At 67.5% G+C, this 85109-nt stretch carries 59 protein-coding genes, 4 tRNA genes and 1 pseudogene (1 of these 64 cut by a window edge); 27 read left to right on the top strand and 37 right to left on the bottom strand.

Translation table 11 applies throughout. From position 1 onward, the window contains the following. From Ssi02_RS31850 to Ssi02_RS31870, 5 genes are all read left to right on the top strand, one after another. Window positions 1–610, top strand: the 3' portion of a protein-coding gene (locus Ssi02_RS31850) for a septum formation family protein (RefSeq protein ID WP_204031282.1). The gene continues 209 nt to the left of window position 1, outside the view; 610 of the gene's 819 nt are visible here — the last part of the coding sequence; the start codon falls outside the window, past its left edge; its stop codon occupies window positions 608–610. Further along, a complete protein-coding gene (gene wsfD, locus Ssi02_RS31855; RefSeq protein ID WP_204031283.1) occupies window positions 610–2139 on the top strand; it encodes a glycan biosynthesis hexose transferase WsfD in 1530 nt (509 codons plus the stop codon). The genes Ssi02_RS31850 and wsfD overlap by 1 nt, the downstream gene beginning before the upstream one ends. A gap of 144 nt (window positions 2140–2283) precedes the next feature. Beyond that, on the top strand, window positions 2284–3414 hold the full coding sequence (locus tag Ssi02_RS31860) for a glycoside hydrolase family 19 protein (protein ID WP_239130164.1): 1131 nt from the start codon (window positions 2284–2286) through the stop codon (window positions 3412–3414). Window positions 3415–3548: 134 nt separating this feature from the next. Further along, window positions 3549–4310, top strand: a complete 762-nt coding sequence (locus Ssi02_RS31865; RefSeq protein WP_204031284.1) for a maleylpyruvate isomerase family mycothiol-dependent enzyme — start codon at window positions 3549–3551, stop codon at window positions 4308–4310. A 22-nt stretch (window positions 4311–4332) separates the two neighbouring features. Continuing rightward, on the top strand, window positions 4333–4581 hold the full coding sequence (locus Ssi02_RS31870) for a type II toxin-antitoxin system Phd/YefM family antitoxin (RefSeq protein ID WP_204031285.1): 249 nt from the start codon (window positions 4333–4335) through the stop codon (window positions 4579–4581). Window positions 4582–4590: 9 nt separating this feature from the next. Here the strand turns inward: Ssi02_RS31870 and Ssi02_RS31875 are convergent, their stop codons facing one another. Together Ssi02_RS31875 and Ssi02_RS31880 are read right to left on the bottom strand one after the other, a co-directional pair. Continuing rightward, a complete protein-coding gene (locus Ssi02_RS31875; protein ID WP_204031286.1) occupies window positions 4591–5238 on the bottom strand; it encodes a LuxR C-terminal-related transcriptional regulator in 648 nt (215 codons plus the stop codon). Then, the gene (locus Ssi02_RS31880) at window positions 5229–6500 is read right to left on the bottom strand and encodes a sensor histidine kinase (RefSeq protein WP_239130166.1); all 1272 of its coding nucleotides are present in this window, start codon (window positions 6498–6500) and stop codon (window positions 5229–5231) included. The genes Ssi02_RS31875 and Ssi02_RS31880 overlap by 10 nt, the downstream gene beginning before the upstream one ends. 131 nt (window positions 6501–6631) lie before the next feature. On the opposite strand from Ssi02_RS31880, the gene Ssi02_RS31885 reads away from it, so the two are divergent. Next, window positions 6632–7963, top strand: a complete 1332-nt coding sequence (locus Ssi02_RS31885) for an acyltransferase family protein (protein ID WP_204031287.1) — start codon at window positions 6632–6634, stop codon at window positions 7961–7963. 101 nt (window positions 7964–8064) lie between these two features. Here the strand turns inward: Ssi02_RS31885 and Ssi02_RS31890 are convergent, their stop codons facing one another. Next, window positions 8065–8568 (bottom strand): MarR family winged helix-turn-helix transcriptional regulator, encoded by a 504-nt coding sequence (locus tag Ssi02_RS31890; RefSeq protein ID WP_239130169.1) that lies wholly within the window; start codon window positions 8566–8568, stop codon window positions 8065–8067. A 37-nt stretch (window positions 8569–8605) separates the two neighbouring features. Between Ssi02_RS31890 and Ssi02_RS31895 the strand changes: the two genes are divergently transcribed. Continuing rightward, entirely contained in the window at window positions 8606–10708 is a 2103-nt protein-coding gene (locus Ssi02_RS31895) for an MMPL family transporter (protein ID WP_307825837.1), read from the top strand. A gap of 126 nt (window positions 10709–10834) precedes the next feature. On the opposite strand, the gene Ssi02_RS31900 is transcribed toward Ssi02_RS31895, so the two are convergent. Further along, a complete protein-coding gene (locus Ssi02_RS31900) occupies window positions 10835–11683 on the bottom strand; it encodes a helix-turn-helix domain-containing protein (RefSeq protein WP_204031288.1) in 849 nt (282 codons plus the stop codon). Between the two features lie 221 nt (window positions 11684–11904). Here Ssi02_RS31900 and Ssi02_RS31905 point away from each other — a divergent pair, with 221 nt between their 5' ends. Further along, window positions 11905–12903 (top strand): aldo/keto reductase, encoded by a 999-nt coding sequence (locus Ssi02_RS31905; protein ID WP_204031289.1) that lies wholly within the window; start codon window positions 11905–11907, stop codon window positions 12901–12903. A gap of 231 nt (window positions 12904–13134) precedes the next feature. Here Ssi02_RS31905 and Ssi02_RS31910 read toward each other — a convergent pair. From Ssi02_RS31910 to Ssi02_RS31920, 3 genes are all read right to left on the bottom strand, one after another. Continuing rightward, window positions 13135–13211, bottom strand: a tRNA-Phe gene (locus Ssi02_RS31910). Between the two features lie 28 nt (window positions 13212–13239). Further along, window positions 13240–13314: transfer RNA gene (locus Ssi02_RS31915), tRNA-Asp, on the bottom strand. Window positions 13315–13429: 115 nt separating this feature from the next. Continuing rightward, a tRNA-Glu gene (locus Ssi02_RS31920) sits at window positions 13430–13502 on the bottom strand. 182 nt (window positions 13503–13684) lie between these two features. Here Ssi02_RS31920 and Ssi02_RS39025 point away from each other — a divergent pair. Next, window positions 13685–13900, top strand: coding sequence for a hypothetical protein (locus Ssi02_RS39025; protein ID WP_239130171.1), 216 nt, complete (start codon window positions 13685–13687; stop codon window positions 13898–13900). 51 nt (window positions 13901–13951) lie between these two features. Here Ssi02_RS39025 and Ssi02_RS39665 read toward each other — a convergent pair. Then, a pseudogene (locus tag Ssi02_RS39665) lies at window positions 13952–15439 on the bottom strand (metallophosphoesterase family protein); the annotation flags it as partial. 339 nt (window positions 15440–15778) lie between these two features. Continuing rightward, complete coding sequence (locus Ssi02_RS31930) at window positions 15779–16120, bottom strand: metallopeptidase family protein (RefSeq protein ID WP_204031290.1); 342 nt, start codon at window positions 16118–16120, stop codon at window positions 15779–15781. A 302-nt stretch (window positions 16121–16422) separates the two neighbouring features. Between Ssi02_RS31930 and Ssi02_RS31935 the strand changes: the two genes are divergently transcribed. Then, window positions 16423–17721, top strand: coding sequence for an MFS transporter (locus tag Ssi02_RS31935; protein WP_204031291.1), 1299 nt, complete (start codon window positions 16423–16425; stop codon window positions 17719–17721). 13 nt (window positions 17722–17734) lie between these two features. On the opposite strand, the gene Ssi02_RS31940 is transcribed toward Ssi02_RS31935, so the two are convergent. Beyond that, complete coding sequence (locus Ssi02_RS31940; protein WP_204031292.1) at window positions 17735–18175, bottom strand: PspC domain-containing protein; 441 nt, start codon at window positions 18173–18175, stop codon at window positions 17735–17737. 130 nt (window positions 18176–18305) lie between these two features. On the opposite strand from Ssi02_RS31940, the gene Ssi02_RS31945 reads away from it, so the two are divergent. The 7 genes from Ssi02_RS31945 (at window position 18306) to Ssi02_RS31975 (ending at window position 26962) form a co-directional block, all read left to right on the top strand. Next, complete coding sequence (locus Ssi02_RS31945) at window positions 18306–19463, top strand: acyl-CoA dehydrogenase family protein (RefSeq protein WP_204031293.1); 1158 nt, start codon at window positions 18306–18308, stop codon at window positions 19461–19463. Window positions 19464–20073: 610 nt separating this feature from the next. Further along, window positions 20074–21387 carry a sensor histidine kinase gene (locus Ssi02_RS31950; RefSeq protein ID WP_204031294.1) on the top strand — a complete coding sequence of 438 codons (1314 nt, stop codon included), beginning with the start codon at window positions 20074–20076 and terminating at the stop codon, window positions 21385–21387. Beyond that, on the top strand, window positions 21380–23311 hold the full coding sequence (locus Ssi02_RS31955) for a DNA-binding response regulator (protein WP_204031295.1): 1932 nt from the start codon (window positions 21380–21382) through the stop codon (window positions 23309–23311). The genes Ssi02_RS31950 and Ssi02_RS31955 overlap by 8 nt, the downstream gene beginning before the upstream one ends. A gap of 437 nt (window positions 23312–23748) precedes the next feature. Then, entirely contained in the window at window positions 23749–24543 is a 795-nt protein-coding gene (locus Ssi02_RS31960; RefSeq protein ID WP_204031296.1) for a hypothetical protein, read from the top strand. 294 nt (window positions 24544–24837) lie between these two features. Beyond that, window positions 24838–26061, top strand: coding sequence for a DUF418 domain-containing protein (locus tag Ssi02_RS31965; protein WP_204031297.1), 1224 nt, complete (start codon window positions 24838–24840; stop codon window positions 26059–26061). 139 nt (window positions 26062–26200) lie between these two features. After that, window positions 26201–26276, top strand: a tRNA-Lys gene (locus Ssi02_RS31970). Between the two features lie 329 nt (window positions 26277–26605). After that, window positions 26606–26962, top strand: a complete 357-nt coding sequence (locus Ssi02_RS31975) for a hypothetical protein (protein ID WP_204031298.1) — start codon at window positions 26606–26608, stop codon at window positions 26960–26962. A gap of 95 nt (window positions 26963–27057) precedes the next feature. On the opposite strand, the gene Ssi02_RS31980 is transcribed toward Ssi02_RS31975, so the two are convergent. The 3 genes from Ssi02_RS31980 to Ssi02_RS31990 all read right to left on the bottom strand — a co-directional run bounded on the left by Ssi02_RS31980 (window position 27058) and on the right by Ssi02_RS31990 (window position 30240). Beyond that, on the bottom strand, window positions 27058–28674 hold the full coding sequence (locus tag Ssi02_RS31980; protein ID WP_204031299.1) for a tyrosine-type recombinase/integrase: 1617 nt from the start codon (window positions 28672–28674) through the stop codon (window positions 27058–27060). A 6-nt stretch (window positions 28675–28680) separates the two neighbouring features. Then, window positions 28681–28956 (bottom strand): hypothetical protein, encoded by a 276-nt coding sequence (locus Ssi02_RS31985; RefSeq protein ID WP_204031300.1) that lies wholly within the window; start codon window positions 28954–28956, stop codon window positions 28681–28683. Between the two features lie 222 nt (window positions 28957–29178). Next, on the bottom strand, window positions 29179–30240 hold the full coding sequence (locus Ssi02_RS31990; protein ID WP_307825838.1) for a TRM11 family SAM-dependent methyltransferase: 1062 nt from the start codon (window positions 30238–30240) through the stop codon (window positions 29179–29181). 1356 nt (window positions 30241–31596) lie between these two features. Between Ssi02_RS31990 and Ssi02_RS31995 the strand changes: the two genes are divergently transcribed. From Ssi02_RS31995 to Ssi02_RS32030, 8 genes are all read left to right on the top strand, one after another. Beyond that, window positions 31597–32487 carry a hypothetical protein gene (locus Ssi02_RS31995; RefSeq protein WP_204031301.1) on the top strand — a complete coding sequence of 297 codons (891 nt, stop codon included), beginning with the start codon at window positions 31597–31599 and terminating at the stop codon, window positions 32485–32487. A gap of 269 nt (window positions 32488–32756) precedes the next feature. Beyond that, complete coding sequence (locus tag Ssi02_RS39035) at window positions 32757–33128, top strand: pilin (RefSeq protein ID WP_239130173.1); 372 nt, start codon at window positions 32757–32759, stop codon at window positions 33126–33128. Window positions 33129–33355: 227 nt separating this feature from the next. Further along, window positions 33356–34747 carry a TrbL/VirB6 family protein gene (locus Ssi02_RS32005; protein WP_204031302.1) on the top strand — a complete coding sequence of 464 codons (1392 nt, stop codon included), beginning with the start codon at window positions 33356–33358 and terminating at the stop codon, window positions 34745–34747. Continuing rightward, window positions 34744–35691 carry a PrgI family protein gene (locus Ssi02_RS32010; protein ID WP_204031303.1) on the top strand — a complete coding sequence of 316 codons (948 nt, stop codon included), beginning with the start codon at window positions 34744–34746 and terminating at the stop codon, window positions 35689–35691. Before Ssi02_RS32005 ends, Ssi02_RS32010 begins: the two co-directional genes overlap by 4 nt. Beyond that, entirely contained in the window at window positions 35688–36329 is a 642-nt protein-coding gene (locus Ssi02_RS32015) for a putative type IV secretion/conjugal transfer ATPase (RefSeq protein WP_204031304.1), read from the top strand. The genes Ssi02_RS32010 and Ssi02_RS32015 overlap by 4 nt, the downstream gene beginning before the upstream one ends. 379 nt (window positions 36330–36708) lie before the next feature. Continuing rightward, on the top strand, window positions 36709–36873 hold the full coding sequence (locus Ssi02_RS32020) for a hypothetical protein (protein ID WP_204031305.1): 165 nt from the start codon (window positions 36709–36711) through the stop codon (window positions 36871–36873). Window positions 36874–37097: 224 nt separating this feature from the next. Beyond that, on the top strand, window positions 37098–37424 hold the full coding sequence (locus Ssi02_RS39040; RefSeq protein WP_445009412.1) for a DHHA1 domain-containing protein: 327 nt from the start codon (window positions 37098–37100) through the stop codon (window positions 37422–37424). 399 nt (window positions 37425–37823) lie between these two features. Continuing rightward, window positions 37824–38945, top strand: coding sequence for a hypothetical protein (locus Ssi02_RS32030; RefSeq protein WP_204031307.1), 1122 nt, complete (start codon window positions 37824–37826; stop codon window positions 38943–38945). 659 nt (window positions 38946–39604) lie between these two features. Here the strand turns inward: Ssi02_RS32030 and Ssi02_RS32035 are convergent. Genes Ssi02_RS32035 through Ssi02_RS32055 form a run of 5 tightly spaced genes read right to left on the bottom strand, consistent with a single transcriptional unit; the run spans window position 39605 to window position 49479 of the window. Next, window positions 39605–41230 (bottom strand): serine/threonine-protein kinase, encoded by a 1626-nt coding sequence (locus tag Ssi02_RS32035; protein WP_204031308.1) that lies wholly within the window; start codon window positions 41228–41230, stop codon window positions 39605–39607. 32 nt (window positions 41231–41262) lie between these two features. Beyond that, on the bottom strand, window positions 41263–44376 hold the full coding sequence (locus tag Ssi02_RS32040) for a type I restriction endonuclease subunit R (RefSeq protein WP_204031309.1): 3114 nt from the start codon (window positions 44374–44376) through the stop codon (window positions 41263–41265). Window positions 44377–44399: 23 nt separating this feature from the next. After that, window positions 44400–45734: a restriction endonuclease subunit S gene (locus Ssi02_RS32045; protein WP_204031310.1), complete on the bottom strand. Its 1335-nt coding sequence runs from the start codon at window positions 45732–45734 to the stop codon at window positions 44400–44402. After that, entirely contained in the window at window positions 45731–47704 is a 1974-nt protein-coding gene (locus Ssi02_RS32050) for a type I restriction-modification system subunit M (protein ID WP_307825839.1), read from the bottom strand. Before Ssi02_RS32050 ends, Ssi02_RS32045 begins: the two co-directional genes overlap by 4 nt. Then, on the bottom strand, window positions 47701–49479 hold the full coding sequence (locus tag Ssi02_RS32055; protein ID WP_204031311.1) for an N-6 DNA methylase: 1779 nt from the start codon (window positions 49477–49479) through the stop codon (window positions 47701–47703). The genes Ssi02_RS32050 and Ssi02_RS32055 overlap by 4 nt, the downstream gene beginning before the upstream one ends. A gap of 435 nt (window positions 49480–49914) precedes the next feature. Here Ssi02_RS32055 and Ssi02_RS32060 point away from each other — a divergent pair, with 435 nt between their 5' ends. Next, the gene (locus Ssi02_RS32060) at window positions 49915–51651 is read left to right on the top strand and encodes a DUF6119 family protein (protein ID WP_204031312.1); all 1737 of its coding nucleotides are present in this window, start codon (window positions 49915–49917) and stop codon (window positions 51649–51651) included. A 594-nt stretch (window positions 51652–52245) separates the two neighbouring features. On the opposite strand, the gene Ssi02_RS32065 is transcribed toward Ssi02_RS32060, so the two are convergent. From Ssi02_RS32065 to dpgA, 14 genes are all read right to left on the bottom strand, one after another. After that, the gene (locus Ssi02_RS32065; RefSeq protein ID WP_204031313.1) at window positions 52246–52566 is read right to left on the bottom strand and encodes an integrase core domain-containing protein; all 321 of its coding nucleotides are present in this window, start codon (window positions 52564–52566) and stop codon (window positions 52246–52248) included. 55 nt (window positions 52567–52621) lie between these two features. Further along, window positions 52622–52882 (bottom strand): hypothetical protein, encoded by a 261-nt coding sequence (locus Ssi02_RS32070; RefSeq protein WP_204031314.1) that lies wholly within the window; start codon window positions 52880–52882, stop codon window positions 52622–52624. A 1133-nt stretch (window positions 52883–54015) separates the two neighbouring features. Then, complete coding sequence (locus Ssi02_RS32075) at window positions 54016–55110, bottom strand: IS630 family transposase (protein WP_204031315.1); 1095 nt, start codon at window positions 55108–55110, stop codon at window positions 54016–54018. 57 nt (window positions 55111–55167) lie between these two features. After that, the gene (locus Ssi02_RS32080) at window positions 55168–55632 is read right to left on the bottom strand and encodes a sugar ABC transporter ATP-binding protein (RefSeq protein ID WP_204031316.1); all 465 of its coding nucleotides are present in this window, start codon (window positions 55630–55632) and stop codon (window positions 55168–55170) included. A 110-nt stretch (window positions 55633–55742) separates the two neighbouring features. Then, the gene (locus Ssi02_RS32085; RefSeq protein WP_204031317.1) at window positions 55743–55937 is read right to left on the bottom strand and encodes a ferredoxin; all 195 of its coding nucleotides are present in this window, start codon (window positions 55935–55937) and stop codon (window positions 55743–55745) included. Between the two features lie 1527 nt (window positions 55938–57464). Then, on the bottom strand, window positions 57465–58595 hold the full coding sequence (locus Ssi02_RS32090) for a ParB/RepB/Spo0J family partition protein (protein ID WP_204031318.1): 1131 nt from the start codon (window positions 58593–58595) through the stop codon (window positions 57465–57467). A 520-nt stretch (window positions 58596–59115) separates the two neighbouring features. Beyond that, complete coding sequence (locus Ssi02_RS32095; RefSeq protein ID WP_204031319.1) at window positions 59116–60264, bottom strand: alpha-hydroxy acid oxidase; 1149 nt, start codon at window positions 60262–60264, stop codon at window positions 59116–59118. Beyond that, window positions 60261–61343 carry a 4-hydroxyphenylpyruvate dioxygenase gene (hppD, locus tag Ssi02_RS32100; protein WP_204031320.1) on the bottom strand — a complete coding sequence of 361 codons (1083 nt, stop codon included), beginning with the start codon at window positions 61341–61343 and terminating at the stop codon, window positions 60261–60263. Before hppD ends, Ssi02_RS32095 begins: the two co-directional genes overlap by 4 nt. 163 nt (window positions 61344–61506) lie before the next feature. Continuing rightward, complete coding sequence (locus Ssi02_RS32105; protein ID WP_204031321.1) at window positions 61507–62796, bottom strand: cation:proton antiporter; 1290 nt, start codon at window positions 62794–62796, stop codon at window positions 61507–61509. Next, window positions 62793–64277, bottom strand: a complete 1485-nt coding sequence (locus Ssi02_RS32110; RefSeq protein ID WP_204031322.1) for a tryptophan 7-halogenase — start codon at window positions 64275–64277, stop codon at window positions 62793–62795. Before Ssi02_RS32110 ends, Ssi02_RS32105 begins: the two co-directional genes overlap by 4 nt. A gap of 91 nt (window positions 64278–64368) precedes the next feature. Beyond that, a complete protein-coding gene (locus tag Ssi02_RS39470) occupies window positions 64369–64494 on the bottom strand; it encodes a hypothetical protein (RefSeq protein ID WP_275410769.1) in 126 nt (41 codons plus the stop codon). Then, entirely contained in the window at window positions 64491–65777 is a 1287-nt protein-coding gene (dpgC, locus tag Ssi02_RS32115; protein WP_239130175.1) for a (3,5-dihydroxyphenyl)acetyl-CoA 1,2-dioxygenase DpgC, read from the bottom strand. Before dpgC ends, Ssi02_RS39470 begins: the two co-directional genes overlap by 4 nt. Next, window positions 65774–66442, bottom strand: a complete 669-nt coding sequence (gene dpgB, locus Ssi02_RS32120; protein WP_239130176.1) for an enoyl-CoA-hydratase DpgB — start codon at window positions 66440–66442, stop codon at window positions 65774–65776. The genes dpgC and dpgB overlap by 4 nt, the downstream gene beginning before the upstream one ends. Before the next feature lie 8 nt (window positions 66443–66450). After that, window positions 66451–67557 carry a 3,5-dihydroxyphenylacetyl-CoA synthase DpgA gene (gene dpgA / locus Ssi02_RS32125; protein ID WP_204031324.1) on the bottom strand — a complete coding sequence of 369 codons (1107 nt, stop codon included), beginning with the start codon at window positions 67555–67557 and terminating at the stop codon, window positions 66451–66453. Window positions 67558–67815: 258 nt separating this feature from the next. Between dpgA and Ssi02_RS32130 the strand changes: the two genes are divergently transcribed. Then, entirely contained in the window at window positions 67816–69066 is a 1251-nt protein-coding gene (locus tag Ssi02_RS32130; RefSeq protein WP_204031325.1) for an aminotransferase-like domain-containing protein, read from the top strand. Here the strand turns inward: Ssi02_RS32130 and Ssi02_RS32135 are convergent. The 5 genes from Ssi02_RS32135 to Ssi02_RS32155 all read right to left on the bottom strand — a co-directional run bounded on the left by Ssi02_RS32135 (window position 69038) and on the right by Ssi02_RS32155 (window position 85103). Continuing rightward, complete coding sequence (locus tag Ssi02_RS32135) at window positions 69038–70315, bottom strand: cytochrome P450 (RefSeq protein ID WP_239130178.1); 1278 nt, start codon at window positions 70313–70315, stop codon at window positions 69038–69040. The two genes, Ssi02_RS32130 and Ssi02_RS32135, sit on opposite strands and share 29 nt — an antisense overlap. Before the next feature lie 66 nt (window positions 70316–70381). After that, window positions 70382–71536 carry a cytochrome P450 gene (locus Ssi02_RS32140; protein WP_373870227.1) on the bottom strand — a complete coding sequence of 385 codons (1155 nt, stop codon included), beginning with the start codon at window positions 71534–71536 and terminating at the stop codon, window positions 70382–70384. A gap of 103 nt (window positions 71537–71639) precedes the next feature. Beyond that, on the bottom strand, window positions 71640–71870 hold the full coding sequence (locus Ssi02_RS32145) for an MbtH family protein (protein ID WP_204031327.1): 231 nt from the start codon (window positions 71868–71870) through the stop codon (window positions 71640–71642). A gap of 10 nt (window positions 71871–71880) precedes the next feature. Further along, entirely contained in the window at window positions 71881–77178 is a 5298-nt protein-coding gene (locus Ssi02_RS32150) for a non-ribosomal peptide synthetase (RefSeq protein ID WP_204031328.1), read from the bottom strand. Continuing rightward, window positions 77175–85103: a non-ribosomal peptide synthetase gene (locus Ssi02_RS32155; protein ID WP_275410771.1), complete on the bottom strand. Its 7929-nt coding sequence runs from the start codon at window positions 85101–85103 to the stop codon at window positions 77175–77177. Before Ssi02_RS32155 ends, Ssi02_RS32150 begins: the two co-directional genes overlap by 4 nt. Window positions 85104–85109 lie beyond the last annotated feature (6 nt).

Consider the following 85109-nt stretch of genomic DNA (forward strand, 5'->3'; position numbering starts at 1 on the left):
CGTCGCGCCACCCGTGCCCTGCACCGAACCCCATCAGACCGAGACCTACATGGTCACGGTGTTCACCGGTGCCTTGGCCGCCCATCGGGAGCGGCCCAACCCCGAGCAGCTCGTCGCGGCGATCGACAAAGCCTGCAGCTATCAGCCGATCCGCCCCTACCTCGGCGCGGGCACGCACGACGGGCAGTGGGGGGTGGCCATCTGGGGAAAGTTCCCGACTCGTGCTGACTGGGCGAAGGGTGACCGTACTCTCCGGTGCGATCTGCTCGGGCCGACCACCGCGGCCGAGAGGGGGCCCGAGTTGCGTGTTCCCCTGCGCAACATCATGAGGCGCCGCGAGTCTGCCGTCGTACGGCGCTGCCGCCTCGGCGCCCGCGACGTCACCTGCGCCGAGCCGCACCACGCGGAGTGGGTGGAACCGCCCGCCCCCTTCGACCCGCGCCCCGACGTGCAGCAGGACATGTGCCGGCAGAACGCCCGCGCCTTCCGGCAGGGGAGCTTGTCGGGACTGACCGTGTCGGCGGAGGCGATGGACGGCTATGTCGCCTGCTGGCTGAGCCACAAGGACGGACGGATGAGCGTCGGCACCCTGCGCGGAGGACTCACGTGATGGCAGCACATTCCCGCCGCGCGTTGTACGGCACAGCCGCGGCGACCGGCGTCGCCTGGATCGGCGTCATGCTGGCCCGCCTGTTCGCGGGCGGTGCGATCGGCCTGGCGGAGCAGGGTGACGGCAAGCGTCTGCTGTGCACGTTCGGGGTGGCCAACGCGCGGCCGTGGAACGCCGACATGTGGCGCCATATCTATACGACGTGGGTGCCGCACACCTGGTACGGCGAGACCTGCGGAGCCGACGGCTCCGGCGAGGTGTACCACTCCACCCAGATCTGGATTCTCTGGCTGGCGAAGCTCATTCACGGCCCGCTCGGCCTGCCTGGCGCGCTCGACACCCGGGCCGTGGGTGTGGTCGGCGCCGTGTTTGTCGGGGTGTTGTGCGGGTTGTTCGTGCTGGTGCTGCCGGGGGCACTCCGGTTGCGGGTCCTCATGTCCAGTGCCTTCGGGCTGGTCTACGCGGATTCGGCGTTCGCCGGATATTTCATCTCGCCGTTCGCGGAGCCTGCGGCGCTGCTCGGGCTCGGCGCGCTGGTGTTCGCACTACTTCTCCTGTGGAGGAAGGGGCGGGCCACCTGGCCCAGGCTTCTGCTGGTGCTCGCGTGCGCTCTATTCACGATCGCGGCCAAGATCCAGCTCGCGTCGTTCGTGATCCCGGTGGCGATCGCGGTGGTGTGGCTGCCGCATCGCGGGTCGGCGCGGTGGTGGCCGCGCCGGGGTGTGGTCGTCAGGGCGGTGACCCGGCGGGCGCCCGCGCTGCTCGTCAGCCTGGCCCTGGCGGGCTCGACCGGCTACTACCTGCTTCAGCAGCCCAAGCGGCAGACGGAGGTGGCGATCTACGACGTGGTGTTCGGCTCGATCCTGCACGACAACCCCTCGGCCGTCGCGGACCTGCGCGATCTCGGCCTCCCCCCGCACCTCGCCAAGGCGGCCGACACCAACATCATCAGTGCGAACTCCATCGCCCGCACTCCGGACTACCCGCACTTCCACAAGGTGGTCACCCCCGCCACGATCGCCTACTTCTACCTCGCCCACCCGGCCCACGCGCTGCGCGTCTTCGGGTGGGGGCTTGAGGGCATCGCGGAGATGGAGACCCACTATCTCGGCTCCTATCCGCCCGACTCCGGTCAGCCGCCCGGTGCGCGGGAGCAGCGTGTCCGGGTCTACGGGTTTCTGTGGGGGGTGTTCAGGTTCGCTCCGGGTCTGCTGGTGGTCCTGTGGGTCCTGCTGTTCTGCCTGGGGCTGCTGGTCGTACGGCGGCGCACGCTCACCATGGCCGAGTCGGCGATCGGGCGGCTGGCGGTGATCACCCCGATCATGATCATCACGCAGATGGGGGTCGTGCTGCTCGGGGAGGGCCGGATCGAGGCCACCCGGCACCAGACCTACGTGACCTTCCTGACGGCGCTCGCCATTCCGCTCGCGGCGCTCTGCGTGAGGTATCTCGTCATCCGGATGCGTCCGGTTTCGCGCCAGGAGCGGGCACCCGGTTTCGACAGGCACCCCACGCTGACGTCGCGTTAAGCCGCCTTAAGAAGGCTTAAGGGTCTCTTGTCTTGACTGGTATAGACCAATTCCTGTTCATTGTTCGACGCACGACGCTCAAGTGCAGATCGGTCCGACCGTCGATCAGTGCGGCCGTACGAACCGCACCAAGGAGTGATCCGAGTGTTGAGGAAACGCATCAAGGCGTCCATGGCCGCTCTGGCGGCGGCCGCCACCGTGGCGGTCGCCGTGCCTCTGACGATCGCCGCGACGGCCTCCGCTGCCGTCGAGTGCGCCCCCGCGTGGAGCGCCTCGGCCGTCTACACCGGCGGGAACGTGGCCTCGCACGGCGGGAAGAACTGGCGCGCCAAGTGGTGGACCCAGAACGAGACGCCCGGCGGCAACTCCGGCGTCTGGGACGACCAGGGAGCCTGTGGCGGCGGCGGGACTCCGACGCCGACTCCGACCCCGAACCCCACCTGTCCTTACGCCCCCGACTGGGCGGCGGGCACGTCCTATGCCGCAGGTGCGGTCGTGACCTACCGCCCCAACGGCAAGCAGTATCGCGCCGTGCACGCGAACCCGGGCTACGACCCGACGATCAGCACCTACTTCTGGCAGCCCTACGTGTGCGACGACAACCCGCAGCCCACGCCCACACCGAGCCCCAGCCCCACCTCGACCAACCCCGGCGACCGCTATGTGATCACCGAGGCGCAGTTCAACCAGATGTTCCCTAACCGGAACACCTTCTACACCTACCGCGGCCTCACCGACGCCCTCAGCGCCTATCCCGCCTTCGCCGGCACCGGCAGCGAGACCGTCAGGAAGCAGGAGTTCGCCGCATTCCTCGCCAACATCAACCACGAGACCGGCGGGCTCGTCCACATCGTGGAGCAGAACACCGCCAACTACCCGCACTACTGCGACCGGACCCAGCCCTACGGCTGCCCCGCCGGCCAGGCCGCGTACTACGGCCGCGGGCCGATCCAGTTGAGCTGGAACTTCAACTACAAGGCCGCCGGTGACGCCCTCGGCATCAACCTGCTCGGCGACCCCTTCCTGGTCGAGCGCGACCCGGCCGTCGCGTGGAAGACCGCCCTTTGGTACTGGAACACCCAGAACGGCCCCGGCACCATGACCGCCCACGCCGCCATGGTCAACGGGCGCGGCTTCGGGGAGACGATCCGCAGCATCAACGGCGCCCTCGAGTGCAACGGGGGCAACCCGGCACAGGTGCAGAGCCGGATCAACTCCTACCAGCGCTTCACATCGCTCATCGGAACGACGCCTGGCAATAACCTCACCTGCTGAGCCATCGTTAATCACACGGGGAAGGGACGGCTTTTGCCGTACCCTTCCCCGCACTACATATTCACTCGAACATTTGATCGGGCGCGGGTAGTACCTTGGGCGGGGACGACATCCGGCTGTCAGGGGTGATGGGCATGGCTCTTCTAGGGCACGAGCGCTATTGCGACGAGGTCGTGGCTCAGGTCGGCATGCTGACCGACCTGCTGGTGGGCGCCGACATGGCGGTCAAGGTGCCGACCTGTCCCGAGTGGACGCTGGACGACCTAGTCCGGCACGTCGGCACCAATCTGCGGGTCATCGAGACCGCCGTCCGCACCGAGACCCCCGTCGTCGACCACCACGAGCCCGGCCCAGGCCGACCGGCCACCTGGCTCGCCGACACCGCCGCGGAGTTCGCCGACACCCTGCGCAAGGCCGGACCCGACGCCGTCGCCCGCGTGTGGGGCCTGGCCGCCCGCACCGACTACCTCGCCCGCCGCGCCACCCACGACCTCGTCGTCCACCGTGCCGACGTCGCGATCACGGTCGGCGCGGACTACGCCGTCTCCCCCGAGGTGGCGGTCGACGCCATCGACGAGCTCCTTGAGATGATCGGCGACCCCGGCGTCGTCTCCGCCAACCCCCGCATGGCCGAGCTCCGCGGCTCCGGCACCACCATCCACCTCCACGGCACCGACGACACGCCGGACCTCGCCCCCGAGTGGCTCATCGAGTTCCACTCCAAGGGCTTCACCTGGCGCCGCGGCCACGCCAAGGCCACCGTCGCCGCCCGCGGCACGGTGCGCGACCTGCTCTTGGTGTTCTACCGCCGCCTTCCCCCAACCGACCGCCGCATCGAGGTCCTGGGGGACGCCTCTTTGCTGGACTTCTGGCTGGACCGGGTGTCCCTGGAGTGACTCGTGGCCTACGCTCCGCACCATGAGGACGATCACAGAGCGTGAGCTGCGCGACATCCTGGCCTCGGTTATGGACGCCGTGGAATCCGGTGAAATCTTCCACATCACGAGAAGGGGCGTCGAAGTCGCCGAGCTTCGGCCTCTGACCCGCAGGCGCGAGTCGACGGCCGAAGAACTCGTCGCCAGGCACCGGCGGCTGCCACACGTCGATTCCCGGCTCATGCGCGAGGAGTCCGACAGGTTGTTCGGTGAACCCGGTGAGCCGGTCTGAGCCGCGGGTTCAGGAGCGGAGGTAGGCGAGGACGGCGAGGACGCGGCGGTGTTGGTCGCTGTCCTCGGCGTGCAGGTTGAGCTTGGCGAAGATGCTGCGGATGTGCTTCTCGACGGCGCCGTCGCTCACGACGAGCCGGCGGCCGATGGCCTGGTTGGACTTGCCCTCGGCCATGAGCCCGAGGACCTCGCGCTCGCGTGGGGTGAGCGTGGCGAGGGGGTCGTTTCGCCGCCGGCGAACCATCAACTGGGACACCACCTGTGGGTCGAAAACGGTGCCGCCCGTCGCGACCCTGCGCAGACCGTCGAGGAACTCGTCGACGTCGACGACCCGGTCCTTGAGGAGGTAGCCCACCGCGCCCCGGGCGTCGGCGAGCAGGTCGTCGGCATAGGAGACCTCGACATATTGCGAGAGGATCAGCACCGGCGCGCCGGGCACGAGGCCTCTGGCCTCGACCGCCCCGCGCAGCCCTTCGTCGGTGAAGGAGGGCGGCATGCGGACATCCACCACTGAGACGTCGGGGCGGTGCTTGACGACCGCCTGGACCAGGCTCTCCCGGTCGCCCACCGCCGCCACGACCTCGTGACCGAACTCTTCCAGCAGGCTGATCAGGCCGGCCCTGATGAGCACTGCGTCATCGGCCACGACTATCCGCACGGCACCTCCGCGACGATCATGGTTGGCCCTCCCGCGGGCGAGCGCACGGCGAACTCGCCGTCGATCGCACGCAGCCGGTCGGCCAGACCGGACAGGCCGTGTCCCTTGGCGACGTGAGCGCCGCCCACACCATCATCGCCGATCGTCAGAAGCAGTCTGTCCCCGGTGCGCACCATGCTCACCATCGCGAGCTCGGCGCGGCTGTGCTTGGCGATGTTGGTGAGCGACTCGGCCACGACGAAGTAGACGGCGTTCTCCACCACGGCTGGGAACCGCTCGACCGTCTGGATGTCGAGGTCGACGGGCACCGTACACCTGCCGGCCAGGGCCGCCAGGGCGGCGCTGAGCCCCCGGTCGGCCAGGATGGGCGGGGCGATGCCGCGGGAGAGGGCGCGCAGCTCGTCCAGCGTCTCGCGGGTGGCGGCGATGGCGTCGCTGAGGGTGTGCTCGGCCGCCGAGGGGTCCTTCTTGAGCTGGCGCTGCACCTTCGACAACTCCATCGCGAGGTGCACCAGGCGCTGCTGGGGACCGTCGTGGATGTCGCGCTCCAGCTTGCGCAGCGCGTTGGCCTCGGCGGAGACCGCGGCGCGGCGGCTCTCGGCCAGGTCGTCGATGCGCTGGTGGAGCTCGGCGTTGCCGGACAGCATGACGCGGCTCAGACCGGCCTGCGTGAGCGCCACTCCGCGAATCACGAAGGGCAGGGTCAAGAGGATCGGCACCAGGATCGCGGTGTGCACGGCCACCGCCAGGGGCACGCTGTCACCCCAGCCGAGCAGCTCCGGAATGCCCTGGTTGCCGGGTATCCCGGCGAGGAACCACCCCAGGAACGGATAAAGGATCGCCGCCACCGACACCGCCCACCAGACGACAGTCAGGACGAAGGCGACGATCGCCAGCGGGAAGTTGAGGAGCACCCACAGCGCGTCCATCCACGACTGGCTGCGCGTCAGCGGGTTGATCATCTGCCGGAACCACCCCGCTCCCCTGGGCGCGGGACGGTATACGGGGCGCGCCACCGGCCGGTCCAGCACCTCAGGCAACCATCTGCGCTCCACGTTGGCGAAGGCGCGGGCGGTCAGCAGCGCGCCCGCCAAGATGGGGAAACCGAGAAACACGACCAATGTCCCCAACCCAGCGGAGACCCCCGCCACAATCAAGACGAAAGCCACGATAGCCAGGGGAAAACGCAGGATCACATAGCGGCTGAGGATCGCGGTGCGGAGGAGGTACGGCTTCATGGTTACAAGGTAGGTAACTCTCACCACCTGCTCGACCCTGCCGGCAGGCGTGCAGGGGTAGGGCTGGCGCTACCCCTACGGGTGGTGCCATCTCACCTCAAAGAGGCGGGCACGCGTCACTGTGTCAACCCGTGATCCACTGACAGCCTCAATGTATGCCTTCCCCCCTTCTCGAAGCCCCGGCGCGGCCCGGCCTCCCCAGCGGCACCCCGCTGCGGCCTGCCGAGAAGGCCGGCGCCCGCAGGTCCGCGGCGATCCGCGACCCGTTCATCGACATCCTGCGTGTCTTCGGCATGGCGCTCGTGGTCCTCCAACACTGGACCATGCCCATGCTCGCCTTCGACGGCGAGCGCATCACCACCGGCAACGCGCTCTCCTCCCCCGGCATGTTCGTCGTCACCTGGATCAGCCAGGTCATGCCGCTGGTCTTCTTCGCCGGCGGCGCCGCCAACGGCATCGCCTGGCGGCGCGCCACCATCAAGGGCGAGGCCGCCCCGTCCTGGCTCGCCGTGCGCCTGCGCCGCCTCAGCTGGCCCCTGCTTCCTCTCGCCGCCGTCTGGCTGCCCCTCCCGCACCTGCTCCACGCCCTCGGCGTGCCCGGTCACCCCGTCGACACCGCGGCCCGCCTCGCCGGGCAACTCCTGTGGTTCCTCGCGGTCTACCTCATCGCCGTCACGGTGACCCCGCTCATGCTCAAAGCCGACATGCTGTACGGCTGGCGCGTCATCGTGGCCCTCGTCGCGGGAGCCGTGGCCGGCGACCTCCTCCGCTTCGGCACCGGCATCGACGCTCTCGGTTACGCCAACGTCATCTTCGTCTGGCTCGCCGTGCACCAGCTCGGCCTGCGCTACTCCGAGGGGCGCCTCCCCCGCACCGGCCCCTGGCCGTGGATCATGACCCTCGCCGGCTTCGGCACCGCCGCCGCCCTCGTGGCCTTGGGCCCCTATCCCGGCAGCATGATCGGCATGCCCGGCGCCGCCGTCTCCAACATGGCTCCGCCCACCCTCGCCCTCCTCGCCGTCTGCTTCGGCCAGATCGGCCTCGCCCTGCTGCTGCGCACCCGGATCAACCGCCTGGCCGCCCGCCCCCGGGTCGCCGCCGTCGCCGCCTGGGCCGCGCCGCGCATGATGACCGTCTACCTCTGGCACATGACCGCCCTGGCCGTCGTGACCGGCGTCGTGATCGTCGGCGTCGGCTTCTCCACCCCCACCCCGTGGACCTTCCCGTGGTTCGCCGGCTGGCCGCTGTGGCTCGCGCTGCTCGCGGGAGCTCTCTGGCCGCTGCTGCGCTGCTTCGCGAAGTTCGAGAAGCCGGCGGCTCTGCCGTACGGCACGCCCGGGGTGCTGGGCATCGGCGTGGCGCTCGGGCTGACGGGCGCGGGCATCCTCACCCTGATGATCAGCGGCTTCGTGCCCGGCCCGGCTCCGCTGCTCGGCACCCTGGCACTCGTCGCCGGGATCGTCCTCACACTCCCCCGGGCTCGTTGACCCGGCCGCCGGACTTAGGGGCTCGTCGACCCGGCCGCCGGACTTAGGGGCTCGTCGACCCGGCCGCCGGGCTTAGGGGCTCGTTGATCCGGCCGCCGGGCTTAGGGGGAGTCCGGCGGTGTGCCGCGTAGCAGGTCGTATTCCTCGTTCAGGGCGTCGAGGAAGGCGGCGACGGTGCGGAGTTCCTCGGGGCTGAAGCGTTGCAGCACGTTGTTTGTGCTTTGCCCAAGAGGGCGGAAGAAGGCCGCGGCGACGCTTTTCGCCGCGTCGAGGTAATGCAGGTGGACCACACGCCGGTCGTGCGCGTCGCGCACCCGGCGGATGTGCCCGGCACGCTCCAGCCTGTCGAGGCACGCCGTCACCGCACCCGAGGTGAGGTTCAGCTCCTCGCGCAGCCGGCCCGGAGTGATCGGCGAGGGAGCGTCAAAGATCGCCACGAGGGCCTGGAGGTCGGTGCTGTTAAGCCCCTGCTCACCGGCGAACACGTGAGCGATGCGATTGCTCTCCGCGGTCAACCGGCGTAGCCGCACCGCGAACGACCTCAGGTCGATGCCCTCTTCAGCCGCGCCGTCCACATCGCCATTGTAGATTAACTCAAAAATCAAGTATCTTGATCCTTGAGTTATTCGAGGAGGCGATCTCGTGACGTGGCGACCCATCCGCATGCTCGTTCCGCTGCTGCTTGTAGTGGTCTGGCTGGCCGTCGGCGGAGGGTTCGGGTCATACGCCGGCAAGCTCACCGAGGTGTCCACCAACGACCAGGCCGCCTTCCTGCCGGAGAGCGCGGAGTCCACCCGCGTGCTTGACGTGCAGGAGAAGTTCCGCCAAGGTGCGACGCAGCCGCTCATCGTGGTGTGGACCGCGGACGGCGGGACAATCACCCCCGAGCAGACCGCCGCGGCGACTCAGATGCTCAACTCGCTGCGTGGCACCGCGGGCGTCGTCGGCTCCCCCACACCCGCCTTCGGCTCGGACGACGGCCTGGCCCTGCGAGGTGTGATCCAGCTCGACCCGGACATCCCGCCCAGGGAGCTCCTCGACCGCATCCGCCCGGCGGTGGCGGTCGACGGACTGAGAGCAGAGCTCGCGGGACCTGCGGCCACCCGGGCCGACCTGTCCGCCGCCTTCGCCGGGATCGACGGCCTGCTGCTCGGCGTGGCGCTGATCACCGTGTTGATCATTCTGCTCGCGGTGTATCGCAGTGTGCTGCTGCCGCTCATCATCATCGTCGGCTCCGTCTTCGCGCTGACCCTGGCCTCCGCGGTGGTCTACTTCCTAGCCGACCGCGGCGTCGTCAAGGTCGACGGGCAGGTGCAGGGAATCCTGTTCATCCTGGTCATCGGCGCGGCCACCGACTACGCGCTGCTGCTGACCGCCCGCTTCCGTGAGGAGCTGGCCGCGACCGGCGACCGCTTCGCGGCCGGCCGCATCGCGGTGCGGCGCTCGTTCGAGCCGATCGTCGCCAGCGCCGCCACCGTGGCCCTGGGGCTGCTCGCGCTGCTGCTCAGCAACCTGACCAACAACCGCGCACTCGGTCCCGTGGGCGCCATCGGCATCGTGTGCGCCGCGCTCAGCGCACTCACCTTCCTGCCCGCCGTCCTCGTCCTGCTCGGCCGCACGGCCCTGTGGCCGGCGAAGCCGCGCCCGGCCGACGCCGCCACCCGCGGTATCTGGAGCCGCGTGGCCGCCGCGGTCGACCGCCGCCCGCGCCGGCTCTGGATCCTGACCACCCTGCCCCTCATCGCCCTCGCCCTCTTCACTCCGCAGCTCAACGCCAGGGGTGTGCCGCTGGACGAGACCTTCGTGAACGACGCTCCCTCGGTGGCGGCGCAGGCCACGCTGAGCAAGCATTTCCCCGGAGGTTCTGGACAACCCGCCGTCGTCGTGGCCCCCGCCGAGCGCGCCGACGCCGTCGTGGCGGCAGCCCGCGGCGTCAAGGGTGTGCCCGACGCCGCCGTGGTAACGCAAACCGGGCGCCCCGCCGACAGCCCCAAGGTCGTCGACGGACTGGTGCTGGTGGAGGCCACCTTGAGCGACGCGCCGGACAGCGACGCCGCCCAGGACACCGTCCAGCGCCTCCGCGCCGCGCTTGCCTTCGATAGGGGGGTTCTGGTCGGCGGGTATACCGCTCAGAGATATGACACCACGGAGACTGCGGAGAACGACACGTTGCTGATCGTTCCGGTGGTTCTGGCGATCATTCTGCTTATTCTGATCGTCCTGCTGCGCTCGCTGATGGCCCCCGTGCTCCTGGTGGTCACCGTGGCACTGAACTTCCTGGCCACCCTTGGCCTTTCCACCCTGGTCTTCACGCACATATTCGGTTTCACCGGCGTGGACGCCTCCGTGCCGTTGTATGGGTTCGTCTTTCTTGTGGCGTTGGGGGTGGATTACAACATCTTCCTCATGTCCAGGGTGCGGGAGGAGACCGTCCGGCATGGGGTGCGGGAGGGGATATTGCGCGGGCTTGTCACGACCGGTGGTGTGATCACTTCGGCGGGTGTTGTGCTGGCAGCGACCTTCGCCGCGTTGGTGGTCATCCCGCTGGCCTTTCTTGTGCAGACGGCTTTCATCGTGGCGCTGGGTGTTCTGCTCGACACGTTGGTGGTGCGGTCCTTGCTGGTCCCGGCCCTGGTGCGTGACCTCGGCCCACGTGCTTGGTGGCCGAGCCGCCTGGGTAGGGGCACACCTCCGTCACAACCACGGGAGGATACGGCTCACGCCTCCATCACCGGCGACCGTTGAGCCGGCCACGGTTTGCATGGGCATGGTTTGCATGGGCACGTGACCGTGGCGACACCGGCCATGATCGCGTGGTGGCGGTTTCGCCGGCTTATGCCGTACGGCACAGCCATGCGGTGAAGTCGTCTGCTAGCCGTGGACGGCGCGCAAGGCTCCTGGGCGGCGGTTGTTGAGGCGGTCCAGGGCGGCGGAGGTGTCGTCGTCGGCGGGGAGGTAGATGATCAGGCGCTGTCCCTCGGTGTAGAGGGTCTCGTAGGTCAGCCGTAGCTCGCCCACCTCGGGATGGGTGAAGCGCTCGACACCCACGGCGGGCGGGGTGGACGGCGCGGCGTTCATCCGCTCCGAGAAGGAGGCACCGCCGACGACGGTCAACTCCTCGACAAGGTGGATCAGCTCGGGGTCCTCGCGGGAGGATTCGGCCCTGAGCGCGGCCACCCTCTCGTCGGCGACGCGGTCCCAGTCGGGGTAGGTGGTCCGGGCGCGTTCGTCGGTGAACATATAGGCCACACGGTTCGGCGGCTCGCCGTCGAGCAGGCCGGCGGGTCTGGCGAGGCGGTCATATCCCGACGTGTGGGCGACCGTCTCGTCGATCCGGTTGAGCAGTACGGCAGGGGCGGGTTCCAGCTGGTCCAGCAGCGCCCGCATGGTGGCACGCACCTCCCGATCGGGCGGCAACATGCCCGCGCACAGGGTGTCGCCCCCGGAGGCCGCCTTCGCCAGGTTGCGCAGCCGGATCCGCTCCCCCGTCGACAACCCCAGCGCGTCGGCGATCGCGGCGAGGACCTGCGACGACGGATTCCGGTCGCGCCCCTGCTCCAGACGGGTGAGGTATTCGACGCTTACCCCGGAGACGGCGGCGAGCTCGGCCCGCCGCAGGCCCGGCGTGCGGCGGCGACTGCCTGCGGGGAGCCCCACCTGAGCGGGCGTGACGGCTTCGCGGCAGGTGCGGAGGAACGTCCCCAACTCGATGTCGCTCACAGGCCGAGTGTACGGCCCGTTATGTGGGGGATCGTGGCCCTGACAGGGCCAGCCTTGTCCCGGTCTCCCTCGGACCTCGCGGATTCCCGAGAGTGGATCCATGACCTTTTGCCGGACTGGGGAACCTTCGGTCGGTTCGACGGCCGACTCTTCCGCCTCTTCCGCCCGCCGGTAGCGGCCAGCGCCGGCGTCCCCGTCCTATCCACTTGAAAGGTGGCGTAATGCGATACCGCTTGCTGGGCCCGACCGGGCTGCGCGTCTCGGAGATGTTCCTTGGCGCGATGACTTTCCGCGGGCCGGAGGAGGCCCGCAAGATGATCGACCTCTACGCCGACGCGGGAGGCAATGTCATCGACACCGCCTCCGCATACGGCGACAGCGAGGAGATGCTCGGCGACCTGCTGCAGCACCGTCGCGACCGGTTTGTGCTGGCCACCAAATATGCGCTGTCGAGAGACCCAAAGGATCCGAACGCGGGCGGCACCCACCGCAAGAACCTCACCCTGTCGCTCGAAGCGAGCCTGCGAAAGCTGCGCACCGATTATGTCGACCTGTTCTGGGTGCACACGTGGGACCAGTACACGCCCGTCGAGGAGACCATGCGGGCGCTGGACGACGCGGTGCGCGCCGGGAAGATCCTCTATGTGGGAGCCTCCAACCTGCCCGCGTGGCTGGTGTCCCGGGCGAACACCCTCGCCGAGTTGCGCGGCTGGACTTCGTTCGCCGGGGTGCAGGTACGGTACAGCCTGCTCAAACGCGACATCGAACGGGAACTGGTGCCCATGGCAGAAGCCGATGGCATGACCGTGGCCACCTTCGGGGCACTCGCCGGTGGTCTGCTGTCGGGGAAGTACAGCGGCCCCGGGGCCGCCCCTTCCGGCACCCGGTTGAATCCCGCCTCGCTCAGCGAGCGAGACCATAAGGTGGCCCGTGCCGTACGCGAGGTGGCGGACGAGCTTGGCGTGACGGCGTCCCAGGTCGCGATCGCCTGGACCCGGACTCGCTCGCGGCTGGTGCATCCGATCATCGGGGCGACCGACGCCGAGCAACTCGCGGACAACCTCGGAGCTGTCGACATCACCCTCCCGGCCGAGGCGGTGAACCGCTTGGAGGCGGCTGTGCCGTTCGAGGTGGGATATCCGATCGACACCACTGGAGTGTCTCGTCCGCGGTTGTCCCGTCTCGGGGAGGACGACCGGGTGGAAGGTCGCACTCGATAGGTGGTTCTCACAGTTCCCGGTCCGGCGCCTCAGCACCGGACCGGTCGCGTGTGCTCGGCGTTGTGCTCGGACCTGCTCGAAGGCGGCCGACCGCGTGCGATCCCCACTGGCTAAACCGTGAATGAAAGACGCAGTGACCTAACGGCCTAAAGGGAAGAACCGTAGTCGCTCAGATAAACACTTACGCCCCGTCCGTAATCACACGGACGGGGCGTCTTAGCAGCTCATTAATGGTGGTCAGGGGCGGGGTCGAACCGCCGACCTTCCGCTTTTCAGGCGGACGCTCGTACCGACTGAGCTACCTGACCTCGATATGTCCGGCTTTCGCCGGTTAAGCGGTCCTGACGGGACTTGAACCCGCGACCTCCACCTTGACAGGGTGGCGAGCACTCCAAACTGCTCTACAGGACCTTGCTTTTCGAGCCTTTCGGCTCCGGCCTTGCGGCCGTTTCGACTTTCTTAGCTTACCAGTCTTCCGGAGGTCCTTTTGACCTTCCTTCGTGCTGGTGAGCTTTTACTCACCGTGTGCCCCCAACGGGATTCGAACCCGTGCCGCCGCCTTGAAAGGGCGGTGTCCTAGGCCGCTAGACGATGGGGGCTCAGGATGTGTTCCCTGGTCCGTGACGCCTTCCGTCGGGGACCTCTGAAGCATAGGGGACGTTTGCCCTTGATGCCAAAGCGGTTTGCCCGTCCGGGGCGTCGCGGCGCCAGATGCCCTTCCCGCTGGAGACGGGGTGGTCTCTGGCTCCGGGGAAATTGTACGCGCAGGTTGGCTCTCCACGTGCCGTTGAATCTGCACCCACTGTTCGCCGAGCCCGCCGAGGGTGATGTCGTCCCAGGCCTGAAGCCTGCGCGTCTGCTGGTTGAAGTAGAGAACGGACGCCTGGACAGGGGTGGGATCCTCGTGTTCCAGCGCGCGCAGGCCCGCTCCGCCGGTGGAACCCTGGACGAGAAGGCGGGTGCCGGAGGGCAGAACCTCGGTGCTGCGCCGGTGTGAGTGGCCGGCGAGGACCATGGGAACGGCGCCGGAGAAGCCCTTGGCGATCGTAGGGTCGTGCACGGCGACGAGATCGGCCTTCTCGGCGGCGGGTTTGGCGGAGCTGCGCCGGCCGAGCTCCTTGAGCCAGTCGAGGCCGGTGTCGACGGGGACGGACTTGTCGGGCGTGAACCTCGGATCGCCGAGCCCGTAGATGCGCAGGCCGGCCACGACGGCGCTCTTGTCGTCCAGCACGACGGCGTTCTTCTGCTTGGCGACGGCCTTCTCGGTGGCCTTGGAGTCGTGGTTGCCGCGCACGAAGACATATGGCACGCCGAGCTTGCCGATCTCCTCGACGAACTTGTCCTCCGCGCGGGTGCCGTGGTCGGTGAGGTCTCCCGTGTCGACGATCACGTCGATCTTGAACTGGGAGGTGATCGACCGGATCAGGTTCCAGGCGATCGGATTGATGTGGATGTCGGAGACGTGCAGGACCCGGATGGAGGCGGGATCGGCGTCGTAGACGGGGAGAACGGAGACGGTGTCGTAGAGCTTGGAGACGTTGGTCACGAGCTTGGCGAGTTGCAGGCGGTATGACTCGAAGCGAGTGACGATGGACTCGGCGCTGCCGACCAGGGAGGGCGCACCGGCGATCAGGCCGGTGTATTTCGGCTCCACCACCGCTTCCGGCCGGAACGTGACAAACGACGCCGTGGCGATCGCCGCAATGGCCACAAAGGTCGTCACCAACCCCACCAGGGCTGCCCAGACGCGCCTAAACGCCACGAGAGCGGCCACAACCGCTCCCAGCACCGCCCAGAGCCCCGCCTGCACGGCAAGCGCCCACAGGCCCGTTCCGAGGTTCTCCTCGATGAGGTCCGGCAGCCGGTCCGCCAGTCGCGGCTCCTCGATCATGGCCTTGGCCTGATCCTGATCGATGTTCTCCAGCGTGATGCGCAGCCGCAGCGGCGCGTCGTGCGTGTCGAACAGCAGCGTGCCGAGCGGATGCACGTCGACGACGGTCTCGCCGGTCCAGGCCGGCTGGAGCGACATGCCGATCTCGGCCGGCCCCACCGGGGTGCGCACGTCGGCGCCCACCGCCAGCGCCAGCCACGCCCCCATCAGGGAGACGGAGGCGATCATCACCACTTTGGCGACGGTTGTCGCGATCACCCATCGCACACCGCCAACCAGCCCGGTGGCCCCGGAACGGGCCAAGGATCTCAATCTCTCGAAGTCCATGAGTGTCCCTCGGGTGAGAATTTTCCATCCAGGTCGCCGTCTCGAAGGGCGATCCGCCCCCAGGCGGCGCGCGCGTCCGACGCGCGGACCAAGCCCTCCCGGGCTCCCGCCGTACCTACCACGCGGCCCCGGCCGCCACGTGCGCCCGCCGAGCGCACCCGGCCGCTTGTGCCCGCGGTGAGCCCCCTGCTGCCTGTGCCCGCTTTGTGCCCCCCGCCGCTTGTGCCTGCCGTACGCACCCCGCCGCTTGTGCCTGCCGTACGCACCCCGCCGCCTGCGCCTGCCGTACGCACTCCGCGTGGCACGCATCCCGCACATGCCCGGCCGCCGGACGCGCCCGCAACGACACCGGGACCGGCCCGGTGAGCGGCACCCCGACAAGCAGCGCACCACCAAGGGGCCGCGTGAGCGCCGCCCAGGCGCCTGGGGCCCGCTCCCCCTTCCTGCGTTGTCCGAGTGGCCAGGATGCCCCCCACGTTGATCGTGCGCCGTCGCTTGGCCGACTCCCTACCCACTTGTGGGCAACACACAAGGGCGGGGCGTACGAAGATTTCGCGACGCTGGAGGGGATTGCTCCCTGTCTCAGCAGGTCAACAAGCCCGGACGAAGCTAGTCAAACCCCTTCGATCTGCGGCGACGAGGAACGGTCCACGCTCCTCAGCCCCACCCCAGCTCATGCAGACGATCATCAGAAATGCCGAAATGGTGACCGATCTCATGGACCACGGTGATCGCGACCTCTTCCACGACCTCCTCGCGGGTGTGGCACATGCGAAGCGTCGGCCCCATGTAGATCGTGATGCGATCGGGGAGCATCCCGGCATAGGTGTCACCGCGCTCGGTGAGGGCGACGCCTTCGTACAGCCCGAGGAGATCGGGATCCGACGACGGCGGCTCGTCCTCCACGAACACCGCGACGTTGTCCATATTGCGGGCGAGTTCCTGGGGGATCAGGTCAAGCGCTTCACTCACCAGGAGTTCGAAATCCGAACGCGTCATCTCCACACCCCCATTCTGCGCACCGGCCCGACCGGTGAGCCCCTCCCGCCCAGACCGCCGCGAATCAGTGGCGCTAAGCCGGGTTTGGGATGAGCCGTACCGGCCATCTGAGCCTTATGGGAGGTGAGGCAGGTTCCGAGAGGCCATGGCACGGGTGTCCATCCAGGGGCGGGGAGTGATGAAAAAGGCTCAGTTTGCATGTGCTTGGCGACATCGGGTTGCGCGCGGAGCGCCGGACGGGCACTGTAGGTTACATAACCAACACTCTTAGTCAGGTTCGCCTGCAAGCTCAGCGGAGTCCTATGGCGGCCACGAAGCCCGGCCGGCTTCCCGGGAGGCACCGCCGTCTGCCCGAGAGTCAAGCCACTTACGGCGAAGTCATCGCGATCGGTGAGTTCCGAGCCCTATGGTTCGGCCAGGGCATGTCCCTGCTCGGAGACCAGCTCGCCCAGGTCGCCCTGGCGATCCTCGTCTACAACCGCACCCAGTCCGCGCTGGCGACGGCGGCGGTCTACGCGCTGACCTACCTCCCCCCCATCCTCGGCGGCCCGCTCCTGGCGGGGCTCGCCGACCGCTATCCGCGGCGGCGGGTCATGCTGGTCTGCGACCTGGTCCGTGCCCTTCTCGTGGCGCTCATGGCCGTCCCCGGCATGCATTTCGGGGTGCTCTGCGCCCTGGTCTTCTGTGTCGTACTGCTGAGCGCCCCGTTCTCGGCCGCCCGAGCGGCACTGCTCCCGGAGATCTTGACCGGCGACAGATATGTAGCGGGTTCCGCCCTGCAGAACATGACCAACCAGGCGGTCCAAATGCTGGGGTTCGCGGCAGGTGGCGCGGTCATCGCCGGACTTGGCCCCTATCGGGCGTTAGCGCTGGACTCGGCCACCTTCCTGGCCTCCGCATTGATCATCGTCGCGGGTGTGCGCCGCCGTCCCACACCCGCTCCCCCGGGCGACAGTCTGTCCATGTGGACCACCATGCGCCTGGGGGCGAAACTCGTCTTCGGCGACAAACGGCTACGTACCTTGGTGATGTTCGCCTGGCTCTGCGGCTTCTATGTGCTCCCTGAGGGCATCGCCGCCCCTTATGCCGCCACCTTGGCCACCGACGCGATTCCCACCCCTGTGATCACCGGTCTCCTGATGGCCGCCATGCCCACGGGCACCGTGATCGGGGCCTTCGCCTTCAGCAGATTCGTCTCACCTTCGCGACGTTTACACGTCATGGGGTGGATGGCCATGCTCACGTGCGCCCCCTTGATCGCCTGTGCGCTGCAGCCGCCCCTCGCGGTGGTCCTGGTCCTCTGGGTCCTTTCCGGCATCGGCGGCGCCTACCAGCTCGCCGCCAATGCCGCTTTCGTGCAATGCGTCCCCCCGGAACGCAGAGGACAGGCTTTCGGTCTCGTACACTCCGGCCTGCTCGCCGTCCAAGGCCTCGGCATCCTCATCGGAGGTGCCGCCGCCCAGACGCTCGGCCCCGAGCTCGTGGTCGCCCTGGCCGGCGTGGGCGGCCTGCTCACGGCCCTTCTTCTCGCGCTCCTGTGGACCGGATCCCGGGCGGGGATCATCGCCAAGGTGCGCGCCGAGGCCGCCGCCTCGTCGTGATCCTCGGCGTCGTTCACGCCGCCCCGGAACGCCCGTGGTCGTCCGTCCGCAGCGTCGCGGCGGGTCCGGCGTAGTGGTTCGGATTCGCAGCGCCGTTCGGCTGGGCTGTGCCGTACGCGCCCGTGGAGTGGAACTGCTCGGGCGTGTCGTAGCGCGGCGGGTCGCTCGGCGCGGTCGCCTGCTGCCAGGGGGCGGTGCCGTTCTGGTGCTTTTCCACCATGTCCTGGAAGATCGACCCACCCCGTGCCTCGTCCGGCAGGAGCAGCCATCCGACTGCGTAGATCCCGACGCCGAGGCCGCCGAAGAAGACCGTCGCCGCCAGTGCGATCCGCACGATGTTGGGGTCGACGTTGACATACCGCCCGATGCCTGAGCAGACACCAGCGATGATGCGCCCGTCCTGGCTCCGGCTCAGCTTCTTCACTCGCTTGTCGTGAAAGTTGATGTCGCTCATGAACCCAGGTTGCCTGCGTAGCGGCTCATAGCACATCGGGATTCCCCCTGGCGCAACCCTGGTCGCCCCTCGCCGAGTGACCGGGATTACCCTGACAAAGCCAAGGGTGGCGTGAACGAGAGGAACCCCCATGGATGATCTGCTGAAGATCGACGACCGTTTGTCCGACGAACAGAGACTGATCCGCGACACGGTCAAGGGGTTTGTCGGCGACAACATCCTGCCGCATGTCGGGGACTGGTTCGAAGAGGCCGAATTCCCCGTCAAGGAACTGGCCCCCGCCCTGGGCGAGCTCGGCGTACTCGGCATGCACCTCGAAGGATACGGCTGCGCCGGCCTCGACGCGATCTCGTACGGCGTGGCCTGCCGTGAACTCGAAGCCGGCGACTCGGGCCTGCGTTCGTTCGTCTCCGTGCAGGGTTCCCTCGCGATGTTCCCCATTTGGAAGTACGGCACAGCCGAGCAAAAAGAGGAGTGGCTCCCCCGCATGGCCGCGGGCGAGGCCATCGGTTGCTTCGGCCTCACCGAGCCCGACCACGGCTCCGACCCGAGCGGCATGCGCACCCACGCCAAGCGCGACCCCTCGGGCGACTGGATCCTCAACGGCGCCAAGATGTGGATCACCAACGGCTCCATCGCCGATGTGGCGGTGGTCTGGGCACAGACCGACGACGGCGTCCAGGGTTTCGTCGTCCCGACCGACACTCCCGGTTTCAGCGCCCCGGAAATCCACCGCAAGATGTCGCTGCGGGCCTCCGTCACCTCCTCGCTCTATTTCGACGACGTCAGGTTGCCGGCTTCCGCCGTACTCCCCGGAGTGAAGGGCCTGAAGGGCCCGCTGTCCTGCCTTTCCGAGGCGCGGTTCGGCATTCTGTGGGGGGTTGTCGGGGCGGCCAGGGCGTGTCTGGAGTCGGCGGTCGACTATTCGAAGTCACGCGTTCAGTTCGGCAAGCCCATCGCCGGGTTCCAGCTCACCCAGGAGAAACTGGCCTGGATGGCGGTCGCCCTTGGACAGTCGCACCTGACCGCCCTCCACCTGGGGCAGCTCAAGGAGGCCGGCACTCTCACGCCGCGCCAGATCAGTTTCGGCAAGCTCGCCAACGTGCGCGCGGCGCTCGACATCGCCCGCCAGGCCCGCAGCATTCTTGGGGGCAACGGCATCACGCTTGAATACCCGGTGATCCGGCACATGAACAACCTGGAGTCGGTGCTCACCTACGAGGGCACGCAGGAGATCCACACCCTCGTTCTGGGCGAGGCCCTTACCGGCATTCCCGCCTATCGCTGATCGGGCGCCGGCCCATAGGCATTCCCACCTGTGCGCTGACCGGGCGTCACTCGGGCGGGGTCCATCACTGGAATTCCCGCGCGCACCGACCGGGCATTACCCTGGCCGGGAACCGTCACCGGAATTCCCGCCCGCACACCGACCAGGCGTCACCCCGGCCGGGGTCCATCACCGGAATTCCCGTCCGCGCACCGACCAGGCGTCACCCCGGCCGGGAACCGTCACCGGAATTCCCGCCTGTGCGCTGACCGGGGCCACCCTTGTGCGGGCGTGCCCGCATGGGGTGGGCGCCGCGCTGTGGAATGCGGCCGCCTCACGCGGTGGCAGCACTCAGGAATGCGGCCCACCTCAACGGGTGACAGCACTCGGGATACGGCCCTCCTCACGCGGGGTGGCCACCGGGTGGCCGCCGCGCTGTGGAATGCGGCCGCCTCACGCGGTGGCAGCTCTCAGGAATGCGGCCCACCTCAAGGGGTGACACTCTCGGGGAACACGCCCCGCCTCAACCGGTGACAACACCGAGGATGCGGCCCGCCTCACGCAGGGTGGCCATCGAGTGGCCGGCTCCGCCGTACGCCTCGCATTGAAGAACCTCGGTAGTCTTCGCGAGATGCGCGCACGACAACAGGAGGCGCGCGGGGAGGACCGGCGGTCCGCTGCGGCGGAACGGGGGGCGACCGAGCGTGAGCTGAATCGCGCGACCGTCCGTTACGCCGTTTACCTGCGCTCGGCGGTGGTCATTCCGAGCGCCGTCTTCGGTGTGCTCTCCGCGCCCGACGGATATGTGACGGCGACGGTCGCGATGGCGGCCCTCGCCATCGGATGGTGCGCCTTTCACCTCGTGTGGCTGAGAAACCGGGCGCACCGCCCGGCGTGGATCGTCATCGTGGTCGACACGACAGTTCTCATCGCCACCGGCGCCGGCCATATGGCGGTCGCCGACTGCGATTGCGGCTCCGGCAGCTGGGTGATGGCGCTTTTCTCCATCACCGCCATCACCTTTCCGTACGAATGGCCGACGAGGCCGCTCGTGGGCGTCGGCGTGGCCTTGGCGGGAATCGCGGCCTACCTCGCGGGGGGTGCCCTCGCCCGATCGGGGGACTGGGCGGCGGTGACAGGACCGGGGGTGCGCGTCCTGATGGAGCTGACTTTGTCGCGATTGTCCTTCCTGCTCGTCCGCGCGCAGGCTCGGGCAGCGGACCGGAGAGTCGAGAGGCTGGCCGCACGGCGGCGCGAGGCTGCCGTCGCCGCCGCACGGCGTGCGAGTGAACGCGAATATCTGGCGACATTGCATGACACGGCGAGTACGACCCTGCTCATGGTGGCCCTGGGGACCGGGCCGGTGGCCCACCGTGCCCGTGACGACCTGGATACCCTCACGCGAGTCCCCGGCTCCGACAAAAGCCGGGTGGACCTCGCGAGCCTGCTGGTCACCGCGGCCCACCACGACTTGGTGCGCGTCGAACCGCGCATCGGCACCTTGCCACCGATGCCCGCGGGACCGGCGCTCGCGATCTTCCACGGAGTACGGGAGGCCCTGACCAACATCGACCGGCACGCGGGAGTGGCCGAGGCGACCCTGCGCGCGGAACCCGGCGAACACGGCGGGATCGTGGTCGAACTGCGGGATCGGGGCCGCGGCTTCGACCCGCGACGCGTCGGCCCCTATCGGCGGGGCGTGTCCCACTCCATCGTGGAGCGCATGAGCAGCGCGGGCGGCCGGGTGCTGGTCGACTCGGCACCGGGCCGCGGAACCACACTGCGATGGACATGGCCGGACGACAACCGACTTGGGGTGTCTGACGTGCCTGACCGCGTATTTGGGACGCCCGCCCCGCCTAACCGCCTAACCGGGATGTCCGACCTGCCAGACCGCCTGTTCGGCACCTCCGACCTGCATATCCGAGATGCCATACATGAGTGACAGACCCGTTCCTGGCTCCGCCGCACAGGGCGAGAACAGTGCCGCCCTGGGCGAGAGCGGTGTCGCACAGAGCGAGAGCGGTGTCGCACAGAGCGAGAAACCTGTCGCCCTATGCGCGAGCGATGTCGCCCAGGGCGAGTCCCGCGTGCCTGGCGACCGTCCACTGCCCGAGCAATCCTCCGCCGGGATCAAAACCCAGCTATCCCGAGGAATCCACCTCGCGATCCTCGCCGTCACGGTGACCATCCAGTTCACCCTGTGCCTATCGGGTCTCATCGAGCACAGCGCACGGTATCAACCGCTCTGGCTGGAGATCACGGGGTTCCTGCTACTGGCCGGGGTGGCGGCGGTCACCGCCGCCTACCTGCTCACCAAACGCTACATTCCACCCGCAGCCCGATGGACCGGCATCGTATTGGTCTTGCTCGCCGCCGGAGCAGCCGCCGTCGCCTCACCGGCGGGCACCCACCTCGACCCCGCACACTGGTATTTCGGCCTGGTCGGGTGGTACGGCGTGCTGCTGCTTTTCGACCTACCCCTGGTTCATCTGACCGTCTTTCTCATCGCGAACCTGACGCTGGCCGCCGTCAAAGCAGCCGTGTCCCACGTGCCGGACCTCGAAACGTGGGCGTCCATGGCGGTGTCGGCGCTCTCCATTTACGGCTTTCAATTGGCCCTCGGTCTCGTGGTACACGGTGTCCACCGCGTCGCCGTACGCGCCGGGGAGGCCGCGGCAGAAGAAGAACACATCCGCACCGAGGAAGCAGTCGCCGAACACCTGCACCGCGACCACCAGCGGCGTTATGTGTCCCTGCTCGGCTCGACCATTCCGATGCTCGCCGGGCTCGGATACGGCACACTCGACCCGGCGGATCCCGAAGTACGGCGGCGCAGCGCCCACGAGGCCGCGCGAATGCGACGCCTGTTCGCCGAGAACGACAATGTGTCCGACCGCCTGGTACACGAACTCCGCGCCGTCATCGAGGTCGCCGAACGCGGCGGCATCACCGTGGACTTCGCGGCCCGCGGCCGGCCACGGGACCTTCCGCAAGAAGTACGGCGTGAACTGATCGACCCCGTGTCCGCCGTGCTGGCCGCCGCCGGTCGGACCGATTCGACCATGCGGGTCACCGTGGTGCGCACCCCGGATCGAGTCCGTGTCAGCGCGGTGGGCGAAATACCTGAACCGCCGCACATGGAAATTCACATCCGGACTGGTCGAAGTGAACGACGTGGTGGCAGGAGACCGACTGTGGGTGGAGGCGGTGTGGCACGACAGACAGCCGTCACAGTGACGGCCATCGACGACCATCCGGTGGTGCTGGCGGGAATGAAACATTGGTACGCGACGGCCGACCCGCCGATCACCGTCGTAGCCGCCGGCCCCACCCCGAAATCCGCATGGACTCCCCCGGGCGACGCGGCCACCGTCGTCGTCCTCGATCTGCAGTTGCAGGCCGGGCCGCCGGCATACGGCGAACTGCGGCGCCTGGTCGACGCGGGCCGCCAGGTCATCGTCTTCACCATGCGCGACGACGAACGCACCGCATTGACCTGCCTGGACATCGGGGCGTTCACATATCTCACCAAGGCCGAGGGCGAAGAACACCTGGTCGCCGCCACACACGCCGCCGCCGACAACCGGCCTTACACCCCGCCCGCCCTGGCCGGCGCCTTCGGCACGAACACCGCCGCCGACCGCCCCCGGCTTTCCTTGCGTGAGGAGGAGGTGCTGATCGAGTGGTTCCAGAGCGAGTCGAAGGAACTCGTGGCCGCGAAACTCGGCATCACCCCGCGCACAGTCAACTCTTACCTGGACCGCATTCGCATCAAGTACGCGAACGTCGGACGCGAGGCCAAAACGAAGGCCAACCTGGTCGCACGAGCCATCCAAGACGGACTGGTGGGCGTGGACGACCTGTGATCCCCCGGCCGCACCGCGTTTTCCGGGTCGGCGCCAAGGGCATGTGACCACCAAGCGAGCCCGCATCGGAGGCCTGTGTCCATCGGCGGAGCCGATGCCACACCGGCGCAGACAGCCTCCTTAGCGAATCGCTGCTTCTTGGCGGATCCGCAGCGCCATCGACGACGACCTGTGATCTCCCAGCCACATCGCGTTTTGTGGGTCGAACGACCGTCACCCCCAAGGAGCACGCTTCCCTAACGTGGTGGCCCACGGCACCGACGCGGCCTCGTGTGCGCTCATTTTTCGCGACCGACCAGCGCGTGTCCACACTCGGTCGTCGCGACGGGGCGAGGCGCACGACACGCGACCGTGGGGGGAATCTCGCGCCGCTGCCGAGCCGCGTCGGTGCCGACGGGGCGAAACAAGCAAGCTCAAAATAGATTCGGAGTTCTTCGTTGACGCGGCTTTCCAAGCGTTCACTCAAGCGGACCACCATGCGCGGCCTGGCGGCGAGTGCGCTTCTCACGGCGGCGATGGCCCTGCCAATGTCGTTCGCCACGACGGCTCAGGCCGGTGCGGTCGACAAGACGGACGACAAGCTGACCTCGGGGGAAATCCTCAAGCCGAGCGAGTCGGTCAAGTCTGACAACGGGCAATACAAGCTGATCCAGCAGAACGAGGGCAACCTCGTCCTCTACGGCCCCGGGAACAAGGCACTCTGGGCGACCCCCACCTCGGGCGAGCCCACCTACGCGACCATGCAGCGCGAAGGCAACCTGGTCATCTACAGCGCCGCCAACCGGCCCCTGTGGAGCACCAACACCGCCGGCAACCCGGGCGCCTACCTCACCGTGCACAATGACGGAAATCTCGTCATTTACTCCGCCAGCAACCGGGTGCTGTGGTCACGCCACGCCTACATCGGCTCGTTGCCGTCGGGCCACACCCTGAACCCCGGCCAGACGATCCAGTCACCGAACGGCCAGTACAAGCTGATCATGCAGCGCGAGGGCAACCTCGTCCTGTACAGCAGCGACAACCGCCCCAAGTGGACCACCCCCACGGCAGGCAACCCCGGCGCCCGCGCCGTGATGCAGCGCGAAGGCAACCTGGTCATCTACACCAGCGACAACCGCGCCAAGTGGGCCACCAACACCGCCCGCAACCCCGGCGCCTACCTGGCCGTACAGAACGCGGGCAACATCGTCCTCTACTCCAAGGACAACAAGCCCCTCTGGACGTCCCGCTAACCCCAACCCCCACCCCACCTAAACACCGCGCACCAGCCCGGCCCCACCCGCCGGACTGGTGCGCGGCTTTCGTCATGCCCGATAGGAAGCCGACGACTACCAACCCAGCGCAAGCCCCATCCCAGAACCGACAATCCCACAGCCTCCGAAGCCCCAGACACGAAAGATCCATTCATTGGATGGCAGCCCCCAGCACCGCACACATTCTTAAGTCGTAGGACTTCAGCACCGAGCCGAACCCGCCCATGCTCATCCCGAAGGAAACACGAATCGCCACCAGTGCCGATTCGCCAAGTGATCTTCCTCCATAACGTCGAGTACATGCTCCCCTCCCCAACCGAAGCTCCCAAAATCCCCCGCATCCTCGCCTTGGACGTCCTCCGAGGGTTCGCCTTAGGCGGCATCCTCATGGTGAACATCCTCGGCATGGCCTACCTCTTCAAAGCCGACTCCCCCAGCGCCTCCGGCTTCGTCAACCTCTTCTTCCAGGGCAAGTTCTACGTCCTGTTCTCCTTCCTCTTCGGCTACTCCTTCACCATGCAAATGCGCTCCGCCGACCGCGACGGCGCAAGCCGTACGGGCCGCATGGTGCGCCGCTGCGTAGCCTTGATCGTCCTAGGCGCCCTACACCTGGTGTTCCTGTGGCTAGGCGACATCCTCCTCGTGTACGGCATAGCCGGCCTGGCCCTCCTGGTCCTCTCCCGCCTCAGCCCGAAAGCCGCCCTAATAGTGGGCGGCGTCATATTGACCGCCATCAGCGCCCTGACCGTCTTCGCAGGCGGCGACGGCTCCGAAAACGGCCCAATGTTCACCCCTGCCGAGAAGGCCACCCTCCTGGCCGACTACAGAGGCGACTTCCTCAGCGCCGCAGAAGCCCGCCTCGAAGTCTTCGGCGCACTAGGCTTCGGCTCCCCCGTGGCCACCGCGCTAGCCGTACTCCCCCTCTTCCTCTTCGGCCTGGCCGCCGGCAAAGTCAGACTGCTGGAAGACCCCGCCAAGTACACAAGGCTGCTCCCCAGAGCCCAGTGGATCGGTCTGGGCATAGGCGGTTCACTAACCCTCGCCCTAAACATCTCCCAGTGGACCGACACGGCCCCCGAAAACGTAGCCGTAGGCATAAGCATCCTGGCCTCCCCCCTACTGGCCATGGGCTACGCCGCCACCGTCCTCCGCATCGCCCACCACCTGAAGTGGTTCGCCGCAGCCGGCAAAATCGCCGCCACCAACTACATAGCCCAGTCCGTGATCACCGCGATCCTGTTCACCGGCGCCGGGTTCGCCCTAGCCGACCGCCTCCCAGCCTGGATCGCCCTGGCCATCGCAGCGACCATCTTCCTGGCCCAACTCGCCTTCAGCGCGTGGTGGACCAGAAACCACCGCTACGGCCCCATCGAATGGCTCCTCCGCAAGGCCACCTACGCCTTCAGCCCCTCCCACCCGCCCCACAGCCCCCAGAATCCAAAAAATTCACACGCCCCCCAAACCCCCACCCCACCACCTCCCACCAACCCCCTCTGACCAGCCAAAACCCACCCCACCCAGGCTCCCGCCACCACCCCCGAACCCCTGTACACCCGCCTGATCACGGCACGCTATCGTGATCAGGCGGAACTCCGGTGCGTAGCACGCGGTAACCTCTGTACCCTGCGTATAGCAAGGGCCGTTAGCTCAATTGGCAGAGCTGTGGACTTTTAATCCATAGGTTCCGGGTTCGAGTCCCGGGCGGCCTACCACCTCTTACCCCGCCTGACCTGGGCTTTCTCCATTCTCATGGGCCTTCGGCGAGCTGTTGGGCTCAAGTGGTTGCTCGGTGGTCGCTCCCTGCGCGGGTCGTGGTCGTCGCCCCACCGAGATCGGGCCTCCTCGTCAGGTCAGACCCTGTGGAAGTGCGGCAGAACACCAACATGAAAGCCCTGAGGGTGCGCCGTGCCCGAAGCGCACAGCGGCCGGACCAAATGTTGATCAAGCCAGGCTCCGGGTAAGCCAGGCTCGCCCATGTCCTCGTGTCGTGGTGTCCACAGTGGGTCCGTTCTGAATCTCCTCCAGCAGAATGGATCTCCCCGTGATCACCCATCTCCTGCTCCCCGGCATCGTCCTGCTCGGCCTGATCATCGCCCGCCCCACCACGGCTTCGGACACCAGCGGGTGGCAGTACAGGACCGCCTACGGCAGCGTGTACGTGTCAGCGGACCGGAAGCACATCACCGTCTGCGACCACAGAGCGGACAACCTCTACGCCGAAGCCGAATACGCCACCTCAGCCCTCGGCATCCACACCCTGGCCGACACCAACGGCGCCGAACCCGGCTGCGGAGGAGAACGCACATTCTTCAGCAAAATCGACGTGTTCAAACTGTGCTCTGGCACCCGAAGAGTCACCCGAAGCTGTTACGAGTCTGTATGGATCAAAGATCAGTAGCGCCAATCACCATTGTGAGCTTCGGCCCTCACTGTGAGAACGCCCGCCAGGGCCTAGGCCCCGGCGGGCGTTCTCATGCGAAGGCGGGGGTCACATCACCGCTGGTCCCGTCTCGGCACAATCGACCGTGCCGCCCAGGAACCCAAACGCCTCACGCGCCTATGACCGCCTTCACGCGCAATGGGGGCCGGAACGGTGATGAGCGCTGCGGTGGCTTCGGCCGCAGCCGCTGCGACCTGCGGATAGACGCTGGTGTAGGTGTCGCGGGTGAAGGCCGAGGACAGGTGCCCCAGAGTCTCCTGCACCACCTTCAGCTCCACGCCCGCCGCCAGCATCAGCGAGGCCGCGCCATGCCGAAGATCATGCAACCTCACCGGTGGCAGACCCGCCTCGTAGGCCAGCCAGTAGAACTGGTCGGTCACATGCTGCGGGTGCAGCGGGCGGCCAAGTTCGTCGGTGAACACGAATCCGCTGTCGAACCAGTCCTCTCCTGCCGCGAGGCGTTCCTTGTTCTGGCGTGTTCGGTGCTCCTTGATGGTGGCCATGGTCTCGGCGTCGACCGCGATGATCCGGTCGCTGGCGTCGGTCTTGGGCTTGCCCTGGACCGGTTGCCAGCCGAGCTGGGTGATCTGCCAGTGCACCCCGATCGTCTGCGCCGACATGTGCACGTCCGGCCATCTCACCCCGACCGCCTCTCCTCTGCGCAGGCCGCGCAGGGCGATCAGCCGGTACAGGGCGTACAGGCGGTGAAGACGCGCATGGGCCAGGAAGGTCGAAGTCTGGGCCGGTGTCCACACCATCGCTGGGGAAGGGCGTGATGTCCCGACAAAGACGCCGATCACATCGACTCTCTTGCCCTCCCTGCGCCGCCTCTCGTCGGCGAGACGTTCAGCGTGGTCGTTCCTCCATTGGGCGAAGCGTTCATCGGTCCACACCATCGGCCGCGAATGCACCGGCGGGGGCATCTCCACCGCTGCCGCGGGATTGAAGTCCAGCAGCCGATCCTGCTTGATCGCGATGTTCAACGCGTGCCGGAGCGTGGCGCGAATGCGGTACATGGTCGTCACCCCGACCGGGCGCCTGTACCTCACCTTCGCCCGCTCCTCAGGATCGCCGCTGGCACGAGCCTGGACGATGACCTCGTTGAACTCCTCGATCGCATCGAACATGCCCGCGATGTCCGACACCCGCAGCCGGTCCAGCCGGATCTCGCCCAGGTAGGGGTTGAGGTAGAGGCGGATGTGGGATTCGTAGACGCGCCTGGTCGTGTCGTCAATGCGGCGTTTGCGCCCGAGGAACTCCTGTAGCCATTCCGCCACCGTGACCTGCCGGTTGAGGTCCTGGCGGGTGCGGACCTTGCGCCGTACCTCCTCGGTGTCGGGGAGCCTTCTCGTCTCCTTGAAGGTCGCGAGGATCAGCGCGACGATCTGCCGCTTGATCCGGGGATCGTCGTCGAGCGCGAGCAGCCCGCGGGCGTGGTCGAGCTCGGCCTCGGCCTCCTCCAAGGAGGCCAGCCCGCCATGGCGCAGCGGGGTACGGCGTGTGCCGTCGGCGTGCGGGGGAAGTTCGAGCTGGTAGGCCCACTTCCCGTGAGTACTGCTCCACCGGGGGCCTTTGCCGCCCGAGCGGCGAAGCTTCGGGCATGCTTGGCCGATTCTCTTCCCGGTTTTCTCGTCGCGACAGGTGCAGGTCTTGTAGATGGTTCCCGCCACCAGGGTTCACCTCTCCTGGTCGTCGCGATGTTCGTCATCGCGGTGTCCCAGCAGCACCTGCAGCCCGCGCACCGGCACCTGGTAGCGGCTCCCGATCCGGATCACCTTGCAGGGGAACAGTCCGGCCTTGGCCAGCTGGTAGGCCTTGGTACGACCCATGCCCAGCAGCCGCCCGGCGGTGACCACATCGATCACGGCGGGCCCGGCCTCCGTCAGCGCCACCGCAGTCTTCACCTTTCCGGAGACCCGACGTTCCTGGAATCGCTGAGCTTCGTTGGTCATTTCCGCTCACCTCCCGTTTGATGGATCACGCGTTCGGCCCGGCGAAGATCGCGCACGACGCGATCGTCCGGGTACAGAAGTGCTGCGCCCCCGGCCGGACCCGCCCGTTGATCCATGGGTCGGCCGCATGCTCACGCCGAAAGGCGAGCGCTGACAGCCGACCGCAGGCCGGGGCGGGGTGGCCGGTGGCGCGGGTATCGACACCCACCTGGTTCGAAGGCGTCAAGCGCGAATCCGTTTGTCATCCGCCGTCCCCGACGACGTCACACGCGGGGTAGCGCCTTCGACGAGAGGGCCGTCCGCCGGCTTGCGGAAGATCAGCAGATCCTCGTGCGCGATCGCGTGAATCGGCAGCCCTCGCGCCCAGCCCCTGCGCGCCTCGTGCAGCTGGAAGAACGACGACCGGTTCAACAACCGCCGCTCGCCCACCCCGCACAACAGGCAGGCGATCCGATCGGCGAACTCCAACCCGCTCGCCTGCCCGACTTCCAGAACGCAGCCCGGCAGATCCACGAGCTCACCGTGCAGTCGGTAGGGCCGCACCGTGACCGCCACGGCCCCACCCGGCCGCAGCAACTCACCGCACCCCTCCAGGATCCGTCCGAACCCCTCCAGCAGATCCGGCAGGCTCCGATGAGCGAGATTCGCCCGATCGCGGGAGTAGCGGTGGTTCCACTTGCGTATCCCCGCCTTCCCGCTGTCCCTGGTGGAGCGAACGTGACCATGAGTCATCGCCCCATACGGCGGCGAGGTCAATACCAGCGCCACCCGCCTTGCCAGTTCCGCAAGCAATCGGCCGATTGCCCGCGCGTCCCCCGAGATCACCCTTCCGGGACCCGTCGCGCCCTGCCGTTCGGCAAGGGCGAGCCCGGCCACGGCGACCTTGGCCCACCGCTCTTCGAACTCCACCCCCACCGCACGACGGCCGAGGTGAACGGCCTCGACCAACGTGGTGCCGATCCCGCACATGGGATCGACCACCAGCTCCCCTGGCCGGGAGTAGGTGCCGATGACCATGGCCGCGATGGCCGGGAGCATCTTGGCCGGATGCCTCATCGCCTCAGGAACGTATCGGCCGTTCCGCTGAGCCCGGGACTGCTTCTGCCCCGTCGCCCACACAGACGTGATCTCATGCGTCGACTTCAGCCCCTCCCATTCCCAAGGACTCGGATTCACCCTTCGCAGTCGCTGAGCCACCTTCGCCGGCGACAGGCCCTCCGGTACCGTGCGCAGGCGCGGATGAGGCGACCGGCTTGGTGAAGAGCAGCACGTCGAAGTGGACACGCAGGCTCACTGGAAGCTGCGCGCACTCTGGCAAGGAGTCCGACGAGCCGGGAGCGAACGTCACCTCCGTGTGCTCCCCGAGAGCCGGTAGCCGCACGGCGATGATGTGCTGCAGATAGACCAGGCCCGCCCGGCGCGCACGAGCGATGACGCCCGGCGCGGGGGTCGACCATTTGTGCCCCTGCCCGATGAAGCCCGGTGACGACCGCCAGATGCCCTCCCGGCTTCAGCAACTCCGCCGCCCGCTCCACATCAACAGTGATCGGAGCACGCTCAGAAGGACTGCTGTGGCCGTGGGTACAGGCCTGACGGGTCACCACCAGGGCGGCCGAACCGGCGAGAGCGGACAACGCCAGATGCATCCCCTCCGGACGAGCACACCGCAATTCAGCGACGTTCAGGTCGTGAGCCGGATGCACCATGTTCAACCTGTCGTACGCGGCCAAGAGCAGGTTCGCGTCCACGAAGACCGCATATGCCCGGCACCCCATCGACAGCGCGCTGGAGACCACCGCGGGCCCGGAAGCATTGATATCGACCACCAGGTCCCCGAGCCGAGTACAGGCAACCACGATGTGCCGAGCCAGCGCCTCGTTCACCGAGACACAGCAGCCGTCCCGGCAGTCGGTAGATGGCTCGCCCCCGGGAGTGAGCCAGACGCTCAACGGCAGATGCCCAGCCGCCTCCGCCCCAGGACGATTGGATGATGAGGTACTACCGGTAGAAGGTGATGTCACGATGATGCGGCCCGATCATCGGCCGCCTGGTCCCCGTCACCCATTCAAATACTCGCCGGGAGACCCTCGCTGGGACATCACGACACCGGATCTCCGCCATGACTTGCTCGCCTAGGCGCTGCCTCTCCAACGCAGACTCAGGCATCCATGCAGGTCAAAGCACTTTCGGACGCAACCTGGACCGTCTACGGACAGCTCATGCACTCCATCCGTGGGCAGCCAGGTTGCTCGCTCTTGCTGATCGTGTCCACCGGGAGACGGCCGACCACGAACAGCGGAAGCGCCTTCTGCAGGTCTGCACCGCCAAAGCACACGCAGGTCGGTCTCCACTAATCACGAACTGACCTCTGGACCTGGGCAACCTTTGACCGACCATTCCTGAGCGAGCATGTTTCTGCTGGTCAGCTGGATTCCGATCAACACTTCAGCGCCCCCTCAAGCCCTCAACGCGCCAGCCCAGCAGACCGATACCGCAGGCCACAGCACGTTCCGGAAGACCACTCACTCTTGATCCGCTCCTTAGCCGAATCGGCGTCTGTCCGAGTGGTGTCCCATTCCTGTACGGGTGCTCTGGCGGCATGAGCAACGTCCGAATCGACCAGCCTCAAGGAGCGTTGCCATGTCCTTCAATGCCCCCTCGCACGCCTCCAGCTCGATCCGCGCCAAGAGCACGAACGCCAACCTTCCGACCAGCTCCGAGCCCGGCCCCACGGCGAACAGGTCGTTCACCCCGACGATGAGCTCGGCCTTCCCCGCCTTCTCCGTCTACCCCACCACCGGCATCGAAACAGGAAGCTCACCCCTCGATGTCGCAGAACGTTCGTTCGCCCTCCTGATGCACGGCCCTCGGCCCCTATCGGTCGACGGCGCCGAACTGGGCCACGGGCTCCCCGCCCGAACCATCCCACTGAACGAACTCCGCGCCATCCTGCTCCACCCCGCCTGCGACCGCACCACCCGCGACGAAGTCTGGCGCCACCTCGTCACCCAGGCACGCACCCACCGAGGCGCGTGGATGCTCGCAGCAGTCGCCCTCGCTCTCCCCATGCTGCGCCGCCTGGTCAAAGCACTCGGCGAAAAGGTCACCGCCGAGCGTGAGGACCTCGAAGCCGAAGTTCTCGCCTGCTACATGGAAGCCCTCGACCGCGTGAAGCTGGCCTGGCCCCACCCCGTCCTCCGTCTGTCACGCCTCACCCAGTTCGCCGTGATCCGCAACTACTCGGCCGAACGCCCAGAGCTGCTCTCAGACCCCGACCAGGACGTTGACCGCCAGACCCTCACCTACCCGACCGGACACGCAGACCTCCTGCTGACTCAAGCCGTACGGCAGAGCATCATCACCCCGGAAATGGCCGAGGTCATCGGACTCACGCGCCTGGAGAACATCCCCCTCAGTGTCTACTGCCGCCGCCGCAACCTGCTCTACTGCGCCGTCCTCAAGCGCCGCCAACGCGCCGAAGCCGCTCTCTACCGAGCGCTCATGAACGGCGACCTGTCCAACAGCTGCTGAGAAGCCGGCCAGTCATGGAACGGCAAAGCCCGCATACGCCGATGTCCGATAGCGGCACCGCGGTCAAGTCTTTCCCCGATTAGAGGCAGCGCGGACGGCTCAGCTCGGCTGGCCGCATCGGCCACCGGTCCCCGTCACCACCGGTCCGCCACCCCACTCACATGAAGGAGGACGCCCTCCCGGCCCAGCCGGGCTGGGCCCCGCGCCGCCTCACCATTCCCACATCCGGATCGGTAATTCCACCGATGGCATCACCTCGGGAGCTGCTTGTGACACCTCGTGCACGCACCGGACGACGGGTACTGCTCACCGTGGTCTTCGCCCTCTTCATCGGCACGATCATCGGCCTCTACCTGTCCGACATGGCCGACGCCTCCGCCGTAAAGAAAGCAGGAGTGCTGGCCGCGCCCTCCTCGCTGCACCAGGTCATCAACAACCTGCGCAACCTCATCGTCGGCCTGCTCGTCGTGCTCGCAACCTTGTTCCTGACCGTGGGCGGCGTCCGCTATATCCTCGCCGGCGGGGACCCCGGCGAGGTCGAAGCCGCCAAGAAGACCCTCCGCTACGCCGCCCTCGGATATGGCATCGCCGCCTTGGCCCCGCTCTTGGTCAGCATCCTCAAGGGCATCGTGGGCACCTGACCGTGTTCCCACCTAGAGCGTCAGTGCGGGCAAGACGGCTACAGGACCTCGCACTGGTCACTGTCCTGTTGTTCGCAGCCCTGCTAGGTCTGACGAGCACCGCAAGCGCAGCCACGCCAACCCCATCTCCACCGTCACCCTCACCCTCGACGACGTGGGCGCCCCCGCCACCGGCGAGCCCCGACGGATGCGGCTGGCTTGACGTCGGCTGCAAGATCAACCGTGCGGTGAACGGCTGGTTCACCAACCTCGTCACCGAGGCGATCAACCCGGTGTTCGTCATGGTCGGCAGAACCTTGCTGTCAGCCCCACCCCCATCAGCCCTGTCTCGAGTACGAGAACTGTCCGGCCACGTGCGCCTGGTAGCCAACGCCCTCCTGGTCTTGATGGTCCTGGCGGGCGGCGTCATCGTCATGGCCTACGGCAGCGTGCAGACGTCCACCACGGCCAGGGAGGTCACCCCACGCCTGGTCGTCGCCACCATTACCCTCAACACGTCACTGCCCCTCTGCCAGTACGCCATCGACCTCGCCAACGCGCTAGTCGAGGCCCTCCTGGGAGCCGGAGTCAATGGTGAGCGGGCAGGAAACCTGCTGGCAGGCAGAGTCGCCACGCTCATCGGCGACCCCAAAAACATCCTGCTGTTCCTCGTCGTGCTCGTGGGCGCAGCCGTCCTGATGGCGGTCCTCCTGGCCTTCATCGCGGTGCTCCGAATAGCCCTCCTGCTCTTCCTGATCATTGCCGCGCCCATGGCCCTGCTCTGCCACGCACTTCCGCAGACCGAAGGTGTTGCCCGTCTGTGGTGGCGTGCCTTCGCCGGCCTGCTAATCATGCAAGTGCTACAGGCCCTGGTGCTGATCCTCGCGTTCAAGGTCTTCCTCACGGATTCCTTCGACGCCTTCGGTTCCACCCGAACGGGCAACCCCTCGCTGGCAGCAGTCCAGCCGACAGCCAGCCGCGCTGTGGACGCCCTGATTCTCATCGGTCTCTTCTACGTCCTGATCAAGATCCCAGGCTGGGTGACCCGCACCGTCTGGCAGCAGGCCCAACCCCAACTCCTGAAACGCCTGATCAAGGCTGTGATCGTCTACAAGACGCTCGGCGCCGCTAGTGGCGCATTCGGCAAAGCCCTAGGCCGACGCCGGTACGGCACAGCCGTACGAAGAACAAGCGCCCACCGCTCCAGGCCTCCCCGTCCAGGAGGTGGACCAGCAGGGCATGCGCCAGGAAATAGACCGCCTGCCCCGAGAGGACCTAAGCCGGTGACACCGACTGCTTCGGCAACGCAGAAGCCACCTGCATCCAGTCGCCCCCAGGCACCACGACAACTTGCGCTTCCCTTCCCAGTCACACCCGCAGCTCCTCCGCCCCCGTCACAATCGGCGACTGCGCGTCAGGGCCGTCAGCTGGCGTTGCCGTTCCCAGTGACCAGAGTTCCCCGGCCACCGACACCCGCCCCGCCTCCACCGGCCGACCGCCCGTGGATCAGGCCACGACCGCCGTACGTCCAAGACCGGCTTCCCGGCATGCCCACCCGCGCACCCCGCCCCGGGCAACTTCGACTACGCCTGGACCCACCGCCACGCCGTACCCCGCGCAGAAGACAGGAAGGCCGTTGAACGACGCCGAACCGCTGGTCGCGCGCATCCCCGCCGACATCGCGCGCCCCGACAAGATCGCCTACGGCCTCACCGCTCGCCAGCTCACAGTGATCGCCATCACAGGGGCTATCGCGGCAGGTGTCTATTACCTGTTTCACGATCTGCTTCCGGTCGTCGTCACAGCCGCCGTCCTGCTGCCCTTGATGGCGACTGGCTTGGTGGTCGCGCTCGGCCGCAGAGACGGGCTCACCTTCGACCGCTTCGTTTGGGCGGCTCTGCTGTTCGCCCGCGCGCCGAAGAGGTTGGTCACCGCACCGAACGGGGTACCCGAACCACCTCGTTGGTGCCGCCTGCGAGGAAAACTGCCTTCCCCGCTTCGACTCCCAGTTCGAGCCATTCGCACCGACGGCGCTCTGGAACTGGCCGAGGGTGGCGTTGCCGTACTGGTGGAGACATCAACCGTCTCCTTCCACCTGCGTACGGCTGCCGAGCAGGCCGCCCTGGTCAGCGCGTTCGGACGATGGCTCAACTCGCTTGAAGCACCAGTTCAGATCCTCACCCGGACGCGGCCCATCGACCTCAGCAATCTCAGTGGCGCGCTTCACCAGCGAGCCAGGCGCCTACCACATCCGGCTCTCACCGACGCGGCCGATGAACATGCCACCTTCCTGGCGCAACTGGCCGCATCTCAGGAGCTGCTCGCACGCCAAGTGCTCATCGTGCTGCGCGATCATCAAGCAAGGGGCCGAAGGCCCGTACGGCGAGACGCCTCGGCAGCGATCGTGCTGCGCCGAGCCGGCGAAGCAGCGAGGACGTTGGCCGGGCTCGGCGTCATCGCCAATGTTCTCGACGCCCAGGCCGCTCACCAGGTCCTTACCGAATGCCTGGACCCAGGTGGATGGCATCCCACCGGAACCGCACTTCCCAGCGCACTGATCACTACTGCTGAGGGGCGCCCATGAGACGTCATCGTCGTTCCACTTCAGAGCAGTGCGCCACCGCGGAACCCAGCGCACTTGAGGTCGGTGCGCGAACGGTCACCTTCCCCAGCGGAGTCAGCACGACCTTCGCTGTGGTCGGCTATCCCCGTGACGTGGGTGCAGGCTGGCTCGAACCCCTGCTCACCTACCCAGGCCGCTTGGACGTCTCGCTGCACATAGAACCGGTCCCGCAAGCGGTCGCGGCGATGCGGCTGCGCCGCCAGCTCGCCCGGCTGGAGTCGGCGAGCCGTACCGATGCCGAGCAAGGCCGCCTCCAGGACTTCGCCACCGAAGCAGCAGCCGACGACGCGACGGACCTCGCGGCGAGCCTCGCCCGAGGCCACGGACGGTTGTTCAAAGTCGGCCTCTATCTCACCATCCACGCCCACGGCCAGAATGGACTCGCCGCCGAGATCGAGCGCGTCCAGACGCTGGCCGCCTCCCTGCTGCTCGATCCGCAACCGACCACCTTCCGCGCCCTGCAAGGGTTGGGTCACGAGCCTCCTTCGCTCACCACCTGGCGGCAGCAGCCGCTCTCCTGGACCCGGCCGGCAGCCGGTTGGCGGTGGGCTTTGGCCAGGCACAACGACACACGGCACCTCGATTTCCGCAACGGGTAGTGGATGTGATGCCAATGCGCTTCCAATCCACGGCCGACACGCACTCGGCCGTGGACATGAGAGGGTGGGCTTGTTCTCCATCGCTCGGAACTACGGCCCCACAAGCAGCAGGCCTTGGCTAGCGCCCGGGCGGGTACCAAGGAACAAGCCGCAACAGCAGGTCGAGTGTACGGATGGCCGCGCGGCGCCTATGTTCATGCGTCGCGAACGCGGAGCCTATGGCGAGCGCTGCCATCACAACGAGCGCTACGACGAGGCAGGCTGATGCCATCAGCAACACGATCTTGTTACTGGGTAGAGCCACGATCACGCCGCAGGCTAGAAGCCCAGCCCAAGGCCGCGGTTCCGCGCCGACGCCGAAGCGGCTGGAGCCACAGCCTTGTTCAGGGAGAAGTGCGGCGAACAGGTCCGCATCGTTGACATCGGCGACTTCTCCCGCGAGCTCTGTGGCGGCACCCACGTCGGCCACGGCTCCAACGCGGGCCCAATCCGCGTACTCGGCGAGTCGTCCATCGGCCCCACCTGCGCCGCATCGAAGCCCTGACCGGCCGCGACGCCCTACGCCACTACGACAGCGAACGCCGTCTCCTCGAAGAGATCTCCAGCCTCCTCGGCACTCGCCCCAAAGACGCGCCCGAGGCGCTGCGCAAGCGGCTAGCCCACCTGGCGACCGCCCAGCAGGAACTCGATCGGCTCCGAGCCAACGAACTGCGCGACCGTGCAGAGCAGCTACTTGATCGCGCTTACCCGAGCGGCCACGGCAAGATCATCACCGAACTCGTCACCGAGATCAGCGCCGCGGAACTACACCAGCTCGCTCTTGAGGTCATCGATAAGACTCATTCGGTGCCGACGGTCGTGATCCTCGGCCTGGAGCACGATGGCAAGGCCATGCTCGTGGCCACCATCTCACCCGATCTTCTTGCTAGCGGCGTCCAGGCCGCGCAAATCATCACTCGTGCCGCCAAGGCCGTGGGCGGTGGAGGTGGCGGCACTGGTGGAGTCGCCAGCGCTGGAGGGCGTCACCCCCAGGCACTGGCCCATGCCCTCCAACTGGCGGCTGACGACGCGAGTAGCGCCCTGACCGGCAGATAAAGAGCCGCTGTGGGCTTGTCCATAACACGAGCCCGCAACAGTGCTCTACCGTGCGCCGGCCGCATGACCAACAGGAGGCCGTGAACGCCACCAACCGCGTCATCGAGACCGTCTACCAGCCCGAAGCACGTCAGCGCGGCGAGCACCCTTCCGACTACGCCCGCCTATACCGCTTAAAAACTTCTGGTCCGGTGTTTCTTTAGGTTGGCCAGGTAGGTGAAGGCGCGCGCGACTCAGACGGAAGTTATCCGAACTTGCGTGCTATATGTCCTAGCTGTAGGGCATCATGGATCTGAAACCACTACATCTAGTGGTTCGAGCAGTCCCAGCGGTGACGCCCTGCGACCCTCTAGCGGTTCAGGGCCGAACCCGGGCTGGTGTTCGGAAGGAGTTCCACACTTGACCCAACTCCGCTCGACTTCCGCAGCAGCGCACGACCGCCGCTTGGTGCAGACAGCCGTCAAAGGTCCGACTCCCGACTCACAGGATGCCGTCTTCCTCCCCTTGGAACACGATGCCGCCTTGGAGTTCCGCCAGGAGCACTCCGACGTGAATTTCTGGTGCGGGACGGTCAACGGGTGCGGGCGCCAACTCTTCACCCGCATCGGCGACGAGAAGATCCCGCACTTCTTTCACCGCGGCGAAGGTGAGCAGGCGCAGTGCCGCCGGGCACAGAAGAATCGGGGCCGGCTCGACATCGAAGCCCCAATCATCTGGGCCGAGCTGAAGCACTGGCGCCAAAGCCGCGGCTTTCCCGAGGGGCAGGTCGAGTTCTTCGATCCTCTCGATCGCCACGATGCCCGCTACATGCACATCAGCGGCCCTGTCGGCACCAGAAATACTTGCATCGTGCTCGGCGACGTCACGATCGTGCAGGTCCAGCAGGACGCCGCGTCTGCGCAGGGGCGCGAGTGGGACTGGTTCGTGCACGAGCGCAACACCGAGATAAGGGCGATCCTGGATAGCCAAGGCATTACCTACGCACAAATCAGGTTCGTCCCGACCGCGACCTCGGCAACCCTTCAGGTCTTCCTGTCTACCCCGGACAACGTGGGGGACTGGGGCCGCATCAGCCGATACGTGCCCGCGCCCAACCGGGCTCCCCGTCCGCCCAAGCCCGTACAGCAACGGCCCCGCGCCTCTGGCGCTGCCCGCGAAAAGGTCGTTCCTGATGCGCTGATGGGTGTTGAGACCCAGTCCCCCCGGCTGCGGGAATTGGACGACGGGCCCGCGCGTGAACATGCCTTTGCACGCAAGGCTCCCCGCCCCCGTCCGCCAGCGCCACCTCGGTGGTATGCGCCCGCAGCGAAGGCGCCAGTGCCCCGCTCTGAACAGCAGATCGCCAACGAGTTCAAAGATGCCATCGCGCACCTGGAAAAGGCGCTGGTCCTGGAAGACCGCAAGGACGTGGCCCGCGGCGCACGGCGCCTCCGCGCACTGCGCAAGGCACATCGCGGGAGCCTTTCCAACGATGACAACCGAGCGATCAAAGCCCTGCTCAGGCGGGCCAGCACCAGTTGACCGCCTTTCGCCCTGGTCCGGCTGATGCGGACTGATCGCCCACCAGACACTGGTCGACACCACGTGCACGCGGTCTTAATAGCCTTCCCGCCGCCTACCGTGTACGGCTCGTCGGTGCATGCTGATGGAGACCACTGCATCGATGGTTTTGTTCGCCAGTTCCGACCGCAGTTGTTCGTGAGCGGCGACCGCACCCCCGCCCCGGCGGGGTTGATGTTCGCCAGTTCTGACCGCACCCACCCACCACGCAGGCAGACGCCGCTGACCTCGGCCAACGACCTGCCTCTCGTCGATGCCAACGCCCTTGAGCCATGGCTGCGGTCAGTTCTCGCGAACACCGGCATACTCCCCGTCCACCTTGGTGCGGGCGAAAGCAGTGAACATTCGCGGTCACTTCTCACGAACGAAATTACATCGACGTGGTCGGTGTCTACTGTCCCGAGCGGGGACGTTGACCACATGGCCGATCGAGGACTATTCCGCACCGTTCGGCGCCTGACGGCGCGACCCATGGGAGCTCCGCACCGTGTTCGCTCAGGAGCTGCGATGCAAAGGATGCCGGACCGACGATGCCGGACCGCCTTCAAGAGTGATGAGGCGAGTGCACGGTTCCCGACTCCCAAGCGAGCGACACGTGATCGCTTGGCCCTTCAAGAGCATCACTCGAGGAAGAGCTGTCCTCCTTGGACAGATCTCAGTCGCTCAATCTGTTTGTCGAGATTCCGTATCTGGGTCGAGCTCGCGCCGTACGCCTCCACCAGAAGTGGGCGGACGGATTCGAACTCCACCAGCGCCTCGTCTGGATACCCGGACGCTGCAAGCATCTGCGCGATGACGAAGCGTGTTTCTCGGATCCGCTCTGCGGTGTCGTCGTCGCTCACAGAGGCGGCACTGCCAGCGTTGCCGACGTAGAAGCGCAGGTGCGGGAGAGCCTTGTCCGGCTTGCCTACCTCGGCATAGGCGTGACCCGCGTGATAGGAGCAGTCGAGGACGTAGAAGTCGTTCTGGGAAAGCCGTTTGCGGTAGTCGCGTCCTACGACGTCGAACAGCGACGCTGCCCGGGTGTACTCCCCAGCATAGAAATGAGCGGCGGCTAGGAAGTGCCGCAGCCGCAATTCCAGGAACGAGTTCTCGGCGCGGGCAACGCCGTCTTCCAGGAGACGGATTGCCTCGGACGGATGGTCGTTCTCCAAGAGGACCTGGACGTTGGCTCGCAACTTCTCGAATTCGTCTTCGGTGAGCTTGTCCCGCGCAGCGCCCTGCTCCTGGCGCTTGACGGGGGCCAGGAGTGGCCGCCGGAATGGGCGGGTCGGGTCGCGGTTCTCATCAAGGTTGCCTGCTCTATCGGTCGATCCACCCGGATCTGTGGCGAACGGGAGGAGTTCCTCGTACACCGCCTCCGCTGTGGGCCGAGCCGCTGGCTGCTTCGCCATCATCGACGACAGCAGAGCATCAAGCTCCGCTGGGACGTCCGGGCGGCGCGCCCGCACCGACGGTGCCGACGTCCGAAGGTGGTGGAAGCGCATGGGCCTATCAGTGGTCCCGTGGAACGGCACATCACCGGTGAACAACTCGAACAGCAGGCAGCCGAGCGAGTAGACGTCGGAAGCGGAGGCGACCGCCTGGCCGATGCACTGCTCTGGCGACATGTACGGCGGGGTGCCGACGGTCCGGTCGACCTGGGTGAGCCTCGGCAGCGCCCCCGCCCCGCGCAGGATCGCGATGCCGAAGTCCAGTACCTTCACCAGGCCGCCGTCTACCAGCATCACGTTGGCGGGCTTAATGTCCCGGTGGACGATGTCGACCCGGTGCACGTCTACCAGGACCGCCGCGATCTGCGCTGCGATCGACGCCGCCCAAGACACGCTCGGTGGCGCATTGACGTAGTCCGCTCTGTCCAGCAGCGACTCCAGAGTCGAACCACGCAGCAGCTGCATGACAAGCCATAGCTGAGTGCTGCCGGCAGGGCTCGTCCCGACGCCCGTGTCGTAGACCGCCGGAATACCGGGGTGCTCCAGCTGGGCAGTGGTGCGGATCTCCCGTAAGAACCTCCTACGGTCTCGATCCAAGGCGTCGAGAATCTCCGCCGCCTCAGGACTGTCTGGCCCAGCTGGGTTTTCTCCCAACGACGAGGTCCGGAGCATCTTGATCGCGACCCGCCGGTCCAGCCGCTCGTCGTAGCCGTGGAAGACCTCGCTCATGCCGCCTTTGCCGAGCGACCCGTCTACGCGGTAGCGACCCGCCAGCAGCCGTCTCTCGACCGGTTGTCCGGCCCCGTCCTCCACGTCCCATCACCCCTATCTCGAGATCTGAACTCCTACCCGGCCAGGCCGCCAGTTTCCCGTTGCATTTCTGCGCGGAGCTTGGCCAGCGCCTCATCCCGTGCGGGTTCGGTAATGATCCGGTAAGCGCGCTTGCGGGCTGCCTCTTTTATCGCCTTCTGGAACTCGTTGTTATCGAAATACAGCTTCATGAAGGCGGTGTTACGTTCGGCGTTCTCCGCGACGATGTCGTCAAGCCGGTCATCGGCAACCTGTCCAAACCGGGCTTCGTCGTTCATCAGCGCGATCTGCTGCATCCCGGTGTCCTCGACCAGTCCGACGACCTGCTGGTAGATCAGGACCTGGTCGGCGGTGCCCAGGCCAAGGCCGAACCGGTCGTTCAGCTCCTCGATCACCTCCGACAGCGGCTTGACTTCCGGCTCTCGGTAGCCGCCGCCGTCAGCGGCGTGGCCACGAACGGCCCGGTCTCCGACCGCTGAAAGCGACACGTTGTGCCGCCCGGTGTGCTCCAGCCGGAAATGACTCAGGTCCGCATCCCCGATGTCGATGGAGGTCGAGGGCCGTCCGGGCAGCCGGATCAGCAGGATCCGGCCGTACTGGTAGAGGCGTTCGAGGTCCCGGTCGCCCCAGTCGACGATCTGCGCGATGAGGCTGTAGGCGCGCACGTAGTCCTGCAGCGCGACCCGGAAACCTTCCCGCTCGTCGTCGGTGTCCAGCGCGACGAAGCGATCCAATGCGGGCTTGAGGTATTCGTGCAGCTCGGCGTGAAGCTTCCGCTCGGCCGCCTCGGGCAACCGGCCCGGTCCGGCCGCCGCTAGGACTCGGATGAACGCCTCCATTTCCGAGGCGACCAGCAGTTCGTACTCCATCACCTCGCGCTGCTTGGTATAGAGCAGGTTCGGATCGCTGGGCTCGGTGATCGTCGTCTCGAACCAGTCCCAGAACGCTGCCTGGATGTCGGCGGCCTGGTTGACGAAGTCCAGGATGTGCACGTCGTCCTGCGACTTCAGCGGGTGGATCCGGTTCAGCCGGGAGAGCGTCTGCACCGCGGTGACCCCGGTCAGCGGCTTGTCGACATACATCCCGCACAGCAGCGGCTGATCGAACCCGGTCTGGTACTTGTCCGCGACGACCAGAAGGCGGTATTCATCCTGGTTACGCGCGGCGGCCTGCGGATCATCGGCCTTGGTGTAGGCGAACCGGTCCGGCAGCTGCCCCTCGGGGAATCCGTTGAGCTGTGACTCGGTGAATTCCAGGCCGGCGTCGTCTTTCAGCTGTCCGGAGAACGCGACAAGGGTGCCGCAGTCGGTGTATCCGCGCAGGGAGACGTAGTTACGGATCGCCTGGTACAGATCGAGCGCGTGCTGCCGCCCGCTGGTGACCACCATGGCCCTGGCTCGCCCGCCGAGGCGCCCGGCGAGGTTTTCTCGGAAGTCGTCGACGATCAGCCGGGCCTTCTGCTCCAGCGACTTGGGGTGCAGTTCCGCGAGACGGACCAGCTGCGCCTTCGCCTTGCCGGCGTCGACCTCCGGGTTGGCGATCTGGGACTCGTTTTGGTCGACGGCCGCGTTCCGCAGTCGCCACTTCGTGTCGTAGGTGATGTAGTTGGCTAGCACATCCAGGATGTACCCCTCGTCGATGGCCTGCCGCATCGAGTAGATGTGGAAGGGGACGTACATCCCGACTTCGCCGGTGCGAGGGTTCGCCCGCTCGGGGTCGAAGGTTCCGAACAGCTTTAGCGTCGGCGACTTCGGCGTGGCAGTGAACGCGAAGTACGACAAATTCGGCTGCCTGCCGCGCACCCGCGTCATGTACGTCGCGTCGTCCTCGTCCTCCTCCCGCGGCGTCGCGTTCACCCCGAGCGCCTGCTTGAGCTGGATCGCTGACTCCCCACCCTGCGAGGAGTGCGCCTCGTCGATGATGACGGCGTACCGCTTGCCCGCCAGCCCCATATCGACGATCTTCTTCAGCAGGAAGGGATACATCTGCAGGGTACTGATGACGATCTTGGAGGTGGCGTCGCCGAGAGCGGTCGCGAGCTGCGTCGAGTCCACGTCGATCTTCTTGACGACGCCGGGCGTGTGGTCGAACTGGAAGATGGTCTTCTGCAACTGGCGGTCGAGCACGACCCGGTCGGTGATCACAATGATCTTGTCGAATACGAGCTGGTTGCTCGCGTCGAAGAGATTCGAGAGCCGGTGTGACAGCCAAGCGATCGTGTTCGACTTCCCAGAGCCCGCCGAATGTTGGATCAGGTAATGATGCCCGGCCCCGTGCTCCCGCGCGTGGTCGACCATCTTCTGCACAGCGTGCCACTGGTGGTAGCGCGGGAACACCTTTGGCAAGGTGTGCGGGTTCTCCTTCACGCCCCTACGGTCGGGCACCTGGATATGCACGAACCTGTGCAGGATCTCCAGCCAGTTGTCGCGCTGCCAGATCTCCCCCCACAGGTAGTCCACGCTGTATGACCCCGGCTTGGCCACCGGGTTCCCCGCCCCGCCGGACACGCCGGGGCCGTTGGATCCGATGTTGAATGGCAGGAACTGCGTGTCGGCCCCGCGCAGCCGCGTGGTGATGAAGGCCCGATCTGGATCTACCGCAAAGTGGACTAGTGCCCGCTTGGAGAGGAACACGTCGTTCGGGTCCCGGTCCCGCCGGTACTGCGCGATGGCGTGGTCGGCGTTCTGCATTGTGTTCGGGTTCTTTAGCTCGACTGTTGCCGTCGGGAGCCCATTGACGAAAAGCGCCATATCAATCGAGCGCTTCGGGTGCCGCACGCTGTAATGCAGCTGCCTGGCAACAGTCAGCACATTCGCGTCGTACTCCGCGAGGGCGTCGGCGGCAAGGGTGTGACCGGGCCGGAAGTACGCCAGGTCGATCTGCACTCCTCGGTCCCGCACCCCTTGCCGCAGCACGTCCAACACGCCGCGCGCGTCGACTTCTGCAGCCACCCGCTGCGCGAACTGTCGCTGCGCCGCGGTCTGGTCACCCCCGTAGAACCCAACAAGGCGATCCCACTTCTTCGTCTGCGTCGCTCCGATGAAGCGGAACATCTCCCCGGTGTCGAGCCCCAAATCTACGTTGAACGTTCCCTGCGCCCGCGACCAGCCACGGTCGAGCAGTTCCTGCTCGACCCGATCCTCAAACATCCGCTCGCCATACGCTCCAGCCATCATGCCGAGACAATCGGGGAGAGACCGGATGTGTCGACTCCGCGCACGGTCGTGACATCAATCTGTCCGGTGACGGCAGCGGTGATGAAGGCCTCACGGCGCTCGGAGAGGAGGGCGAGCTGCCGGGCAAGTGCATCGGAGGCGCCACTCGTGGAGCGCCGCGCTTGCTGACAACGCCTTACAGCTGAGTGCTGCTCCTCAAGCGACATTATCGGAACGGGAAAATCCAGCACTTTGGAACTACTGGTCGTAGCGATGCCGACCTGCGTCGAGGTGAGCCGGAAATATCCCCGACCGTGGGCTGATGCCAGTAGCGCCGATATGTACTCGGGAACAACTTTATTCCTATCTGCCCGAATGGCGAATATATGGTTCTGGTGTACCATTTCTGGGATCTCACCACTCCATACGGCTCCGCGTCCCAGATTGTCTGGGTTTCCGTTCGCCTCGGTCATGACTACGTCGCCGGGACGGAGCATCGACTTCAGGGCCATGGAAGCAGGAATTGTTATTTTCTTGACCTCTGACAGATCAACCCTTTCCCCTTGAACGTTCGCTACGCGAAGGTAAGGATACTCCGCGTCTTCCGAAGTCCTCTCTCTTGCGCTATGCACGGTTACGCCTGACCGAACTCGGGCTATATAGCCAAGCCTGACCGTGCGAATCGATATGGGCAGCCACGGCCACAAAGGATTCGGATTATTGGAAGCCCCTCCAGGGACGAGAATTTCCGAGATGGCTGCGGCGTACTTCTCTTCAAGAAGGAGCAGTTGTTGGTGACGCTGCCGCATCAGCTGATCGATTCGGGCTGTCTCGGCGTCGAGGAGGTTGGCAATACGCCTCTGCTCATCGAAGGGAGGAACCAGAATCGGCATCGCATGGAAGTCAATCTTCGAAACGCGTCGATCGAAAGTTGTGTCTGCTCGCGTGTAGAGCTTGTATTGGTCTCGATAAGGCTGACTCCGCAGCAGGTGATGAATATATCTGGGATAGAGATCCGGCCCAAGAGAATAGACCCGATAGTCAGGACTTACTGCGCCTGCCGTCTCCGAGACCCCGATTCCACCGCCTACGAGCCACATAGGATTAACGACCAGGTCGCCCGGCTCGACCAACCAGTAGCGTTCGACTGTGTCATTAGATGGAGCCTGACGTCCAAGCCCGTCGAACTCTTCGCGCGGAGCAAGAACACCCTTCGATGACAGCGAAAGAAGGGTTGCATTTCCCCCTTTATTTGCCGAATCGACTAGTATGGCCAGACGCCTGAACGGCAGTGCCCCCCAGCTCGGGGGAGTCCGGTTAACAAGGGCCTCGATCGCGATATCGTCGCTCATCCCGTCACCTCCCCCAGCAGCTTCTGGATCTGCATCTCGAGTTCGCGCAGCTCAGCGTCGATCTCGTCCAGCGGCCGGGGCGGGATGTAGACGTAGAAGTGCCGGGTGAAGGGGATCTCGTAGCCGACCTTCGTCTTCTCATGGTCGATCCAGGCGTCGGGGACATGCGGAATGACCTCGCGGGCGAAGTATTCCTCGATGTCTTCGTCGAGCGGGATGTTCTCGTAGTCGCGCAGGTCCGGGTCGGGCAGGACGGTGCCGTCCTTGTCCATCTGAACCTCGCCTTCGGGGTCGGAGACCGCGACGGCCCCCCAGACCGCCTTCAAAAGAGTGGTGGTGCTGGGCCACCGGGCTCCGAGGTCGACGGCGGCCTGGTGCAGGGCGTTCGTCGCTTCCTTCTTCGTCCACCAGATCGAGCCGATCACGCCGCGCAGTGCCTCGACCAGCGCGTCGCGCCCGTCCCACTTAGCCAGGGCTTTCGCGCTGCCGAGCGCGGTCAGGGTGTCCTCGGTGATCTCGAAGCGAAGTTTGAGTGGACGCTCCACGGTGATGCGGTGGTACCCGAAGTCACGGGTGCCGAAGACCTTCACCTTGGCGTGGCCCGGATGGCCGGCGTCCGCCGCGACCTTCACCGCATCAACGTACAGCTCGGTGATGTGTTTGATCTGCATATCGGTGATCTGCTTGCGCTTGTCCCCGAGGGACTTGCGCATCTTCTCCCACTGGTCGCGGGCGTCGAGCAGGATAACCTTGCCGCGCAGTTCGTCGGGCTTCCGGTTGGAAAGGATCCAGAAGTAGGTGGAAATGCCAGTGTTGTAGAAGAGCTGGTCCGGCAGGGCGACGATGCCCTCCAACCAGTCGTTCTCCAAGATCCACTGACGAATCTTCGACTCGCCGGACTCGGCGGCACCGGTGAAGAGCGGGGAGCCATTGAAGACGATCGCCAGGCGCGAGCCCTTGCCTTCGACCGGGTCCATCTTGTCGAGCATGTGCTGCAGGAAGAGGAACGAGCCGTCGTTGATGCGCGGCAGCCCGGCGCCGAAGCGGCCAGCGTGACCAAGCTCAGCCTCAGCCTCGACCGCAGCCTTGACCTTCTTCCATTCCACGCCGAAGGGCGGGTTGGCCAGCATGTAGTCGAACGCCCGGCCCCGGTGACCGTCGTCGCTGAAGGAGTTGCCGAAATGGATGGTGCCGCGTTGCTCGCGCATGAGCATGTCCGCCTGGCAGATCGCCCACGACTCCGCGTTGAGTTCCTGACCGAAGAGGTAGACCGTTGCGTTCGGATTGAGCGACTTGATGTGCTCCTCGGCAGCGGTCAGCATTCCGCCGGTGCCGCAGGCCGGGTCAAGGACGTTGATGACCTGGCCGTCCGCAGCGAGAGCGTCCTTGTCCGGGGCGATCAGCAAGTTGACCATCAACTTGATGACCTCGCGCGGAGTGAAGTGCTCACCGGCGGTTTCGTTGGAGTCTTCGGCGAACTTCCGGATCAGGTGCTCGAAGACGTAGCCCATGTCGTGGTTGCTGAGCCGGTCAAGGTCGCGCATTGTGGCGAACTCCCCGACTACCGCGTAGAGGATCTTCGCGCCCGCCAGGCGGGTGATCTCGTTGTCCAGGTCGAACCGGCTCAGGATCGTCCGGACGTTCGGGGAGAATCCGTTGATGTAGTCTCGCAGGTTCTTCGCGACGTTCTGCGGGTCGCTCGCGATGGTCGAGAAGTCCTGTAGGGAGGTGTTGTAGAACGGCAGCTTCGCCGCAAGCTCCAGCACCTTCTGCTTGTTCTGAACGGTGAGCGCAGCGTCGCGGTCGCGTACGGCTTGCCGAGTCGGGGCCATCACCGCGTCGAGGCGGCGCAGCAGAGTGAACGGCAGAATTACCCCGCCGTACTCGTGGCGCTTGTAGTCGCCGCGCAGTAGATCGGCTACCGACCAGATGTCGGCCGCCATCTTGGTATGACTGGGTCCCGAGGTCACAGTTTTCTCTTCTCCTCGTCAGCGGCAGGCGTGTCATCAGTGTTCTTCATCAGTGTGTACTCGGGTGCCAGAACGCCGGCGATCAGTCCGTACACGGTTTGTTCAATCACATGTGTGCTCACTCTCTCCAGGGCCGCGAGCACCTCCTGGAGCTCCTGCAGGTGGCGGAACGCGTAGCCGTACCGTTGCTGCTCGGCAAGCGGTAGCCGTGGGACGCGGCAACGACGCAGGTCATCGCGGTTAAGCGCGCCGAGGGTGTTGGCCGCGGGGAGTGCTCCTGCGTCGGCCCGTAGGAAGCTCGCCAGGAAGTATGCGTCCAGGCGGGCGGGGTCTATCTCGACGATCTGTGCGATACCAGTGTCGTCCGCGGCCGTGCCGGTCGCGACGATCGGCGGGCGGCCGAGAGTCCGCAGCAATACGTCCCCGGCACGCGGGGTGTCGTCACGGGCTCTGACGGTCAGCACCCCGGCGCGTTCCAGCTCGCCGAGGGTGACGTGCGAGTGATGGGTCGGCGCGGTCGGCGCGGCGAAGCGCGGCAAACCTTGGACCGCCTGTAGGTAGAGGGTGTGCAGCCGATCGGTGACGTGGGCGAAGTCGTCGGTACTTGCCTCGGCCCATGGAGTGACATAGCGGGACGGCAGCAGGTTCGTCTCGCCGTCGAGGAGCTCCAGGCGCGGGACTGCGCGCGAGACCGTCGGGTCGGCCTCGCCGAACAGTCGCTCCCAGGCGGCGAACTCGTACGGGACATCGGCGGCGTCGCCCAACCTCGACAGGTCGACCATCCGAACTTCTCGATGGTCAGGAGGCCCGTATGGCCGCTGCAGGACCCAGAGGTAGACGTCGGTATCGGGGGCGGAGCCCATCCCCTTCGGCAGCGCGATCACGTCACGCAACACGCCGGAGCGCACCAGCGCCGCACGGATCTGCTGCCCTGACGGTTGCAGGCAGGTGCGCGGCGTCACCGCGACGACGGCCACCCCGCGGGGGCGCAGGTGCGCGTAACAGTGCTGGACCCAGGCCAGTTCCCCATCTCGGGGGGCCGGGGTGCCGAAATCCCAGCGCGGGTCGGTCGCCAGCTCGGCCGAGGGCCACTGTGGTTGGTCGAAGGGTGGCTCGCAGACGACGGCCGCTACCGCCCCCAGATACCCGGAAAACTGGTTTTCCAGCAGGGAGTCGCCCGTGTGGATTTCGTACAACGTGCCGAGAGGGTTTTCGCTCAGCCTCTGCACGGCCGTCTCGGTAGCAGTCAACTGAATCTCCTGCCCGGCCAGCCGGACCTCGGTGCCGAAGCGGTCGGCGACGGCCAGCAGCAGAGTCGCCTCCGAGCAAGCCGGATCCAGCACGACGGGAACATCCGCTTCCCAGCCGCTGGACGGCCCGGCCGAAGCCGTCGAATGCGGCAGCAGTGACGCCATGACCCTGGCTAGCAACTCACCCGAGGTCAAGTCAGCAACGCCCCGTTCGGGCTCCTGCAGGCGATCGAGGCTGCATCTCTCCCAGGCGTAGGGCAAATCGCTCGGGAACTGGTCAGGGTTGTCGACGCGTTGCGTCCCGGTCTCGGTCTGCCCAGCCGTCGCCAGCTGATCACCCTTGCCTGTCGCCTTCAGCCACTCCTCGACCTCTGCCAGAGAAAACGTGGGGCTGTGCCCACTACCGCCGACCGGTTTAGGGAACTCCGGGTAGCGCTTGCGCCAGTTCGCCACGGCGGCACGGCTAACGCCGGCCAGCCGCGCGATCGCCGCCGCCGTCACCTCATCGTGCTCGCCAAGGCCCATGCGGCAACCATACAGGGCAACACTGGCCGAAACAATGAGACTGTGAGCACTCGTGAGCATTTGCATCGATGCTCACAAGATGTGCTAGGTTGCTACCTGCAAGAGTGATGATCGTCATGTCAATCGCCGCGAGCCACGGATGATGAGCGCGATGCTGTCCGCCCTGTCCGGCCGCCAGAGTCGTCCTCAGCCAGCCGATCCGTGACTGTGAAACGTGTGTCCCCCCTCGCGGGGGACCATCTGCTAGAAGCGCCGAATCGTATCGAGAGGACATGGCCCTGACTGGGGCCCAGTCCGTCCGTGCAGGGGCCTTGGCCGCACCGACAACGCACCCAAGAACCGGTGCACGTGTCACATCGTGCCCACGCCGCCAGGCGCCCCCTGCTCCCCATCTGTCCGGACCTTCAGGTCCCTGCACCTCACACGAGGACTGGCATGAGCGCTGAGAACCACAACACCCCGGCCGCCGCCGCGAAGGCCGCAGCCCCGCCAACCACCCGCAAGACCTCCCTCTACCGCCTGCGTAGTGCGGACCCGAGCACACACACGAACCTCCGCACGTTCGTTCTCTCCCGCTACCTGGACCGCGAAGGCTTCCAGGCCTGCGAGGTCGATCACGAGAGCATCTCCGGCCTCCTCATCACCGGCACGATCGCCCCCGGTCCCGCCGATTGGTGCGACCCGCTCAGCGCCTTGAGCGGGCACCCCATCGCCGAGGAGAACCAGACGACCCTCGCCCTCCTCCTGGTCCGCACCGAGCAGGCGATCTACGGTCTCACCTACGGCATGGGCCACCTGATGATCGACCCGGCCTGGATCGACCCGGGTTTCGGGATCGAGCTCGCCATCCGCTGCCTGGACGCCGACCGCATCACCAAGGTCCGGCGTCAGGTCATGGACGCGCGCGGCCGAACCGACGAGAACTCCGCCACCGGCGGGGAACACATCCGGGGCTTCGGCATCGAGCAGTTCGGAGAGATCGTCAGCCAGATCTCTGGCCAGATCGTCAACGTTCCGCTCACCTTCACCAAGGACCGCACCCGGCCTGCGCACATCACGGGCAACGACCGTTCGGTGAAACTGCCGCTTGGCAGCACCCCTGCCTCTCTGCTGCACGACCTCCAGCGGATCGAGGAGGTCTGCGCCCAGCCCAGCCCACTGCCGGAGTTCGAGTTCATCGCCCAGGTCCGGCCGCTTCCCCCGAAGTCCGAGCAGGCTCAGCGCCTCGACGAGCGCCTCGACGCCATGCTCGGCGGAGACGAGCACGCACTCCTCGCACTCGCCGTGCCCAGCCTCTGCCGGGACCGCTACGACTTCGCAGAGTCCTTCAAGGTGACCCTCAGGGGCCGCTCCCAGTTCCACACCGAGCTCGAGGTCCGCCAGTTCATCGAAGCTGTCCGGCCCTGTGAGTCGGGTAGCCGCCTGCGGGTCCTGCGCGAGGGACGCATCCAGATGTTCGCCGACACCGAGGGCCACGAGCTGATCAGCAGCAAGGTTCCCGCCGACCACTGGCTCACCGCCGAAGTGTCGGAGGGAAGTTGCCACTACTTCTACTGGCAGCGGCGGTGGTATGAGATCGGCGCGGAGTACCTCGCGGTCATCGAGCAGCGAATCACCGAACTCCTCGCCCACTCCACCAAGGTCACGATGCCGCCCTGGATCAAGGGCAAGAACGAAGACTGGTACAACAAGCAGGTCGCCACCCAGGCTGGGTACGTCCTGCTCGACAAGAACACTGTGCGTACGGCACGCCTGCGCGGCGGCGGGCTCGAGATCTGCGACACCCTCGGGCCCGACGGTCAGTTCATCTGCGTGAAGAAGGCCAAAGCGACCGCCGAACTGAACCACCTCTTCGCGCAGGGCCGGGTCGCCATGGAAACCCTGCGTTTCGACACCGATGCCCAGGGGAAGTTCCTGGCCAAGGTCGACGAGCTCGCCCCAGGCCACCCCCTGGACAGGACCTTCAGGTCACTGACCCTGGTCTACGGCATCCTCCTCAAGGGCGGGGTACCGCTGACCCCGAACTCCCTGTTCGCCTTCGCGAAGGTCTCGCTGCTGCACACGGTGACCGCCCTGGAGGGGATGGGCGTGCGCGTGGAGATCGTCTCCATCTCCCGAACCTCGACCACCGGAACGGTCACGCCGGGGGGAGAAGCCGACTCGTCTTCCTGACAGTCGCGGGCCTGTCACGCTGCCACCACGGCTTCAGAATCTATCGCGGTGCGGACCGAGGCGGCTTGACTCAGGGAAGACTCAATTCCAGGCATGGCCCATCACAAAATCCGCCGCCGAGATTCTTCTCCGAATAGGCGTCGGCTCCGCGAGCCGGCGCCTTAAACCGTCGAAACCGGATGGTCAATTTCGCGCAAGCGCCGTACGGTTGCTCGTTGGTTGCTCTTCGGCATCCGATACGGCACGGCACCGGACGCCATTCTTAGACATTTCGATGGGCGCCATTCGCACTAAGGGCGGTATATTGACGTATAGATTGGCAAGATCCGGCATTAATGCTGTGGACTTTTAATCCATAGGTTCCGGGTTCGAGTCCCGGGCGGCCTACCACCTGCCACCCACCTGAACTGCGAAAACTCGGCCTAAACGGCTTCGCTGTACCGAGATCACCCCACGTGGTTGCTCGCCGGATGCCCGCGAGCACACACCGCGCACACCGGTAGTTCGTTCAAGCACCGCTGGCCACAACAGACCAACAGGACGGGCAAGAGAAGGCCGAGCCCGATACCTCTGGGTGCCAGAAGCTCGGCCGCCTCACGCGACCTGCGCATATTCATGGATCAGGCCGCTAAGGCGATCACTTCGGATGACCTTGACGTCATCCTCGGCAGGGGTAGGAGGGGCGCGTAGCGGAGCGGCCTGGCCGAGGGCTCGGTGGGGACGATGCATGTTGAAGTGCGTCTCGTACTCGGCCAGTACGTGCTGGAGGTGTCGGGCGTTGACGATGAGGATCCGGTCGAGGAGTTCTCGGCGCAGACCGCCGATCCATCGCTCGACAAACGCGTTGGCCTGCGGGGCCCGAGGGAGCGTATTGATGATGCGCAGGCCTTCACTGGTGAATACCTCATCGAACATGGCGGTGAACTTCGTATCCCGATCGCGAATGAGGAACCTGAGCCCCTGTGCTCGATCACCCGGCCTTATCATCAGGTTTCTGGCCTATTGGGTGGCCCATGCCCCCGGTGACGTGGTCGGTGACGCCGAGGATGTGTACGCGGCGGATGTTGATCTCCATGACGACCAGGCAGTACAGGCGTCGGAACAGCACGGTGTCGCAGTGAAAGAAATCGCAGGCCAAGATCCCCGAGGCTTGAGCTCGAAGGAACTCGCCCCAGGTCGGCCCCGGCGTCGCCGCGCGGGATCGATCCCGGCTCTCTTCAAGATGAGCCACACCGTACAAGCACCCACTCGATGGCCCAGACCCGCGAGTTCTCCGGCGATCCGCCGATAGCCCCACAACGGATTCTCCCGCGCCAGGCGAAGGACAAGGGTTCGGATGGAGGATAGAAGAACAGGTGGGAGGCCGGCCCCGTCTGCGGCACTTGAAGGTCCACCGCCGTCGCACCAGATCAGCGTGCCAGCGCAGCGGAGGACGTTATCGGCAGTCGCGGTGGTACAGCCGCGATCGGCTTCCAGCCTGACCTCGCAGCACCCTGTTCTCGTGACGGAGCACGAGCAGTTCCACGTTCTTGGACAGATCAGAGCGGACCAACACCGTAAGGACGCCGAGCAGGCTCCGGACCAATCGGTAGAGCAGGGATACCAGCACCTCGAGATGGTCGCAGCCACGGCGCTGATCCCGCAGCAAAATTCCAGCTCACGGCACGAATCCAAGTTTCCGAGCTATACACCGATCAAAACGAGATCACGTAGTGCAGGAAAACCTGGAGGGCGAGGAATGATTTTTACATGAGGCATAGCTCCACATTCTTCTGTATGCATACATGCATTACCGCGATGACCTTGCGAGCATCTCTAATGTGTTCTTTCAGTTCAAAGTCCGATGATTCACTTGACACCCACTCCAACAGTATATTTTCAAGTCGGGCCACGATTGCTTCACACTCCAACGGCGATAGCGATCGGCTGTGATCATCTGGATGATTGAGGAGTGGCTCAAGGGCAGTGCGAACATCCTTCCACGGCCTAACGCCACCAAATCCTTGCATCTCTTCGAGGTGAAAATCTTCTGCCAGGGCGAGCCGCCTGCGAAATAGAGCGAATTCACCATACGAGAAGCACGCATCCGGTCCATCCGATTCCCCATCGCCAGGGAAGAGACACAGTCCCATGAGAGGCCTCCTTCATAGTGGCCGATGCGCCCCTCCCTTATGCATCGCCAGCATCCAAGAAAGGGGCGCAGGATTTTATTGATCTGGAACCACTAAGTCACAGCTATGATCTCGGAATAACCTGCCACACGATATCTTTTTGGCAAACCAAGATGTGAATGGCGGCGGAATCGGATTCTCGGAAATAATCCGATAGTCGACTCCCTGCGCCCGCGCTAACGCTAGTGCCGCGTCATGCAACGTTGGTCTTGTAACCGGTCCAGCTCCGAATGACCGACCCGGGGGCGAAGTCCCGCTTGGGTACGGCACGTGCGTTGCGCCGGCGGACATAGCCGGCTATCGCCTCACCCTGCTCGGTGTGACTGCGGTGGTCGGTCCCGTTGAGGGCGAAGTAGCGCAGCGCGGCGAACTCGGACTCTATCCAGTTCAACCAGGACGAGTACGTCGGGGTGAACACCAGTTCCACACCGCTGCCGGCCGCCCAGGACCGCACCTCGGCATGCCGATGGGGAGAGAAGTTGTCCATGATCAGGTACAGCCTCCCCGTCGGCCACCGGCTACGCAGCACCTTCAGGAAGGACAGGAACTCGCGCCACCGTTTGCGCGCGCGGATGCGGTACACCAGCTTTCCGCTGCTCAGATCAAGTGCGGCGAGCATATGACGTACCCTCGCCGGGCGGTTGTACGTCGCGCGCAGCCGGATCGGGCGGCCGGTGGGCCGCCAGGTCCGTCCGGGCCGCGGCTGCAGGTTCAGCGGCCCGAACTCGTCCACGCACACCACCCGGCCGTCGGCCGGCGGGGTGTCGTACAGCTTCAGCACCCGGCGCATGCGCCCGATGAACTCCGGATCGGTGGACGCCTTCCAGGTCTTGGAGGCCTGCCGGGTGATGTGCGCCTCGCGCAGGACCCGGCGCACGCTCTCACGGCTGATCGAGGCCACCACGCCGGTGGCGGTCAGGTATTCGGCGAGCTTGGCCAGACTCCAGACCGAGAAGGGAAGGCCCAGGTCGCGGGGGTGGCACAGGGCGGTCAGTCGGATGTGGCGGCGGACCGCCTCACCGATCGTCCTGGGCCTGCCCCCGCTCCATTTTGGGTTGAGGGCCGCGAAACCCAGGTCGTTTAAGTCGTGGATCACCCCCCTTACGTATTCCTGTGAGCAGGCGAGCAGGTGGGCGATGTCGGGTGCGCCGCGGCCCTGGGCCGACATCAGCACCACGATGGCCCGCCGCAGCTTGACGGGGTCCTTGGCGGTGCGGCCGATCTGCTGCAGCCGCCGTCCTTCGGCCATCGTGACCGGTCTGACGAATACTTCGGGTAATCGGCCCATCGCCACCTCCGAGACAGCACTCGAAAGAAACGTGGCTCGTATCCGGCTCAACATCAATTACACGAACAACGATCCTGGACGGGGCACTAGCTTCTCTCCCTCTACGCCCTTGAACTTCTCGATGTAGTCGTCGTGGGAGACCTCCGAGGTCGGCCTCTCGAAGACAACGGAGCCGTCCCGGATCACGGCCGCCTTGTCGCATGTCGCCATCAGCTCCGCGAGCCGGTGGATGATGAACAGGATGCCGGCACCACCCGCCGCGAGCCAGCGCATCATCTCGATCAGACGGGCGCTCTCGGCCTCGGGCAGCAGCGCCGTCGGCTCGTCGAAGAGAATGAGCGGCCGGCCGTCACCGCCACCGTGCTCGAGCCCCCGGAGCGCCCGGATCACCGCGACGAAGACCCGCACGGCGGGACTCAACTCGCCGACGAGCCGCCACGGGTCGAGGTCGATGCCGAGGCGCTCGCCGAGTCGGCGAAAGTGGAGCATTTCGCCGAGCCGGTCTCGCCAGTGGATGGTCAAGCTCGCGAATCGCTTGGGATCAGTGCTTGGACCGGGACGGTACTCAGCGGGATGATCGTGCGATCCACCGATGGCGGGAGTGTTGATCACCGTCCGGTTCGGGGTCTGCGCTACTCGGTGAGGCTGAGCGCCCCGGAAGGGCAGGACTGGATCGCGCGGCGCACGGCCGTGCGGTGCTCGGCGGCCGGTTCCGGCTCCAGCACCACGACCAGGCCCTCCTCGTCATCCTGGTCGAAGAGGGCGGAGAGGGTCAGCGCGCACATGCCGGCGCCGATGCATACCTCACGGTCGGCTTTGATCTTCATCGGTTCTCCCAGGTCGGCACGTAGCGCGGCCGGCTGTTCCGGATTCCGCAGCAGCGCGAAGGTGTCCGTGGTGGTGTCGGGCCCGAGTACGCCGGCAGGGGTGGGCGCGCTCGGCGGCCACCACGGCGAGGTAGGCCGGTACCTCGCTGTAGGCCGTGATCTGCCCAGCGTCGCGGAACTCGCTGTTCATGAACTTGCCGACGTTCCCCTGGAAGCGGTCTTGGTACGGCACGCCGAGGGCCTGCCGGGCCAGGTCGTATCCGGTGACCAACCAGCCGGGCTCACGTGTGCAGGGATTCACTTACAGCTGCTTCCAATCTCGCGACAGTACGTGTTTGCCTTGGAGGCTAAGAGCCCACGCGGATGGTGTGAACACGGGAGCAGGGAGTATCACAGGCACGGAGCCTCAAGTCGTCAATGAGGATCTTTCATGCCTGTTCGCCATCATGGCTGGCCGAACCGCTGTGGGTCCAGTTCGAGGCGCTGCCGTCCCGGCGTCCGGTTTATGACCCTGTCCGTCCCCCTGGGCTGATATCGGCGCCGAGTCGCAGATATTGCCCTGGACGCTTACGACCGAATGGTGACGCTCACAAATCCGGCCGAACTGCCGGTAACAGACGATGTGACCTTCCCGTGACCGGTGTGCAGATGTACTGGCACGTAGTGCGGATCTCGGTGCTGATGTAGTCCGGAGTGGGCGGCCGTGAGCGACCGGCCAGACTGATCGGCATCCCCGCGGCGTTCGTTGTCCGACAACGACAGGGGCGGAGAGATTGATGGTGCTTGGGGGACCAGAGCGCGAGCTGGGAGAACTCGCCGAAGTGTTCGAGTCCGCGTTGCCGGGCCAGGGCGGCGGCGCGGTGATCAGCGGTCCCGTGGGGAGCGGCCGGACCGTGCTCCTCCATGAGTTCGGCCACCGCGCGCAGACACATCGACTTGCCGCGCGACTCCTCCAGATCGCGGGTCGCCCGGTCACCGACGTGGCTGCCTGCCTGCTGACGGCAGGCTGGCCGGCGGAGTGCCGGGCCGTCAGGCAGGGTTGTAGCAGCACGCTGCACCCGGTCTCCGTGAAGAAGCCGGCGACCGCCCGGGGCTGTGCGGAACGGATCACGCGGTCGACGGGCGCGAAACATGCCGATGGTGTGACGATGGAACGACGCACTGACGCGGTGAACGATCAGACTGTGCCTGCCAAGGAAAGGTCCAGCGAGGACGCGCAGGAGAGCGATCTTAGAAGGCCGGCCGAACTGCTGAGCGAGGCCGAGCGTCGCGTGGCCATACGCGCCGGCGAGCTCTACATCACTCGGAGCACGGTCGAGCAGCATCTCATCCGGATCTATCGCGAACTACAGGTGCGGACGCGGGAGCATCTTGGCCGGCTCGCTGCCGCGATTTTTGCAAAGAGGACGACATCGTGCCCTGTTGAGGGGCGAGGTCGCGCCGCTGTACGGCCCGGCTCGGCGAATTCGGGGTTGCGGTGGCGTGCCGGCGACAACCCGGCTCGGGACCAGTCGGCGCCTACGGTGATCACGCGGTGTGGACCTCTCCACCATCACGGTCCTCCCCGAGGCTTCCGGCCTGTGCGGGGAGAGCCGATCTTGGCTCACGGTGCTCACGTTGCCGCCGGGCACGACCCACGCCGATCTCGCTGGCAGCGGCTACGTGTCCACGTGTCCAGGTTTCTTTCGTCGCGGCCGCCCGCTCCGCGGCAAGTCCCGTCAGTCTTCCCTCCAGCCGATCGGCGAATTCCGTCCATATCGCAGCATGTGCTCGTGCCAAATCGGTAACACTGGAACCCCAATGCGGGGGGACGTTCATCAGGATGCGGTCCCAGTCCTGACCGGGGATCGCATGCAGGGTGAGCAGTCGCAGCAGGTTCCGCCCGGTCTCTGTGAGCCGGAGCGCGGGATCGGCCTTCAGCCGGTTCAAGGTGGTCAGGCGGTCCTGATCCGCGGCGGGCAGGAACCTCTGCCCGGCATCGCCTCCGCCCTGGATGGGTGGCCGGCCCGGCGGCATATGGGATCTCCTGCGGCCCGCCGGAATAGGGCTCTCCCCACGTTCAAGCCGACCTCTGACGTCCCGGACCGTCTCCGGGGAGAGTCCTACCTTTCTGGCGATCTGCCGAAGCGACAGGGTGGGATCGCTGCGGATGAGTTCAGCCGCCTGCCTGCGCTCCTCAGTGCCGTCCAGGGGCCGGACCCGGCCGTCCTGCCCAATACGCACCTCGCCTTCCACCCGGCTCCCGCGCAGATCCGCGACGGTCCCGGCGGACACCCCCGCGACCGAGGCGACCATCCGATCGGACCACTCCGGATGGCTCCCGATGATGCGCCGGGCGGCGCGTCTTCGATCGGCGATCGTGAGAGGCAGGCCGTGTTCGATGTTCATGCGAACTGCCATGACGAACGCGTCCGCCTCACTGCCCCTGAAGAACCGCGCGGCGATTGTGCGCTGACCCCGCAGGCGGGCCGCGCTCAGCCGGTGCAGCCCGTCGATGACCCGCATCGATGGGAGGTGCACCAAGATGGGTGGCATCTGCCCCTGGGCGGACAGCATCGCCTCCAGGTGCTCCGAATCCTCGCCGGCGATCCGCGGCGAGAGCGCACCCGACAAATGCTCTAGGTCAACCTCGACGATGGGCAAGTTACTGATGTTCATGTTCGTCGGATCCACGGTTGCGCCCCGCTCATATCGTGGCCGGTCAAGTGTTGTTCTGTCCGCACCCCGTTGCGACCTCCAGTAATTTCGGTCGCGTCCCCGTCGAATTGTGCATGTGTCCTGTCTGCGGCTGCCCGCATGCCACCTCCTGGTATCGGCGCCCCACGCACATTCACCACAATAAACGTAAATGCCCCCTCTGCGCCGAACCACCCCTAATCCAAAAGCATAAACGCCCCGTCCGTGGCCGAATCACCCCCAATCCGAAAAACGTAAATGCCCCCCTGTGGCCGAATCACCCCTAATCCGAACTTTTGTGATCTTAGATGAGTCGCAACGCTCCGATCTGCCGAAATAGCGGTATCGGCCATGTCATTCCGCTCAGACGTCAAGACACGGACCTGCGATCGCCGAATACATTCCTGCCGGTCAGTGAAGCGCAGACAGCACAGAATCAGGCAGCGACTCCGTAGTTCCTGATCAAGGCCCACTTTCGCCGCCTTTGACGGCGAAAGTCGACCTAATCACGCATGGCCGAATCGCCCCTAATCCGGGCAGCGCCTACCCCTATTTCCGTGCGGCTGGGATTGCGCGCGAACGTAGTCCGTAGTAAGCGCGCGTCCCGCGGCGAACCGCAACCGGCGAGCCCCAGGGCCCCACGGAACTCGGCCGCCAGCAGCCCCAGCACGTCCCGGGCGCCGTCCTCACCGCCGACGGCCAGGCCGTACATGAGCGGGCGGCCGACAAGCACCGCCGACGCGCCCAGGGCGATTGCCTTGACGATGTCCTCACCGCAGCGGACTCCGCTGTCGAGCAAAATCTCACAGGAGCCTGCCACCGCATCGGCGATCTCCGGCAGCACGTCGATGCTCGGTATCGCACCGTCCAGCTGACGCCCTCCGTGGTTGGACACCACTATCCCGTCGACGCCCATATCCGCCGCGCGCCGCGCGTCCTCCAGGTCCAGGATTCCCTTGAGCACCAGCGGCAGCCGGGTGCGCCCGCGCAGCATGTCCACCCACGCCCAGGTGACCGGGGCGAATTCGAGTGCTGTGTGCACGGCGACCGCCGAGGCGGCAGGGGCATCGCCGGCCGGTCGCCTGTGTGCCGTACTCCTTCCGCCGAGATTGGCCGCCGTCACCGACTCCGGCAGGGCGAACCGGTTACGCACGTCCCGCAGGCGCCGCCCCATCCACGGCACGTCCACCGTGACCATGATCGCTTGGCACCCGGCGACTTCGGCGCGCTCCACGAGTTCCAGGCAACGCCGCTCGTCACGCAACCGGTACAGCTGGAACCAGGTCGTGCCCCCCACGGCAGCGACTTCTTCCAGCGCGACACTGCTCATCGTGCTGACGGCGAACGGAATTCCCGCCGTCTTCGCCGCACGCGCCGCGGCGAGCTCCCCTTCGGGATGCAGCAGCCGCTGGTAGGCGATCGGGGCGGCCGCCAGGGGCATCGACACCTGCCTGCCGAGCAGGCTGGAAGCGGTAGAGCACTCCGCCACGTCTCGCAGCGCTCTGGGGACGACGAAGATCGACTCAAACGCGGCGAGGTTCGCCCGCATCGTGCTCTCCGCACCGCTCCCTCCCGCGACGAAGTCCCAGGTCTCGGAGGGGAGGACGATGCGGGCGGCACTTTCGTAGTCGGCCACGCAGCTCAGGATCACCCGGTCTGCTCCAGCTCCACCGCCTCGTACAGCGCCTTGATGTTGGCGCTGCCGAACGTCTCCGCACCCCGTCGCTCGATGATCTCGAAGAACAGGGTGCGGCGCGGGTGCACCGAACGGGTGAAGATCTGGAACAGCTGGCCGCCGTGATCCTCGTCGATCAACAGGCCGGTCTCCCGTAGGTCCTTGATCGGGTGCGTCTTGGGCGTGATCCGCTCCGCGAGCAGGTCGTAATAGGTGTCCGGGGTGGTGAGGAAGCCGACCCCCCGCGCTGACAGGCTGCGAACCGCGCGGACCGCGTCGTCGCTGGAGAACGCCACGTGCTGCACCCCATGACCGTGGTGGCTCTTGAGGAAGTCGTCGATCTGGCCTGGCTGGGCGCTCGGGTCGGGCTCGATCAGCGTCAGCGTCACCCCTCCGGACGCGCTCTGCACGACCTGGGACTCCATCGCCTGTGCCCCCACCACGATGCGCTCCTGGAAGATGTCCCGGAAGCCGAGGGTCCGGACGTAGTGCTCCACGGTACGGCCCAGCTCGCCGGCGGGAAGGCAGATGGCGAGGTGGTCTATTGCCAGCAGAGGGACCTCGCCCGCTCCGGCACCGTGTGAGCGCGGTGAGCGGGTGAACCCGGCCGGCAAGTCGGTTTCGCCGCCTGGATCGCGCTGGACCAGGGTGTGGACGACGTCGCCGAACCCCTCGATCGTCGCTGTGATGATGCCGTCCCCGGTCCCCTCCGACGGCGCGTGCCAGGCCGGCTCACGCACCGGTGTCGCGCCCGCCGCCACGGCGGCGTGGAAGGCGGCGCCGACGTCCCGGGTGCGCAGGGCGACGTCGGCCACGCCATCACCGTGGGTCTGTACGTATTCCGCGGCGGGATGCCGGTCCGAGATCGCCTCGGTGATGACAAGGAGCACCGGCCCGTTCCGCAGTGCGACGCTGCGGTGATCCGCCGAACCGCCCGTGCCGACGACGGTGAAACCGTACTTGTCCACCCAGGTGAATGCCTCTACCTCAAGGTTGCCGACATATATTTCAAGGTAGTCGATTGAAAGGTCGGATAATGGAGATTCCGGAGCCATATCAGGCCTCCCTAGAAGCGATTCATTTCTTATAGATTTCCTTTTTTCTGCGGCATGCGTCAAGGACATTGCCTTTGACACCCAATGGACCTGAGAGCGAAATCAGCCGGGGCGGCATTAATACACTCCGCCTATTCCCTGCCATAGACTGAGGAGCGCTGTTTCAGGTTTCACTAACCTTCGCGGGCGACGCGAGCCGGCCCTGTGCCGCGTGACGGGCCTGTTCCTCGGCCGTCTGCTCGACCCGTGCCATCGCCAGGCGGAGGACGGGTGCCGCCAGCACCGAGGTGATCATGGCGACGAGGATGATGATCGTGTACATCTCCACGGTGAGCACGCCCAGCCGCAGCCCGACCGTCGCCACGATCACCTGGATGACGCCCCGGGCGTTCATGCCCGCTCCCAGAGCCAGCCCCTCCCACCGGTTCATCCGGCTGGTCCAGGAGCCGAGGAAAGCACCGAGGAATTTTCCCGCGCACGCGACGGCCACCATGACCACCGCGACCCAGAGCACCTCCGGCCGGGCCAGCGCGCCCAGGTCCATGCGCAGTCCGACGGTGGCGAAGTAGAGCGGGGCCAAGAGTCCCAGCACCACGGTCCGCAGCGGCGCGAGCCTCGCCGGGTCAGGCGCCGCGGCGCTGATCAGCAGGCCGGCGACGAATGCGCCGAGGACCGGCTCCATCCCGAGGGCGTGCGTCCCGGCAGCGGACAGCAGCACGATCACCGCGGTTCCGATGATCGTGGGCGAGTTGTCCTTGTACCTACCGGTCAGCCGGAATGTGGCGCGCACCAGGGGCCGGCCGACCACGACGGCGACCAGCAGCACCCCGGCCAGGGCCGCCACGGAACCTGCCACGGTCCCTGCGCGCACTCCGAAGGTGGCCATCCCCGACACCACCGACAGCATCAGCCAGCCGAACGCGTCATCGATCATTCCGGCCGCGAGGGTCAGCTGCCCGACGTTGCGGTGCAAAAGGTTCATGTCGTGGAGCGTTTTGGCGATCACGGGGATCGCGCTGACGCACATGGCCACCCCGAGGAAGAGCGCGAACACGGCCGGGTCGGCGGGCCCTCGCATCGAGACCGGCAGCATCAGCCCGGCCGCGACACCCATCGCCAGCGGTACGGCCAGCCCGAAGGCGCTCAGCCGCGCGATCGTCGCGCCCTGCCGACGGATCAGCCGCAGATCCAGGTGTGCGCCGGTCAGGCCCACCAGCAGCAGCACCCCGACCTGCGCGACGGCGTCAACCAGGTGGAACTGCGCGGGGTCCGGCGGGAACAGCCATACCAGCGGGCCGAGAACCAGGCCGGCGGCGAGCTCGCCCACCACCGGCGGCATCCGCAGCGCCGCCGCCGCGCGGCCCAGCAGCAGCGCCACCAGCAGCAGAGCGCCGACCTGGAGGAGAAAGAGCAAGAGGGGGCCGGCCCCGATCAAGGGAGCGGGCTGGTTCATGCGGGCCGGTACGGCAGCCAGGACAGCCCGTCCGGCGACGCCACCAGGCCCCCTGGGAAGAGCGGCACCTCCGGCTCCGCGTCCTCGCCGAGCATCGCCCTCATCTGGACCTGCCCTCCTTCGGCCATCACCTGCTTGACCACCGTGGACTTGAACATCGGCACCATGTTGCCGTCGTCACTCACGGCGACCTCCTCCACGGCGGCCGCGAACTCCGCCGACCGCGACCGCAGCCGACCGGTGGTCGAGCTCGTCAGGACCTGCTCGCCGGATGACACGCCGCCCACCAGGTCGACGAACGATTCGATCTCGGTGTGGTTGTTGCGGGTGACCTTCTTCGCCTGCCAGAAGTACGAATCCTCGTCCCGGTGCATCTCATAGAAGGAGACCAGGAACTCGTAGAAGACCCCGTACTCACGCCGGTACCGCGCCTCGTACTCCGTCAGGGCGACCTTCTCGTCCAGATCGCCGGAGAGGACGCTGTTGATGGAGCGGGCGGCGAGCAGCCCGCTGTACGTGGCCAGGTGTACGCCGGAGGAGAACACCGGGTCGACGAAGCAGGCGGCGTCCCCGATCAAGATCATTCCGGGTCGCCAGAAGGAGGTCTGGTGGTAGGAGTAGTCCTTGCGGATACGCAGTTCGCCGTACTGACCGGAGGTCACCCGGGTCGCGTCGGCCAGATACTCCGAGATCAGGGGGCACTCGGCGATGAGAGCGGCCAGGGCCTTCTCCCGATCGCCCTGGATCTTCTCCGCCATCTCCCGCCGGACCACGGCGCCGACACTGGTCAGCGTGGGGCTGAGCGGGATGTACCAGAACCAGCCGGAGTCGAAGGCGACGCTGAGGATGTTGCCGGAGTTCGGGGCGGGCAGCCGCTTTCCGCCCTCGAAGTAGCCGAACAGCGCCAGGCTGCGGAAGAAGTCGGAGTACTTCCGCTCCCCGCCGACCTTGGAGTAGAGGCGGCTCCTGTTCCCCGAGGCATCGACCACGAACTGCGCCCGCACCTCGTGCTCAGCGCCGTCGGCGTCGGTGTACCTGACCCCAGCCGCCCGCCCCTCCTCCCCCTCGATCAACGCGGTCACCGCGCACCCCTCACGGACCTCGGCTCCCTTGCGCCGGGCGTTCTTCAGCATGAGCTCATCGAACCGGGAACGCTCGACCTGGTAGGCGAAGGACGTCGGCCCGGAGATGTGCGGAGAGACGGAGAAGGAGAACGTCCAAGGCTCGGGCCTCGCTCCCCACCGGAAGGTGCCGCCGCGCTTCACCGGAAACCCGGCCTCCGCGAGTTCCTCGGTGAGCCCGAGGAGCCGGCAGATCCCGTGCACGGTACTGGGCAGCAGGGACTCGCCGATCTGGTACCGAGGGAAATGCTCCTTCTCCAGCACCAGCACGTTGTGTCCGCGCATGGCTGTGAGAGCCGCCAGCGTCGAGCCGGCCGGCCCGCCGCCCACTACCACCACGTCGAACTCTTCGAAAGTCATTCCGTCACTCCTCGCTGCTCCTCGGTGATCTACTGCACCAACCCTGCATCGCCGCGTCCTCAGGCAACAGCGGGGCGGCGTGGACACTCCCTCATCGCCCCGTCCAGACGGGGTCGCGGTTCTCGGTGAAGGCGCGGACGGCCTCGATGCTGTCCGGGCTGTGGTCTCGCTTCTCGTACCGCACCCGCTCGAATCGACGGCCGGCGCCCACGCTCATGCCGCTCCCCGCCTCCGCGCGAAGGCACGGGCGTTGCCGATCACATCGGCGTCGTGCACGCGCAGCGCCTGCTGCAGCGCGAACTCGGCCATGTACCGAGCGAACTCCGCGGGCCGTTCCTCGGCGAGGTTGAGCATGCGCCGGTTGATGGGTACGGCCTCGGAGCCGAGCCGTTCCAGGGCCCGCGCGATCGCCGCGTCCATCTCCTCCGGCGCGACGACCTCGTCCACCAGCAACCGGGCCTCGGGCTCGGCCGCATGGATCGGCCGGCCGCCGAGGATCATCTGCCGAGCCAGCCGTGGCCCGGTGAATCGGGTGAGCCGAAGGTTCGCGACACCCGGGACGATGCCCTCTTTGGCCGCGGGAAGGCTGAGGTAGGCGTCCGACGCCGCCAGCACGTGATCGAGGACGAGCAGGAGCTGTGCCCCGCCGCCGATGGCGAAGGTGTCGACGGCCGCCACCCACGGCTTGTCGAGATAGGGGGAGCGCCACGAATCCCCGACAAGCACGCCGCGGATTAGTTTATGGATGTATCCCAGCTCCCGCCGCAGCAGGAAGGCCACCAGCGGGATGTCGCCCGAGCTCAACTTCTTCAGGTTGATGCCCGCGCAGAACACCCGCCGACCGGCGTATCGGGGATGGCTCATCGGCCCGCCGCGCAGCAGTCCCACCCGGACGGACGGGTCGAGCAGAGCCAGGTCGACCGCCGTCTCCAGATCGTCGACCTGGCGCTCGTCCTCGGCGTTCAGGCAGTCGTCCCGGCACAGGGTCAGGTGTGCCACCCCGTCGCGGCGCTCCACTCGGACCGATTCCAGCTCCGCGATCCCCGACTCGGCGAATCCGGGCAGCAGGTCCAGGGCGCGCACGGTGGGGCGGAGCATGGCGTCCAGCAGATGCGGAGCCGCGACCGGGGAGCACAGGATGCCGCGCAGGAAGATCGCCTGGTCGATCTCGTACCCCTCCTTGTCCGCCTGTTCCCGGGCGGACTCCGCCGCCATCTGTGTCTCCAAGGGCACCAGCCCGGGATAGCCGGCCGCGGCGGCGGCGAGGAGCTCGTCGATGCGCAGGTACCGGGTCCGGCCGTCGGTAAGACGGTCATAGATCGCCTCCGCGTGCACCGCCATGATCCGGCTGCGCCGCGCCCTGATGGCGTCCAGTGCCGCGGCGGCGGCCGCCCGCTGCGCCGCGGTCCGTACGGTTGGCACCGGCATGGCGGCAAGCAGGTCGTCGAGCTGCCGGGCGTCCTGCTCCAGACCGGCCAGGAACGCCAGGTCAACGGTCACGGCGCGGCCTCCCTTCTGAGGAAGCGGTCCGCCGCGGCCAGGTGCGCGCCGAGCGCTTCCTCGAAGCCGGTCGAGACGGCGTCGAGGATCAGCCGCCGCCGAATCGCGATCTCCGGAGCGGCAAGGGCGCGGCTGGTCTCCGCGAGCGCCGCGAGCGCCGCGGAGGTGTCCTCGCGCACCTCGTCGAGCAACCCGAGTGCGAGTCCCCGGCTTGCCGTGATCGGGGTGCCGAGCAGGACCGCCCGCCGGATGCCGGCGGCCCCTGCCTGCTGGGCGAGCCGGTGCACGGCCATGCCCGGCCAGGTGGCGTCGTGCCCCGTGGGGAGCAACAGCCGGGCCTCTGGGGTGGCGATCCGGACGTCGGCGGCGAGGAGAACATCCAGGGCCGGGCCCGCGCAGTCGTCGTACACCACTGCCGTGGTGAGCCGGCCGAGACGCTCGAAGCGGCGAACCGCCCGTTCCCATTTGGTCACCAGTCCGACCGTCAGGTCCTCCGTCCAGCCGGCCGGTGGGACGCCCGTGACGTGGACCGTGACCAGGCCAGGCTCCCGTCCGTCCGGCTGAACTGCGGCGTCGGCGCGGTCACACAGGGCATCCAGCTCCCGGATCGAGGCGGCTGTCAGCGCACGGCCGCCGTCGACACGCAGCGTCAGATCATCGCCCATCCCCGGGCTCACCATTGGATCAACGCCGTTTCGATCGTGGAGCCAGGCCCCATGGTCATCATGACCCCGTAGTCCCCTGGGCGAGTCACGCCTTCCTCGGCGAGCCGCTCGTAAGAGAACAGGAAGGAGCCGCTGGACAGGTTGCCGTAGTCCCGCAGCACTCCGGTGGTGTGCCGTACGTCGTGTCTGGCCAGGCCGAGATTGATGACGATCGCATCGATGACCTTCTTGCCACCGGAGTGCACCAGCCAATGGGCGATGTCTCCGCGGCGCAGGCCCGTGCCGTACAGCAGGCGGTCGACGATCAGCTCGGCGTGCGCACCCACCACGTAGGGGATCTGCGGGTCGAGGAAGAAGCTGAACCGGCTCCCGGCGGAATCCCAGTCATAGCGCATCGCATCGACCGCGTCGGTGATGATGAGGCTTTCGAACTTCAGAACGCGGGGCCCCTTCACGGGAGCGTCGCCGGCGACCATCGCGAGGGCTGCGGCCCCGTCGCCGAACAGGCTGTTCACCACGGCGGTTCGCATCGTGCCGTCGAGGGCGTAGGCGGCGGAGCATGCCTCGCTGCACAGCACCACGCCGAGCTCGCCGGGATGGGCGGCGGACCAGCCCGAGGCCATCCCGAGCGCGTTCAGGCCGGCGTTACAGCCCATGCCGACAATGTCGGCGCGGCTGCAGTGGGGGTCTATGCCGAGTTCGCGGATGATCAGGGCGGACAGTCCGGGGGTGAGGAATCCCGTCGAGGTGACGCAGCACAGGTGGCGCAGGTCGGCGAGGGTCGCCCCCGCCGATTTCAGGCAGGCTTCCAAGGCCTGGCAGCCCATTTCGACGGCGACCCGCTTGTGCTTTTTTAGAAGGTCACCCTGCGGTTCCGGCCGGCGACCTCCTGCGGCGTCCGGCGGCGGGAGCGTGAGATGCCGTCGCTCGATGGCGCTGTTCAGGAAGAGAGACCGCACCTTGGGGTCTTCGATGGCGAGGAGCTCCAGGAGCTCGGTCTGGGTGTAGGAGATGCCGGTGGTGGCGGTGCCCACTCCCGCGATCGTGGTGATCCCGGTCGGCACGGCGGGTGCGGTGACCTCGGCGGACGCGAAGCACTGGGCTGCGGGCGTCATCGGTACATCCACCCCCATGTCCTGAGCTTGCTTCTGAGCACTTGCCTGACCTGTGACGCGGCCATGGATCTCGCCCTTCGCATCAGTAGCGGATGTGATTTCCATTTATGGAATTCCGCCCGGCCATCGTCAATAGGAGGGGCTTGACAGCTGGACGCCCAGAGTTGATTCTCATACCCCGTGACCGCAGAATCATTTTCCACGAAATTGGACAGGGAAACGCTGCACAATTCACTCACCGACCCCGCGATCGCCTCGATGAACTTGCTGAACGAGATCGCCGACAAGTATCCCCGAGCCATTTCGATGGCCGCGGGGCGACCGTACGAGGAATTCTTCGACGTCAAACTGATCCACGAATACCTCGACGCCTTCTGCGACCATTTGCGCCGGGATCGGGGGATGGACGAAGCCGGAGTCACCCGCACCCTCTTCCAGTACGGCACGACCAAGGGTGTGATCGGCGAGCTCGTCGCCCGCCACCTCGCCGAGGACGAGGACATCCACATCGACCCGGCGTCCGTGGTGGTCACTGTGGGTTTCCAGGAGGGGATCTTCCTGGTGCTTCGAGCGCTGCGGGCGAGCGACCGTGACGTGCTGCTGGCATCCGCCCCCACTTACGTCGGCCTCATGGGCGCGGCGCTGCTCACCGAGATGCCGGTGTGGCCCGTGCGGTCGACGGAGCACGGCATAGACACCGGCCACCTGCTCGAACAGGTGAAGGTCGCCCGGGAGCGGGGGCTGCGGGTCCGGGGCTGTTATCTGACGCCGAACTTCGCCAACCCCACCGGTGTCAGCCTGGATCTGGCCACCCGGCACCGGCTGCTGGAGATCGCCGAGGCGACCGGCCTGCTGTTGCTGGAGGACAACGCCTACGGACTGTTCGGCGAGGAACGGCTCCCGGCACTCAAGGCGCTGGATCAGACCAAATGCGTCGTATACCTCGGTTCCTTCGCCAAGTCCGGCATGCCCGGTGCCCGCGTCGGATACGTCGTCGCGGACCAGCCGCTGACTCCGAGCAGTCCTGGTGGAGACGATCCCGGCGGATTCGCCGACGAACTGTCGAAACTCAAGGGCATGCTCACCGTGAACACCTCCCCCATCGCCCAGGCGGTGATCGGAGGGAAGCTGCTGATGCACGACAACAGCCTCGCCCGGGCCAACGCCAGGGAGGCCGCCGTCTACCGGCGCAACCTCGGCCACACGCTCGACGCGCTCACCCGCCGGCTCGGCGCCTGCCCCGGGGTCACCTGGAACTCCCCCACCGGGGGGTTCTTCATCACCGTCACGGTGCCTTTCGCCGTCGACGACGCTCTGCTCGAACACGCAGCCAGGGACTTCGGCGTCCTGTTCACGCCGATGCACCACTTCTACGGCGGCTTCGACTCGGGTGCCTGCGGAATCAATCAGCTGCGGCTGTCGATCAGCCTGCTCACCCCGGAGCTGATCGAGGAGGGTGTGTCGCGGCTCGCCGCGCTCATCAGCTCGCGGCCGGCGGACCCCAGGTGACCGGGAGCCGCTTCGCCCCGTGGGTGATCGCCTTTCGGAACACGATGTCCTCCGCGGGTACGGCCAGCCGCAGGTCCGGGAAGCGCCGCCAGAGCGCCTGGTAGGCCAGTCGCAGCACCACCCGGGAGATCGCCGAGCCCAGGCAGTGGTGCACGCCGTGCCCGAAGCCGACGTGCCCGGCGATCTGCCTCCTGAGGTCAAGGACGTCAGGGTCTGAGATGAGGGCCTCGTCGCGGTTGGCCATGGGCAGCGAGCAGACGACGATCTCGCCGGCCCTGATCGTCTGACCGTCCACGACCACGTCGTTCAGCGCCATCCGCGGCGTCGGCTGGAATGTGATCGACAGGTAGCGCGTCAGCTCGTCGACCGCCCGGTCCGTGACCGTTCGATCCTCGAAAATGACCGGGATCTGGTCCGGGTGCTCCAGCAGCGCCAGCACCCCGAGTCCGAGCATCCCCGAGATGTTGTCCAGGCCGGCGAGAAGCACCACAGTGATCATGCCGCGCAGCTCGTCGTCGGTGACGTCATCGCCGTGCTCCCGCACCAGCATGCCGATGAAGCCCTCGTCGGGCTGTTTCCGCTGAAGCCCGATCAGATGGTCGAGATAGCCGTTGAACGCCATGCTGTCGGCCGCGCGCCGCTTGCTGCCGCGGCTCATGTCGAGGTGCAGGCCGCAGCGGCGGAGGAACTCGGCGCGGTCGTCGCGCGGCACCCCGATCAGCTCGCACAGCGTTGCGCCGCCAACCGGCTCGGCGTACATGCTTTGCAGGTCGACGGACGGTCCTGCATCCTCGATGAGGTTCAGGTGATCCTCGATGATCTCGCCGATCACCGGTTCGAGCCGGCGGATCCGGCGGAGCGTGAACTCCGGCGTGAGCATCCGCCGGAGCCGCGTGTGCTCAGGTGGGTCGAGGTTCATCAGGTGCCCGACGAGCTCCTTGACCATGGTCACGCCTGTGCCGTCGATGGGTTCGCCGGCGGTCAGCCGGCGGCGGGTGCTGAAGTTCTCGTGGTCCCCGAGGATCCGTCGCACCACTTCGTATCCGGTGGCCAGCCAGATGTACGCGGTCCCGTCCACGTCCAGCGACCCGAGGGCATGGCCGTTGATCTTCAGCAGGGGCCCCCTCTTCCGCAGCGCCCGCAAGCTGTCCGTCGGTTCCAGGTGCTTCCTGGTGATGATGAAGTCCGGTTCCGGGGTCACCACCTGTGTCGCCTCATCGACCACAAAGCCCGGCGTCAAGTCCTGCATCACAGCTCCCTCGCAGAGGTTCTCGGGCGACTTTCCGTGCGCGTCGCTCATCGGGGACAGCGCCGTTCACCAGCTCAGCGGCAGTTCCAGCAACGTGAAGACGTTCGAGCTCGGCGGGCGGAAGCGGATCTCCTCCACCGGCACGGCCGTCCGCAGGGAGGGAAAGCGCGTCACCAGCGTCGTGAACGCGATCCGCAATTCCATTCGCGCCAGCGGCGCGCCGAGGCAGTGATGAATGCCGTGGCCGAAGGCCACGTGCCTGGATTCCTTACGCGTGATGTCGAACCCGTCCTGGGCCGGGTCCGCCCGGTTGGCGGCCAGCAGTGAGCAGAACACCGCCTCGCCCTTCTTGATCATCTGCCCGGCGATCTCGACGTCCTCTGTGGCCGTACGCGGGTCGAGCCCCTCGAAGACGGACAGATACCTGACGATCTCCTCGACCGCCTGCTCGCCCAGCTCGGGCCGTTCCCGCAGCAGGGCGAACTGCTCGGGATGTTCCAGGAGGAGCAGCGTCCCCGCCGCCAGGCAGCTCTCGGTCTGCTCGACGCTGGAGTTCATGACGACCGCGCAGAGTCCGGCGAGCTCTTCGTCGGAGATGTCCGCGCCGTGTTCCCGTGCCATCACCCCCAGCATCCCCTCCCCTGGGTCGCGACGGAGCCTGGCGGCCAGCTCCCGCATGTAGGCCAGATAGGCGTGCCCGTTGAGCACACGCCGCCGCTTGCCGCCCCGGTGTGCGGTGAGCCGGATCAGCTCGTTCCTGTCGTCGAGGGGGATGCCGAGGAACTCGCAGGCGACGCGGGCCGCGATGGGCCCCGCCACGTCCTTGAGGAACTCGACGGGCGGACCCGTACTCGCCATCGCGTCCAGATGGTCGTCGACGATCGCCTGGACCCGCGGCTCCAGCGCCTGCATCCGGCGGACGCTGTAGGCGGGCGCCACCATCCGCCGGAGCCGCGTGTGCTCCGGCGGGTCGAGCTGCAGGAGATTGCCCGGCAGGGCCATCTCCTGGTGATTGAAATGCGTTCCGATCACACGCTTGTCGAACTTGTCCGACCCCAGGACCTCGCGCACAGCTTCATATCCCAGGGCGAACCAGTGGACCGCCGATCCGTCCTCGAGAGGGATCCGGACCAGCGGACCCCTCTCGAGCAACCGCGTCAACTCGGCTGACAGATCAAGTCGGTCTCTCAGATGCAGGACTCTGTGCTCCGGCGCGACCATGGATCCATGCTTTCCGGGGCGGCGCCCCACTCTCAAGGTGTCCAACCGGCGATGACGCGCACTTGGACCGCATGTCGCCGTGCTGCGCCACGCCGCTACCGGCTCACGTCCGAGCGTCCGAGGAACGCCCGTCCATCTGTGCGACGAGGCTCTTGGGCCGCAGGTCGGTCCAGTGCTCCTCGACGTACTCCAGGCACTCCTGCCGGCCGGCCTCGCCGTACACTGCCGTCCACCCCTGCGGGATCTCGGCGAAGGCCGGCCACAGGGAGTGCTGCCCCTCGTCGTTGACCAGCACGAAGAAGGTGCCGTCCTCGTCATCGAACGGGTTGGTCATGGTGTTCTCCTCATCTCTCGATCTTCTGGGTGACGACGCGTCCGATCTCGGCGAGCGAGGCCGGCTCCAGCATGGTGTAGTGGTCGGCGGCGACGCGGTGCGTCTCGACCGCACCCGCCACCAGCGGTTTCCAGGCCTCCTCGGCCTCCTCGGCCGATCCGGCGGGCCGCCCGGCGGTGGCCACGAACAGCAGCAGATCCCCGCGCGATGGACGCGGCCGGTAGTTCCGCGAGATCTCCCCCATGTTGCCCATCACCTGGCGGAGCCGCGCCCGCACCTCGGCGCCGAGGCCCGCGCCCAGGTTCTCCGCGAGCGCCTGTACGTCGTCGCCGGCAGGGCGGTCGCCCGCCCGGGGATCAAGACCACCGGGCGGTGACTGACTGACAGACACGGGATAGGCGTCGAGCAGCGCGAGCAGGCTCACCTCCGCCCCCTCCTCTTCCAGACGGGTGGCCATCGCCTGGGCGACCTTGCCGCCGAAGGACCAGCCCAGCAGCCGGTAGGGCCCGGACGGCTGGATGGTGCGGATCAGCTCGACGTAGTCGGCCGCCATCTCCTCGACGCTGCGCGCCAACGGCTCCTCCCTCACGATGCCGCGCGCCTGGATGCCGTAGACGGGAAGGTTCGCCGGGAGATGCCGGAGGAGTGGGGTATACGCCCAGCTCAGGCCGGTGCTGGGATGCACGCAGAACAAGGGGCTCCGGCCGTTCCCGGCACCCGGGCGCAGGGGCAGGAGCATCTCCAGGTCCTGCGTCCTGGAGCTCGCAGCGGCCGTCCGGCGTCTGGCCGGTTGCGGATCGGCCGGGCCCGGCACGGCGGGCCGCTTCGATCCGGGCACGTCGACCTGCGACAAGCGGACCTCCGGTGCGGCGGCGACCTGTTCGAGGACACCGACGAGCCGCTGGGCGAGTGCCTCGGCGGTGGCCCGGTCGAAGCGGTCCTCCGCGTACACGAGGGAGCCCACCAGGCCGTCCGCGTCCCCCTCGTCGGTGCGGCAGTCGAGGAGCTTGACCCAGAGGTCGAGCTCCATCGCCTCCTCGGGCATCGGCACCAGCGATGTACGCAGCCCGGGCAGTGCCCAGGAGTCCTCCGGCCGGATGTCGTCCTCGTCGAGCTGGAGCGCCACCTGGAAGATCGGGTGACGGGTGATCGACGGGACCGGCACCACGAGCTCAGCGAGCCGTTCGAACGGCAGGTCCTGATGGCGGTGGGCGTCCTCACCCACGTCCCGCACCCGGCCGAGGAGCTCGGCGAAAGCCGGATCCCCCGACAGGTCGACGGGCAGGGGAAGCCACCGCGAGAACGGCCCGACCATGGGCACCAGGCCGGTCTGTTCCTCGTCGCGCGGCAACCGGGTGCCGATCGTGACCGGTCCTCCACCGCCCAGGCGCGACAGCAGCATCGCCAGCGCGGCGTGTACCGCGGTGAACATGGTCCCGCCGGCCGAACGCGCCGCTTCCAGCAGCCGGGCGTGGGAGCCGGCGGGCAGCTGCAGCGGCACCGAGCCGGCCCGCCGCGACGGCAGCATGGGCCGTGTCCGCCCGGCCAGCGGCGAGCTCGTGTCCTGCGGATCGGCGTCGCCGGAAAGGAACTCGCCGTCGGCCAGCTTCTCCCGCCAGAACTCGATCTGGTCCCAGATCAGGCTGTCCCGCTCGTCCGCTCCGGCGAGCATCTCCCGCTCCCAGAGCGCGTAGTCGGCGAACTGCAGGGCCAGCGGGGCCCGCTCCGGGATCCGCCCTTCCCGGCGCGCGCCGTACGCCGCGGCCAGGTCGCGGACGAGGACGTCCGCCGACTCCTCATCGGCGGCGATCCGGTGTGCCACCACCAGCAGGACCTGTTCGCGGTCGGTGAGCGGGAAGAGATGCGCGCGCCAGGGCACCTCGCCGGTCAGGTCGAAGGGGCGTCCGGCCCGGTCGGCCAGCAGTCCTGGCAGATCGTCTTCTGTGGCGGGGCAGATCTCCAGCGGCGGGCGGCCGGACTCGGCGTCCAGGATCTCCTGGCGCACGTCCCGCCGCGAACCGGGGAATCGGGTCCGGAGGATCTCATGCCGCCCGCCGACATCGCCCAGCGCCCCCGCGAGGGCATCGCAGTCGAGCCGGCCGCGCAACCGCAGGGCGACGCGCACGTGCAGCCCCTCGGCCTCATCACCGATCCGGGAGAGCAGCCACATGCGGCGCTGCCGCGCGGTGACCGGCAGCGGGCCATCCGGGTCCAGGTCCGCGCGCCGTCCCGGCCCGAGCACAGGACGCGACTTGGCGGCCATCGCCCGCGCGAGGCCGGCGGGTGTCGGTGTCGAGAACAGCTGCCGGATCGGCAGTTCGGCGCCGAGCTCCTCCCGGATCCGCGCGACCAGGCGCATGGCGAGAGTGGAGGTGCCGCCCAGCTCCAGGAAGTTGTCCGCGACGCCGACGTCGGCTACGCCGAGGGTATCGGCGAACAGCGCGCACAGCCGTTCCTCGACCTCGCCGACGGGGTCCCGCCCGGCGACCCGCTCGCCAGGGCCCGGGGCCGGCAGCGCCCGCCGATCGACCTTGCCGTGCGCGGTGACCGGCCAGGCCGCGACGACGACGATCGCCGACGGGACCAGATACGAAGGAAGGCTCTCCGCGAGCCTCGCCCGGATCTCCTCGACAGGCACCTCGCCCCCGGCCGGCACGACATACGCGACCAGGCGGCGCTCGCCGAGCGTGTCATCCCGTGCGATGACGAGCGCCTCGGCGACCGAGGGCTCGGCGGTGAGTGCGGCCTCGATCTCCGCGGGTTCCACCCGATAGCCACGGATCTTCAGCTGGTTGTCGGCGCGGCCGGCGAACACCAGCTCGCCACCGGCCGTCATCCTGGCCAGATCCCCGGTACGGTACATCCGCTCGCCCGCGGACGCGCCGGGAAGCGAGCCCGGCAGCGCCACGAAGCGCTCGGCGCTGGCAGCCGCTCGGCCGAGGTAGCCGCGGGCGAGCCCGGCTCCGGCCAGGTAGAGCTCACCGGTGAAGCCCGGCGGCACCGACCGCAGGAACGCGTCCAGCACGTAAGCCCGGCGGCCCGCGAGCGGACGTCCGATCGGCAGCGTGCCGCCCAGCGGTTCACCCGGTTCGATCACCTGCCAGGTGGCGCAGAGCGTGGTTTCCGTCGGACCGTACAGGTGCCGGACCCGGACCTCGGGGCAGGCTCGCCGCATCTGGGCGATCGCGGCCGGCGGTACCACGTCCCCACCGGTCAGCAGCTCACGCAGCCCCGTGAAGCACTCCGGTGAGGTCTCGGCGAGCACTCGGAAGACCCCAGCGGTGAGGTGCGCGGCGGTCACGCCGTCGGCCACCGCGGCACGCAGCCGCGCGGCGTCCACCGGGCCCGGCTCAGCGATCACCACCTCCGCGCCGGCGGCCAACGGCACCCAGGTCTCGTAAAGCGACGCGTCGAAGGCGTGCGAGGCGTGCATGAGCACCCGGTCGCCCGGGCCCAGTGACCAGCCAGGATCTGAGGCCAGGGCGGCCACGGCGCCGTGCGGGACCGCCACGCCCTTCGGGACGCCGGTCGATCCCGAGGTGTACATCACGTATGCCAGATCGTCCGGCCCGATCCGTACCGTCACCGGCTCGGCCGCCGCTACCGCCGCCCGCACCTCGGGGGTGTCGATGGCCAGGGCGTCATTCCCTCGCGGCAGGACATCGCGGGCGTCCCGGGTGGTGATCACTGTGGAGGCCCCGGAATCCCGCAGCAGCAGGGCGATCCGATCCGCGGGATAGCCCACGTCGATCGGCACGAAGGCGGCCCCGGCCCGCCACACGCCCAGGAACGTCACGAGCAGGTCCGCGTTCCGCTCCATCACCACGCCGACACGGTCACCGCGGGTCACCCCCAACCCGGCCAGGTAGCCGGCCAGCCGGCCGGACTCCCGGTCCAGCTCCGCGTAGGTCAGCCGGCGCACCCCGTCGCTCACCGCGATCTCGTCGGGCTGGATCTCCGCCCGCCTTCGGATCTGCTCGGGCACCGGTCCGCTACGGGGCAGGTGACCGGCCGTGTCCAGGCGGGCGACCGGCGCCGAGGGGTCGGCGGCCATCCGTTCCAGCATGGCGACGAATCGGTCGAGCAGCGAGATCGCCGTACCGCGATCGACGATCCCGGTCTGGTATTCCAGCCGCACGAGCATCCGCTCCGCGGGCGCCGCCACCAGCGTCAGCGGATAGTGCGAGGTGTTCCGGCCGGTGTGGGAGGGGCGGAACACGACATCGCTCTCCCGAACCGAGCTCGGGCCGTCGTGCGGGAAGTTCTCGAAGACCACGAGCGTGTCGAAGTCCGCGCCCGGGCCGACGATCCGCTGCACCTCCGCGAGTCCCAGATGCTGGTGGTCCATCAGAGCCGTCTGCTGTCCCTGCAGGCTCCTGAGCATCTCCGCGATCGGAGTGGCGCCGCGCAGCCGAACCCGCACAGGCACCGTGCCCAGCAGCATGCCGACCATCTGCTCCACCCCGGGCAGATCCGCCGGGCGCCCGGCGGTGGTCGCGCCGAACACCACGTCGGTACGGCCGGCGAGTTGCGCCAGCAGCATCGCCCAGGCGCCCTGGACGACGGTGTTCACGGTTACCTCAAGGCTGCGTGCCAGCGCGGACAGCGAACCGGTGAGCTCGCCCGGCACGTGGGTGACGACGGTGTCGCTGCGCGGAACGCGGCCGCGATCCGCCGGCGCCACCAGCGTCGGCTCACCGGCACCGGCGAACTCCTGCGCCCAGGCGGCCCGGGCGGCGTTCCTGTCCTGCCGGGAAAGCCAGTCGAGATAGTCCCGGTAAGAGGCGGCCGGCGGCAATCCCGAGGCGTCGCCTCCGGACCGGTAGATCATGGCCATCTCGCCGAAGATGATCGGCATCGACCACCCGTCGAGCAGCACGTGATGGTTGGTGATGACCAGCCGGTGCCGCTCAGGACCGAAGCGGATCAGCGCCAGCCGTAACAGCGGGGCGACGGTCAGGTCGAGCCGCCGGCCCAGCTCCTCGCGGGCGATCCTGTCAGCCGCCGGCTCCGGCTCGTCCTCTCCCGCGACATCGCTCTCGCGCCACGGAATCTTGACCTCTCGCGCCACGACCTGGACGAGCTGCGCCCCGCTCACGTAGCGGAAGCAGGCCCGCAGGGCGGGGTGCCGGGCGACCAGGGCCTGCCACGTTTCGCGCAGACGCTCCGCTTCCAGCGGACCGTCGATCTCCAAGGCCGTCTGCACGGTGTAGACATCGGCGCCTTCGTCCGGTGCGCCGAGGGCCGCGTGGAACAGCATGCCCTCCTGCAGCGGCGACAACGGCCAGACATCCTCGATTCTGCTCATCGCTGTTCTCCCTCGTGAGGTGCGTCGTCATGGAGTCGGTCGGGTCCCTCGCCGAGGGCGGCCTCGAGCTCGGCCATCTGGTGCCTGGTGAGATCCACGAGCGGGGCGCCGGACGGAACGGCTGCCGCACCGGGATCGGGCGGGGAATGCGGTGGGGCCGCATCGATCAGCGCGGCGAGCTTTCTCGGAGTCTTCTCCTCGAACACCTGCCGAGGGCTGATCGTCAGCCCCGTGCTGCGTGCTCGGGCGGCCAACCGCATCGAGATGATCGAATCGCCGCCGAGATCGAAGAAGCTGTCGTCCACACCGACCCGATCGACCCCGAGTGCCTCCGCGAACACGTCGCACAGCGCCCGCTCTGTCTCGGTAACCGGCGCGTCGGAGCCTGTCGCTCGCTCCGGATCCTCGCCTCCGGCGGCGAACTCCGGTTCAGGGAGAGCCTTACGGTCCACCTTGCCGTTGGGGGTCAGGGGAAGCGCTTCGACCATCATGATCACGGCCGGCACCATGTGCCCCGGCAGCCGGGCGGCGAGGTGTTCGCGCATCTCATCGACGGTGATTCCGCCGGGAGCCGGGGTCACGTAGCCGATGAGCCGTCCCCGCCACATCGCCACAGCTGCCTGGGCTACGTGGGGGTGCGCGGTCATGGCCGCCTCGATCTCCCCCGGTTCCACCCGGAACCCTCGGACCTTGACCTGATCATCCGCCCGGCCCGCGAAGACCAGCTCACCGCCGGGAGTCCAGTACGCGAGGTCGCCTGTGCGGTACAGACGCCGGCCGTCCGGAGCCGCCACGAACCGCGTGCTGGTCAGTCCGGGGCGGTTCAGATATCCGCGCGCCAGCCCCACGCCGGCCACGTACAGCTCCCCGGTCACCCCGGCCGGCAGCGGTCGCAGGAACTGATCGAGCACCTCGCACCGGCCACCGGCGATGGGCGTGCCGATCGGCACCGCCGCCCCAGGCGCCAGCGGCCCGCTCATCGTCGAGCAGACGGTCGCCTCGCACGGCCCGTAGGCGTTGACCATCCGATGCCGGAGGGAGAACCGCTCCACCAGATCGGGCCCGCACGCCTCGCCGGCCACCACGATCGTCTTCACCGAGTCAGGCAGATCCTCCGCCACGGTGGCGAGCACGCTCGGCGGCACCGTGACGTGCGTTATCCCCCATCGGACGAGGACATCCGCGAGTCCGGTCCTGGGTGGCAGCTCGTACCCGGGAAGCGCCACCAGCGTGCCGCCCGACAGCAGCGCCATCAGCAACTCCGACATGACCGCGTCGAAGCCCAGCGCCGCCATCAGCAGCACTCGCGACGATGGGGCCACCCCGAAGCGGTCGATCTGCGCCGCCGCGAGATTCCCCAGACCGGCGTGCGACACCACGACGCCCTTCGGAACCCCTGTCGAACCCGAGGTGTACACCACGTATGCGGCGTTCTCCGGCACCACCACCGGCAGCTCCACGTCGCCGGCGAGGCCGTCTGCGATGCCCTCGCCGACGACAACCGTGTCGATGCCGACGGGCACCCGGAACCGGGTCGCGGCGGAGCACACCACCACCGCGGGCGCCGAGTCGGACATCATCCAGCCGAGCCGTTCTGGCGGGTAGCTCGGCTCCATCAGCACCGCCGCGCTGCCCGCCAGCGACACGCCCAGCACCGCCGTGGCCCAGTCCGCGCCGCGTTCCACCAGCACACCGACTCGCCGCTCCGGCCCGGCGCCACGCCGGACGAGATGCCTGGCCAGGCCGATCGCCCGGGCCAAGAGCTCGGCGTAGGTCAGCTCTCCGTCGCCGCCGACGACCGCGACGGAGTCCGGCCGCTCCGTCGCGATCCGCCGGACCAGCTCACCCAGCGGGGCGTCGCTCCCGGCCCGCGGGCCGCCCGAGGTCCAGGCGGGATCCGCGCCCGGCCCACCCAGGCCGATCCGGCTCACCGCGCCGGCCGGATCGGCGATCATCTGTTCCAGGACACGCACCAGTACGGTCATGACCAGCTCGGCACGCTCCCGGCTGAACGCGTCCGGGCGGTAGATGAGGTCGCCGACCACCCGCCCATCGTCGAGGGCGGCCACCAGCGTCAGCGGGTAGTGCCCTGCGTCCTCCGGCACACCGACCGGCCGTATCGTCAACCCGTCTGGTTCCTGCGAGTCCAGCGGCGGGCGGGGATAGTTCTCGTACACCACAGTGCTGTCGAAGCTCGCGCCGGGACCCGCGGTTCGCTGGATCTCGGCGAGCCCGAGATGCTGATGCTGCATGAGCGCGACCTGCCGCTCGCGCAACTCCGTCAGCAGCCGCGCGATCGTGCTCGTGCCACGCAGCCTGACCCGCACCGGCACCATGTTGATGAACAGTCCCACCATGCGTTCGACCGCCGGCAACTCCGCCGGGCGGCCCGCGGTCGTCATCCCGAACACCACATCCGTGCGCCGGGTCAGCCGAGCCAGGACCAGCGCCCACGCCGCCTGCAGGACGGTGTTCACGGTCACGCCCTGAGCCTGCGCGAGGCCGGTCACGGCGCGGGACAGCTCCCCGGTCAGCTCGTAGCGCACCCGCTCCGGCCGCTCCGCGACCGTCGCCGTCTCGCCGGCCGAGACCCGGGTCGGCTCGTCCAGATCTGCGAGCTCATCCCGCCACGCGGCCCGGGCCGCCTCGGCGTCCTGGCGGTCCAGCCACTCCAGGTATTCCCGGTAGGACACCGCCGACCGCGCCGCAGGCGGATCTTCATAGAACGCCTTGACCTCGCCGAAGAGCACCGGAAGCGACCACCCGTCCGCGATGATGTGGTGGCTGGTGACCACCAGGCGGTGCCACCGTTCGTCCAGGCGGATCAGCAGCAGCCGCAGCAGCGGCGCCCGGCTGAGATCGAACCGTTCCGTCAGTTCCCCGGCCGCCGCCAGCTCCGCCTCGGCGGCGCTCCCCGCGTCCGCGGTGCGCCAGGGCAGCTCGACACGGTCGGCCACCGCCTGCACCGCCGTACCGGAGCCGAGCTGATGGAAGCTCGCCCGCAGCGCGTCGTGCCGGGCCAGGACGCTCTCCCAGGCCGCCCGCATCCGATCGGCGTCCAGCGGGCCGATCAGGTCCAGCACCCGCTGGCTCTCGTAGACGTCGCGTCCGGTCGCGTCGTAGGCGGCGTGGAAGAGCAGACCCTCCTGCAGTGGCGAGAGCGGCCAGATGTCGGCGAGGGCCGGCCCGCTCACCTCGTCCACCTCGGCCTGCGTGAGTTCGACCAGCGCGAAGTCAGACGGGGTGTATCCACCGGCGCCCGGCGCGGCCGCGTGGGCGGCGATGCCGGACAGCACGTTCAGCCACGCCTGCCCCAGGGCCCGCGCCTCAGGCTCCTCCAGGAGTTCGCCTGCCCAGGTCAACGTGAGTTGCATGGCCGGCCCGTCCACGCCGTCCTGTACGGCTGCGCCCACCTCAAGGACATGCCGTAGCGGCATGTCCTGGTGGGCATTGCCGCCGATCGCGCCCACCGGCTGCCACATTCCGGCCCTCCCCACCGCGGCCGAGGAGCGTCCCATATAGTTGAACGCGACCCGTGGCCTCGGGAGGGCCGCCAGCACCGGGGCGGTCTCGGGATTCAGGTGACGGAGCAGCCCGAATCCCAGTCCGTCTCCGGGGAACGCCCGGACCTGCTCCTTGACCGTCTTCAGCAGCCGCCCAGCCGCCGGGCCGCCGGCCCGCGCCTCGCCGTGATCGATGCCGGTGGCATCCAGCCGGACCGGATGCACGCTGGTGAACCAGCCGAGTGTCCTTGACAGGTCCGCCTCGCCGACAGGCCGGCGGCCGTGCCCCTCCACCTCCACCGTGACCGCGGCGCCTCGCACCAGAGCCACCGCGCCGGCGAAGGCGGCGAGCAGCACCTCGTGGACGCCGCAGTGGAAGGCCGCCGTCACCGTGTCGACGAGCGTCGCCGCCTCCGGTCCTGAGACGGTCCACGAGTCGCGCCGTGCGGTAGCGGCCGTGTCGCGGCCGGGCACCGGCACCCTCGTGCCCAGCGGCGAATCCGTGTCCGCCAGGATCGACCGCCACGCCTCCAGCTCGCCGGCGCGTTCGGTCGCCTGGCCGGCCAGCAGCCGGGCCCACCGCCGGAACGACGTCGGCACGGGCTCCAGGTCCTGCTCCCGCCCGGCCTGCCGGGACTCACACGCGGCACGCAGGTCGGGCAGCAGGATATGCCACGAGACTCCGTCGACGGCCAGGTGATGCACCGCGACGGCCAGCCGCGCTTCCTGCCCCGGCGCATCCACGATCCAGACGATCTGAGCCATGACCCCGGCCGCCGGGTCCAGCCGGCCGGTGGCCTCATGAGCCTGCCTGCTCGCGTGGGCGTCGAGGTCGCCGCCCGTCAGGACGGTGTCCACCTCGATCCGTTCGATCTGCGTCGAGGCGGCCACCGCCCCCACGGGAGCGGTCACCAGCCGCCCGTCCGGCTCCACCCGAGCCCGCAGCATGTCATGCCGGTTCAGGACCGCCTGCCAGCCGTCGGTGAGGACGTCCAGTGTCAACCCCGCCGGCACCCGTACGACCGCCCATTGCGCGAGCTCGCCGTGGAGCACCGACTCCTCGTCGAGCTCTCGTAGCTCCATCATCACCGGAGTCCACACGATCTCGCCGACGCCGTCCTCGACGGCGACCCCCTCCTCGGCCCGCCGCGCCGCGGCGGCGATCCCGGCCGGCGTCGCGTGCTCGAAGACATCCTCCACCCGCAGGAGCAGGCCGGCGCGGCGGGCACGGGCGGTGAGCTGCATCGAGGTGATCGAATCGCCGCCCAGCGCGAAGAAGCTGTCCTCGGCTCCAACCGCCGCGGGCAGACCCAGGATCTCGGCGAACAACTCGCAGAGCACCCGCTCGGTCTCGTTGCCGTACGCGCGTCCCGGCAGGTCTCCGGTGGACTCCGCGGTGAAGCGAGGGGCGGGCAACGCGGCGCGATCCACCTTGCCGTTGACCGTCAGCGGCAGCGTGTCCAGGACGACCACTGCCGCCGGCACCATGTACTCCGGCAGCTCCCCCCTCGCATGCTCCAGGAGCACCTTGGTGATCGCGGGGTCCTCCTGATCACGCAGTAGGACATAGGCGATCAAACGGCCCTCATCGGCCACCACCACCGCAGTGCGCACGGCCGGATGGGTGGCCAGCACCGCCTCCACCTCACCGGGTTCCACCCGATAGCCACGGATCTTCACCTGCGCGTCGGCCCGGCCCGCGAAGACCAGCTCCCCGTACCGGGTCCATTTCGCCAGGTCACCGGTGCGGTACAGCCGCTGCCCGCCGGGGGCGGCGACGAACCTCGGGGCGGTCAGCCCGGGACGGCCCAGGTAACCAAGTGCGACGCCTGCGCCGCCGAGGTACAGCTCCCCGACCATGCCCGGCGGCACCGGGTTGAGGAACGGGTCCAGCACCACGGCCAGCCGGCCGGCCAGCGGCCTGCCGATCGGCAGCACGGAACCGGTCTTTTCCCCCGGCTCGATCACCTGCCAGGTGGCACACAGCGTGGTCTCCGTCGGCCCGTACATGTGCCGCACGCGGAGGTCGGGGCAGGCCTCCCGGACGCGCTCCACCGCCTCGAGCGGCACCACGTCCCCGCCGGTCAAGACCTCACGGAGGCCGGCGAAACAGTCCGGGGCGGCGTCGGCCAGCACGCGGAAAGCACCGGCGGTCAGGTGCACGGCAGTGGCGCCCTGGGCGACCGCGTCACGCACCCGCCCCGCGTCCACCACACCCGGGCCGGCGATCAGGATGCGGGCTCCGGCCGCGAGCGGCACCCAGATCTCGAACAACGAGATGTCGAACGAGTGCGAAGCGTGGGCCAGCACGGTGTCACCCGGCCCCACCTGCCAGCCCGGCTGTCCCACCAACGAGGCCACGGCGCGGTGCGGAACACCGACGCCCTTCGGCGTTCCCGTCGACCCCGACGTGTACATCACGTAGGCGAGGTCGTCGCCACCGCACCACACCGACAGCGGTTCGGCCTCAGCGACGGCCGCCCGTACCTCGGGCTCGTCCACGACAATCGGGTCCTGGTCCCGCACCAGATCCCGGGTCTCCCTGGAACAGAGCACCACCGCCGGGGAGGAGTCCCGCACCATCAACTCGATGCGCGACGCGGGGTATTCCGGGTCGATCGGCACGAACGCGGCACCCGCCCGCCACACGCCCAGCCACGCGACGACGAGATCCGCCGAGCGCCCGAGCGCCACCGCGACCCGATCGCCGCGGCGCACTCCCCGGCCCGCCAGATAGGCCGCCAGGCGGCTGGCGGACTCGTCCAGATCGGCATAGGAGAGGCCGCGCCCGTCCGCCGCCACGGCCACGGCGTGGGGATGCCGCTCAGCCTGCCGGCGGAGCAGCTCAGGGACCGGCGGGAGCGCCGCCGTCGCATCCGCTGTGGTGCCGAGATCCGCTCCGCCGGCGAGCGTGCCGATCCGCCCCACCGGCACGGCCGGATCGGCCAGCACCCGCTCCAGCACCCTGATCAGCTGATGTATGACCTCGCCGACCTCGTCGCGGGTGAACAGGTCGGGCCGGTATGTCGTTCGGAGGCCGAGGCGGTCGCCGGGAGCGACACCCAGCGTCAGCGGGAAGCTCGTCCCGGCCCGCGCGGCCATGCCACTGATCGTGACGCCGCCGAAGGAGGGCGCGTTCCGCGGGTAGTTCTCCACCATCAAGACCGTGTCGAACGTCGCGCCGGGACCGGCCACCTTCTGGATCTCCGACAGGCCGGCATGCTGATGCGCCATCAGTGCCGCCTGCCGCTCCTGCAGCTCTGCCAGCAGCTCGACGAACGGCAGCTCACCTCGGAGCCGTACCCGTACCGGGACGGTGTTGAGGAACATCCCCACCACGCGCTCGACATCCGGGAGTTCCGCCGGGCGGCCCGACACCGCGGCGCCGAACACCACGTCGCGCCGTCCCGTGAGCCGCGCCAGGACCAGGGCCCACGCCGCCTGCATGACGGTGTTCAGCGTCACCTCGTGGCGGCGGGCGAATCCCAGCAACGCCCGCGTCGTCTCCTGCGGCAGGAACTCTTCATAGCGGTCGGACGGCCCCGGAGCCCTCAGCGCTCCGGGTGCGACCAGGGTCGGCTCGTCCAGCCCGGCGAGCTCGGCCCGCCACGCCTCCTGCGCGGTCGCCGCGTCCTGCCTGCTCAGCCAGGCGAGATAGGTGCCGAAGGAGACCGGTGCCGGCAGGACCTGGTCGCCGGCGTAGGCCGCGGCCACCTCACCCAGCACGATCGGCGTCGACCAGCCGTCCAGCAGGGCGTGATGGGAGGTCAGCACCAGTCGGTGCCGGTCGCCGCCCAGCCGGATCAGCAGCAGCCGCAGCAGCGGAGCCGTCGTGACCTCCAGCCGATCGCGACGATCCGCCGCGAGGAGCCGGTCCGTCTCGGCCTGGGCGTCGCCGTCGTCGAGATCCGACAGATCGGCTGTCTGCCATGGCAGCGGGGCATGGGCGGCGACCACCTGAACGGTCTGGCCGGACTCCACCTGATGGAAGCTGGTCCGGAGCGCATCATGCCTGGCCAGCACGGTCTGCCAGGCGGCACGCAGCCGGGCTTCGTCCAGCGGTCCGGTCAGGTCCACGACGCGCTGGGTCTGGTAGACGTCCGGGCCCTGCTCGTCGAGGGCGCGGTGGAACAGCATGCCGCTCTGGAGAGGGGAGAGCGGCCAGACGTGCGTCGGCTCCGGCACCGAGGCCTTGAGCCGAGCGCGATCCCGTTCGGTCAGCTCGATGGGGATCTCGTCGCCGCTGATGCCCAGCGAGTCGCCGCTGATGCCCAGCGATGGGGCCTCTCCAGCCGGTCCGTCCGCCAGTGCCGCGAGTCGTTCCGGGGTCTTCCGCTCAAAGATCTGCCGAGGCGTCAGCGAAAGACCCGCCCGGCGAGCCCGCGCCGCAAGCTGCATCGAGGTGATCGAATCACCGCCCAGAGCAAA

Source organism: Sinosporangium siamense (assembly GCF_016863435.1).
GTDB classification, from domain to species: domain Bacteria; phylum Actinomycetota; class Actinomycetes; order Streptosporangiales; family Streptosporangiaceae; genus Sinosporangium; species Sinosporangium siamense.

Bases quoted from the DNA above. Each gene is read 5' to 3' on its own strand.
- wsfD (WP_204031283.1), top strand. From the start codon at position 610: ATGGCAGCACATTCCCGCCGCGCGTTGTACGGCACAGCCGCGGCGACC.
- Ssi02_RS31865 (WP_204031284.1), top strand. From the start codon at position 3,549: ATGGCTCTTCTAGGGCACGAGCGCTATTGCGACGAGGTCGTGGCTCAG.
- Ssi02_RS31870 (WP_204031285.1), top strand. From the start codon at position 4,333: ATGAGGACGATCACAGAGCGTGAGCTGCGCGACATCCTGGCCTCGGTT.
- Ssi02_RS31885 (WP_204031287.1), top strand. From the start codon at position 6,632: ATGCCTTCCCCCCTTCTCGAAGCCCCGGCGCGGCCCGGCCTCCCCAGC.
- Ssi02_RS31905 (WP_204031289.1), top strand. From the start codon at position 11,905: ATGCGATACCGCTTGCTGGGCCCGACCGGGCTGCGCGTCTCGGAGATG.
- Ssi02_RS31930 (WP_204031290.1), bottom strand. From the start codon at position 16,120: ATGACGCGTTCGGATTTCGAACTCCTGGTGAGTGAAGCGCTTGACCTG.
- Ssi02_RS31935 (WP_204031291.1), top strand. From the start codon at position 16,423: ATGGCGGCCACGAAGCCCGGCCGGCTTCCCGGGAGGCACCGCCGTCTG.
- Ssi02_RS31940 (WP_204031292.1), bottom strand. From the start codon at position 18,175: ATGAGCGACATCAACTTTCACGACAAGCGAGTGAAGAAGCTGAGCCGG.
- Ssi02_RS31945 (WP_204031293.1), top strand. From the start codon at position 18,306: ATGGATGATCTGCTGAAGATCGACGACCGTTTGTCCGACGAACAGAGA.
- Ssi02_RS31950 (WP_204031294.1), top strand. From the start codon at position 20,074: ATGCGCGCACGACAACAGGAGGCGCGCGGGGAGGACCGGCGGTCCGCT.
- Ssi02_RS31955 (WP_204031295.1), top strand. From the start codon at position 21,380: ATGAGTGACAGACCCGTTCCTGGCTCCGCCGCACAGGGCGAGAACAGT.
- Ssi02_RS31985 (WP_204031300.1), bottom strand. From the start codon at position 28,956: ATGACCAACGAAGCTCAGCGATTCCAGGAACGTCGGGTCTCCGGAAAG.
- Ssi02_RS31995 (WP_204031301.1), top strand. From the start codon at position 31,597: ATGTCCTTCAATGCCCCCTCGCACGCCTCCAGCTCGATCCGCGCCAAG.
- Ssi02_RS32015 (WP_204031304.1), top strand. From the start codon at position 35,688: ATGAGACGTCATCGTCGTTCCACTTCAGAGCAGTGCGCCACCGCGGAA.
- Ssi02_RS32040 (WP_204031309.1), bottom strand. From the start codon at position 44,376: ATGTTTGAGGATCGGGTCGAGCAGGAACTGCTCGACCGTGGCTGGTCG.
- Ssi02_RS32045 (WP_204031310.1), bottom strand. From the start codon at position 45,734: ATGAGCGACGATATCGCGATCGAGGCCCTTGTTAACCGGACTCCCCCG.
- Ssi02_RS32055 (WP_204031311.1), bottom strand. From the start codon at position 49,479: ATGGGCCTTGGCGAGCACGATGAGGTGACGGCGGCGGCGATCGCGCGG.
- Ssi02_RS32060 (WP_204031312.1), top strand. From the start codon at position 49,915: ATGAGCGCTGAGAACCACAACACCCCGGCCGCCGCCGCGAAGGCCGCA.
- Ssi02_RS32065 (WP_204031313.1), bottom strand. From the start codon at position 52,566: ATGTTCGATGAGGTATTCACCAGTGAAGGCCTGCGCATCATCAATACG.
- Ssi02_RS32075 (WP_204031315.1), bottom strand. From the start codon at position 55,110: ATGGGCCGATTACCCGAAGTATTCGTCAGACCGGTCACGATGGCCGAA.
- Ssi02_RS32085 (WP_204031317.1), bottom strand. From the start codon at position 55,937: ATGAAGATCAAAGCCGACCGTGAGGTATGCATCGGCGCCGGCATGTGC.
- Ssi02_RS32090 (WP_204031318.1), bottom strand. From the start codon at position 58,595: ATGAACATCAGTAACTTGCCCATCGTCGAGGTTGACCTAGAGCATTTG.
- hppD (WP_204031320.1), bottom strand. From the start codon at position 61,343: ATGGCTCCGGAATCTCCATTATCCGACCTTTCAATCGACTACCTTGAA.
- Ssi02_RS32105 (WP_204031321.1), bottom strand. From the start codon at position 62,796: ATGAACCAGCCCGCTCCCTTGATCGGGGCCGGCCCCCTCTTGCTCTTT.
- Ssi02_RS32110 (WP_204031322.1), bottom strand. From the start codon at position 64,277: ATGACTTTCGAAGAGTTCGACGTGGTGGTAGTGGGCGGCGGGCCGGCC.
- Ssi02_RS39470 (WP_275410769.1), bottom strand. From the start codon at position 64,494: ATGAGCGTGGGCGCCGGCCGTCGATTCGAGCGGGTGCGGTACGAGAAG.
- dpgB (WP_239130176.1), bottom strand. From the start codon at position 66,442: ATGGGCGATGATCTGACGCTGCGTGTCGACGGCGGCCGTGCGCTGACA.
- dpgA (WP_204031324.1), bottom strand. From the start codon at position 67,557: ATGACGCCCGCAGCCCAGTGCTTCGCGTCCGCCGAGGTCACCGCACCC.
- Ssi02_RS32130 (WP_204031325.1), top strand. From the start codon at position 67,816: ATGAACTTGCTGAACGAGATCGCCGACAAGTATCCCCGAGCCATTTCG.
- Ssi02_RS32135 (WP_239130178.1), bottom strand. From the start codon at position 70,315: ATGCAGGACTTGACGCCGGGCTTTGTGGTCGATGAGGCGACACAGGTG.
- Ssi02_RS32140 (WP_373870227.1), bottom strand. From the start codon at position 71,536: ATGGTCGCGCCGGAGCACAGAGTCCTGCATCTGAGAGACCGACTTGAT.
- Ssi02_RS32145 (WP_204031327.1), bottom strand. From the start codon at position 71,870: ATGACCAACCCGTTCGATGACGAGGACGGCACCTTCTTCGTGCTGGTC.
- Ssi02_RS32150 (WP_204031328.1), bottom strand. From the start codon at position 77,178: ATGAGCAGAATCGAGGATGTCTGGCCGTTGTCGCCGCTGCAGGAGGGC.